The sequence below is a fragment of the Glycomyces xiaoerkulensis genome (assembly GCF_002798405.1).
In the GTDB taxonomy this organism is placed as follows: Bacteria; Actinomycetota; Actinomycetes; order Mycobacteriales; family Micromonosporaceae; genus Glycomyces; species Glycomyces xiaoerkulensis.
Window position 1 is genome coordinate 1 of sequence record NZ_PGGV01000007.1, and the last position, 113,104, is coordinate 113,104.

110 protein-coding genes, 1 pseudogene and 1 riboswitch (1 of these 112 cut by a window edge) are annotated in these 113,104 nt (G+C 71.4%); of the genes and pseudogenes, 60 read left to right on the forward strand and 51 right to left on the reverse strand.

What is annotated here, in order from left to right:
- From CUT39_RS21395 to CUT39_RS02110, 4 genes are all read right to left on the reverse strand, one after another.
- The coding region (locus CUT39_RS21395) for an ABC transporter ATP-binding protein (RefSeq protein WP_269799135.1) at positions 1 to 729 on the reverse strand (729 nt) is incomplete at its 3' end.
- 247 nt (positions 730 to 976) lie between these two features.
- On the reverse strand, positions 977 to 1,648 hold the full coding sequence (locus CUT39_RS02100; RefSeq protein WP_232805531.1) for a response regulator: 672 nt from the start codon (positions 1,646 to 1,648) through the stop codon (positions 977 to 979).
- A complete protein-coding gene (locus CUT39_RS02105; protein WP_100444303.1) occupies positions 1,645 to 2,895 on the reverse strand; it encodes a sensor histidine kinase in 1,251 nt (416 codons plus the stop codon). The genes CUT39_RS02100 and CUT39_RS02105 overlap by 4 nt, the downstream gene beginning before the upstream one ends.
- Before the next feature lie 65 nt (positions 2,896 to 2,960).
- Entirely contained in the window at positions 2,961 to 3,791 is an 831-nt protein-coding gene (locus CUT39_RS02110) for a RecB family exonuclease (protein ID WP_100444304.1), read from the reverse strand.
- Between the two features lie 62 nt (positions 3,792 to 3,853).
- Here CUT39_RS02110 and CUT39_RS02115 point away from each other — a divergent pair, with 62 nt between their 5' ends.
- From CUT39_RS02115 to CUT39_RS02125, 3 genes are read left to right on the forward strand one after another with little or no spacing between them, the layout of a single operon-like run.
- Positions 3,854 to 4,612 (forward strand): class I SAM-dependent methyltransferase, encoded by a 759-nt coding sequence (locus tag CUT39_RS02115; RefSeq protein ID WP_100444411.1) that lies wholly within the window; start codon positions 3,854 to 3,856, stop codon positions 4,610 to 4,612.
- A gap of 51 nt (positions 4,613 to 4,663) precedes the next feature.
- Entirely contained in the window at positions 4,664 to 5,767 is a 1,104-nt protein-coding gene (locus tag CUT39_RS02120) for a M50 family metallopeptidase (protein WP_100444305.1), read from the forward strand.
- A 35-nt stretch (positions 5,768 to 5,802) separates the two neighbouring features.
- Entirely contained in the window at positions 5,803 to 6,687 is an 885-nt protein-coding gene (locus CUT39_RS02125) for a tRNA (adenine-N1)-methyltransferase (RefSeq protein ID WP_100444306.1), read from the forward strand.
- Here the strand turns inward: CUT39_RS02125 and CUT39_RS02130 are convergent.
- Positions 6,684 to 6,968, reverse strand: coding sequence for a ferredoxin (locus CUT39_RS02130; protein WP_100444307.1), 285 nt, complete (start codon positions 6,966 to 6,968; stop codon positions 6,684 to 6,686). The genes CUT39_RS02125 and CUT39_RS02130 overlap by 4 nt on opposite strands.
- Positions 6,969 to 7,083: 115 nt before the next feature.
- Here CUT39_RS02130 and arc point away from each other — a divergent pair, with 115 nt between their 5' ends.
- The gene (gene arc / locus CUT39_RS02135) at positions 7,084 to 8,868 is read left to right on the forward strand and encodes a proteasome ATPase (protein ID WP_100444308.1); all 1,785 of its coding nucleotides are present in this window, start codon (positions 7,084 to 7,086) and stop codon (positions 8,866 to 8,868) included.
- Positions 8,869 to 8,954: 86 nt separating this feature from the next.
- On the opposite strand, the gene CUT39_RS02140 is transcribed toward arc, so the two are convergent.
- Positions 8,955 to 10,097 (reverse strand): PP2C family protein-serine/threonine phosphatase, encoded by a 1,143-nt coding sequence (locus CUT39_RS02140; RefSeq protein WP_232805548.1) that lies wholly within the window; start codon positions 10,095 to 10,097, stop codon positions 8,955 to 8,957.
- Positions 10,098 to 10,236: 139 nt separating this feature from the next.
- Here CUT39_RS02140 and dop point away from each other — a divergent pair, with 139 nt between their 5' ends.
- The 6 genes from dop (at position 10,237) to CUT39_RS02170 (ending at position 15,837) form a co-directional block, all read left to right on the forward strand.
- Positions 10,237 to 11,742, forward strand: coding sequence for a depupylase/deamidase Dop (gene dop, locus CUT39_RS02145; protein WP_100444412.1), 1,506 nt, complete (start codon positions 10,237 to 10,239; stop codon positions 11,740 to 11,742).
- A 187-nt stretch (positions 11,743 to 11,929) separates the two neighbouring features.
- Positions 11,930 to 12,145 (forward strand): ubiquitin-like protein Pup, encoded by a 216-nt coding sequence (locus CUT39_RS02150; RefSeq protein ID WP_100444310.1) that lies wholly within the window; start codon positions 11,930 to 11,932, stop codon positions 12,143 to 12,145.
- Between the two features lie 213 nt (positions 12,146 to 12,358).
- Positions 12,359 to 13,153 (forward strand): proteasome subunit beta, encoded by a 795-nt coding sequence (gene prcB, locus CUT39_RS02155; protein ID WP_100444311.1) that lies wholly within the window; start codon positions 12,359 to 12,361, stop codon positions 13,151 to 13,153.
- 17 nt (positions 13,154 to 13,170) lie between these two features.
- Complete coding sequence (prcA, locus tag CUT39_RS02160) at positions 13,171 to 13,926, forward strand: proteasome subunit alpha (RefSeq protein ID WP_100444312.1); 756 nt, start codon at positions 13,171 to 13,173, stop codon at positions 13,924 to 13,926.
- A gap of 323 nt (positions 13,927 to 14,249) precedes the next feature.
- Positions 14,250 to 15,608, forward strand: coding sequence for a Pup--protein ligase (pafA, locus tag CUT39_RS02165; RefSeq protein ID WP_100444313.1), 1,359 nt, complete (start codon positions 14,250 to 14,252; stop codon positions 15,606 to 15,608).
- A gap of 7 nt (positions 15,609 to 15,615) precedes the next feature.
- The gene (locus CUT39_RS02170) at positions 15,616 to 15,837 is read left to right on the forward strand and encodes a hypothetical protein (protein ID WP_100444314.1); all 222 of its coding nucleotides are present in this window, start codon (positions 15,616 to 15,618) and stop codon (positions 15,835 to 15,837) included.
- On the opposite strand, the gene CUT39_RS02175 is transcribed toward CUT39_RS02170, so the two are convergent.
- The gene (locus CUT39_RS02175) at positions 15,834 to 16,925 is read right to left on the reverse strand and encodes a DUF3866 family protein (protein ID WP_100444315.1); all 1,092 of its coding nucleotides are present in this window, start codon (positions 16,923 to 16,925) and stop codon (positions 15,834 to 15,836) included. The two genes, CUT39_RS02170 and CUT39_RS02175, sit on opposite strands and share 4 nt — an antisense overlap.
- Before the next feature lie 88 nt (positions 16,926 to 17,013).
- Between CUT39_RS02175 and CUT39_RS02180 the strand changes: the two genes are divergently transcribed.
- From CUT39_RS02180 to tatC, 5 genes are all read left to right on the forward strand, one after another.
- The gene (locus CUT39_RS02180) at positions 17,014 to 17,991 is read left to right on the forward strand and encodes a helix-turn-helix transcriptional regulator (protein WP_100444316.1); all 978 of its coding nucleotides are present in this window, start codon (positions 17,014 to 17,016) and stop codon (positions 17,989 to 17,991) included.
- Complete coding sequence (locus CUT39_RS02185) at positions 17,988 to 18,938, forward strand: helix-turn-helix transcriptional regulator (RefSeq protein WP_100444317.1); 951 nt, start codon at positions 17,988 to 17,990, stop codon at positions 18,936 to 18,938. Before CUT39_RS02180 ends, CUT39_RS02185 begins: the two co-directional genes overlap by 4 nt.
- Positions 18,935 to 19,114, forward strand: a complete 180-nt coding sequence (locus tag CUT39_RS02190; protein WP_100444318.1) for a hypothetical protein — start codon at positions 18,935 to 18,937, stop codon at positions 19,112 to 19,114. Before CUT39_RS02185 ends, CUT39_RS02190 begins: the two co-directional genes overlap by 4 nt.
- Before the next feature lie 183 nt (positions 19,115 to 19,297).
- Positions 19,298 to 19,594, forward strand: coding sequence for a Sec-independent protein translocase subunit TatA (tatA, locus tag CUT39_RS02195; protein WP_100444319.1), 297 nt, complete (start codon positions 19,298 to 19,300; stop codon positions 19,592 to 19,594).
- A 24-nt stretch (positions 19,595 to 19,618) separates the two neighbouring features.
- A complete protein-coding gene (gene tatC, locus CUT39_RS02200) occupies positions 19,619 to 20,590 on the forward strand; it encodes a twin-arginine translocase subunit TatC (RefSeq protein ID WP_100444320.1) in 972 nt (323 codons plus the stop codon).
- 21 nt (positions 20,591 to 20,611) lie between these two features.
- Here the strand turns inward: tatC and CUT39_RS02205 are convergent, their stop codons facing one another.
- Entirely contained in the window at positions 20,612 to 21,301 is a 690-nt protein-coding gene (locus tag CUT39_RS02205; protein ID WP_100444321.1) for an HAD family hydrolase, read from the reverse strand.
- A gap of 207 nt (positions 21,302 to 21,508) precedes the next feature.
- Here CUT39_RS02205 and CUT39_RS02210 point away from each other — a divergent pair, with 207 nt between their 5' ends.
- Positions 21,509 to 24,235 carry a DEAD/DEAH box helicase gene (locus CUT39_RS02210; protein ID WP_100444322.1) on the forward strand — a complete coding sequence of 909 codons (2,727 nt, stop codon included), beginning with the start codon at positions 21,509 to 21,511 and terminating at the stop codon, positions 24,233 to 24,235.
- Here CUT39_RS02210 and CUT39_RS02215 read toward each other — a convergent pair.
- Positions 24,232 to 25,125, reverse strand: coding sequence for a 5'-3' exonuclease (locus CUT39_RS02215; protein WP_198586804.1), 894 nt, complete (start codon positions 25,123 to 25,125; stop codon positions 24,232 to 24,234). The genes CUT39_RS02210 and CUT39_RS02215 overlap by 4 nt on opposite strands.
- 159 nt (positions 25,126 to 25,284) lie before the next feature.
- Here CUT39_RS02215 and CUT39_RS02220 point away from each other — a divergent pair, with 159 nt between their 5' ends.
- The 7 genes from CUT39_RS02220 (at position 25,285) to CUT39_RS02250 (ending at position 32,609) form a co-directional block, all read left to right on the forward strand.
- The gene (locus CUT39_RS02220) at positions 25,285 to 26,064 is read left to right on the forward strand and encodes a transporter substrate-binding domain-containing protein (RefSeq protein ID WP_157930431.1); all 780 of its coding nucleotides are present in this window, start codon (positions 25,285 to 25,287) and stop codon (positions 26,062 to 26,064) included.
- Positions 26,064 to 26,870, forward strand: coding sequence for an amino acid ABC transporter permease (locus CUT39_RS02225; protein WP_198586805.1), 807 nt, complete (start codon positions 26,064 to 26,066; stop codon positions 26,868 to 26,870). Before CUT39_RS02220 ends, CUT39_RS02225 begins: the two co-directional genes overlap by 1 nt.
- Entirely contained in the window at positions 26,867 to 27,613 is a 747-nt protein-coding gene (locus tag CUT39_RS02230) for an amino acid ABC transporter ATP-binding protein (protein ID WP_100444324.1), read from the forward strand. Before CUT39_RS02225 ends, CUT39_RS02230 begins: the two co-directional genes overlap by 4 nt.
- A gap of 13 nt (positions 27,614 to 27,626) precedes the next feature.
- A complete protein-coding gene (locus CUT39_RS02235) occupies positions 27,627 to 29,153 on the forward strand; it encodes an amidohydrolase (RefSeq protein WP_198586806.1) in 1,527 nt (508 codons plus the stop codon).
- A gap of 518 nt (positions 29,154 to 29,671) precedes the next feature.
- Entirely contained in the window at positions 29,672 to 31,312 is a 1,641-nt protein-coding gene (lnt, locus tag CUT39_RS02240) for an apolipoprotein N-acyltransferase (RefSeq protein WP_198586807.1), read from the forward strand.
- A gap of 8 nt (positions 31,313 to 31,320) precedes the next feature.
- Positions 31,321 to 32,106: a polyprenol monophosphomannose synthase gene (locus tag CUT39_RS02245; protein WP_100444326.1), complete on the forward strand. Its 786-nt coding sequence runs from the start codon at positions 31,321 to 31,323 to the stop codon at positions 32,104 to 32,106.
- Positions 32,103 to 32,609 carry an FxsA family protein gene (locus CUT39_RS02250; protein ID WP_157930432.1) on the forward strand — a complete coding sequence of 169 codons (507 nt, stop codon included), beginning with the start codon at positions 32,103 to 32,105 and terminating at the stop codon, positions 32,607 to 32,609. The genes CUT39_RS02245 and CUT39_RS02250 overlap by 4 nt, the downstream gene beginning before the upstream one ends.
- Before the next feature lie 40 nt (positions 32,610 to 32,649).
- Here the strand turns inward: CUT39_RS02250 and CUT39_RS02255 are convergent, their stop codons facing one another.
- Positions 32,650 to 32,991 (reverse strand): RNA polymerase-binding protein RbpA, encoded by a 342-nt coding sequence (locus CUT39_RS02255; RefSeq protein ID WP_100444328.1) that lies wholly within the window; start codon positions 32,989 to 32,991, stop codon positions 32,650 to 32,652.
- A 235-nt stretch (positions 32,992 to 33,226) separates the two neighbouring features.
- A complete protein-coding gene (locus CUT39_RS02260) occupies positions 33,227 to 34,642 on the reverse strand; it encodes an MFS transporter (RefSeq protein WP_100444416.1) in 1,416 nt (471 codons plus the stop codon).
- A gap of 107 nt (positions 34,643 to 34,749) precedes the next feature.
- Between CUT39_RS02260 and CUT39_RS02265 the strand changes: the two genes are divergently transcribed.
- On the forward strand, positions 34,750 to 36,108 hold the full coding sequence (locus tag CUT39_RS02265; RefSeq protein ID WP_100444329.1) for an Hsp70 family protein: 1,359 nt from the start codon (positions 34,750 to 34,752) through the stop codon (positions 36,106 to 36,108).
- A gap of 66 nt (positions 36,109 to 36,174) precedes the next feature.
- On the forward strand, positions 36,175 to 36,789 hold the full coding sequence (locus tag CUT39_RS20105) for a VOC family protein (protein ID WP_100444417.1): 615 nt from the start codon (positions 36,175 to 36,177) through the stop codon (positions 36,787 to 36,789).
- 378 nt (positions 36,790 to 37,167) lie between these two features.
- Here the strand turns inward: CUT39_RS20105 and CUT39_RS20970 are convergent.
- The 4 genes and pseudogenes from CUT39_RS20970 to CUT39_RS02290 form a co-directional block, all read right to left on the reverse strand.
- Positions 37,168 to 37,344: pseudogene (locus tag CUT39_RS20970) on the reverse strand (PadR family transcriptional regulator); the annotation flags it as partial.
- Between the two features lie 137 nt (positions 37,345 to 37,481).
- On the reverse strand, positions 37,482 to 38,576 hold the full coding sequence (locus CUT39_RS02280) for a type I restriction endonuclease (protein ID WP_100444330.1): 1,095 nt from the start codon (positions 38,574 to 38,576) through the stop codon (positions 37,482 to 37,484).
- Between the two features lie 452 nt (positions 38,577 to 39,028).
- Positions 39,029 to 40,384: a UDP-N-acetylglucosamine 1-carboxyvinyltransferase gene (locus tag CUT39_RS02285; protein WP_100444331.1), complete on the reverse strand. Its 1,356-nt coding sequence runs from the start codon at positions 40,382 to 40,384 to the stop codon at positions 39,029 to 39,031.
- 18 nt (positions 40,385 to 40,402) lie between these two features.
- Positions 40,403 to 41,347 carry a LysR family transcriptional regulator gene (locus tag CUT39_RS02290; protein WP_100444332.1) on the reverse strand — a complete coding sequence of 315 codons (945 nt, stop codon included), beginning with the start codon at positions 41,345 to 41,347 and terminating at the stop codon, positions 40,403 to 40,405.
- 475 nt (positions 41,348 to 41,822) lie between these two features.
- Here CUT39_RS02290 and CUT39_RS02300 point away from each other — a divergent pair, with 475 nt between their 5' ends.
- The 3 genes from CUT39_RS02300 to CUT39_RS02310 are packed head-to-tail and all read left to right on the forward strand — an operon-like array spanning position 41,823 to position 43,438.
- Complete coding sequence (locus CUT39_RS02300) at positions 41,823 to 42,167, forward strand: hypothetical protein (RefSeq protein WP_100444334.1); 345 nt, start codon at positions 41,823 to 41,825, stop codon at positions 42,165 to 42,167.
- A complete protein-coding gene (locus CUT39_RS02305; protein WP_100444335.1) occupies positions 42,164 to 42,811 on the forward strand; it encodes a response regulator in 648 nt (215 codons plus the stop codon). Before CUT39_RS02300 ends, CUT39_RS02305 begins: the two co-directional genes overlap by 4 nt.
- Positions 42,812 to 42,817: 6 nt before the next feature.
- A complete protein-coding gene (locus CUT39_RS02310; protein WP_198586809.1) occupies positions 42,818 to 43,438 on the forward strand; it encodes an IMPACT family protein in 621 nt (206 codons plus the stop codon).
- 10 nt (positions 43,439 to 43,448) lie between these two features.
- Here the strand turns inward: CUT39_RS02310 and arfB are convergent, their stop codons facing one another.
- The 4 genes from arfB to CUT39_RS02330 are packed head-to-tail and all read right to left on the reverse strand — an operon-like array spanning position 43,449 to position 48,440.
- On the reverse strand, positions 43,449 to 43,868 hold the full coding sequence (gene arfB / locus CUT39_RS02315; protein ID WP_100444336.1) for an alternative ribosome rescue aminoacyl-tRNA hydrolase ArfB: 420 nt from the start codon (positions 43,866 to 43,868) through the stop codon (positions 43,449 to 43,451).
- 49 nt (positions 43,869 to 43,917) lie between these two features.
- On the reverse strand, positions 43,918 to 45,051 hold the full coding sequence (locus CUT39_RS02320) for a hypothetical protein (RefSeq protein WP_100444337.1): 1,134 nt from the start codon (positions 45,049 to 45,051) through the stop codon (positions 43,918 to 43,920).
- 43 nt (positions 45,052 to 45,094) lie between these two features.
- The gene (locus CUT39_RS02325; protein ID WP_100444419.1) at positions 45,095 to 47,590 is read right to left on the reverse strand and encodes a DEAD/DEAH box helicase; all 2,496 of its coding nucleotides are present in this window, start codon (positions 47,588 to 47,590) and stop codon (positions 45,095 to 45,097) included.
- 43 nt (positions 47,591 to 47,633) lie between these two features.
- Entirely contained in the window at positions 47,634 to 48,440 is an 807-nt protein-coding gene (locus CUT39_RS02330; protein WP_100444338.1) for an exodeoxyribonuclease III, read from the reverse strand.
- Between the two features lie 115 nt (positions 48,441 to 48,555).
- Between CUT39_RS02330 and CUT39_RS02335 the strand changes: the two genes are divergently transcribed.
- The 5 genes from CUT39_RS02335 to CUT39_RS02355 all read left to right on the forward strand — a co-directional run bounded on the left by CUT39_RS02335 (position 48,556) and on the right by CUT39_RS02355 (position 53,868).
- Positions 48,556 to 50,856 carry a hypothetical protein gene (locus CUT39_RS02335; protein WP_157930433.1) on the forward strand — a complete coding sequence of 767 codons (2,301 nt, stop codon included), beginning with the start codon at positions 48,556 to 48,558 and terminating at the stop codon, positions 50,854 to 50,856.
- A 61-nt stretch (positions 50,857 to 50,917) separates the two neighbouring features.
- Positions 50,918 to 51,706 (forward strand): exodeoxyribonuclease III, encoded by a 789-nt coding sequence (locus CUT39_RS02340; RefSeq protein WP_100444340.1) that lies wholly within the window; start codon positions 50,918 to 50,920, stop codon positions 51,704 to 51,706.
- Positions 51,707 to 51,730: 24 nt separating this feature from the next.
- Positions 51,731 to 52,711: a coiled-coil domain-containing protein gene (locus tag CUT39_RS02345; RefSeq protein ID WP_157930434.1), complete on the forward strand. Its 981-nt coding sequence runs from the start codon at positions 51,731 to 51,733 to the stop codon at positions 52,709 to 52,711.
- A 16-nt stretch (positions 52,712 to 52,727) separates the two neighbouring features.
- Positions 52,728 to 53,366, forward strand: a complete 639-nt coding sequence (locus CUT39_RS02350; RefSeq protein ID WP_100444342.1) for a maleylpyruvate isomerase N-terminal domain-containing protein — start codon at positions 52,728 to 52,730, stop codon at positions 53,364 to 53,366.
- A 58-nt stretch (positions 53,367 to 53,424) separates the two neighbouring features.
- Positions 53,425 to 53,868, forward strand: a complete 444-nt coding sequence (locus CUT39_RS02355) for a hypothetical protein (protein ID WP_100444343.1) — start codon at positions 53,425 to 53,427, stop codon at positions 53,866 to 53,868.
- Here the strand turns inward: CUT39_RS02355 and CUT39_RS02360 are convergent.
- From CUT39_RS02360 to CUT39_RS02370, 3 genes are read right to left on the reverse strand one after another with little or no spacing between them, the layout of a single operon-like run.
- On the reverse strand, positions 53,865 to 54,353 hold the full coding sequence (locus tag CUT39_RS02360; protein ID WP_100444344.1) for a methylated-DNA--[protein]-cysteine S-methyltransferase: 489 nt from the start codon (positions 54,351 to 54,353) through the stop codon (positions 53,865 to 53,867). The two genes, CUT39_RS02355 and CUT39_RS02360, sit on opposite strands and share 4 nt — an antisense overlap.
- Before the next feature lie 4 nt (positions 54,354 to 54,357).
- Positions 54,358 to 55,839: a DNA-3-methyladenine glycosylase 2 family protein gene (locus CUT39_RS02365; protein WP_100444345.1), complete on the reverse strand. Its 1,482-nt coding sequence runs from the start codon at positions 55,837 to 55,839 to the stop codon at positions 54,358 to 54,360.
- A 50-nt stretch (positions 55,840 to 55,889) separates the two neighbouring features.
- Positions 55,890 to 56,867 carry a tyrosine-type recombinase/integrase gene (locus CUT39_RS02370; RefSeq protein ID WP_100444346.1) on the reverse strand — a complete coding sequence of 326 codons (978 nt, stop codon included), beginning with the start codon at positions 56,865 to 56,867 and terminating at the stop codon, positions 55,890 to 55,892.
- A 91-nt stretch (positions 56,868 to 56,958) separates the two neighbouring features.
- Between CUT39_RS02370 and CUT39_RS02375 the strand changes: the two genes are divergently transcribed.
- The 4 genes from CUT39_RS02375 to CUT39_RS02390 all read left to right on the forward strand — a co-directional run bounded on the left by CUT39_RS02375 (position 56,959) and on the right by CUT39_RS02390 (position 59,834).
- Positions 56,959 to 57,378 carry a secondary thiamine-phosphate synthase enzyme YjbQ gene (locus CUT39_RS02375; RefSeq protein ID WP_100444347.1) on the forward strand — a complete coding sequence of 140 codons (420 nt, stop codon included), beginning with the start codon at positions 56,959 to 56,961 and terminating at the stop codon, positions 57,376 to 57,378.
- A gap of 41 nt (positions 57,379 to 57,419) precedes the next feature.
- Complete coding sequence (locus CUT39_RS02380; protein WP_100444348.1) at positions 57,420 to 58,640, forward strand: sulfotransferase family protein; 1,221 nt, start codon at positions 57,420 to 57,422, stop codon at positions 58,638 to 58,640.
- A 27-nt stretch (positions 58,641 to 58,667) separates the two neighbouring features.
- On the forward strand, positions 58,668 to 59,048 hold the full coding sequence (locus CUT39_RS02385) for a MerR family transcriptional regulator (protein WP_232805533.1): 381 nt from the start codon (positions 58,668 to 58,670) through the stop codon (positions 59,046 to 59,048).
- Between the two features lie 114 nt (positions 59,049 to 59,162).
- Positions 59,163 to 59,834 carry a maleylpyruvate isomerase family mycothiol-dependent enzyme gene (locus CUT39_RS02390; protein ID WP_100444349.1) on the forward strand — a complete coding sequence of 224 codons (672 nt, stop codon included), beginning with the start codon at positions 59,163 to 59,165 and terminating at the stop codon, positions 59,832 to 59,834.
- On the opposite strand, the gene CUT39_RS02395 is transcribed toward CUT39_RS02390, so the two are convergent.
- Positions 59,831 to 60,523 carry an HNH endonuclease family protein gene (locus CUT39_RS02395; protein ID WP_100444350.1) on the reverse strand — a complete coding sequence of 231 codons (693 nt, stop codon included), beginning with the start codon at positions 60,521 to 60,523 and terminating at the stop codon, positions 59,831 to 59,833. The two genes, CUT39_RS02390 and CUT39_RS02395, sit on opposite strands and share 4 nt — an antisense overlap.
- A gap of 216 nt (positions 60,524 to 60,739) precedes the next feature.
- Here CUT39_RS02395 and CUT39_RS02400 point away from each other — a divergent pair, with 216 nt between their 5' ends.
- Entirely contained in the window at positions 60,740 to 61,885 is a 1,146-nt protein-coding gene (locus CUT39_RS02400; protein WP_100444351.1) for a WD40/YVTN/BNR-like repeat-containing protein, read from the forward strand.
- Entirely contained in the window at positions 61,885 to 62,169 is a 285-nt protein-coding gene (locus CUT39_RS02405) for a MoaD/ThiS family protein (protein ID WP_100444352.1), read from the forward strand. Before CUT39_RS02400 ends, CUT39_RS02405 begins: the two co-directional genes overlap by 1 nt.
- Here CUT39_RS02405 and CUT39_RS02410 read toward each other — a convergent pair.
- Entirely contained in the window at positions 62,166 to 62,687 is a 522-nt protein-coding gene (locus CUT39_RS02410) for an FKBP-type peptidyl-prolyl cis-trans isomerase (RefSeq protein ID WP_232805535.1), read from the reverse strand. The two genes, CUT39_RS02405 and CUT39_RS02410, sit on opposite strands and share 4 nt — an antisense overlap.
- A 153-nt stretch (positions 62,688 to 62,840) precedes the next feature.
- Here CUT39_RS02410 and CUT39_RS02415 point away from each other — a divergent pair, with 153 nt between their 5' ends.
- Both CUT39_RS02415 and CUT39_RS02420 read left to right on the forward strand, forming a co-directional pair.
- Positions 62,841 to 63,458 (forward strand): rhomboid family intramembrane serine protease, encoded by a 618-nt coding sequence (locus CUT39_RS02415; protein ID WP_157930435.1) that lies wholly within the window; start codon positions 62,841 to 62,843, stop codon positions 63,456 to 63,458.
- A gap of 3 nt (positions 63,459 to 63,461) precedes the next feature.
- Positions 63,462 to 63,686, forward strand: a complete 225-nt coding sequence (locus CUT39_RS02420) for a hypothetical protein (RefSeq protein WP_100444354.1) — start codon at positions 63,462 to 63,464, stop codon at positions 63,684 to 63,686.
- 23 nt (positions 63,687 to 63,709) lie between these two features.
- Here the strand turns inward: CUT39_RS02420 and CUT39_RS02425 are convergent, their stop codons facing one another.
- Positions 63,710 to 64,129, reverse strand: a complete 420-nt coding sequence (locus CUT39_RS02425; RefSeq protein WP_100444355.1) for a VOC family protein — start codon at positions 64,127 to 64,129, stop codon at positions 63,710 to 63,712.
- Positions 64,130 to 64,248: 119 nt separating this feature from the next.
- On the opposite strand from CUT39_RS02425, the gene CUT39_RS02430 reads away from it, so the two are divergent.
- Positions 64,249 to 65,151 (forward strand): SDR family NAD(P)-dependent oxidoreductase, encoded by a 903-nt coding sequence (locus CUT39_RS02430; protein ID WP_198586810.1) that lies wholly within the window; start codon positions 64,249 to 64,251, stop codon positions 65,149 to 65,151.
- Positions 65,152 to 65,349: 198 nt separating this feature from the next.
- On the forward strand, positions 65,350 to 66,426 hold the full coding sequence (locus CUT39_RS02435) for a coiled-coil domain-containing protein (RefSeq protein ID WP_157930436.1): 1,077 nt from the start codon (positions 65,350 to 65,352) through the stop codon (positions 66,424 to 66,426).
- A 210-nt stretch (positions 66,427 to 66,636) separates the two neighbouring features.
- On the opposite strand, the gene CUT39_RS02440 is transcribed toward CUT39_RS02435, so the two are convergent.
- Complete coding sequence (locus CUT39_RS02440) at positions 66,637 to 67,146, reverse strand: hypothetical protein (protein WP_157930437.1); 510 nt, start codon at positions 67,144 to 67,146, stop codon at positions 66,637 to 66,639.
- A 476-nt stretch (positions 67,147 to 67,622) separates the two neighbouring features.
- Complete coding sequence (locus tag CUT39_RS02445) at positions 67,623 to 69,212, reverse strand: CotH kinase family protein (RefSeq protein WP_198586811.1); 1,590 nt, start codon at positions 69,210 to 69,212, stop codon at positions 67,623 to 67,625.
- Between the two features lie 152 nt (positions 69,213 to 69,364).
- On the opposite strand from CUT39_RS02445, the gene CUT39_RS02450 reads away from it, so the two are divergent.
- Together CUT39_RS02450 and CUT39_RS02455 are read left to right on the forward strand one after the other, a co-directional pair.
- A complete protein-coding gene (locus tag CUT39_RS02450) occupies positions 69,365 to 69,961 on the forward strand; it encodes a DUF4956 domain-containing protein (protein WP_100444359.1) in 597 nt (198 codons plus the stop codon).
- Between the two features lie 17 nt (positions 69,962 to 69,978).
- A complete protein-coding gene (locus CUT39_RS02455) occupies positions 69,979 to 70,761 on the forward strand; it encodes a polyphosphate polymerase domain-containing protein (RefSeq protein WP_100444360.1) in 783 nt (260 codons plus the stop codon).
- On the opposite strand, the gene CUT39_RS02460 is transcribed toward CUT39_RS02455, so the two are convergent.
- Positions 70,740 to 71,468, reverse strand: a complete 729-nt coding sequence (locus CUT39_RS02460; protein WP_100444361.1) for a response regulator transcription factor — start codon at positions 71,466 to 71,468, stop codon at positions 70,740 to 70,742. The genes CUT39_RS02455 and CUT39_RS02460 overlap by 22 nt on opposite strands.
- A 128-nt stretch (positions 71,469 to 71,596) precedes the next feature.
- Between CUT39_RS02460 and CUT39_RS02465 the strand changes: the two genes are divergently transcribed.
- Positions 71,597 to 72,295: a formylglycine-generating enzyme family protein gene (locus tag CUT39_RS02465; protein WP_198586812.1), complete on the forward strand. Its 699-nt coding sequence runs from the start codon at positions 71,597 to 71,599 to the stop codon at positions 72,293 to 72,295.
- Here the strand turns inward: CUT39_RS02465 and trhA are convergent.
- A complete protein-coding gene (trhA, locus tag CUT39_RS02470; protein WP_100444362.1) occupies positions 72,280 to 72,930 on the reverse strand; it encodes a PAQR family membrane homeostasis protein TrhA in 651 nt (216 codons plus the stop codon). The genes CUT39_RS02465 and trhA overlap by 16 nt on opposite strands.
- Before the next feature lie 149 nt (positions 72,931 to 73,079).
- Between trhA and CUT39_RS02475 the strand changes: the two genes are divergently transcribed.
- Positions 73,080 to 73,595, forward strand: a complete 516-nt coding sequence (locus CUT39_RS02475) for a DUF2269 domain-containing protein (protein WP_157930438.1) — start codon at positions 73,080 to 73,082, stop codon at positions 73,593 to 73,595.
- Here CUT39_RS02475 and CUT39_RS02480 read toward each other — a convergent pair.
- The gene (locus CUT39_RS02480) at positions 73,522 to 74,664 is read right to left on the reverse strand and encodes a glycosyltransferase family 4 protein (RefSeq protein WP_100444364.1); all 1,143 of its coding nucleotides are present in this window, start codon (positions 74,662 to 74,664) and stop codon (positions 73,522 to 73,524) included. The two genes, CUT39_RS02475 and CUT39_RS02480, sit on opposite strands and share 74 nt — an antisense overlap.
- A 152-nt stretch (positions 74,665 to 74,816) precedes the next feature.
- Here CUT39_RS02480 and CUT39_RS02485 point away from each other — a divergent pair, with 152 nt between their 5' ends.
- Positions 74,817 to 75,515: a DUF6319 family protein gene (locus CUT39_RS02485; protein ID WP_100444365.1), complete on the forward strand. Its 699-nt coding sequence runs from the start codon at positions 74,817 to 74,819 to the stop codon at positions 75,513 to 75,515.
- 1 nt (position 75,516) lies between these two features.
- Here the strand turns inward: CUT39_RS02485 and CUT39_RS02490 are convergent, their stop codons facing one another.
- Both CUT39_RS02490 and CUT39_RS02495 read right to left on the reverse strand, forming a co-directional pair.
- Complete coding sequence (locus CUT39_RS02490) at positions 75,517 to 76,029, reverse strand: LuxR family transcriptional regulator (RefSeq protein ID WP_100444366.1); 513 nt, start codon at positions 76,027 to 76,029, stop codon at positions 75,517 to 75,519.
- Complete coding sequence (locus CUT39_RS02495) at positions 76,026 to 78,461, reverse strand: helix-turn-helix transcriptional regulator (protein ID WP_198586813.1); 2,436 nt, start codon at positions 78,459 to 78,461, stop codon at positions 76,026 to 76,028. The genes CUT39_RS02490 and CUT39_RS02495 overlap by 4 nt, the downstream gene beginning before the upstream one ends.
- Before the next feature lie 217 nt (positions 78,462 to 78,678).
- On the opposite strand from CUT39_RS02495, the gene CUT39_RS02500 reads away from it, so the two are divergent.
- From CUT39_RS02500 to CUT39_RS02545, 10 genes are all read left to right on the forward strand, one after another.
- Complete coding sequence (locus tag CUT39_RS02500; RefSeq protein WP_232805536.1) at positions 78,679 to 80,130, forward strand: dynamin family protein; 1,452 nt, start codon at positions 78,679 to 78,681, stop codon at positions 80,128 to 80,130.
- Positions 80,131 to 80,150: 20 nt separating this feature from the next.
- A complete protein-coding gene (locus tag CUT39_RS02505; RefSeq protein ID WP_157930439.1) occupies positions 80,151 to 80,693 on the forward strand; it encodes a nucleotide exchange factor GrpE in 543 nt (180 codons plus the stop codon).
- A complete protein-coding gene (locus CUT39_RS02510) occupies positions 80,690 to 82,570 on the forward strand; it encodes a dynamin family protein (RefSeq protein WP_100444369.1) in 1,881 nt (626 codons plus the stop codon). Before CUT39_RS02505 ends, CUT39_RS02510 begins: the two co-directional genes overlap by 4 nt.
- Positions 82,563 to 83,069, forward strand: coding sequence for a hypothetical protein (locus CUT39_RS02515; RefSeq protein WP_100444370.1), 507 nt, complete (start codon positions 82,563 to 82,565; stop codon positions 83,067 to 83,069). Before CUT39_RS02510 ends, CUT39_RS02515 begins: the two co-directional genes overlap by 8 nt.
- Before the next feature lie 113 nt (positions 83,070 to 83,182).
- Positions 83,183 to 84,697: a molybdopterin-dependent oxidoreductase gene (locus tag CUT39_RS02520; RefSeq protein ID WP_100444371.1), complete on the forward strand. Its 1,515-nt coding sequence runs from the start codon at positions 83,183 to 83,185 to the stop codon at positions 84,695 to 84,697.
- A gap of 128 nt (positions 84,698 to 84,825) precedes the next feature.
- Positions 84,826 to 86,085: a J domain-containing protein gene (locus CUT39_RS21400; protein ID WP_198586814.1), complete on the forward strand. Its 1,260-nt coding sequence runs from the start codon at positions 84,826 to 84,828 to the stop codon at positions 86,083 to 86,085.
- Positions 86,086 to 86,133: 48 nt separating this feature from the next.
- Positions 86,134 to 87,486 (forward strand): IucA/IucC family protein, encoded by a 1,353-nt coding sequence (locus tag CUT39_RS02530; protein ID WP_100444373.1) that lies wholly within the window; start codon positions 86,134 to 86,136, stop codon positions 87,484 to 87,486.
- Positions 87,483 to 89,015, forward strand: coding sequence for an IucA/IucC family protein (locus CUT39_RS02535; RefSeq protein ID WP_198586815.1), 1,533 nt, complete (start codon positions 87,483 to 87,485; stop codon positions 89,013 to 89,015). Before CUT39_RS02530 ends, CUT39_RS02535 begins: the two co-directional genes overlap by 4 nt.
- Positions 89,012 to 90,154: a type III PLP-dependent enzyme domain-containing protein gene (locus CUT39_RS02540; RefSeq protein ID WP_100444375.1), complete on the forward strand. Its 1,143-nt coding sequence runs from the start codon at positions 89,012 to 89,014 to the stop codon at positions 90,152 to 90,154. The genes CUT39_RS02535 and CUT39_RS02540 overlap by 4 nt, the downstream gene beginning before the upstream one ends.
- Positions 90,155 to 90,338: 184 nt before the next feature.
- On the forward strand, positions 90,339 to 91,526 hold the full coding sequence (locus tag CUT39_RS02545) for a hypothetical protein (RefSeq protein WP_100444376.1): 1,188 nt from the start codon (positions 90,339 to 90,341) through the stop codon (positions 91,524 to 91,526).
- 47 nt (positions 91,527 to 91,573) lie between these two features.
- Here CUT39_RS02545 and CUT39_RS02550 read toward each other — a convergent pair whose 3' ends face one another.
- From CUT39_RS02550 to CUT39_RS02565, 4 genes are all read right to left on the reverse strand, one after another.
- Complete coding sequence (locus tag CUT39_RS02550; protein ID WP_232805540.1) at positions 91,574 to 92,308, reverse strand: MerR family transcriptional regulator; 735 nt, start codon at positions 92,306 to 92,308, stop codon at positions 91,574 to 91,576.
- 200 nt (positions 92,309 to 92,508) lie between these two features.
- Positions 92,509 to 93,255, reverse strand: a complete 747-nt coding sequence (locus CUT39_RS02555) for a succinate dehydrogenase/fumarate reductase iron-sulfur subunit (RefSeq protein ID WP_100444378.1) — start codon at positions 93,253 to 93,255, stop codon at positions 92,509 to 92,511.
- Positions 93,252 to 95,192: a fumarate reductase/succinate dehydrogenase flavoprotein subunit gene (locus CUT39_RS02560; protein WP_100444379.1), complete on the reverse strand. Its 1,941-nt coding sequence runs from the start codon at positions 95,190 to 95,192 to the stop codon at positions 93,252 to 93,254. Before CUT39_RS02560 ends, CUT39_RS02555 begins: the two co-directional genes overlap by 4 nt.
- 1 nt (position 95,193) lies before the next feature.
- The gene (locus CUT39_RS02565) at positions 95,194 to 95,850 is read right to left on the reverse strand and encodes a succinate dehydrogenase cytochrome b subunit (protein WP_408611091.1); all 657 of its coding nucleotides are present in this window, start codon (positions 95,848 to 95,850) and stop codon (positions 95,194 to 95,196) included.
- Positions 95,851 to 96,008: 158 nt separating this feature from the next.
- Here CUT39_RS02565 and CUT39_RS02570 point away from each other — a divergent pair, with 158 nt between their 5' ends.
- Complete coding sequence (locus CUT39_RS02570; protein ID WP_100444428.1) at positions 96,009 to 96,935, forward strand: LysR family transcriptional regulator; 927 nt, start codon at positions 96,009 to 96,011, stop codon at positions 96,933 to 96,935.
- Here CUT39_RS02570 and CUT39_RS02575 read toward each other — a convergent pair.
- Complete coding sequence (locus tag CUT39_RS02575) at positions 96,932 to 97,306, reverse strand: ankyrin repeat domain-containing protein (RefSeq protein WP_408611093.1); 375 nt, start codon at positions 97,304 to 97,306, stop codon at positions 96,932 to 96,934. The genes CUT39_RS02570 and CUT39_RS02575 overlap by 4 nt on opposite strands.
- 231 nt (positions 97,307 to 97,537) lie before the next feature.
- Between CUT39_RS02575 and CUT39_RS02580 the strand changes: the two genes are divergently transcribed.
- Positions 97,538 to 97,792 carry a hypothetical protein gene (locus CUT39_RS02580; protein ID WP_100444381.1) on the forward strand — a complete coding sequence of 85 codons (255 nt, stop codon included), beginning with the start codon at positions 97,538 to 97,540 and terminating at the stop codon, positions 97,790 to 97,792.
- Between the two features lie 20 nt (positions 97,793 to 97,812).
- Here the strand turns inward: CUT39_RS02580 and CUT39_RS02585 are convergent, their stop codons facing one another.
- The 14 genes from CUT39_RS02585 to CUT39_RS02650 form a co-directional block, all read right to left on the reverse strand.
- Positions 97,813 to 98,955, reverse strand: coding sequence for a chorismate-binding protein (locus CUT39_RS02585; RefSeq protein ID WP_100444382.1), 1,143 nt, complete (start codon positions 98,953 to 98,955; stop codon positions 97,813 to 97,815).
- A gap of 73 nt (positions 98,956 to 99,028) precedes the next feature.
- Entirely contained in the window at positions 99,029 to 100,618 is a 1,590-nt protein-coding gene (locus CUT39_RS02590; protein ID WP_198586817.1) for a vWA domain-containing protein, read from the reverse strand.
- 172 nt (positions 100,619 to 100,790) lie between these two features.
- On the reverse strand, positions 100,791 to 103,634 hold the full coding sequence (gcvP, locus tag CUT39_RS02595) for an aminomethyl-transferring glycine dehydrogenase (protein WP_100444385.1): 2,844 nt from the start codon (positions 103,632 to 103,634) through the stop codon (positions 100,791 to 100,793).
- Between the two features lie 78 nt (positions 103,635 to 103,712).
- Positions 103,713 to 103,828: riboswitch (glycine riboswitch) on the reverse strand.
- A 21-nt stretch (positions 103,829 to 103,849) separates the two neighbouring features.
- Positions 103,850 to 104,416, reverse strand: coding sequence for a MerR family transcriptional regulator (locus CUT39_RS02600; protein WP_100444387.1), 567 nt, complete (start codon positions 104,414 to 104,416; stop codon positions 103,850 to 103,852).
- Between the two features lie 106 nt (positions 104,417 to 104,522).
- Positions 104,523 to 104,993, reverse strand: a complete 471-nt coding sequence (locus CUT39_RS02605) for a bifunctional nuclease family protein (protein WP_100444388.1) — start codon at positions 104,991 to 104,993, stop codon at positions 104,523 to 104,525.
- A 131-nt stretch (positions 104,994 to 105,124) separates the two neighbouring features.
- Positions 105,125 to 105,562, reverse strand: a complete 438-nt coding sequence (locus CUT39_RS02610; protein ID WP_100444390.1) for an FHA domain-containing protein — start codon at positions 105,560 to 105,562, stop codon at positions 105,125 to 105,127.
- Between the two features lie 34 nt (positions 105,563 to 105,596).
- Complete coding sequence (gene gcvH, locus CUT39_RS02615; RefSeq protein WP_100444392.1) at positions 105,597 to 105,974, reverse strand: glycine cleavage system protein GcvH; 378 nt, start codon at positions 105,972 to 105,974, stop codon at positions 105,597 to 105,599.
- A gap of 150 nt (positions 105,975 to 106,124) precedes the next feature.
- A complete protein-coding gene (locus CUT39_RS02620; RefSeq protein WP_100444393.1) occupies positions 106,125 to 106,727 on the reverse strand; it encodes a CDP-alcohol phosphatidyltransferase family protein in 603 nt (200 codons plus the stop codon).
- A 308-nt stretch (positions 106,728 to 107,035) separates the two neighbouring features.
- Complete coding sequence (locus CUT39_RS02625; RefSeq protein WP_157930440.1) at positions 107,036 to 107,668, reverse strand: hypothetical protein; 633 nt, start codon at positions 107,666 to 107,668, stop codon at positions 107,036 to 107,038.
- 106 nt (positions 107,669 to 107,774) lie between these two features.
- Entirely contained in the window at positions 107,775 to 108,365 is a 591-nt protein-coding gene (locus CUT39_RS02630; RefSeq protein WP_100444395.1) for a hypothetical protein, read from the reverse strand.
- A gap of 19 nt (positions 108,366 to 108,384) precedes the next feature.
- Positions 108,385 to 109,272, reverse strand: a complete 888-nt coding sequence (locus tag CUT39_RS02635; RefSeq protein WP_100444396.1) for a carbohydrate ABC transporter permease — start codon at positions 109,270 to 109,272, stop codon at positions 108,385 to 108,387.
- Positions 109,269 to 110,264 carry a carbohydrate ABC transporter permease gene (locus CUT39_RS02640; RefSeq protein WP_198586818.1) on the reverse strand — a complete coding sequence of 332 codons (996 nt, stop codon included), beginning with the start codon at positions 110,262 to 110,264 and terminating at the stop codon, positions 109,269 to 109,271. The genes CUT39_RS02635 and CUT39_RS02640 overlap by 4 nt, the downstream gene beginning before the upstream one ends.
- A 31-nt stretch (positions 110,265 to 110,295) precedes the next feature.
- A complete protein-coding gene (locus CUT39_RS02645) occupies positions 110,296 to 111,594 on the reverse strand; it encodes an ABC transporter substrate-binding protein (RefSeq protein WP_100444398.1) in 1,299 nt (432 codons plus the stop codon).
- 53 nt (positions 111,595 to 111,647) lie between these two features.
- Positions 111,648 to 113,104, reverse strand: the 3' portion of a protein-coding gene (locus CUT39_RS02650; protein ID WP_100444399.1) for a rhamnulokinase. The gene runs 55 nt beyond the window's last position; the window shows 1,457 of its 1,512 coding nt (coding positions 56-1,512); the start codon falls outside the window, past its right edge — the gene reads right to left on this strand; its stop codon occupies positions 111,648 to 111,650.

Genomic DNA, 113,104 nt, shown 5'->3' on the forward strand with positions numbered 1-113,104 from the left:
CATCTTGTCGATGATCGCCTCGGCGGTGGGGTCCTGCATGTCGTCGACGACTTGGCCGTCGGCGAGGAACACGACGCGGTCGGCGTAGGCGGCGGCGTTGGGGTCGTGGGTGACCATGCAGATGGTCTGGCCGAATTCGTCGACGCTGGTGCGCAGGAAGCGGAGGACTTCGGCGCCGGAGCGGGTGTCGAGGTTGCCGGTGGGTTCGTCGGCGAACACGACCTCGGGCCGTGAGGCGAGGGCGCGGGCGCAGGCCACGCGCTGCTGCTGGCCGCCGGACAGCTCGGTGGGCTTGTGGTCGAGGCGGTCGGCCAGGTCGAGGGTGTCGATGATGCGGCGGACCCACTCGGGGTCGGCCTTGGTGCCGGCGATGGCGGCCGGGAGGGTGATGTTCTCCTCGGCGGTGAGCGTGGGCAGGAGGTTGAACTGCTGGAAGATGAAGCCGATCTTGTCGCGGCGCAGCTTGGTGAGGGCCTTGTCGTTGAGGCCGGTGATGGTGGACTCGCCGATGCTCACCGAGCCGCGGTCGGTGGTGTCGAGGCCGGCGAGGCAGTGCATCAGGGTCGACTTGCCTGAGCCGGAGGGGCCCATGATGGCGGTGAGGACGCCGGAGGTGAATTCGACCGAGACGTCGCGGAGCGCGACGACCTGCGCCTCGCCGGACCCGTAGGCCTTCCATACGCCCTCGGCGGCGACGGCGGTGGTCTTGACAGGGGATGCGGTGGACACGACGCTCTCTCTTTCGATGTGGTGGCGGTGTTCCGTTGGGTGCATTGAAATGACATCGATATACCGACTGATGACATCATACATGACGTCATCTTGCATCGCAGGACTCCCGCGATCATGGTCCGACCCTAAGCGACGGTGCCCGGCTTTGCATCGGCTTTCAGAATGGTTCGGGTCTCCGACCTCAGGCGTAGGAACCGGTACCCCGGTACTACTCGCCAACCACGCCGCTCGGCGGATCCCGGCCTCACCGCGAGGGTTTGACCAGGCCGCTCTCGTAGGCGAGAACCACCGCCTGGACGCGGTCGCGGACGCCGAGCTTGGTGAGCAGATGCCCCACATGCGTTTTGACGGTCGTCTCGCCCACCGTCAGCCGGTCGGCGATCTCGGCGTTCGTCAGGCCCTTGGCCAGGAGCATCAGCACCTCGCGCTCGCGGGAGGTCAGCGACTCCAGCTCCGCCGGAGGCCGGTCGTCCTCATCGGGCCGGTGCTCGGCGAAGCGTCCCAGCAGCGTCGAGAGAATGTGGGGGGCGACCACGGCACCGCCGCGGTGGACGGTGCGGATGGCCTCGACCAGATCGCCGGCCGGGGCGTCCTTGGTGAGGAACCCGGCCGCCCCGGATTTGAGCGCTCCGACTACGTACTCATCGAGGTCGAATGTGGTCAATACCAGCACTCTGCTAGGAAGTGACGCCTCGACGATGTCGGCGGTGGCGGCTACGCCGTCGCGGCGCGGCATGCGGATGTCCATCAGGACCACATCGGGCACCAGGCGCCTGGTGAGGTCGAACGCCTCGACCCCGTCGCCGGCCTCGCCGACGATGTCGATGTCGTGCTCGGCGCCCAGCACCATTTTGAACCCGGCGCGCAGGAGCTGCTGGTCGTCCACCAGCAGGAGCCGGATGGGCCGCTCGCTCACGCGGCCACCCCCTGGAGGTGGGCGCTGCGCGGGAATCGGGCCTCGACGAGGTAGCCCCCGCCCGGCTGCGGACCGGCCTGGAGCGTGCCGCCGTAGAGCGTCGCCCGCTCGCGCATCCCGATCAGGCCGTGGCCGCCGGAGAATCCGCTCACCACCGGCGCGCCCCGTCCCGAATCGCCCACCGAAACCTTGAACTCCGTCTCGCCGTAGTCGACCACGACACTCGCTTTCGCTTTAGGCCCTGCATGTTTGATGGTATTGGTCAGCGCTTCCTGGACGATCCGGTAGGCGGCCATGCTCACGCCGGTCGGCAGCGGGTACTCTTCGCCCCGGACGCTGTAGCGGACCGGCAGGCCCGCCTCCTTGGTCTGGGCGACCAGCGCGCGCAGCGACTCGACCGTCGGCTGCGGCTCCAGTTCGGCCTCGTCGGGCTCGTCCTGGCTCTGGCGCAGCACCGCGAGGATGTCGCGCATCTCACGCAGCGCCGTGCGGGCGGTGTGGTTGACCGTCGTCAGGGCCTCCTCGGCGGCGTCGGGATCGGCGCGCAGCACCCGCTTGGCACCCTCCGACATGACGCCGATGACCGAGATGTGGTGGGCCACCACGTCGTGCAGCTCGCGGGCGATGCGCTGCTGCTCCTCCGAGACCGCCTGCGCGGCCAGGGCCCGCTGAGTCTCCTCGGCCACCCTGGCGCGATCGGACAGCTCCTGGACCTTCAGGCGCCGGTTGCGCATCACCCAGCCGATGAAGAACGCCGTGCAGGCCAGCAGGAGGTTCACCGAAGCGTTCAGCGCCGCCACGGTGAACCCGCCGCTCGCGTCCGATTGGATGTTGAAGAAGATCGCCACCGACGCCGGCCCCCACAGCGTGATCCCCACGGCGGCGGCCCGGAGCGGCGTCCGGTGCGCACCCGCGCTGTAGATGAGGGTGAACCAGGTGATGCCGCTGTCGGCGACGAACCACACCTGATCGAACCCCACCCAGGCGAGGATCGCGGCATTGCACAGCACCACCGCCGGCCAGAGCGCCCGGCGGCGCAGGGCGATCGGCGACATCCCCGCGGCCAGCATCGCGGCCTGGGGCCACCCGAAGTGCTGGCCTTCGAATCCGGCCAGCGCCGTGGTGTTGGAGACGGCGAGGATCGTCGCGCACATCGCCCACATGGTCGCCGCGAACAGCGCGTCGACGAGGAGGGCGCGTCCGCGCAGCCATTGCCGGAGCCGGCCGAACCTGGAGGTGGATTGCACGCCTTAAACGGTAGCGGTTCCGGGCGCCGACCTCATCGAACGCGAGAATGACTACCGTCTCCGCCTCAGGTAGGAGGCATCTCCAGTCCCGGCAGGACCGTCGGCAGCGGATAGTCCGGCGGCTCGCCGCCGAACTCGGGACACCGATCCTGGAACGAGCACCACCCGCACAGCTTCGAGCGCTGGGGCAGGAACCGCCCGGTGGCGATCGCCTCGCGCATGGTGCCCCACAGCGCCTTGATCCCGTTCTCGAAGCTCTCCAGCTCCGCCTCGGTGGGAGAGTAGTCGAGGAACCGGCCGTCGCCCAGGTACATCAGCCGCAGCAGCTTCGGCACCGTCCCGCGGGTGCGCCACCAGACCAGGGCGTAGAACTTCATCTGGAACAGCGGCTTGTCGCAGAACCGGTCCGAGGGGCGCCGCCCGGTCTTGTAGTCGACCAGGCGGACCAGGCCGTCCCCGTTGACGTCGGCGCGGTCGACGAACCCCTTGAGCCGGGTGCCGTCGTCGAGCGTGGTCGACACCAGGCACTCGGTGCGATGCGGCTCCAACCGGGTCGGGTCCTCCATACCGAAATAGGTCTCAACCAGGCGGCGCACCCCGCGCAGCCAAGACGACTCGTCGTCGAGGCCGTCGAACAGGCCGCCGAGGTCCCCCTCGCTCTGGATCCGGACCCACTCGGGCTCGATCATGGCCAGCGCCTCCTCAGGGGTGCGCTCGCCGGCGTCCATCTCGTAGAGCCGCTCCAGGACCGAATGCACCAGCGTGCCCTGCACCTGCGCCTTGGAGGGCTCCTCGGGCAGCCGGTCGACCGCTCGGAGCCGGTAGAGGAGCGGGCACTGCTGGAAGTCCAGCGCCCTGGACGGCGACAACTGTGTCGGGCGGGTGGCCTGCGGCATCCTCCGATCATATGGCCGACCGGCTCGGACCCGCGCGCGGCCCGCCGATACCGTCGGGGTTGATGCGCAGCGACCAGACGCCTTCAGCGACACCGGCCCGCTCCTTCGGGCGGGCTGCCGACCTCTACGACGCCGTCCGGCCGACCTACCCGGCCGAGGCCCTGACCTGGATGACCGGCCCGGCCCCGCTGGACGTGGTCGACCTCGGCGCCGGCACCGGACTGCTTACCCGCGGCCTGGTCGCCCTGGGCCACCGGGTGACCGCCGTCGAACCCGACCGGCAGATGCTGGACAAACTCGTCGCCTCCAGCCCCGGCCTGGCCGGCCACCGCCAGGGGAGCGCCGAAGAGCTGCCGCTGCCGGACGGCTCGGCCGACGTCGTCTGCGCCGGACAGGCCTACCACTGGTTCGACCGCGAGCGGGCACTGCCTGAGATCCGCCGCGTCCTGCGCCCCGACGGCCTCTTCGCGCCCGTATGGAACGGCCGCGACGAATCGGTCGACTGGGTCCGGGCCCTGTCGGAGATCATCGGCGCCTCCACCGGCGAACTGGCCGCCACCGCCGCGGCCCGGCCGGGGCACTACGGCCCCTACTTCACCGAGGCCGAATCGAAGATCGTCCGCGGATCGAAGACGTTCGACCGAGCGGGTCTGATCGGCCTGATCCAGTCCCGCTCGCTCTACCTCACCGCCGACGACGACACCAAGGGCAGACTCATCGCCGCAGTCGAATACCTGGTCGACACCCACCCCCGGTTGGCAGGCCGGGACACCTTCGAGATGCCGTACACGACCCACGCCTACCGCGCCCGCCCGGCCTGAACCCGACCGCTCCGACCCCCGGCCCGACCGGCGCCGCGTAGCATAGCGCCGGTGTCGACCGCCTCCCCGCTCCGCCGCACCGGACTCACGCTCGCACGCGTGCGCGGCATCCCCATCGTGCTCGGCTACACCTGGCTGCTGCTGGCGGCGATGGTCGTCGCCGTCTACGCGCCCATAGTGCGCCGCTCGGTGCCCTCGATCGGGCAGAACACCGCCTACATCGTGGCCGGGCTGTTCGCGGTCACCCTGCTGCTGTCGGTCTTCCTCCACGAACTCGGCCACGCCCTGGTGAGCCTGCGCGCCGGCATCCCGGTCCGCAAGATCAACCTCGACGCCCTCGGCGGCTTCACCGAGATGGAGCGCGAGGCCGCCCGCCCGGCCACCGCCGCCGCCATCGCGCTGGCCGGGCCCGCCGTCTCGGCGGCCCTCGGCGCGGTCGGCATCCTCGGCCTCGCGATCACCGCACCGGGCTCGCTCGCCTGGCAACTGGCCTTCCAGGTGTGCGTGGCCAACCTGCTGGTCGCCGTCTACAACCTGCTGCCGGGCCTGCCGCTGGACGGCGGCAAGGCCGTCCAGGCGGGCATCTGGGCCGCCACCGGCGACCGCTGGACCGGCTACCGCGTGTCCGGCTGGGCCGGTCGCGCGGTAGCGCTCGCGACCGCCGGGACCGGGCTGTGGCTGTTCTCCAACCGCTGGTTCTCCTGGATCGGGCTGGTCCTGCTGCTATTCGTCGGCTTCGAGCTGTGGCGGGGGGCCGGGGCGGCGATCCGGGCCGGCCGCATGGGGCCGAGGATCAGGCTCCTCGACGCCGCGGCGCTGGCGCGCCCGGTGGCGCTCGTGCCGGCTTCGGCGACCCTCGCCGAGGCCCTGGAGGCCGCCGCCGACGGCCGCGAGGTGGTGGCCGTCGCCGAACGGCCGGTCGGGGTGCTGGACCGCGCCTCGGCCGAGGCCGTGCCGCCCGACCAGGTAGGCGCGATGCCGCTGGACGGGCTGCTGCGCTCGGCCGGTCGGATCGGGCGCCTGGAGGCCCCGCTGCGCGGCCAGGCCCTGGTCGACGCCGTCGGCCGCGGCCGGGCCGAGCAGTACTTCGTGCTCGAGGAGGGCCGTCTGACAGGGCTGCTCTACACCGCCGACGTGGTCAAGGCTCTCCGTTAAGATGCTTCGGTCCTACCGGAAGGAGACCGAACACCGTGGATCAAGACGTGCTCAAGGCGGGCGACCGCGTCCAATTGACCGACGCGAAGGGCCGCAAGGCCACCATCACCCTCGCCGAGGGCGGAGCCTTTCACACCCACCGGGGCGTGATCGATCACGACGAGCTCATCGGCCGCCCCGACGGCATCACGGTGACGACCTCGGGCGGCACCGCCTACCTGGCGCTGCGCCCGCTCCTGCCCGACTACGGGCTGTCGATGCGCCGCGGTGCCCAGGTGATCTACCCCAAGGACATCGCCCAGATCCTCACCTTCGGCGACATCTACCCCGGTGCCCGCGTAGTCGAGGCCGGCGCCGGCTCGGGGGCGCTGACCAACTGGCTGCTGCGCGCGGTGGGCACCACCGGACACGTCCACTCCTGGGAGTTGCGCGAGGACTTCGCCCAGATCGCCCGGAGGAACGTCACCGGCTGGTACGGCGCCGATCCCGACAACTGGACCCTCACCGTCGGCGACGTCGCCGAGGCCGACCTCGCCGAGGCCGACCGGGTGATCCTCGACATGCTCAGCCCCTGGGACGCGCTGGACACTGTGGAACGCATCCTGCGGCCCGGCGGGGTGCTCGTGGGCTACGTCGCCACCACCACGCAGATGTCGGACCTGGTCGAGGCCCTGCGGGAGCGGCGCTCCTTCACCGAGCCGGAGTCGTGGGAGACGATGCTGCGGGGCTGGCACCTGGAGGGGTTGGCCGTCCGCCCCGAGCACCGGATGGTCGCCCACACCGCGTTCCTGGTCACCACCCGCAGGCTCGCCCCCGGCACCGTGGCGCCGACGCGCAAGTTCAAGCCCTCGAAGGGGCAGCAGGCGCTGCGCGAGCGCGAGGCCCGCCGATCCGGGCGGCCGCCCGGCGGACCGTCCTAATCGGCTTCCGGACCGGCCACCGGGGTCCGGTCGGCGCGGTCGCGAACGTAGATGCACTCCCCGGGGCAGTCGTGTGCCGCGTTCACAATGTCCAGTCGCCGTTTCGGCGGCACGGCGGCCTGCGCACCTTCGGTGTTCAATATCTCACCGTCCGCATCCTTGACGTAGGCCAGGCCGTCGATGTCGAACTCGAAGACATCCGGGGCGTACTGCACGCACAACCCGTCGCCTGTGCAGGCGTCCTGGTCGATGGACACTTCGAGCTCACGTTCCTCAGCCATGTCCCCCACATTAATTGCCGCCGAGAATGTAGCGCAATGTCGGTGTCGAGTCTTACTATTGGCGTCCCCAGCCAGCTACGGTTGGAGTAGGACCCTCACTCGGGAGGTGTGACCCGTGGCACGCAATAGTGATGACCGTCGACAGGGACTGGGTCGGGACTCAGAGCACGACGAACTGTCAGGACAGGTCGACGAGCTCCAGGAGGAACTGGCCGCGGCCCGGCGTCGACTCACCGAAACGCCCCGACACGTCCACATTCTGGAAGAGCGGCTCGCCGCCGCCCAATCCCAGATAGACCGGCTGTCGGAGCAGAACGAGCGGCTCGTGGCGACTCTCAAGGAGGCCCGCGAGCAGATCGTCTCGCTGAAGGAGGAAATCGACCGGCTCGCCCAGCCGCCGTCCGGATACGGCGTGTTCCTGGGGGCCCGTGAGGACGGCACCATCGACGTCTTCACCTCTGGAAGGAAGTTCCGCGTCGCGCTCGCGCCGTCGATCGACGCCGACGAGCTCGAACGCGGACAGGAGGTCCTGCTCAACGACGCGATGAACGTTGTGGAGGTCCTCGAATACGAGCGCATAGGCGAGGTGGTGACGCTCAAGGAGCTCATCGAGACCGATGACGGCGGCCCGCCCGACCGGGCGCTGGTGACCAGCCACGCCGACGAGGAGCGGGTGGTGCTCCTGTCGGACGCGCTGATGAACCAGCCACTCCGGGCCGGCGACTCGATCATGATCGAGCCGCGCGCCGGATACGCCTACGAGAGGATTCAGAAGAGCGAGGTCGAGGAGCTCGTCCTCGAGGAGGTCCCCGACGTCGACTACTACGACATCGGCGGCCTCGACGGGCAGATCGAGCTGATCCGGGACGCGGTCGAGCTGCCGTTCCTGCATGCGGACCTGTTCCGCGAGCACCAGTTGCGCCCGCCCAAGGGCGTGCTGCTGTACGGCCCGCCCGGCTGCGGCAAGACGCTCATCGCCAAGGCCGTCGCCAACTCGCTGGCCAAGAAGGTCGCCGGGATGCGCGGCGACGACGCCTCGTCGACCAAGAGCTACTTCCTCAACATCAAGGGTCCGGAGCTGCTGAACAAGTACGTCGGCGAGACCGAGCGGCACATCCGCCTGGTCTTCCAGCGGGCCCGCGAGAAGGCCTCCGAGGGCATGCCGGTCATCGTGTTCTTCGACGAGATGGACTCGATCTTCCGCACCCGCGGTTCGGGCGTGTCCTCCGACGTGGAGAACACGATCGTCCCGCAGTTGCTCAGCGAGATCGACGGCGTCGAAGGGCTGGAGAACGTCATCGTCATCGGCGCCTCCAACCGCGAGGACATGATCGACCCGGCGATCCTGCGGCCCGGCCGCCTGGACGTCAAGATCAAGATCGAGCGTCCCGACGCTGAGTCGGCGAAGGAGATCTTCTCGAAGTACATCACCGCGGAGCTGCCGCTGCACGACGACGACCTCACCGAGCACAGCAAGGACCGCGACGACACGGTGTCGGCGATGATCCAGGCCGTGGTCGAGCGGATGTACTCCGAGGTGGAGGAGAACCGGTTCCTGGAGGTGACCTACGCCGACGGCGACAAGGAGGTCCTGTACTTCAAGGACTTCAACTCCGGGGCGATGATAGAGAACATCGTCGCCCGCGCCAAGAAGATGGCCATCAAGGACTACTTGACGCACGATTCCAAGGGACTGCGACTCAACCACCTGATCGACGCCACCGTCGACGAGTTCCGGGAGAACGAGGACCTGCCGAACACCACCAACCCCGACGACTGGGCGCGGATCTCCGGCAAGAAGGGCGAGCGGATCGTCTACATCCGGACGCTGGTCTCCGGCAAGGGCTCCGATTCGGGCCGCAGCATCGACACGGTGTCGAACACGGGGCAGTACCTGTAGCGAAACGCATACCGCACACCGGGGCAGAACCCGGTGCCGAGTGAGGACGAGCGGCCGGCGGGCGACCGCCGGCCGCTCGGCGTCGCCTACGGCACCTGCAGGATCAGCACCGACAGGTCGTCGCGGCGGACGTACCCGCCGCTCCGGAAATCCGTCCGGAGCCTCACCAGGAGCTCCTCGGGGTCGCTGACGCCCTCGGCGCGGTGGGCGTTGATCCGGGCGACCAGCGGGAACGTCCTGCCCTGGCGGTTGCGGGCCTCGACCAGCCCGTCGGTGTGGATCACCACCAGCGAGCCGTGCAGCAGCGGCGCCTCCAGCGTCTCGGCGGGGCCCTGGGCGAACTCGGTCAGCCCCAGCGGCGGCCCCGGCCTCGGTGCGAGCTGCTGGGCCCGCTGATGCACCAGCAGCGGCGCCGGGTGCCCGCACAGCACCACCCGCACCAGGCGCTCGCCCGGTGGGATCTCCACCAGCGCCGCGGTCGCGAACGTCTCCTCCCATTCGCCCCGGTCCCGGTTGTCGCGGACCACCCGGCGCTCGAGCCGGGCGGCCAGGTCGCGCAGGGTCGGGTCGTCGAGGGCGCCCTCCCGGAAGCTGCCCAGCAGCGCCTCGGTCACCCGCACCGAGTTCAGATCGTGCCCCTGGACGTCGCCGACCACGACCCGGACCCCGAAGTCGGTGTGCTGGAGGTCGAAGAAGTCCCCGCCGACCAGTCCGGGGCTGCCCTCGGGAGTCCGGTAGGCCGAGGCGACCCGGATCGGGCCGACCCGCTCGGGCGGCTCGGGCAGGATCGCGAGCTGCGCGACCTCGGCGACGTTGGTCATGCGCAGCAACCGCAGCACCACCCGGTCCCGGATCCACGCCAGCAGCACCGACAGCGAGCCGACTATCAGGACCGCCACCACGTCGTACCAGTTGCTCGCCGGCAGGGCCAGCAGCCCCAGCGCCTCCCCGCCGGCGGCGACGAACGCGGCCACCGCCAGCACCGAGCACCCGGTCGCGATCGGGCCGTTGACCAGCGCGGTCAGTGCCGGCAGGGTGAAGATCAGGAAGGTGTACCGCACCAGTCCGGGGTCGAAGGCGAACAGCACCAGCGGCAGCAGTGCCAGCAGAGGCAGCAGGCGCAGCCACAGCACCGAGCCCGGGTCGCCGCCGGTGATCCGCGACCAGGGGCCGCCGTTCGCCAGATAGGACCGGGTCGAGCCCTGGTCCCGGACCTCACCGCTACTCATCCCCACCGGGGTGATCGTATGCGGAGGCCGCCCGATAGGGCCGGTGGATCGCGCATTCCGGCGTCCCGCGCCGAATCCGTTCGGTTCGGCCTGCGCCGGGAGGCGCAACGGCAGCGCCGAACGGACTACGCTCGAAGGCATGACCGTACGCCGCATTATGGGCACTGAGATCGAATACGGGATCAGCGTGCCCGGCCAGCCGGGGGCCAACCCCATGGTGACCTCCTCACAGATCGTCAACGCCTATGCCGCGCGCCCCGAGATCTCCAAGGGCGGACGCGCGCGGTGGGACTACGAGGAGGAGACGCCCCTGCGCGATGCGCGCGGTTTCACCTACACCGGGGCGCTCTACGACCCGGCCGAGAACCTCGCCGACGAGGACACCGGGCTGGCCAACGTCATCCTCACCAACGGCGCCCGCCTGTACGTCGACCACGCCCATCCGGAGTACTCCACGCCCGAGGTGACCAACCCGCGCGAGGCGGTCCTGTTCGACAAGGCCGGCGAGATGACCATGGCCGAGGCCGCCCACCGGGCCGCACACAGTCCCGGCATCGGCGCGATCAACCTCTACAAGAACAACACCGACAACAAGGGCGCCTCCTACGGCGCCCACGAGAACTACCTGATGAGCCGGCGGACCCCGTTCGCCGACATCGTCACCCACTTCACGCCGTACCTGGTCACCAGGCAAGTGTTCGCCGGGGCCGGGCGGGTCGGCATCGGCCAGGACGCCTCCGAGCACGGCTTCCAGATCTCCCAGCGCGCCGACTTCTTCGAGGTCGAGGTGGGGCTCGAGACGACGCTGAAGCGGCCGATCATCAACACCCGCGACGAGCCCCACGCCGACGCCGAGCGGTACCGGCGCCTCCACGTCATCATCGGCGACGCCAACGTCGCCGAGTACGCCACCTTCCTGAAGGTCGGCACCGCCTCGATCGTGCTGTCGATGATCGAGGACGGGGCCTTCGACGGGTCCCTGGCCGTCAGCGAGCCGGTCGCCGAGCTCCGCTCGATCAGCCACGACCCGTCCCTGACCCACAAGGTCGAGCTGCGCAACGGCAAGCGCATGACCGCGGTCGAGTTGCAACAGTCGATCTTGGAACAGGCCGAGGCCTACTGCGGGGCCGACGCCGACCCGGCCACCCGCGAGGTCCTCGACCAGTGGGCGTTCGTGCTCGACGCTCTGGCCCGCGACCCGTTCGAGGTGGCCGACATGCTCGACTGGCCCGCCAAACTCGGGCTGCTCCACCGCTACCGCGACCGGGAGAACCTGGACTGGGGCTCCCACAAGCTTCAGGCGATCGACCTGCAGTACCACGACGTGCGGCCCGAGAAGGGCCTGTACCACCGCCTGGTCAAGCGCGGTTCGATGAAGCGGCTGCTGACCGACGCCGAGGTCATGGACGCGATGGTCGAGCCTCCGGCGGACACGCGGGCGTTCTTCCGGGGCCGGTGCCTGGCCCGCTACCCCTCCGAGGTGGTTGCCGCGTCCTGGGACTCGGTCATCTTCGACGTCGGCGCCGACTCGCTGGTGCGGGTGCCCATGATGGAGCCCGAGCGGGGCACCAAGGAGCACGTGGGGGAGCTGTTCGACCGCTGCGTGGCCGCCAAGGACCTCCTCGACGTCATCACCGCCGAGTAGCCGCCCGCGGCCGCTCCCCGTCGTGATCGCGTCCGCACCGCCGGTGTTCGCTCCGGGCGTATCGGCCCGGCCGGCCGGCGGCCGGCCGCCCGGAATATTACGTGTGGGTACGGCGTCGTAGCTGGCGCGGTGTCGTGCCTTCGGGGTACGGTTTATGCACCGACGGTCGAAGGTAGAAGGGAAAGCGATGGCAGCGAAGGACTCCGGCGGGCAGTCGCAGTCACAGCGGTCGCGGCAGGAAGAAGATGCCGAGACCACCGAGGCCGCTGTCGACCCCGAGGTTGCCGAACGTCACGAAGAGATCACCGAGGAAGTAGACGACCTGCTCGACGAGATCGACGAGGTCCTGGAGACCAACTCCGAGGAATTCGTTCGCTCGTTCGTGCAAAAGGGCGGCCAGTAAACGGCCCCCTGACCCGTGGACATAGGGTTGCCTGGTGCGCGCCCGCAACGCAGGTTGCGGGCAGTCGGTTGACACGGCGCACCAGGTGCTCTATACCATCGACGGCCCTCCGGCCCCGACGGGCCTGTTCCCGGGCCGCGCTATTGAATAGGGAAATAGGGAGGTCAAGTCGTGACAGGTGAAGGATTCCCAGGCAAACTACCGAACGCGTTTATGACGGCAGGGACCTCCTCGTTCTCGGAGTTTCTGACGCAGGCGGCACCGGAACTGCTGCCGGGGAGGCGCCCGCTGCCCCCGGGGGAGCACGCCGAGATCAGCGCCCACGCGACCACGATCGTGTCGCTCAAGTCCGCCGAGGGCATCGTGATGGCCGGCGACCGCAGGGCCACAATGGGCAATTACATTTCCAGTCGCGATATCGAGAAGGTCTTCGCGGCCGACGGCTACTCGCTGATCGGCATCGCCGGTACCGCCGGCATCGGCATCGAGCTGGTCAAGCTCTACCAGCTCGAGCTGGAGCACTACGAGAAGATCGAGGGCTCGTCGCTGACCTTGGACGGCAAGGCCAACCGGCTCGCCACGATGCTGCGGGGCAACCTCGGCATCGCGCTGCAGGGCCTGGCGGTCGTGCCGCTGTTCGGCGGCTTCGACAACGACGCCGAAGACCTGTCACGGGCGGGGCGGATCTTCAGCTTCGACGTCGTCGGCGGCGTATACGAGGAACGCGACTTCGACTCGATCGGCTCGGGTTCGATCTTCGCCAAGAGCTCGCTGAAGAAGCGCTACCGCAGAGGCCTGGAGACCGACGAGGCGGTCAAGATCGCCGTCGAGGCCCTCTACGATGCGGCCGACGACGACTCCGCGACCGGCGGACCCGACCCGACCCGTGACCTCTACCCGGTGGTCATGACCGCCACGGCCGAGGGCACCGAGCGCGTCGACGAGGAGCGGGTGGCCGAGACCGCGCGCGAACTCGTCGCGTCCCGCAGCGAGCAACCTTACGGCTGAGAGGGAGGACCACGGACATGGCTATGCAGTTCTACACCAGTCCCGAGCAGATCATGCGGGACCGGGCCGAGTACGCCCGGAAGAACATCTCCCGCGGCCGCAACGTCGTGGCGCTCTCGTGCGCCGACGGGGTCCTGTTCGTCGCCGAGAACGTCTCCTCGGCCCTGCACAAGCTCTACGAGCTCTACGACCGCATCGGCTTCGCGGCCGTCGGCCGGTACAACGAATTCGAGAACCTGCGCACCGCCGGGGTCCGGATGGCCGACCTGCGCGGCTACTCCTACGACCGGCGCGACGTCAACGCCGCCAGCCTCGCCAAGGCCTACGCCCAGACCCTCGGCGCGATCTTCTCCGAGCAGACCAAGCCCTTCGAGGTCGAGATCTGCGTCGCCGGGGTCGGCACCAGCCCGCAGGACGACGAGCTCTACCGCCTCACCTTCGACGGCTCCATCAATGACGAGCCCGGTTACCTGGCCATGGGCGGCCAGGCCGACCAGCTCTTCGGCGTCCTGGAGGAGGGCCACGACTTCGATGCGCCGCTGGTGGACTCGTTCGCGCTGGCGCTGCGGGCGCTCTCGAACGACGGCAACGGCTCCCAGCGCGAGCTGACCACCGACGTGCTCGAGGTGGCGGTGCTGGAGCGGTCCCGGCCCGGCCGGTCCTTCCGCCGCATCCAGGGGCTCGCGCTGGAGACGCTCATGTCCTCGGCCGAGTCGTCCAACGAGTCCGGGTCCTCCGACGAGGAGTCCGACTCCGGCGGGTCCGGGTCCTGAACGCGGAAACGACGCATCCGGCCGCCGGTCCGCGGTTTCCGCGGACCGGCGGCGGGAAACCACGGAAAGGGCCGTGAAGGTCGCTTTCGGGCGGCCCGATCGGGCCCGGCACGGCAACCGGTACCACTCTTGTGGACGGTCGCCGTGGTCGGCTCGCCGACCGGGACCGTGCCCTGGCAGGGCAGCGTCCCCGCGGAGCGGCGCAGCGGCCCGGCCGATGTCGCCGCAGGACGTCTCCAAGGTATCCATAGTGCCCGTCGCGGTCAGGCACCGTTTGATCGCGAGGGGTGTTGTCCTCAACCGAATCGGGGTAGGGTTTCGACATGGACAGGCGCATTTTCGGACTTGAGACCGAATACGGGGTCACTTGCACCTTTAGGGGACAGCGCCGCCTGTCGCCGGACGAAGTGGCCCGGTACCTCTTCAGGCGCGTGGTGAGCTGGGGCCGCTCCTCGAACGTCTTCCTGCGCAACGGCGCCCGCCTGTACCTCGACGTCGGCTCCCACCCGGAGTACGCCACCCCCGAGTGCGACTCGGTCGAGGACCTGGTCCGCCACGACCGGGCCGGCGAACGCATCCTCGAGGGCCTGATGATCGACGCCGAGAAGCGCCTCCACGACGAGGGCATCGCCGGCGACATCTACCTGTTCAAGAACAACACCGACTCCGCCGGCAACTCCTACGGCTGCCACGAGAACTACCTGGTCAGCCGCCACGGCGAGTTCGGCCGCCTGGCCGAGGTCCTCATCCCGTTCCTGGTCACACGCCAGCTCATCTGCGGGGCCGGCAAGGTCCTGCAGACCCCGCGCGGGGCCCGCTACTGCCTGTCCCAGCGCGCCGAGCACATCTGGGAGGGCGTCTCCTCGGCGACCACGCGGTCGCGGCCGATCATCAACACCCGCGACGAGCCCCACGCCGACGCCGAGCGCTACCGCCGCCTGCACGTCATAGTCGGCGACTCCAACATCAACGAGATCACCACGATGCTCAAGATCGGCACGGCCGACCTGGTGCTGCGCATGATCGAGAGCGGTGTGACCATGCGCGACCTCACCCTGGAGAACCCGATCCGCGCCATCCGCGAGATCAGCCACGACATCACCGGCAAGCGCCTGGTCCGCCTCGCCTCCGGCCGCGAGGCCTCGGCGCTGGAGATCCAGCGCGAGTACCTCGAGAAGGCCATGGACTTCGTCGACCAGCGCGGCGCCGACGCGATCACCAAGCGGGTCCTGGAACTGTGGGGCCGGGTGCTGCAGGCGGTCGAGACCGGCGACCTGGAGCCGGTCTCCCGGGAGATCGACTGGGTCGCCAAGTTCAATCTCATCGAGCGCTACCGCGAGAAGCGCGGCCTGGCCCTGTCCAGCCCCCGCGTCGCCCAGCTCGACCTGGCCTACCACGACATCCGCCGCGGCCGCGGCCTGCACCACCTGATGGAGTCCCGCGGCGACGCCGAGCGGCTCACCCACGACGTGGAGGTCTTCGAGGCCAAGGAGGTGCCGCCGCAGAGCACCCGCGCCCGCCTGCGCGGCGAATTCATCCGCAGGGCCCAGGAGCGCCGCCGGGACTTCACCGTCGACTGGGTCCACCTCAAGCTCAACGACCAGGCCCAGCGCACGGTGCTGTGCAAGGACCCCTTCCGCTCCCGCGATGAGCGCGTGGACAAGCTCATCGCCAGCATGTGAGGACACGGTGAGCCGGCACGACCGCCCCGCCCGCGAAGGCGACGAAGGCGCCCGGCAGCGCCGCCGGGGCTCGCTCGACCCGGTCGAGCTGTACCACCGGCGCACCGCCCGGATCCGCGACGAGATCGCCCGCAACCGCCGCGGCGACTACACGGTCCCGACCTGGGTGCTCGCGCTCGCGCTGGCCGGCATGGTCGGGCTGTGGGTGCTGGTCCTGTTCGTGATCTAGTCCCGCGAGAGCGCCAGCAGTCCGGCGTGTCGGCCGGCGGCGGCCGCGGCCACGAAGTAGGCCCGGTCGCGATCCAGGCCCCGACCCATCGTCGACAGGCGCACCGGCAGCGCCTCCATGGCCTCCACCAGGCCCGAGCAGTCGGTCTCGACCAGCCGGTGGCGGTCGGGCAGCACGCCGAGCTGGGCCTTGATCCTGGGTTCGAGCTCGGCCGGCAGCTCGTCGGGCACCGGGACGTCGGCGCCGGCCAGCGCGACCTTCCCGTAGGCGGTCATCGAGTGGTGCGAGATCCCGCGGTGCCGGTCGCGCGCGTCGCCTTCGCTGATCCGCAGGGACGCGACCGGTCGGCCGCCGAGGACGGCGGCGGCGTTGACCGCCTCTCCGGCGGCCGTGCCCGAGAAACCCCAGACGGTGCCGGTGCCGAGGTTGCCGGGCCCCTGGGCGACGACTGCGACGTCGGCCCCGCCGACGACGCGGGCGGCGATGAGCGCGTTGTGCACGTTCGTGGCCTCCAGGTCCCCGCCGAAGCACTGCCCGGCGGTCACCACGGTGCACAGCCGGTCCGAGAGCTGGTCGAGCTGCCGGGAGAACCACGCCGGGAGCGAGCCGCCGTCGGTCATGACGTAGGCGACCCTCGCGTCCGGGACCGTGGCGGCGATGCCGGCCAGGATCGGCGCCAGCGCCGAGTGCAGGTCGGCCACGACCACCGGCATGCCGCCGAGGTCCTCGCAGCCCTCGACCGCGGCCCGGTGCGGCGAGTCGTCCTCGTCGACCGCCAGGCGCATCGCCTGCATCGGCGTGTAGCGGGCCTTGACGATGTGCCCGGTTTCGGCGGCGTCCTCCGGCAGCCGGTCGGGCACGGCTATGACCAGCGCGTACCCGCCGGTCCCGAGGCCCTTGGCGATGGCGTTGCAGTTGAGCAGGACCCGGTCCCCGGCACGCGGGGCCCCGACCAGCTCGTCGTAGGCCAGGCCTTTGCAGGTGAAGGCGTCCTCGCCGCCGCGCGCCTCCACGTCGAGGTCCAACTCGGTGCAACCCCGCCAACCGCCGCGAACCGCCCGAACGGTCCCGTACCGCCATCTGATCACGAGCGGACGCTATCAGAGCCTGCCTCGGGCCGGCCCCTTTCGGGCGGCCTGTGTGGCGCGCACCGCGCCGACGGCATAATCTGGGCAGGTGTCGAACGAACGCACTGAACGGCTGGTGAACCTGGTGTTGTGCCTGCTGTCGTCACGGCGGTACCAGACGGCGACCAAGATCGCCAGGACCGTGCCCGGCTACGAGCACGACCCCGAGGACAAGCGCGCCCACGAAGCGTTCCAGCGCAAGTTCGAGCGCGACAAGGCCGAGCTGCGCCGCATCGGCGTGCCGCTGCAGTCCGGCACCGACGCCTACTTCGATACCGAGCCCGGATACCGGATCGCCCGCGGCGACTTCGAGCTGCCGCAGATCGAGTTCACCGACGCCGAGGCCGCCGCCGTGGCCGCCGCCGCGAAGCTGTGGCAGCAGCCCGAACTCCAGACCGGCACCGCCCAGGCGCTGCGCAAGCTCCGCGCCGCCGGTATCGACGTCGACTCCCACGCCGCGTCCATGCCGGTCAAGGCCCTGCCGGGCACCGAAGCGGCCCTGTCGCCGCTGCTGGAGGCGATCGCCTCCCGGCGCGCGGTCACCTTCGACTACCTCGGCGCCCGCGACGCGACCGCCCGGCGGCGCCGCCTCCAGCCGTGGGGTTGCGCGGCCTGGCGGGGCCGCTGGTACGCCGCCGGCTACGACCTCGGCCGGGACGCCCAGCGGGTCTTCCGGCTCTCCCGCATCGTCGGCGAAGTCCGCCTGACCGGCCCCGAGGACGCTTACGCCATCCCCGAGGACGTCGACGTGCTCGCCTTCGCCTCGCAGGCCGAGGCCCCGCAGTTGCCCAGCCGCGCCCGTGTCCTGGCCCGGCCCCGGCGCGCCTGGGGCGTGCGCCGCCGCGCCGACCAGATCGGCCCCCGGCGGTCCGAGGGCGACGAAGTGCGCTTCACGTACACCGACACCCCCCGCACGGCCTCCTGGCTGGCCTCGTTCGGCGCCGACGTGGTGGTGCTCGAGCCGCCCGAACTGGTCAAGGAGACCGTCGCGTGCCTGCAGAACCTGGCCGAGGAGGACCCGAAATGAGCGGCAACACCCGCTTGGCGCGCCTGCTCAACCTGGTGCCGTACCTGGCCGCCCGCCCCGAAGGGGCCCCCATCGGCCGGCTCGCCGCCGAGTTCGGCGTCTCGGCCGCCCAGATGCGCGCCGACCTGACGCTGCTGTGGATGTGCGGCCTGCCCGGCTACGGACCCGGCGACCTGATCGACATCGCCTTCGACGCCGACGCCGTCCGCATCAACTTCTCCGCCGGTATGGAGCGGCCGGTGCGCCTGGCCGGCCACGAGGCGCTCGCCCTGTCGGTGGCCCTGCGGGTCCTGGCCGACACACCCGGCGTGGGGGACCGGGCCGCGATCGGCTCGGCGCTGGAGAAGATCGCCGCCGCGGCCGGCGCCGACGCCACCGAGGTGCCCGTCCGCGACACCGTCGCCGAACGCGACGTGGAGCGCTACGCGTCCCTGGTCGAGTCCGGCCGGGCCGCCCGCATCACCTACTACTCGGCCAGCCGCGACTCCACCGGCGAGCGCGTGGTCGACCCCATCGAGGTCCTCGTCGCCGACGGCCACGCCTACCTGCGCGCCTGGTGCCGCACCGCCGGCGAGGTCAGGCAGTTCCGCATCGACCGCATCGACGCCTGCACCCGGATCGACGAGCCGGCCCGCACTCCCGACCGGGCCGCCGACCCGGCTCCGACCGCGTTCCTGGAGGCCGAGCTGCCGCTGGTCGAGCTGCGTCTCGGCCCCGGCGGCAAGTGGATCATCGACTCCTATCCCTGCGAGGAGGTCGTCGGCGAGAGCGAAGGCTACCGGCGCGTCAAACTCCGGGTCCGCGACATGGACTGGGCCCGCCGCTTCGTCCTCGGCCTCGGCGGGGAAGCCCAGGTCATCGCCCCGACCGAGCTGCGGGAGGCGGTCAGGACCACCGCGCGGGCCGCACTTGCGCGATATCAGGACGCGGCTAGACTGACGCCATGACCATCTGGGCGATATCGGGCGCATTGGCGCTAGCCGGGCTCATCCTGCTCGCGGTGGCCGCGGCGAAGCTGCTCTCGCGCGTGGGCGACCTCAACGTCGGCGTCGACCGCATCAAGGAGCGCGCCGAGGAGGCGCAGGAGCTGCAGCAGCGGCTCCGTTCGAGCACGAACTCGTAAAGATCCGCCGCCGCCGGCGCCCCCGTGTTGACGGAGGTGCCGAGCGTCATGCATGCTTGTGCGGCTCGACGATCCCTATCGGCCCGCCACCGGCCGAGGCCACCGACGGAGTCGGTGGCCGCCGGCGATCGGCGGGGCATACCATGGATGACGTCACTGACATATTCCCGGAGGGATCGAACAATGGGCGCATTGAAACCCTGGCACATCGTCGTACTTGTCATTGTGATCCTGCTGCTGTTCGGCTCCAGGAAGCTCCCGGACATGGCCAGGGGACTGGGCCGGTCGATGCGCATCCTCAAGTCCGAGACCGAGGCGATGAAGACCGAGGCCAGCAACCCCGAGGCCGAGGGCGACGACCGTGCCGAGCCCAAGCACAAGCGCGAGCCGCTGGAAGGCTCGGACTCGAAGTCGAGTTCTGCCGACGACGAGGTGATCGACGGGGAGACGGTCGAGACCGAGCGTAAGAAGTCCCGGTAGGCCCGCCCCCACCGCCCCACGCATATGGCTCTGAAACCCCGGCGCGAAGGCAGACGCAAGAGCAAATTCCAGCGCGCGGCCGACGGCTCCATGACGCTCATGGAGCACCTGCAGGACCTGCGTACGCGCATGGTCATCGCCATCCTGGTGGTCCTGGCCGGCACCGCGCTGGCGATGATGATCTCCAAGGACGTCATCGAGTTCCTCTCCCAGCCCTACTGCAACGCCCAGGTCGAGGGCGCGAACGTCCAGGAGAGCGAAGAGGTCCTGTGCGACTTCGCCTTGAACTCGCCGGTCTCCCACATCGGCCTCTACCTCAAGGTCTCGCTGTACATGGCGCTGGTCGCCACCTCCCCGGTCTGGCTCTACCAGCTTTGGGCCTTCATCGCCCCCGGCCTGCACCGCGCCGAGCGCCGCTACGCCTACACCTTCATCAGCGTCGCGGCGCCCCTGTTCATCGGCGGCGCGGCGCTGGCCTACTTCGTGGTCAGCCACGGCCTGCAATTCATCCTCCTGCTACAGGAGGGCACGGGGTTCAAGGTGGTGCTGAACCTCGAGAACTACATCAACTTCTATCTGGCGGTCATGATCGTCTTCGGGCTCGGCTTCGAGTTCCCGCTGATCATGCTGATGCTCAACGTGCTCGGCCTGGTCACCGCCAAGCGCATGCTCCGCTGGTGGCGGATCGTGGTGTTCATGAGCTTCCTGTTCACCGCGGTGTTCACCCCCACGCCCGACCCGTTCGGCATGACCGCGCTGGCCATATCCATGCTCATCCTCTATATGGCCGCGGTCGGCATCGCCTACCTCAACGACAAGCGGCGCGGGGTCTACGACGACCCCGAGTGGGCCGACGACGAGGCCGGCGACATCGGTTCGCCCGATGACGTGGGCGGCTCCGACCGCGTCGGCGCCTCGACCGACGACGATGACGAGGGCGAGGTCCGCCGCAACCGGCTCGGACGCAGGGTCGACGGTTACGACGACATCACCTAAGCAGGAGTGCGGGGCCGGGTCTCAGCACCCGGCCCGCACGAGCCTGAGCACCGCCTCCAGGCCGACCGCGCGGCCGGCCTCGGTGTGCGGCACCAGGTAGCAGCGGGCCCCGATCCGGCCCGCCCCGGCGTCGGCGACCGAGTCGCCCACCATCAGCACCCGCGACGGCTCCACGTCCAGGGCGTGGCAGGCGGCGTAGAAGATCTTCTCATCGGGTTTGCAGAACCCGACCTCGTAGGACAGGACCCACGCGTCGATGAACCGGTCGATGCCCAGGTGGCGCAGCACCGGGCGGGCGTCGAAGCCGATGTTGCTGACCAGCGCGATCGGGTAGCCCTGCGCCTTGAGTGCCACGAGCGTCGCGAGCGTGTCGGCGTACGCCACCCAGCCCTCCGGCGAGGACAGGCGGTCGTACAGGGCCTCGGCCAGGCCCTCGAACACCCCGTGGGCCTGTTCGGCCAGCGAGGTGAAGGCGACCCGGTGGGCGTCCTGGTCCAGGTCCCGGTCGGCCCAGGCGTCGGCGAAGTTCGGCCGCACCCGCGCCTCCAGACCCGAGCCCAGCCATCCCTGCGCGCCGATCGCGTCGGCCAGCGCGGTCACCGCCAGCGGGCTCAGATGCCTCCCGCACGCCTCGGCCGCCAGCGAGACCGACCGGGTCAAAGGCTCGAGCTGAGCGAGCGTGCCGTGGAAGTCGAACAGGACCGCTTCCACGCCGCGGCCCGTCGCATCGTCGCCGGGTGAGGAATCCTGATGCACAACCGGACGATACCCGGCCGTGTAGGCGTCGTCACAACCGGGTGAGCGGCCCGGACGCGGAATGCCCTTGCCGGACAAGCGCGGTCCGCCCCGGGCCGACACCGCCGCCCGAGACCGTTTACGAGTCGCCGCGCACTGGCCGAAGGCATTAGGCTTGGGCCCATGGCTACCACCGGCGACGTGCCCGAGGGCGACGACCGATCCCCGGCCCAGCGCCACGCCGCCGCGGTGGCACGACGGCGCTGGCCCGAGCTGACCGCCTTCTCCGGCGACTACCCGTTCGAGCTCGACGACTTCCAGGTCCGCGCCTGCCGCGTCCTCGAAGAGGGCCACGGGGTGCTGGTGTGCGCCCCCACCGGCGCCGGCAAGACCGTGGTGGGGGAGTTCGCCGTCCACCTGGCACTGGCCGAGGGCGACAAGTGCTTCTACACCACCCCCATCAAGGCCCTGTCGAACCAGAAGTTCCACGACCTGGTCGAGGTGCACGGGGCCCGCAACGTCGGCCTGCTGACCGGCGACACGGTCATCAACGGCGAGGCCCCGATCGTGGTCATGACCACCGAGGTCCTGCGCAACATGATCTACGCCGCCTCCCCCACCCTCAAGGGACTGCGCTATGTGGTCATGGACGAGGTCCACTACCTCGCCGACCGCTTCCGCGGCGCGGTGTGGGAGGAGATCATCATCGAACTGCCGCAGGAGGTCCGCGTCGTCAGCCTCTCGGCCACGGTCTCGAACGCCGAGGAGTTCGGCGACTGGCTCAAGAGCGTCCGCGGCTTCTCCGAGGTGGTGGTCTCCGAGACCCGCCCGGTGCCGCTGTGGCAGCACATGATGGTCGGCGGGGCCCTGCTCGACCTGTTCGAACCCGACGGCGACCGCGTCTCCAAGGAGCTGCTGAAGAAGGACCAGCGGGCACGCGAGCGCACCGAACGGCACGGGCGCCGCCGCGGCCGCCAGTTCGTCGACCGCGGCCGGGCCGTCTCCCGACTCGACCGGGCCGCGCTGCTGCCGGCGATCTACTTCATCTTCTCCCGCGCCGGCTGCGACGCCGCCGTCGACGAATGCGTCCGCGCCGGCCTCCGGCTCACCGGAGAGGCCGAACGCGACCGGATCCTGGACTACGCCACCGCCGCCACCGCCCACATCGACGAGCGCGACCTGCGGGCGGTCGGCTTCGACCGGTGGCTCGACGGGCTCGCCTCCGGCCTCGCCGCCCACCACGCCGGGCTGCTGCCGGTGTTCAAGGAAGTGGTCGAGAAGCTGTTCGAACGCGGCCTGCTCAAGGTCGTGTTCGCCACCGAGACTCTCGCCCTCGGCATCAACATGCCCGCCCGCACCGTGGTGCTCGAACGGCTCATCAAATACGACGGCTCCGACCACGTCATGCTCACCCCCGGCCAGTACACGCAGCTCACCGGCCGGGCCGGCCGCCGCGGCATCGACGTCGAGGGCCACGCGGTCACCATCTGGGCCGAGGACGTGCGCCCCAAGGAGGTCGCCGGGCTCGCCTCCAAGCGCACCTACCCGCTCAACTCCTCGTTTGCCCCCTCCTACAACATGGCCGTCAACCTCATCCACACCGCCGGCGTCGACCGCGCCTTCGAGGTCCTGGCCTCCTCGTTCGCCCAGTTCCAGTCCGACACCGAGGCCGTGCACATCGCCGAGCAGGCCCGCGCGGTCGGCCGCAAGGCCGCCGAATCGGCCGAGGCCGCCCGGTGCGACCAGGGCGACTTCCTGGAGTACTACGAGCTGACCCAGCGGCTGTCCAAGACCGAGCGCACCGCCCAGAAGCGCCGCAAGGGCCGGCGCCGCGACGAGGCCCGGTCCACGCTCGGGCAGCTCCGCCCCGGCGACGTCATCTGGATCGGCCGCGGCAAACGCAGCGGCTGGGCGGTCTTCCTGCGCTCGACCAGCCACCGCAAGGCCTCGCACGAGCCGCGCTGGTCGGTCGTCACCGCCGACGGATGGACCGGCAGCCTCGACACCTCCGCCTTCGACGGCGGCGTCGAGGTCGCCACCCGCATCCGGCTGCCCAAGCACTTCAACCGCAAGGACCCCCGGCAGCGCTCCGACGTCGCCTCGTCCGTGCGCGAGGCCACCCGGGGCCTGGACCGCCCCGTCCGCCGCGGCGGCGCCCCCGAGACCCCCGAGATCGCCCGCCTGCGCGAGGAGGTCAAGGCCCACCCGTGCCGATCCTGCCCCGACACCTCCCAGCACACCGTGCACGCCTCCCGCTGGTCCCGCCTGCACCGGGAGGAGGAGCACCTGCGCCGCCGAGCCGGCCGCCGCGAGCACTCCCTGGCCCGACAGTTCACCGCCGTCCGCGAAGTGCTCACCGAGTTCGGCTACCTCGAGGCCGACGCGGTCACCGAACCGGGGCGGCTGCTGCGCAACATCTTCTGCGAGACCGACCTGCTGGTGGCCCAGTGCCTGCGCGACGGCGTCTGGGAAGGACTGGACGCGCCCGCGCTGGCGGCCATGGCCTGCACGGTGCTCTATGACTCCCGCTTCGAGGAGGACGAGTACTACGTGGCCGTGCCCGGCCCCATCCAGGAGGCCGTGGCCGCCACCGGCCGGCGCTGGGAGGCGATCCGGCGCGCCGAGAACTCCCGGGGCCTGTCGCTGACGGCCAAGCCGCAACTGGGCCTGGCCTGGCCGATGTACCGCTGGACCCGCGGCGAGGAGCTGTCGAAAGCCCTGGAGGCCTCGGACGGGCCGTGGCCGATGCCCGGCGGCGACTTCGTGCGCTGGGCCCGCCGCACCGCCGACCTGCTGCACCAGATGGGCACCGCGGCCCGCCAGATCGGCACCGCCGAGTCGAACGACCTGGCCGACGCCGCCTTCGACGCGGTCGACGCGATCCGCCGCGGCGTGGTGGCCGACTTCTAGGCGATCGCCTCGCCGAAGCGCCCGAGAGCCGAGGCGATGCCCCACTGCTCGGTCAGCTCGGCCACCCGCGACCGGTCGGCCGGGCCGGCCGGCAGCGCCGGGTCGACCGGCGGCACCGGCACGTCCTCGACCACCGTCGCGACCCGGAGCGCCCGGTCGAGGTAGTCGCCCGAATCCAGGATCGCCCGGCGCTGGCGCGCCGGCAGGTCCGAGCCGTCGTCGGTCGCGGCGGCTTTGATGCCGCCCACGCCCCCGAAGGTGTTGACCAGGCTCACCGCGGTCTTGGCCCCGACGCCCTTGACCCCCGGCAGCCCGTCCGAGGGGTCGCCGCGCAGCACCGCGTAGTCGACGTAGTGGTCCGGGTCGACCCCGAACTTGGCCGTCACCGCCGCCGCATCGAACAATTCCGCCTTGGATATCCCGCGCGCGAGGTATACGACTCGGTGGTCCCGCTCGTCGTCGACCAACTGGAACAGATCCCGGTCACCGGTCACCACCCGCACCGGCCCGGACTCGCGCGAGGCCAACGTGGCGATCACGTCGTCGGCCTCGAAACCCGGATGCGCCGCCGTCGCCACCCCCAGCGCCGGCAGCAGCGCCTCGATCGCCGCCACCTGCTCGTCCAGACCCTCCGGCGTGTCCTCCGAACCGTCCGGGAGCGCCCGCGCCGACTTGTACTCCGGCAGCAGCGCCGTCCGCCAGCCCGGCCGCCAATCGCCCTCCAGGCAGCACACCATCCCCGTGGGGGAGTAGCGCCTGGACAGCACCGCCAAACCGTCGAAGAAGCCCCGCACCGCGCCCGAGCGCACCCCGGCGGGCGACTTGATCGAGGACGGCAGCCCGTAATACGCCCGATACCAAAGGGACGCGGCGTCGATGAGCATCAGCATGCCGAACACTGTCCCACAGCACACCGACCACCCGCGCCGACGGAGGCCAAGAGCACTGCATAAAACGCGAAACCGGCCAAAACAGCGCCGAGCTGCAAGACGATGGAGACGTCCGGCCCGGACACCGGCAACCGTCCGCAGCGAACAAGGAGCAACCCGGTGAACACCAACGCCCGCCGCGTCGCGGCCGCCATCGCCCTGATCGGCACCGGCCTGGCCGCAGCCTGCTCTACCGGCGCCGAAGACGACACCCTGACCGTCTGCACCAACACCCCGTTCGTCCCCTTCGAATCCCAAGAGGACGGCGAATACGTCGGCTTCGACATCGACCTCATGCAACTGCTGGCCGACCGCCTCGACCAGCGGATGGAAGTGGTCGAGATCGACTTCGACTCCATCCAGTCGGGCTCGGCGCTCGACTCCGGCACCTGCGACATCGCCGCCGCCGGCATCACCATCACCGAGCAGCGGCAGCAGGCCATGGGCATGTCCCAGGCCTACTACCGCGCCGACCAGGCCTTCGTCACCACCGAGGACGCCGACATCGCGAGCCTGGACGACCTGGCCGACACCCGCGTCGCCGTCCAATCGGCCACCACCGGCGAAGCGTACGCCGACTCCATCGCCGACCGGTACGGCTTCGAAGTCGTCCGCTTCGACACCATGGGCGCCATCGCCTCGGCCCTCAGCTCCGACAGCGCCCAGGCCTCCATCGCCGACCTCGCCACCTGGACCCGGATGGTCGAATCCGACTCCGGACTGGTCCTGGTCGACGCCATCGAGACCGACGAGCACTACGGCTTCGCCGTCCAGCGCGACGACACCGAACTGCTCGAAGAGGTCAACGCCATGCTCGACCAGGCCTTCGAGGACGGCACCTACGCCGAACTCTACGAGCAGTGGATCGGCGAGCCCTACACCGAGGGCAGCGTGGACTAGTGGCCGTCCAGACCCGCGGCCGGCTCACGCCGCGCGGGCGCCGCCGCCTGGCCCGCGCGACCCAGTACACCGTCGTCATGGCTGCGATCGCCGTGGCCGCCGCGCTGGCCGACTGGGGGCGCATCGCCGAGTCCTTCCTCCGCGCCGACATCGCCGCGGCGATGTTCCCGCAGGTGTGGACCGCTTTCGGCAACACCGTCGCCTACACGCTGCTGGCGTTCGCGTCCGGCATGGTCGTCGGCGTCCCCATCGCGCTCATGCGCACCTCCGGGTTCGGCCCGTACCGCTGGTTCGCCACCGCCTACGTCGAACTCTTCCGCGGCCTGCCGGCGCTGCTGGTGCTGTTCCTGGTCGGCTTCGGCGTCCCGCAGGCGTTCCCGGGCCTCCAGTACCCCGGCGGCGTCTACGGCCAGGTCGCACTCGGCCTGGGACTGACCAGCTCGGCCTACATCGCCGAATCGGTCCGCGCCGGCATCCAGGCCGTCCCCCGAGGCCAGGTCGAGGCGGCCAGGTCGCTGGGCATGAGCCACACCCGCACCATGGTCACCGTCGTCCTGCCGCAGGCGATCCGCATCGTCGTCCCCCCGCTGACCAACGAACTGGTGCTGCTGACCAAGGACTCCTCGCTCGTGTTCGTCCTCGGCGTCACCACCGGCACCATGGAACTGACCCGCTTCGCCCGCGCCGAACTGACCGCCAACGCCAACGCCACCCCGCTGCTGATCGGCGGCCTGCTCTACCTGCTGGTGACCGTCCCGCTGTCGACCCTGGCCCGCCGCCTCGAAGACAAGGAGGGCCGCGGATGAGCGAGCCGCTCGTGTCCATCCGAGATCTCCACAAACGCTTCGGCGGCAACGAGGTCCTCCGCGGCATCGATCTCGAGGTCGCCGAAGGCGAGGTCGTGTGCGTCATCGGGCCGTCCGGATCCGGCAAGTCCACCCTCCTGCGCTGCATCAACCTCCTCGAAGACCCCACCTCGGGCGCCATCGGCGCCGCCGGGCACGACATGACCGACCCCGACGTCGACATCGACGCCGCCCGCCGCGAGATCGGCATGGTCTTCCAGCACTTCAACCTGTTCAGCCACCTGTCCATCCTCGACAACGTCGCCATCGCCCAGCGCCGCGTCCTCGGCCGCGACCGCAAGGCCGCCGAGGACGAGGCCCGCCGGCGCCTGCACGAGGTCGGCGTCGAAGACAAGGACCACGACCGGCCCGGCCGGCTCTCCGGCGGCCAGCAGCAGCGCGTCGCCATCGCCCGGGCCCTGGCCATGGGCCCGAAGCTGATGCTGTTCGACGAGCCCACCAGCGCCCTCGACCCCGAACTGGTCGGCGACGTGCTCGCGGTCATGAAGGGCCTGGCCGCCGACGGCATGACGATGATCGTGGTCACCCACGAGATGGGCTTCGCCCGCGAGGTCGCCGACCGGGTCGTGTTCATCGACGGCGGCGTCATCGTCGAACAAGGCCCGCCCGCCGAAGTCCTCACCGGCCCCCGGACCGAACGCGCTCAGAGCTTCCTCCACCGCGTGCTCCATCCGGCCGACTGAGACAATGGGAGGCATGAGCCTCGAGAAGACCCTGTGGCGAGGCGGCCGCGTCCTGAGCCCCACCAGCCCCGACGCCACCGCCCTCCTCATCGAGGGCGACACCGTCGCCTGGATCGGCACCGACCGCGACGCCCCGAGCGCCGACCGCACCGTCGACCTCGCCGGCGCCCTGGTCACCCCCGCATTCATCGACTCCCACACCCACCTGGCCGGCACCGGCGCCTCCCTGACCGGCCTGCACCTGGCCGACGTCGGCTCGGCCTCCGAACTGCTGAAACGGGTCGCCGACCACGCCGCAGGCCTGCCGACCGACGCGGTCGTCCTCGCCGGCGGCTGGGACGAGACCACCTGGGACGACCCCGCCCTGCCCAGCCCCGAAGCGATCGAGCACGCCGCCGGCGGGCGCCTGACCTACCTGTCCCGAGCCTGCGGGCACACCGGCATCGCCGGCCCCCGCGTCCTGGCCGAACATCCCCGGATCGCCGCCGACGCCGACGGCGTACTCACCCGGGAAGCGCACCGGTCCGCCCGCGGCCTGCTGGGCGCCGCCACACCCCTCGCCCAGCGGCTCGACCTCGTCCAAGCCGCCCTCGACCGCGCCGCGAGCCTCGGCGTCGCCGCCGTCGTCGAGCACGCCGTCCCGGTCGCCACCGACCCGGGCGTCGAAGCCGAATTCACCGGACTGATCGACCTCGGCGCCCGCCCCGGCAACCCCCTCGTCCACGGCTGGTGGGGCGAACTGTGCGCCGCCGAGAAAGCCCGCGAACTCGGCGCCCACGGCTGCGGCGGCGACCTGTCGATCGACGGCTCCCTCGGCGCCCGCACCGCCTACCTCCGCGAGCCCTACCGCGACCGGCCCTCCACCAGCGGCGCCCGATACCTCACCGCCGAACAGGTCCGCGACCACCTCGCCGACTGCCACCGCCACGGCCTGCCGGCCGCCTTCCACGCCATCGGCGACGGCGCCATCGCCACCGTCCTCGACGGCCTCGACCTGGCCGAGCCGACCATCGGCCTCGACGACCTCCGAGACGCCCGCCACCGCATCGAACACGCCGAACTGCCCGACACGGCCCTGACCGGCCGCATGGTCCACTACGGCACCCACGCCTCGGTCCAGCCCGCCTTCGACGCCGCCTGGGGCGGCCACGACGGCATGTACGCCGCCCGTCTCGGCGTCGCCGCCGCCTGGGAATCCAACCCGTTCGCCGCGATGGCCGGCGTCGGCGTCCCGCTCGCCCTCGGCTCCGACGCCCCGGTCACCCCCATCGACCCCTGGGGCGCCGTCCGCGCCGCCACCGGCCACCACAACCCCCGATCGCGACTGTCGCCGACCGCGGCGTTCACCGCCGCCACCCGCGGCGGCTGGCGCGCACTCGGCATCGACGACGCCGGCGCCCTCGCCCCCGGCATGCGGGCCCACCTCGCCGCCTGGGACACCCCCGCCACCGAACTCACCGAGCTGAGTGACCCCGAACTCCCCGTACCCGAGTGCGTGCTGACCGTCGCCGACGGACACCCGGTGCACGCCACCTTGTGACCTGCGAATTCGCAACGACCGCAGCGGATGCGAGAAAAATTGCCGGGCCAAAATTCCGACCCGGTTGACGCCGACGGCACCGATTGGCTTACGGTGGTCTCGTCCTCGGCGATCGACCCGGAACCGGGCGCTCGCCGAACGTCGGGGGCGACTCGACTTGCTTTGCTCCCACGCAGACTGGACAAGACGGCAACGCGGCCGCATTGCCGTCGGCGGCCAGGTCCAGATCGCGGGGGTCGGCGGAGGAGGCGAGCCGGTCGCCGGTGGTGGACCCGCAGCAGACGCAGGTGATCCCTAGACAACAACTCGCCGTCACTCAGCCAGAGGGCTGCGGGTTGGTCCGAAGATCACCGGCCGACGCCGCAGGGGACACCGGCCGTACAGGGACTGGGAGAAACCCGTGCGAGGGGCGTAGCGCAGACACGGCTACGCCCCTTTGCCGTCCCCGCGGGTAGGCTGGAAGCCCCTCCCTCGCGGCCCGCTCGGCGCCGCGAGCCGCAGCACGAAGGAGCACCTCCTTGGCCACCGTCATCGACCGCGACGCCGCCGAACCACCGCAGGACGCTCCCAGCCGCCGCCGCGGACTCACCACCGACTCGCCGCTCGGGCCCCGCCCGACCCTCCCGGTCGCCCTGGCCCTCGCCGCCGCCTCCGGCGGCCTCGCGGTCCCGGCGTTCCCACCGCTGGGCTGGTGGCCGCTGGCCGCACTCTCGGTAGCCGGACTCGGCGCCGCCGTCCACCGCCGCCGCGCCCGCGCCGGCCTCGGCCTCGGATTCGCCTACGGCGCGGCGTTCTTCCTGCCCCTGCTGGCGTGGACCTCCACCCAGGTCGGCCAGTGGCCCTGGATCTTCCTGTCCGCCCTCGAAGCGATCGGCACCGCCCTGCTCGGCGCCGCGCTCGCCGCCTGCTCGCGCCTGATCGACCGGCACCGGTGGACCTGGGCGCCGATCACCGGCCTCGCCTGGGTCGCCCAAGAAGCACTGCGCGATCGCCAACCGTTCGGCGGCTTCCCCTGGGGCCGCCTCGCCTTCAGCCAGGCCGACGCCCCCACCGCGGCCGCGGCCTGGCTCGGCGGCGCCCCCCTGGTCACATTCCTGACCGCCCTCACCGGCGGCCTCCTCCTCACCGCCCTGTGGCGCCGCCCGGACCGGCGCCGGACCACCGCCTTCGTCGCCGCCGCCGCGGCCGCCACCATCGCCCCCGCCGCACTCCCCATCGGTACCACCGCCCCCGACGGCGAACCGGTGAACGTCGCCGTCGTCCAAGGCAACGTCCCCCGCCTCGGACTCGACTTCAACGCCCAGCGCCGCGCCGTACTCGACAACCACGCCGAGGCCACCATCGACCTGGCCGACGACGTCGCCGCAGGCCGCGCCGAACGCCCCGACCTGGTCGTCTGGCCCGAGAACGCCGCCGACATCGACCCGCTGGCCAACCAGGACGCCTACGACCTCATCAGCCGGGCCGCCGCCGAGATCGGCGTCCCCATCGTGCTGGGCGCCATCGTCGACGACGGCGAGCACCGCTACAACATGAGCATCGTCTGGGATCCCGCCGAAGGCCCCGTCCACACCTACGCCAAACGCCACCCGGTGCCGTTCGCCGAATACGTCCCCCACAAAGGCTTCTTCCGCACCGTCGCCGGCTGGATCGACCCGCGCATGGCCGACGGCATCGACTCGGTCGCCGGGTTCGAGCCCGGCGACGAGCCCGGCGTCGTCGAAGTCGGCGACCTCACCCTCTCCGGCCTGATCTGCTTCGAGATCGCCTTCGACGCCGAAACCACCGCCTCGGTCCGCGACGGCGCCGGACTCCTGGCCGTCCAGACCAACAACGCCACCTTCGACAACGCCGAAGCCCACCAGCAGCTCGCGATGGTCCGGCTGCGCTCGATCGAGCACGGCCGCGACGGCCTGATGGCCTCCACCGTCGGCGTGTCGGCCTTCACCGACCACACCGGCGAGACCCACCAGGCCACCGACTTCAACACCGCCGCGGTGATCCAACAGGACCTCACCCTCTCAGAGCGGTCCACACCGGCCACGCAAGCCGGTATCCTCCCAGAAGCAGTCCTCACCGGCGCCGCCCTCGCCGCCCTGGCGGCAGCGGCGGCACCGCACCTCCGGCAGCGTCGAGCCGACCGCCGGCCCGAGCCATAGGAAGCACCATGACCACCACACCGGACCCAGCGACCGGCACCGAGCCGGGCCCGGCCATCGTCGCCATACCCACCTACAACGAGCGCGACAACCTCGAGACCACCATCGAAGCCGCACTGACCGCGACCGGCAAGGCCGACCTGCTGATCGTCGACGACAACTCGCCCGACGGCACCGGCGAGATCGCCGACCGCATCGCGGCGGCCGACGACCGCGTCCACGTGCTCCACCGCCCCGGGAAACGCGGCCTCGGCGCCGCCTACCTGGCCGCCTTCGACTGGGCCGGCGAACACGGCTACCGCGCCGTGGTCGAGATGGACGCCGACGGCTCCCACGACCCCGCCGACCTGCCGCGCCTGCTGGCCGCGCTCGCCGACGCCGACCTGGCGATCGGCTCGCGCTACATCCCCGGCGGCCGCGTCCGCAACTGGCCGTTCCACCGCCTGGCACTCTCGCGCGGGGCCGGGATCTACACCCGCCTGATGCTCGGACTCGACGTCCGGGACGTCACCGCCGGCTACCGCGCCTACCGACTCGACTCGCTGCACAAGCTCCAACTCGACACGGTCACCTCGGTCGGCTACTGCTTCCAGATCGACCTGACCTGGCGGGCGGCCCGCTCCGGCCTGGAGATCCGGGAGATCCCCATCACCTTCACCGAGCGCCGCGCCGGCGCCTCCAAGATGAACCGCGCCATCACCGTCGAGGCACTGCGCAACGTGACCAAGTGGGGGCTCGCCCACCGCGCTCGCCGACTCCGGCACCGCTTCGGCCGTGGCAGGATGGAACGGTGACAGACCAACGGCCACCCACCGAACCACCGCGGGCCCCCTATCCGATCCGGGTGGCGCTGGCGGCCTGGGTGGTCGCCGAGGCCGCCGCGTTCTTCGGCCTGGCCTATCTGATCGGCTTCTGGTACACCGCGCTGGTCTTCGTCGCCACCACCTTCGTCGGCCTCGTGGTGCTCCAGTACGCCGGCGCCAGGTCCCTGGCGGCGGCGCGCGAGTACCTCAACTCCGGCGGCGACCCCACCCGGGAACCGCCGAACGGCTACGCCGTAGGCGGGGCGGTGGCCCTGATCGTCCCCGGCTTCGTGACCGACCTGCTCGGCCTGCTCCTGCTGTTCCCGCCGACCCGGCTGCTGTTCCGCGGCCTGGGCCGGTACCTCGCCGCCCGCACCCCGCAGGTGCGGTTCGGCCAGCGCGGCGACGTCATCGACGGCGAGGTGGTCGACGAACGCGACGACGAACCGGGGGGCGGCCCGGGACACGAAAAAGGGCCCCGGACCATCGAGTGACCGGGGCCCGCGAGCCGTGGCCTGCCACGGCGACGCCTCGTCAGTTCTCGCCGCGGCGGGCGCGCATCTCCTGCAGTCGCTCGTCGAGGATCTCCTCGAGCTCCTCCATCGAGCGGCGCTCCAGCAGCATGTCCCAGTGGGTGCGCGGCGGTTTGCTCTTCTTCGACTCCGGCTCGTCGCCGTCGACGAGTTTGGCCGTCGTCCCGTCCAGGCGGCACTCCCACGTCAGCGGGATCTCGGCCTCGACGGCGAAGGGCACCTCGAAGCGGTGGCCCCGCGGGCAGACGTAATCGCGGGTCTGGCGCGGTGCCAGCTCCGTGTTCCGGTCCGATTCGTAGCTGACGGCGCCGAGACGCGAGCCCCTCAGCATTCTGTCGCCCATGTTCCCCTGCACTTTCCTCGAGCACTTTGTAGCCCTGACAACGCTCTTGTCCTGGTCGGACTCCCCGCCGATCACGCCGAATTGCGGGGTTGGCACTGTGTCGACGCCGCGGCCGGGCCGTTTCCATCCCGGCGTCGACCCTCAAGTGTGACGCGGCGGGGCCGCGACCGCCATGGTCGTCCCCTTGAAGTGTGACACAGCACCGCCTCATCGCCGTCACGGCGATCGCGTGGCCTCACAGCCGGTGCGGCGGCACGTTCCCGACCGCCTCGATCGCGCGGCGCATCGGCACCAGCGCCAGCAGCACCAAACCCAGCGCGAAGAAGACCACCAGACCCGCCACGCCGGCCCGCATGCTGCCGGTGATCTGCACGACCAGGCCGAACATGAGCGGACCGATCCAGGAGGTGCCCCGGTCGGCGATCTGGTATACGCCGAAGTAGGCCGCCGACTTGCCCGGCGGGATCAGTTGGGAGTACAGCGACCGCGACAGCGCCTGAGTGCCGCCCATGACGCAGCCGAGGCCGATCCCCAGCGCCAGGAACGGCAGCACCTCCCGCTCGGGCAGCCAGTAGGCGCCGACCACCACCCCGCACCAGCCGACCAGGCCGAGCATCACCGTCTTGTAGGCGCCGATGCGGACGGCGATCTGCTTCATCGCCAGCGCCCCGCCGAAGTTGACGAACTGGACCAGCAGGATCGCCATGACCAGCGAGTCGGCCCCCAGATGGAGCTCCTGGTCCCCGTAGGTGCCCACGAGCGCCAGCACCGTCGAGATCCCGTCCGAGTACAGCAGGAACGCCGCCAGGAACAGCAGCGTGTACGGGTAGTGCCGCAGTTCGGCCAGCGTCGATCCCAACTGCCGCAGCAGCGACACGCTCGTGTCCACCACCGGCCTGCGGTCCGGCAGGCGCACGAGCACGAACACCGTCCAACCGGCCCACCACAGCCCGGTGGCCGCCATCCCGTACTGGACCGCCGTCAGCTCCGAGACGCCCAGCCGCTCGGCGAAACTGATCGAAACCAGGTTGAGCAGCAGGAACACGGCCGCGGCCAGGTAGGCGAACGCCCAGCCCACCGACGACATCCGGTCGCGGTCGTCCGGGGCGGCCAACTGCGGCAGGAACGAGTCGTAGACCACGATCGAGCAGCCGTAGGCGATGTTGGCGGCGAGGATCAGGAACGCGGCCAGTCCGTACTGGCCCGAGCCGGCGCCGATGAAGACGAACGCGAACACCAGCGCCGACCCGGTGAAAGCGAAGCCGGCCAGCATCCGGCGCTTGCGGGGGCTGCGGTCGGCCGCTGCGCCCACGATCGGCAGCAGCACTACCGTGATCAGCACCGAGGCCGACGTCGTGTAGGCCCACAGCGAACCGATCGGCACCGCCGCGCCGAGCATGTCCACCTGGACGCCGGAGCAGTCCTCGGCGCACCCGGCGGCCACCGACGCCAGACGGGTGAGGTAGACCGTTCCGAGAACGGTCATGACGGTGGTGATGAACGGCTGATTCGCCCAGTCATAGGCGTACCAGCCGAGCCGTTCGCGGCGTGTCGAACCGAACTGTGAGTCCGAGGGCAGGGGCAAGGTGGATCTCGCTTTCCAAGTCCAGGCGGTGGGCGGGCCGACCGAGCTCGCCGCGCTGCCGACCATCCTGCCACTGCGGCCGTGAACGCGGGCCGACGACCGGATGAACGCCGAACGGGTCGCGACGGCGGTGTCGGTGACCAGTATGGTGTGGGCAGACAAGGAGTTCTCACATGCACGTGCTTGGAATCGACTTCGGGACCTCGAACACCGTCGCCGTGCTCCGCTCGGCCGACGGCCGCGTCCGACCGCTGCTGTTCGACGGCGCCCCGATCCTGCCCTCGGCGGTCTACTACAACTCCGACGGCCGCATGCTCGTCGGACGCGACGCCGAGCGCAACGCCCGCATGGACCCGGCGCGGTTCGAGCCCAACCCGAAGCGCCGCATCGACGACGGCTCGGTGTTCCTGGGCACCTCCGAGATCCCGGTGCCGCAGGTGTTCGCCTACGTGCTGCAGCAAGTCGCAGTCGAGGCGCAGCGCCAGGCCGGGCAGATGCCCGGGCAGGTCCGCCTGACCCACCCGGCGCGGTGGGGCGAACGCCGCCGCTCGATCCTGGCCGACGCCGCGCGCCTGGCCGGACTGCCGCAGCCGCAGCTCATCCCGGAGCCGGTCGCCGCGGCGTCCTATTTCACCTCCGTGCTGGGCACCGCGGTCCCACCCGGGCGCAGCCTGGCGATCTACGACCTCGGCGGCGGCACCTTCGACGCGACCGTGGTGCGCCGCACCCAGACCGGTTTCGAGGTGCTCGCGGAGGAAGGCATCGGCGACGTCGGCGGCCTGGACTTCGACCACGGCATCGTCGAGCACCTCGGCACGACCTACGGCAAGTCCCACCCCGAGGACTGGCGGCGCCTGCTCAGCCCCGCCGACGACCGCGACCGCCGCTACCGGCGCATGCTCTATGAGGACGTCCGCGGCGCCAAGGAGACCCTCTCGCGCACCGCCAGCGCCGACATCCACCTGCCGGCGCTCGAGGTCGACGCCCACCTGACCCGCGCCGAGTTCGAGGACATCGCCCGGCCGCCGCTGGAGCGGACCGTCGACTGCCTGCAGCGGGCGAACTCGGCGGCCCGGTTGAACGCGGCCGACCTGGTGGGCATCTTCCTGGTGGGCGGCTCCTCGCGCATTCCGATGATCTCCCAGTTGATCCACACCAAGCTGGGCGTGCCGCCGCAGACGTTCGAGCAGCCCGAGACGGTCGTGGTCGAGGGTGCGGTGCGCGCCTCCACCGGTCCGTCCCCGGCCGAGTCCTCCCCGTCCGGCCCGACCTCGGGCGGCCCGGTCTCGCCCTCGCCGGCCCCGGGAGCCATGGGCGGCGGGCCGCGGCCGCCGGCCCCGGCGCCGAACATGCTGCCGCCGCAGACGCCGGTGCAGCCCCAGCAGTCGGCGCCGCAGACGATGGCCCGTCCGCAGCAGGTCCAGCCGGGCAGGCGCCCGCTGCTGCAAGAGCCGGCGGTGCTGTTCACCGGCGCGACCGTGGTGATCCTATTCGTGGTGTTCTTCGTGCTGCTGGCGACCATCCTGAACTGAGACCGGCGGCCGGAACGGTCAGGAATCGAGAAGCGCGGCCCGGCCGGCGCGCATAGCCTGGTGGCCATGACTTCCATCGAATCGATCACCATCGAGGCCGACGACCCGGCGGCCGCCGAAGCGTTCTACACCACCGCCTTCGGGCTGGACGAGCGGCAGGTGCGCCTGCGGTCGGCGCAGGCGCCGACGACCGGCTTCCGCGGGTTCACGCTGTCGCTGATCGTCGCCCAGCCGGCGGACGCCGACGCCTTGGTCGGCGCCGCCCTCGAGGCCGGCGCCGAGGAACTGAAGCCGGCGGCGAAGTCGTTCTGGGGCTACGGGGGCGTCGTGCGGGCCCCGGACGGCACGATCTGGCAGGTCTCGACCTCGAAGAAGAAGAACTCCGGACCGGCGAGCCGGAAGTTCGACCAGATCGTGCTCCTGCTGGGCGTCGCGGACGTGGCCGCCACGAAGCGGTTCTACGTCGACCGCGGCCTGGCGGTGGGAAAGAGCTTCGGCCGCAAGTACGTGGAGTTCGATACGCCGTCGAGCCCGGTCAATCTGGCCCTGTACGGTCGCCGCGCGCTGGCCAAGGTCGCCGGCGTCTCCGCAGAGGGCTCGGGTTCGCACCGGATCGTGATCGTCGGCGAGGCCGGGCCGTTCACCGACCCGGACGGGTTCGAGTGGGAGGCCGCCGGCTAAGGCTCGGGGCCCGGTAGCGTAGCCGGCGCGGCGGTTGAGTTCGCCGGTCTGCCGGTCGAGCCAGTCGATCTCGGTGAGGTTGACCGAGCGGTGGATCTGCATGAGGCCCTTCCGGAAGGGCGACTCGAGCCGTTCGGGCGGCACCGGTCGGCCGGCTTCGTCGTAGAACAGTTGCGTGGGCTGGTCCAGGTACTCCCGGCGCCGGGCCAGGACGATCGCCTGTTCGCGGGGGTTGTCGAGGTGGTGCAGGAACGCCAGCAGCACGTACCACTTGTTGTCGTCGGTGATGAACACCGGTTCGGGGTTGCGCAGCCACCGGCGGAGCTGGTCGGTGCCCTCCTGGGTGATCTCGAGCATGTGCCGCGGGGCGGCGACCGAGCCGGGGGCGGTGCGGCGGGTGAGGCATCCGGCCTCTTCGAGTTTCTTGATGGTGGGGTAGAGGGTCCCGTCGGCGATGGGCCGTACGTGCCCGGCGAGGGCCGCGACCCGGTTCTTGAGGTCGTATCCGTGCAGCGGGAAGTCGCGCAGGAACCCGAGTATCGCCATCTTCAGCATGCGTCCATCATGACACAACAGCAAATATATATCGACACCGAGGTTTTAGACCTCTCCGGGTCCCCACCGCCGCAGGCACCGCAGAACAGGAGCGCGGGCTAAGCCCGCGCCCTCACCAAAGACCTCCGGCGGCTCGGTCAGTCCACGTACCTGCGGACGGATTCGCGGATGGGGTCGGCGTACAGGTAGATGTCGTCGAGGGAGTCGATCGCGTGGCGAGACTCGTTCTTGTCGGCGTCGAAGGTGCCGATGTACTTCTTCCGCTTCCCGTTGAAGTGCAGGCGCGCGATCGGCTTGCGGTTGTTGTCGTCGAGAATGATCGCGAAATAGGACTTGGCGTCTCGCTGGACGATCCGATGCGGCTTGACCTGGCTGCACGCGATGGCTTTCACGATCTGGTATCCGCCGATCTCTTCGAGTGTCGTCTCGACTCCGGTTTCGCGTTCGGCGTCCGTGTCGTTCTCGGTCTCCTGCTTCACGGGTTCAGAGGTCTCGGGCTCGGCCGACTCCGGGAAGTTCGAACCCAGCGCTGATTGGAGCCGGGCGTTGACCTGATCGTTGATGAACTGGCGGGCGGCCTTCATGACCAGCGGGGTGAACTGCTCGCGGGCCTTCTGGGTGAAGGCCCGGTCGTAGACGCGCGTGGTGAGGAACCGGACCCATTCGACGTCCGGCTCCTTGAACTGGTCGGCGAGGGTGCGCTTGATCTGTCCGATGTACTTGAGTTCCTCGGCGGCGCTGATGATCGAATCGAGATTGAACGCCTCCTTGGTGAGCTTGCGGAGCTCCGGAAGCAGGGTCTCGTCGAGGTCGCCGAAGTCGAGCACGAGAAACGGTTTCGAATCCATCCGGTTCGACGCCTCGAGATCGGTGTAGAACTGGTACACCTCACCGTTGGTGAGGACCGCGATCCTCGCGTTCGTGACCGCGAAATACCGATAGAGCTGTGAGGCGTGCTCGACGGTGAGCCGTTCCTTCGACCGCTTGCACTCGAAGAGGATCTGCACCTCCCCGTCGCGGAGGATCGCGTAATCGACTTTCTCGCCCTTCTTCATCCCCACATCGGCGGTGAATTCGGGGATGACCTCCAGGGGATCGAAAACGTCGTAGCCGAGGACGTTGGAGATGAAGGGCAGGATGAAGGCGGTCTTCGCCGCCTCTTCGGTCTCGATCATCTCGCACTCGCTCCGCACCTTCGTAGTGAGTGCCGAGATCTTCTCGTTGAAGTCCATCTCTCATTCCTTTGCGGTCTGAAACTCGTGGTGTCGCCGGGTCTGCCGGTCATATGGGGGCACACGGTTCCGGAAGCACGGTTCAGGAAGTATGCGCGACATATGACATAGGGGAGGAGTCGTGGTCTGGAGCCGGCTGGCGGACTTCATACTCGCGACCGTTGGGGAGGAGCTTAGGGCAGAGCGGCTGAAGGAACAATCCCCGTAACCGCTCCAGGTGAATGCGGCCGGACGACGATTCCAGGGTCGTGCACAATTTCCGTGCATTCGGAGAAAATCTGAGCATTGAACAGATTATATATTGATTACAATGCATCTTTGTTGCCGCACCGGCTCACCCGAAACCCGACTGACGAACGCGGGCTGCGCCCGCGCCCTCACCAACAGCCTCCGGCGCTCAGGTTCAAAGCAGGCGAGGCTAGGGAGCCGGACGCCTCACATGCCAGCGGGGTTCACTCGTCCCAGAAGACCTCGATCTCGGCGCCGAGTTTCTGGAGGCGCTCGACGAGCTGCTCGTATCCGCGGTGGATCACGTTGACGTGGCGGAGCACGGAGGTGCCCTTGGCGCGGAGCATCGCCAGCAGCAGCACGACCGCCGGGCGCAGCGCCGGCGGGCACACCACCTCGGTGCCCGACCACCGCACCGGTCCATCCACATAGATCCGGTGGGGGTCGAGGAGGCGCACCTGGGCCCCGAGCCGGTTGAGCTCGGTCAGGTAGATCGCCCGGTTCTCGTACACCCAGTCGTGGATGAGGGTCGATCCTTCGGCGCAGGAGGCGATCAGCGCGAAGAACGGCAGGTTGTCGATGTTCAGACCCGGGAACGGCATCGGGTGGATCTTGTCGGTCGGGGCCCGCAACCGGGAGGGCTGGACCGTGACGTCGGTCAGCCGGGTGCGGCCGTTCGCGGCCAGGTACTCCTCGCCGCAGGAATAGCGCAGCCCCATCTCCTCGGCGCAGGCCAGCTCGATCTCGACGAATTCGATCGGCACCCGGCCCACCGTGACCTCCGATTCGGTCACGATCGCCGCCGCGATCAGGCTCCAGGCCTCGATCGGGTCCTCAGAGGGCGCGTAGTCGACGTCGGTGTCGATCTCGCCGCGGCCGTGGACGGTGATCGTGGTCGTTCCGATCCCGTCGATGCGCACCCCCAGCCGCTCGAGGAAGAAGCACAGGTCCTGGACCATGTAGTTGCAGGAGGCGTTGCGGATCGTGGTCACGGCCGGGAACCTGGCGGCGGCCATGATCGCGTTCTCGGTGACGGTGTCCCCGCGTTCGGTCAGCACGATCGACCGCGGCGGTTCGACCTCGGTCTTGACCGAGGCGTGGTAGCAGCCGTGGGAGGTTTCCACCGACAGCCCGAACCGGCGCAGGGCCACCATGTGCGGTTCGACCGTCCGGTCGCCCAGGTCGCACCCACCGGCGAACGGCAGTTCGAACTCGGGGTATTCGTGCAGCAGCGGCCCCAGGAACATGATGATCGAACGCGTCCGCCGGGCCGCCTCGGCATCGATGCGCGACAGGTCCAGCCGCTCGGGCGGGGTCAGCTCCAGATCCCCGTCGTCGCCGAGCCAGCGGTGCCGCACGCCCATGCTGTCCAGGACCCGCAGGATCCGGTTGACCTCTTCGATCCGGGCCACTCGCCGCAGCGTCGTGGTCCCCTGGTTCAGCAGGCTCGCGCACAGCAGGGCGACACCGGCGTTCTTGGAGGTCTTGACGTCTATCGACCCCGACAACGTGGTGCCGCCGCGGACGCGCAGGTGCATCGGGGCCGGCGCCGCCGCCACGCCGGTCTCGGTATCGGACATGGCGACAGCCTATCGGTTTCAGGACGCTTCGGGATACTCCTGCGCCGGACCGATGCCCTCGGCCTCCCGGACCAGCTCGTTGAGCAGCTCCAACACCGCCGCCACCGACGGGCGGCCCTCCCCGCCGCGCAGCGTCACCGCCCGGAAGTGCCGGAACGGCGTGAAAGGCCCGCTGACCGGCACCCGCACCAGGTCGAGGTGCGGCGGCAGATCGACCAGGCGGGGGATGAGCGCGACCCCCATCTGGTGGGCGACCATGATCGCGATCACGGCCCATTCGCGGGCCTCACCCACCACGGTGGGCCGGAACCCCGCGTTCGAGCAGGCGGTGAGCACGTGCCTGCGGTGGATCGACCCCGGCACCCCCAGGACCCACGGCTCGCGCTCCAGCGACCGCAGGTCGACCGACTCGTCCTCCACGTAGTGGTGTCCGCCCGGCACGACCAGGTCGAACGGGTCGGTGAACACCGTCTGCGAGTCGAAGCGGATGTCCTCCGGCGGCGGGTTGTCCGGCGTCGCCTCCACCAGCGCCAGATCGGCCTCGCCGGCGAACAGCAGATCGAAGCTCTCCGAGGCCTCGGTCTCCCGCAGCCGCAGTTCCATGGCGGGGAAGCGGTCGCGGGCGCGATCGACCAGCGGAGCCAGGAGCGTGGAGATGGCGGTGGGGAACCCGCACAGGCGCAGCAGCCCCGACGGTTCGCCCTCGGTGGCTTGGAGTTCGGCCTCTGCCAGGCGCCACATCGCCTCGATCGCATCGATGTGGGCCAGCAGGATCTGGGCGGCCGAGGACAGCCGCACGCGCCTGCCGTGGGGCTCGAGCAGGGGTACCCCGAGCTCTTTGGACAGCAGGCGAATCTGCTGGGAGGCGGCCGAAGTCGACATGTGCAGCGACTTGGCCGCGCTCGAGACGGTCCCGTGGTGCGCAATGGCGCGCAGCACGTGGAGTCGGCGCAGATCGATCACGGCGTGGCCCCTCCCGACGCTTAAGCCTTCACTTCACGATGAGTTTCGCAAACTCAAGCCGCAGCCGTATTGTCCCCCGCGCCAATCCAGCCGTACATTCGATGCACGGGCGCGATCGCGCCCCGGACTCGTCGAATCCCGATCACCCTGTGAGGAGGAAGGCCCATGCTGCGCTGCCCGTACTGCGGTTGGCCCGAGGAAGAACCGGTTGCGACCGTCTCGGTCCATCCGACGCCGTCGGGGGTCACCTTGTGGACCCGCTGCGCCTGCGGGTCACTTCAGACCAGGGTGCTGCGCGGGTCCCGTGCGATCGTGACCGCTCGCAGCCGCCCGACGAAGCAGGCCGCCACCGCTTAGGCCCGGCCCCCGGCCGATCTCTCCGGATTCTCCGACGAACGCCGCCCTGGTGCGGCGGCCTTCGTCGTGCCCTCCTTCCCTGCTGCCCTGCCGCGAGACGAAAGAAAGTTCACCTGCAATGCCGGAGTTCGACCTGCGCATGTTTCTGCAGATCAGCGGCGCGCTGCTCTGCATCGTCAATTACGTCCTCATCCAGACCCGGCGACTGGCGGCGACCCAACCCTCGTCGCTGATCATCGTCGCCTTCGGCGGCCTCATCCTGCTGTCCTCGGCGATCATGGGCGGCGACTGGGGCCTGATCCTGCTGGAGGTGTCGTGGCTGGTGATGGTGATCGTCACCCTGATCGTGCGGCATCGCGAGGCGGTCGCCGCCGCTACCGTGCCGACCGCGGCGAGTCCGGCGGCGATGACCTCGACCGGTGAACTGGAGCTGGTCGGGGTCGGCGATAGTCTGCACGTGTGACGATTCGAGTGCTCATCGCCGACGACCAGGAGATGGTGCGGGCCGGTTTCCGGGCGATCATCGACGCCCAACCCGACATGGAGGTGGTCGCCGACGCGGCCGACGGGGCCGAGGCCGTCGCCCTGACGCGGCGGCTCCGGCCCGAGGTGTGCCTGTTCGACATCCGGATGCCGCGGCTGGACGGACTGGAGGCCACCCGGACGCTGCTGTCGGGCGCGAACGACTCCGGCCCGCGCATCGTGGTCGTGACCACCTTCGACACCGATGAGTACGTCTACGGGGCGCTCCGGTCGGGCGCCACGGGGTTCCTGCTGAAAGACTCCGGCCCGACGCTGCTGGTGGAAGCGGTGCGGGCCGCCGCCGACGGCGAGTCGCTGGTCTCGCCTTCGGTGACGGTGCGGCTGCTGGAGCGCCTGAGCGAACCGGCCTCGCAGGGACCGCCGCCCGAGGAGGTCCTGACCGAACGGGAGCTGGACGTGGTCGAGCTGGTAGCACGGGGCCGGACGAACGCCGAGATCGCCGAGAAGCTGTTCGTGTCGGTCTCCACGGTCAAGACCCACATGGAGGCGACCCGGATGAAGCTGCAAGCGCGCAACCGCACCGAGATCGCCGTGTGGGCCTGGGAACACGGCGTCGTAGGCTGAATCACCGTGCGCACCATCGCCGTCGAGGAGTACACGTGCGAGACGGTCGTGAACCGGTCCCGGTTCGTCTGCACGCTCTACCGGGTGGGGGCCGAAGCCGAAGCACGGGAGCGGATCGCCTCTCACCGGAAGGCGAACTGGGACGCCACCCACAACTGCACCGCCCATGTACTCGACGGCGGGGGAGTGCAGCGGTCGGCCGACGACGGCGAGCCGGCCGGGACGGCGGGGGCTCCGATGCTGGAAGTGCTGCGCGGCCGTGATCTGACCGATGTGCTCGCGGTGGTGACGCGCTATTTCGGCGGGGTGAAGCTGGGCGCGGGCGGTCTGGTGCGCGCCTACGGAGCGGCAGTGACGGCGGCGGTCGAACAGGCGGGCGTGGTGGCGCTGGCGTCCTGGCCGCGGCTGGTGGTGACCGCCGATTACGGCCGGGCCGGGAGCCTGGAGGGGCTGCTGCGGGCCCGGGGCGACGTCCGTCTGTTGCAAGTGGTCTATGGGGGTGTGGTGGAGTTCGATCTGGCCTGCGCCGACGCCGAGGTATTCGAGGACTGGCTGCTGGTGCAGACGTCGGGGGCGGTGCTGGTGGAGCCGCGCGGCGCGGTCCGGGTGGAGCTGCCGGCCGGTTGAGCCCGGCGCCTCAGTCGCCCAGGTCCCGGCGCAGCCGCTTGGTCTGCGAGCGCTTGCGCTTGGCTTCCAGGCGGCGCCGCTTGGCGCCCTTGGAGGGTTTGGTGGCGCGCCGCTTCGGCGGCGGCGCGGCGACGGCTTCGCGCAGCAGCCGGGCGAGCCGTTCGGTGGCCGCCTTGCGGTTCTGGAGCTGCGAGCGGAACTGCGCGGAGGTGACCGTGAGCGTACCGTCTACCAGGTGCCGGTCCAGGCGGGCCAGCGCGCGGTCGGCCAGCGGCGCCGGTATCGCTTTGGTGTCGCGCAGGTTGAACGAGAGTTCGACGCGGGAGTCGGTGGTGTTGACGCTTTGGCCTCCTGGTCCGGAGGAGCGGGAGAAGCGCCAGGTCAGCTCCGCGTCGGGGATGAGGATGTCGTCGGTGACTCGGACTGGCACGCGCTGGCTCCTCTCGGGTGCGGCGGGCGTGGGGTTCGGTTCGATTGTGTCAGGACTGGGGGCGGATGCCGAGTAGGTCGGTCATCCATGCTGCGCCGGGTCCATTGTTGAGCGAGTGTTCGCTGATTTCATGGTCGGCGGTGCAGTGGTGGACGGTGGAGTCGCAGCTTCGGATGTCGGTGACCAGTGCGGTGCGCATGGGCTGGGGGGTGCGGGTGGCGGCGTTGTAGCGGGTCCATCCGGACATGGGGGTGCTGGTCTGTTTCTGGAACGGTTCGGCGGCGAAGTGGTGGTAGGTCTGCGGGTTCGGGCTGCCGCGTTCGAGGACGGGTATGCAGGCGGGGGTGCGCAGTTGTCCTTCGGTGGGGCGGGCGGGCCGCCGGTCGTCGGCCGGTTCGAGGAGCCGGCCTTGATGTTCGGCCGGGTCGTTGTATCGGTCGGTCAGGTGCAGGTCTTCGATTCTGAGGGTCTGGTCGAGGGCGTCGCAGTGCTGGTAGTTGTCGCCCATCATCGGCCAAGACCAGTGGGGTCCCCAGAGCGCTGATTCGTTTGAGTCGCCGAGGTCGACGCCGAGGCCGTAGTAGTCGATGTGGGTGGGGGCGTGGTAGCCGCCGGCGTCGAGGTTGGCGGTCTGGGTGACGTACAGGGAGTCGGGGCGCCAGCGGTCGTTGGTTTCCTTGCCGAGGAATTCGGCCATGTCGACCGGGGGGTGCTGATCGGTTCGGGTGCAGGTTCGGACGGCGTTGAACCGGTCGGGGAGGTTGATGCGGGCGGTGAGGCAGTTTGTTCCGCTTTCGGTGGTGGAATCGGCGGCGATGCCGAGTCGGTGGCCGGATCCGAAGGCGTCGCGGTAGGCCTGGAGTCGGACGGTGGTGATGGTGAGGTCGGGGTCCCAGGCCAGGTCGAGGGTGAGGCCGGGTGCGGTGAGTCGGCGGGTTGTGGGGTCGTCGATGCCGTCGAGGAGGTATCCGGGATCGTCGAGTGCGTCGCTGTCGGCGAGGTCGGTGGTGCCCCATTCGTATTGTTCGCTGAGGGTGGGGGTGGCGGCGTCGCGGAGGTGGTCGTAGAGATCGGTCCAGTCGGTGTGCCAGGCGAGGAGGGCGCATGCGGCGGTGAGGATGATCGTCCAGCGGGTGCGGGTGGGCGGTCCGTCGAGGGCGTGGCGGGGGAGGAGTGGTGGCACCGCGCGATGCTATCAATCCCGGCGTCTTGCGTGGATTGGCCGATCAGTCGGTGAAGTCCTCTATGGTCATTTTGACGGTGCCGGCGGCGTCGCTGGCGTCGAGGTCGACGGTGAAGGTCATGGCCCAGTCGCGGTTGCCGGCGGGGTCGTCGATGACTTGGCGGACGGTCCAGGTGCGGTCGTGCTTGTCGATGTCGAGGAATTGGTCGGATCGTGCGGCGGTGGTGGTGCCGATGTCGTCGTGGGTGTCGTAGTACCGCTCCAGGGCGGTGTCCCATTTGGCGGTGGGCCAGCCGGTGTCCTGGGCGGCGAGCGCGTCGGGTCGGTCGGCGGCGGCCAGTTCGATGTGGCGGAAGGCGGCGTTGCGGACGGCGATGGTGAAGGCGCGTTCGTTGGCGGTGAAGGCGGTCGAGGGGCGGCCGATGTCGATGTCGTCGTCTTGGTCGGCGGGGTTGGTGAGTTGTTCCCATTCGTTGATCAGGGAGGAGTCGGTTTGGCGGATGGTTTCGCCGAGCCAGGTGGTGAGGTCGTCGAGTTCGGTGCCGCCGGTGCCGCCGGTTCCGGCGGGGAGGGTTTGGGTGAGGGCTTTGTAGGCGCTGGTGAGGTAGCGCAGGAGGAGGCCTTCGGCGCGGGGGAGCCGGTAGGCGCCGATGTATTCGCCGAAGGTCATGTGCTGTTCCCAGATTTCGCGGAGGATCGATTTGGGTTGGAGTTGGTAGTCGGCGGCCCAGGGGTGGCTGAGGCGGTAGGCGTCGAAGGCTTCGGTGAGGAGGTCGGCGAGGGGTTTGGGGTAGTCGATGTCGTCGTCTTCGAGGCGGTTCATGCGGTCGTAGTAGTCGAGGCCGTCGGCTTTCATGGCGTCGATGGCGTCGGTTTTGGCTTTGTTGCGTTGGGCGGCGAGGATTTGGCCGGGGCCTTCGAGGGTGGCTTCGACGATCGAGACGATGTCCATGGGGTAGGTGTCGGATTGGGGGTCGAGGAGGTCGAGGGCGGCGATGGCGAAGGGGGCGAGGGGTTGGTTGAGGGCGAAGTGGTCGGGTAGGTCGACGGTGAGTTTGATGGTGCCGTCTTCGATGGCGATGATGTCGGCGTCGCGGAGGGTGCGGGCGATGGTGAGGGCGGTGCGGGCCATGCGCAGTTGGGTGGGGCGGTCGGCGTGGGAGTCTTCGATGAGGTGGCGGGTGTGGTCGAAGGCGCTGCCGGGGCGGGCGAGGAGGTTGATGAGCATGGCGTGGTTCATGTGCATGCGGCTGGTGAGGGGTTCGGGGTTGGCTTCGGCGAGGCCGTTGAAGGTGTCTTCGGACCAGCCGATGAAGCCTTCGGGGGGTTTCTTTTTGGCCATTTTCTTGCGTTTTTTGGGGTCGGTGCCGAATTTGGCGAGGGCTTTCTCGTTTTCGATGACGTGTTCGGGGGCTTGGCAGACGACGTAGCCGATGGTGTCGTATCCGGCGCGGCCGGCGCGGCCGGCGATCTGGTGGAATTCGCGGGCGCGGAGGCGCCTGGTGCGGCGGCCGTCGTATTTGGCCAGGCCGGTGAAGACGACGGTGCGGATGGGGACGTTGATGCCGACGCCGAGGGTGTCGGTGCCGCAGATGATTTTGAGTAGGCCGGTTTGGGCGAGGCGTTCGACCAGGCGGCGGTATTTGGGGAGCATGCCGGCGTGGTGGACGCCGATGCCGGAGCGGACGAGGCGGGCGAGGGTGGCGCCGAATTTGGTGGTGAAGCGGAAGCCGCCGAGGGCGGCGTTGATGGCGGTTTTGGTGTCTTTGTCGACCAGTTTGAGGCTGGAGAGGGCTTGGGCGGTCTCGAGGGCGGCGGCTTGGGTGAAGTGGACGATGTAGGCGGGGGTGCGGTCGTGGTCGGCGAGGTTTTCGGCGGTGTCGTGGAGGGGGGTTTTGCGGTATTCGTATTCGAGGGGGACGGGGCGGGTGTCGCCGGTGATGAGGGTGGTTTCGCGTCCGGTGCGGCGGGTGAGGTCGTTTTCGAAGAAGGTGGTGTCGCCGAGGGTGGCGGACATGAGGGTGAAGGCGGCGCGGGGGAGTTCGAGGAGGGGCACTTGCCAGGCCCAGCCGCGGTCGGGGTCGGCGTAGAAGTGGAATTCGTCGGCGACGACCGAGTCGCAGTCGAGGTCGGGGCCTTCGCGGAGGGCGAGGTTGGCGAGGATTTCGGCGGTGCAGCAGATGAGGGGGGCGTCGGGGTTGACGGCGGCGTCGCCGGTGAGCATGCCGACGTTGTCGGTGCCGAACTGGGCGCACAGTTCGAAGAATTTCTCGGAGACGAGGGCTTTGATGGGGGCGGTGTAGAAGGAGGTGCGCTGGTGGGCGAGGGCATTGAAGTGGGCGGCGGCGGCGATGAGGGTCTTGCCGGAGCCGGTGGGGGTGCCGGCGATGACGTTGGCGCCCGAGCAGATGGCCAGGAGGGCTTCTTCCTGGTGGTCGTAGAGGGCGATGCCCTCGTCCTCGGCCCAGGTGGCGAAGGCGGTGTAGACCTCGTCGTCGTCGGGGGCGTCGGTCCGGGGCAGGTAGTCGATCAGGCTCACATCGGTCAATGGTGCCCGTTCGTGTGCGGGGCCGCCAATCGGGTCAGGTCCGGTAGGTGACGGTGACCGGGGCGTGGTCGGACCAGCGCCGGTCGTAGGCGTCGGCGCGTTCGACCCGGGCTTCGACGGCGCGGTCGGCCAGGCCGGGGGTGGCGACGTGGAGGTCGATGCGCCAGCCGGCGTCGTTGTCGAAGGCTTTGCCGCGGTAGGACCACCAGGAGTAGGGGCCGGTGGTGTCGGGGTGGAGGGCGCGGACGACGTCGACCAGGCCGTGCCGCTCGTACAGGCCGGTGAGCCAGTCGCGTTCGTGGGGGAGGAACCCGGCGGTCTTCTTGTTGTTCTTCCAGTTCTTGAGGTCGGCTTCGGCGTGGGCGATGTTCCAGTCGCCGCAGACGAGCAGTTCCCGGTTCCGGCGGCCGGCGCGGTCGGCTGCGGCGGCGAGGTAGTCGGCGAAGGCGTCCATGAACCGCTCCTTCTCCTCCTGGCGGGTGGTGCCGGTCTCGCCGGAGGGCAGGTAGAGGCTGCCGACGGTCAGGCCGGGCAGGTCGACTTCGGCGTAGCGGCCGGTGTTGTCGAATTCGTCGGAGCCGAAGCCGATCCGGGTGGCCTCGGGCGCGGAGCGGGTGAGGACGGCCACGCCGGCGCGGCCTTTGGCGCCGTCGTTCTCGGCGGGGGCGATGAGCCATTCGAAGCCGCCGGCGTCCTTGGCCGAGGCGGGCACCTGCTCGGGGGTGGCGCGGACCTCCTGGAGCAGCACGACATCGGCCTTGGTCTGCTCCAGCCATGGGACCAGGCCCTTCTTGGCGGCGGCCCGGACGCCGTTGACGTTGACGGTGGCGATGGTGATCACCGGCCCAGCCTAACCGGTCGGGGCGGCGGTGACCGGCATCCCCGTGGCGAGGCACACCCGTTCGGCGGACAGGGATGCGCCGCCGCCGGTGCGGCGACCACATAGACTACGGGGCATGACTGTGGCGGCCGAACCAGCGAAGCGGATCCGGCGGCGGTGGCGGGGCGTGCTCGCGGCCGCCGCGGCCGGGCTGGCCGCCGTCCTCGCCGTCGGATCCGCCCCGGCCGCGGCGCAGGAGGAGAGCGGCGACCCCGGCGACCCCGGCGGCATCGTGGTGGTGGGCGTGCCGGGCCTGTCCTGGTCGGACGTCGACCCCGCCGAGACGCCGGCGCTGTGGGACCTGGCGGGCCGGGGCGCGACCGGGTCGATGAGCGTGCGCACCATCGGGTCGTGGACCTGTTCGGAGGCCGGATGGGTGACCCTGGGCGCCGGGGCGCGCGCCGGCGGACTGGCCGCTCGCGACGCCCACTGCATGGCCCAGTCCCGCATCCCGGCGCCGGTGGCCGACGGCGGGCAGTGGACGCTGCCGTGGTGGCCCGAACTGGAGCGCGCCAACGCCGCCTACAACTACGGCGCCCGGCTGGGGTCGCTGGCCGAGGCGGTCGCCCAACTCGAGTCCGACCAGATCGCCGCCGCCGAGGCGGCCGAGGCGGCCGCCGATGAACCGGTCGAGGTCGACGACGGGCTGTGCGTGGCCGCGATCGGCGTCGGCGCGGCCCTGGCCGCCTCCGACCCCGAAGGGAACCTGGCGTTCTGGGGTCCGGACCTGGAGGCGCTCCCGGAGGCGATGAACACCTGCGACGTGGTCATCGTCGACCCAGGGGTGATCGTCGGCGACGAGGCCGAGGCCGACGACGTCAGCACCGACTACGACGCGATCGGCGAGACCGACACCGACGTCGCCACCGGCGAGGACGACCAGGCCGGCGACGACCGGGCCGCCGCCGAGCCCGACCCGATCCGCATCGCCGCCGCCTCCGAGGCCGACGCGGCGATCACCGACATCGCCGCGGCCCTGCCCGAGCGGTGGCGGGTCCTGGTGGCCGGCATCGCCGACTCGGCCGCCCCTTCCGGGCTCCATCCGGTCATCTACGCCGGCCACGGCATCGAACCGGGCCAGTTGACCTCGGCCACGACCGGCCGCACCGGCTACATGCAACTGGTCGACCTGGGCCCCACCGCGCTCGAGGTGATCGGCGCCGACATCCCGGCGGCGATGGCCGGGCGCCCGGCGACGGTCGAGGCCGACCCCGATCACGACCCGGCCGGCGCCGTCGAGACCGGCGTCGACGAGACCCGGGCGGCCTCGGCCGTCGCCCAGGTCGGCTGGAAGTTCTACACCACGCTGTCGGTGCTCGGCATCGTCGCGGTGGGCGCGGCCGCATGGCTGCTGACCGGCCCGGCCCGAGGCCGCGGCCCGGCCGCCGCCGCCTGCATCGCCGTGTCGGCCATCCCGGTCGGCGGCGTGGCCGCCGGCATCGCGCCCTGGTGGCGCGCCGACCACCCCGAACTGACGTTCTGGCTGGTCATCGCCGCCGTCGCCGGGACGCTGACGGTCGCGGCCCGACTGCCGTGGCTGCGAGAGGGCGCCCGCCCGGCGCTCCTGGTCGCCGCAGCCACGGCCGCGCTGATCGCAGTCGACCAGTTCACCGGCGCCACCTGGCCCCTGCACACCCCGATGGGGTACACCGCCGCGGCCGGGGCCCGCTTCTCCGGTCTGGGCAACTACGCGTTCGCCGTGTTCGCCGCCGCGGTCATCCTGGTGATCACCCTCACCCCCTGGCGCGGCCGCGCCGTCTATATCGGACCAGTGGTGATCGGGGCGGCCGCGGTCGCCATCGTCGGCGCCCCCACCCTCGGCCGCAACGTCGGCGGCACCCTCGCACTGGTCGCCGCCCTCGTCCTCGCCGCCATGCGGCTGTGGGGCCGCCGACTCAACCTCGCCGCGATCGGCATCGCCGGCGCCGCCGCCGCCGGCGTCCTCACCGTCGCCGGCCTCCTCGACTACCTGCGACCGGCCGCCGACCAGACCCACCTGGGCCGATTCGTCGGCACCGTCCTCGACGGCGAGGCCGGCGCCGTCCTCCTCCGCAAAGCCTTCGCCGCGATCGGCACCATCGGCGGACCCCTCACCTACCTGGTCCTCGCCGCGGCCATCGCCGCCGCCTGGATCTGGCGAACCCGCGCCCCCGTCCGCGCCACCGGCACCGCCGCGGCCGCCACCGGCCTGCTGGCGGTCGCCACGGTCGGCTTCGCCGTCAACGACTCCGGCATAGCCGTCCCCGCCTTCACCGTCTCGATCGGATTCGGGCTGCTCGCGGTCGCCGTCGGCCCCCGCCCCGAACCGGCCGAGGCCGCCGGCCCCGCCCCGGCCCGCACCGGACCCGCCCGCCGCCACACCGTCACCGACAGGTGACACCGCCGATGCCCTGGCCTGGGACGCCACCGGCCCCGCCCCGACCGGTATCGTGAGGCCCATGCGCGTCGCGACGTGGAACATCAACTCCCTGAACGCCCGCCTCGACCGGCTCCTGACCTGGCTGGCCGAGACCGGCCCGGACGTCGTGTGCCTCCAGGAGACCAAATGCGCCGCTGACGACGCCCCCACCGACGCGCTCGCCGCGGCCGGCTACGAAACCGCCGCCGCCGGCACCGGCCGCTGGAACGGGGTCGCCATCCTCTCCCGCATCGGCCTCGAATCGGTCGCCGTCGGCCTCGACGACCAGCCCGAATTCGACGACGCCGCCGAACCCCGCGCGATCGGTGCCACCTGCGGACCGATCCGCCTCTGGTCGGTGTACGTCCCCAACGGACGCGACGTCGGCCACCGGCACTACCGGTACAAACTCGACTTCCTCGCCGCGCTGGCGGCCACGGTCGGACCCGGCGCGGCCGGGGCCGAACCGTTCGCCGTGCTCGGCGACTTCAACGTCTGCCCCACCGACGACGACGTCTGGGACCTCGCCGAATGGCCCGGCACCACCCACGTCACCGCGGCCGAACGCGACGCCCTGGCCGAGGTCGAACGGGCCGGCCTGACCGACCTGTTCCCCCGGCCGCTCAAACACGACTGGCCCTACACCTTCTGGGACTACCGGAACCTGGACTTCCCCAAGAACCGCGGCATGCGCATCGACCTGGCCCTGGCCAACCCCGCCTTCGAAGCCGCCTGCACCGACGCCTATGTCGACCGCAACGCCCGCAAAGGCAAAGGCGCCTCCGACCACGCCCCCGTCGTGCTCGACCTCGATACGACCGACCGCTGACCCCAGGAAGGGCAACCACACCAAGTGCGCCGAAGAATCCTCCCGACGGTGTGCGTCGCGGTGCTGCTGGCACTGACGCCCACCCCCGCCAACGCCGACCCCGACGAGGAGACCCTCGAATCCGACCTCTCCGACGCGATCGAAGCGGTCGCCGACGCCGAAGACGAGGTCGAGGCCGCCGAGAACCGCGCCGACGAACTCGCCGAACAGATCGAGGACACCGAGGCGACACTCGAGGAACTGTCGAGCGACCTCAACGAATACGCCGTCTACCTCCACACCGAAGGCGACCTGCGCACCACCGCCGCGCTGCTGTCGGCCGAGACGCCCGACCGGATGGTCGACTCGCTCACCTTCACCGGCTACCTCGCCGACGAACGGGCCGCCCTGGTCGCCGAGGCCTCCACCCTGCTGGCCGAACTGCGCGCCCAGGAAGCGGCCCACGCCGACGAACTCGCCGAAGCCGAAGCGGCCCTCGAGAAAGCCGAAGAAGCCGCCGACGATCTGGAGGACCAGCTCGAAGAACTCCGGGCCGAACAAGCGGCCGGCCCGTCCGGCGACGGCGGCGCGGCCGCCCCCGACCCCGTACCCCGCAACTCCGACGGCAGCCTGCCCAGCGAATCGTGCACCGAGTCCGACCCCACCACCGACGGCTGCCTCACCCCGCGCACCCTGCACGTCTACCACGAGACCCGCGAAGCCGGATTCACCAACTACGTCTCCTGCTACCGCTCCGGCGGCAGCGGCGAACACCCCAAGGGCCGCGCCTGCGACTTCTCGGCCAACGCCAGCGGCTTCCAGAACTACGACGCCACCGGCGCCGACAAGGACTACGGCGACCGCCTCGCCGCCTGGTACGTCAACAACGCCGACGCCCTGGCGGTCCAGTACGTCATCTGGTACCGCCAGTTCTGGTCGCCCTCCAGCGGGTGGCGGTCCTACTCCGGCGCCAACGGCACCCCCGCCGCCGACCACACCAACCACGTCCACGTCTCGATCCGCTGACCAGGAAGGCACCGCCGTGACCGGAGTCCGCACCCGCTTCCTCCACACCGCCGAGGTCGCCGCCGGCCTCCTGGCCGAACCCGACCTCGCCGACGCCTGGGACGAGCAGTCCGCCCTCGAGGCGTTCACCGTCGGCGGCCTCGCCGCCCACCTGGCCTCCCAGATCACCACCGCCGCCGAAGCGCTCGAGGCCGACCACACCGGCAAGGAGGTGATCGGCCTGTACGACCACTACGACCGCGCCGCCTGGCTGGCCGCCGACATCGCCGGCGAAGCCAACACCCGCATCCGCGACCGGAGCGAGCAGGCCGCCGAAGCCGGCCCGGCCGCGGTCGCGGCCGAGGCCGACCGAACCCTGGCCGACCTCCGCCGGCGACTGCCCGACCTCGGCGCCGAGGCGATCGGAGGCAACCCCGCCTGGCCGTACACCACCAGCTACGACCACTTCCTGACCACCCGCATCATGGAGCTCGTCGTCCACGCCGACGACCTCGCCGTCTCACTGGGCATCGCCACCCCCGAGTTCGACGAGGACGCCTTCGCGGCCGCCGCGGCCGTCCTCACCCGCCTGTCGGCCCGCCGCCACGGCCAGTCGGCGCTGGTGCGGGCCCTGGCCCGCGCCGAACGCGCCCCCGTCGACATCACCGCCCTGTGAACGGGCCGGACCGATCGTGCGCAACGGACACCCGCAGCCGCTCAGGTAAAGTCGCCGGATGGTCTCGCCACCTCCGACCAGCGGCCGCCGCGCGGCCATCGCCGCGGTCTGGCTCACCGCCACCTTCGCCGGCCTCGTCGGCGCCGTCTGGGCGGTCGGCTGGGCCCTGTCAGGCGGCAGCACCCCCAGCCTGACCACCGTCGCCGGCGCCACCCACCTGCGCTACCCCGACTCGACCGAAGTGGTCGAAGCCGACCTGGCCGAACTCCACACCCCCACCACCGGCGCCCGCGCCGAAGTCACCGTCGCCGTCCCCACCGCCGACTTCGGCGCCTTCATCGCCGACAACGACATGGACGCCCCACTGCTGTCGGGCACCACCCCCGCCGGCGCCGCCACCGGCATCATCCCCGGCGGCTGCACCCGCGAGGTCTGCTACGCGGCCACCTTCATCGTCGACGACGACACCGTCACCGTCGAACTCCACCTGACCGTCCTCTAAGCCGCGAACAGGCCCACCTCGCCCCGCTCCAGCGCCAGCAGCCGCTCCTTGCGCCACAGCCCGCCGGCATAGCCGGTCAGCCTCCCGTCCGCGCCGATCACCCGATGGCACGGCACGATGATCGCGATCGGATTCGACCCGTTCGCTAGACCCACCGCCCGCACCGCCGACCGGTTCCCGATCCGGTCGGCGATATCGGTGTACGACACCGTCGACCCGTACGGCACCTCGCGCAGCGCCGACCACACCCGATGCTGGAACGCCGTCCCGTCGGCGGCCAGCGGCAGATCGAACCGGCGCAGCCGGCCGGCGAAATACGCCTCCAACTGGCCTCCCGCCTCCTCCAGCAGGCCGGTCGACTCCCGCGGCCCCCATGCCGGGTCGGTCCGGTCGGCGGCCAGATGCAGCCCGGCCACCCCCGCCTCGGTCGCGGTCACCGCGATCGGCCCGATCGGCGAATCCATCCTGATATGCCTGGTCTCCATCGATTCACTCCTTCAACTGCCGGGGCAACCGGTCCGCCGGATGCCCGTCCGAAGCCCACAGGTACTGCGCCGCATACGCCCGCCACGGCCGCCACGACTCGGCGGCCGCCGCCAGCGCCCCCGGCCCGGTCGGCAGCCCCAGCTCGGCCGCGCCCCGGACCAGCCCCAGATCCGAGACCGGGAACGCGTCCGGGTCGCCCAGGGCGCGCATGGCGATCATCTCCACCGTCCACGGGCCGATCCCCGGCAGGCGGGCCAGGGCCGCCCGCTCCCGCTCCCAGTCGGCGCCCGGCCCCAGGTCGATCCGCCCCTCGGCCAGCGCCTCGGCCAGGGCCAGCAGCGTCCGGCCGCGGGAGGCCGGCATCGGCAGGGCCGCCGGGTCGGCCGCGGCCAGCGCGGCCGGGGTGGGGAAGAGCCGGTCGAGGCCGCCTTCGGGGTCGGTGATCGCCTCGCCCAGAGTGCGGGCGAGGCCGGCGGCGACGGTGGCGGCCGAGGCGGTCGAGATCTGCTGGCCGATGACGGCGCGGAGGGCGTATTCGGCGCCGTCGGGCCGGCGGGGGACGCGGCGGCCCGGGGTCCGCTTGGCGGCGGGGCCGAGCGCGGGGTCGGCCTCGAGGGCCTCGGCGGCGGCGACCGGGTCGGCGTCGAGGTCGAGGGTGCGGCGGCAGGCGGCGACGGCGGCGGTGAGGTCGCGCAGGTCGGTCAGGTGCAGGCGGGCGGCGATGTGGTCGTCGGCGGGGGTGAGGGCGGCGATGGCCGGGCCGTGGGGGAGGCGGAGGGTGCGGCGGTAGGTGCGGTGGCGGTGTTGTTCGATGCCGTCGGCGGCCGCGGCGGCGAGGTGGTCGAAGAGGTGGTTCGGTTCGAACGGTCGGCGGTAGGCCAGGCGGAGGCGGATGGGGCCGTCCGGGGCGGGGGCGGTCCGGCCGTGGGCGCGGCGGCGGAGGTCGGTGGGGGCGCAGGCGAAGATGTCGGCGATGGTGCGGTTGAAGGCGCGGAGGGAGGCGAATCCGGCTGCGAAGGCGATCCGGCTCATGTCGAGGTCGGTCGATTCGATGAGGAGTCGGGCGGTCTGGGCGCGTCCGGCGCGGGCCAGGGCGGCCGGTCCGGCGCCGACTTCGGCGGTGAGGAGTCGTTCGAGTTGGCGCAGGGAGTAGCCGAGTCGGTCGGCCAGGCCGGTGGCGCCGTGGCGGTCGACGACGCCTTCGCCGATGAGGCGCATGGCTCGGGCGCACAGGTCGGAGCGGTGGTTCCATTCGGGGGAGCCGGGGGCGGCGTCGGGGCGGCAGCGTTTGCAGGCCCGGTAGCCGGCTGCTTGGGCGGCGGCGGCCGAGGGGTAGAAGCGCATGTGGCGGGGTTTGGGTTTGACCGCCGGGCAGGAGGGGCGGCAGTAGATGCCGGTGGTGGTGACCGCCAGGTACACCCAGCCGTCGAAGCGGGCGTCGCGTCCGGCGACGGCGGCGGTGAGCCGGTCGGTGTCGAGGTGCATGTGCACAAGCGTGCCCGGCGGTTGCGACGGCGGCTAGCCGGAATGCGACGTCACGGTTCGGGGAGGTTGAGGCGGTCGACCGCGTCGCGGCTGCGGCGGGCCGGGCGGCGGTCGTAGCGGGCGGTGGTGGCCGGGGAGGCGTGGCCGACCAGGGATTGGGTGATGGCCAGGTCGACGCCGGCGTCGAGGAGTTCGCCGATGAAGGTGCGGCGGAAGTCGTGGGGGGTGTGGCGGCGCTGTCCGGCTTCGACCAGTCGTTTGGTGAGCAGGTCGGCGATGGCTTGGCCGGTCATGCCGGCCAGTCGGTTGCCGTTGCGGCGCAGTCGTCCGGCTTTGTTGACCGGGCAGAACAGGGCGCCGGGGCCGGTGCCGCGGGCGGCCGTCCAGCGGTCGAGGCGTTCGCGGGCGCCTTCGGTGAGGTAGACGGCGCGTTCTTTGTTGCCTTTGCCGATGATGCGGATGGCCCGTTCGGTCGGGTCGTAGTCGCTCAGGCGCATGGCGGCGATCTCGGAGCGGCGGCAGCCGGTGGAGTAGAGGGTGGCCAGGACCGCGGCGTCGCGGGCGCCGGCGGGGGTGGGGTCGATGTCGCAGGCGTAGAGGGCGGCGCCGAGGGCGTCGGCGTCGACCGCCGAGCCGGTCGGGAGGCGTCCGGCTCTGACGGGGGCGATGTCGCAGGCGCGCTGGTAGTCTTCGGCCGCCATCAGGTCGAGCCGCCAGGCTTCTTTGAGGACGCGGCGGAGGGCGGCGAGGTGTTTGTTGATGTAGGCGCCGGACCAGCCGCGGTCGAGCATGGCCGCGCGGAGGCCGGCGGTGTGCTGGTAGCGCAGCAGGTGCCAGGGTTGGCCTTCGCCGGTGGTGTCGGGGTCGTCGGCGAGGAGGGCGGCGATGCGGTCGAGGCAGCCGCGCATGGTGCGCCTGGATTCGGCCGAGCCGAGGGAGTCGAGGTAGATCCGGTAGGGGTCGGCGGCGGGGCCGGCCGGCGCCGGGTGGGCCTGCCAGTCGGGTGCGGCGATCTCGGTGGGCGGCATGCCTCCCACCATAGTCGCCGGTGGCGGTGTTGCGGCCCGGATGGGGCGGGCCCGGTGAACGGGATCGGCGGTCATGGCAGGATCGGTAGGCATGGGCGCTGACTTTCACACCAAGGTGCTGCAGGTGCCGAGCGGGCATCGGGAGACGGTCGTGGACTTGACCGGCGAGTGCGGTTCGTTCTTGCGGGCGGCCGGGGCCGGCGACGGGCTGTTGAACGTGTTCGTGCCGCACGCGACGGCGGGGGTGGCGGTGATCGAGACCGGGGCCGGGTCCGAGGAGGACCTGCTGGCGGCGATGGCCGACCTGCTGCCGCGCGATGAGCGGTGGCGGCACCGGCACGGTTCGCCCGGGCACGGGCGGGACCACGTCCTGCCGGCGCTGGTGGCGCCGCATGCGACGGTGCCGGTGGTGGCCGGTCGGGCGGCGTTGGGCACGTGGCAGTCGATCTGCCTGGTCGACACCAACCGCGACAATCCCGACCGGACGGTCCGGCTGACGTTCCTGGGTTAGTTCGTCCGCCGTCCGTCACCGCGACTATCACCGAGGAATCCATGCGACGCACTACCGTCCGGCTCCACATCGCCAATGCCATGCTGGCTCCCTCGCTGCGTCGGCGGCGCGACCATGCGGCGGTGTTCGACCGCATGTTCCGGGCCGCCCGCGACGCCGGCGAACCGGTCGTCCTGTCCGATGAGGACACGGCTGCTTTCGACGACCTGCGGGTCCTGCTGGGTTGCTTCGCCGAGCTCGACGGCCTGTCGGGGATCGGCTGGGCGGGCGCGAAGGACCTGGTGAAGGCCCGGATCGAGAACCGGTTCCAGGTGCGGCGGCTCCAGGCGGCCCACCCCGCGATCGAGGCCGAGCCGATCGAGCGGCCGATCTTCGTGGTCGGGCTGCCGCGGACGGCCACGACGCTGACCCACCGCATCCTGGCCCGCGCCACCGGGTGCCGGGGACCGAAGCTGTGGGAGATGTACAACCTGGGGACGGCGGCCGACGAGGCCACCCGCAGCGAGTGGATCCGGGCCACCCAGAAGCGGATCGACCAGGTCCTGGACGTCAGCCCGGACTGGGACGTGATCCATCCGGTGGCGGCCGACGCCGAGGAGGAGGACTACTTCCTCAAAGACCATTCGGCGATGCACTGCGCGGCGGCGCCGATGTGGGACTACCTGGAGTTTCTCCGCACGCATGATTTCCGGGCCGACTACCGGTTCCTCAAGGAGGCCCTCCAGGTGCTGTCGTACGGGCGGCGGCCGGCCCGCTGGGTGCTCAAGCACCCGGGGAACCTGTTCAGCATCGAGGCGATCGGCCAGGTGTTCCCCGACGCGCAGATCGTGTGGACCCACCGGGCCCCCGACACGGTGATGGGGTCGATGTGCTCGATGGCCGAGAGCCTGCACCGACTGTACCTGAAGCCGGGGCGGGTCGACCTGGACGAGATCGGCCGGATGTGGCTGCAGTTGCTGGCCGACGGGGTCGCCGACGCGCGGCGGCAGCGCACCCGCATGGACCGGGGCGCGATCCGGGACGTGGGCTACCACTGGCTGATGTCGGACCCGCAGACGTTCGTGCCCGAACTGTTCGCCCAGTTGGACCTGGAGTGGACCGTGGCCGACAAGGACCGCTTGGAGGCGGCGCTGGCGCGGCCGGTCGACCAGCGCCGCCACGAGTACACCCTGGCCCGGTACGGGCTCGACCACGACGCGGTCGAGCGGGCCTTCGGCGACTACTTCGACTTCGTGACCGGGCTGAACCAGCGCCGACGCTAGTCGGGGCCGGGCTCTATCCTTGAGGGCGTGGTGACAGAGGCGGAAACGGCCGGCCGGTACCCGATCGGCGAATGCGCTCGCCGGTCGGGGTTCTCGATGGACACCCTCCGCTACTACGAGCGGATCGGCCTGATCGACGGCATCGAGCGCACCCGCACCGGGCAGCGTCGCTTCACCGACGCGCACCTGGCGTGGCTCGGCACGCTCAAGTGCCTGCGCGACACCGGCATGCCGATCGAGCAGATGTGCCGGTTCGCCGACCTGGTGCGCCAGGGCGAGTCGACCACGGCCGAGCGGATCGCGCTGCTGGAGGCCCACAAGACGGCCGTGGACGAACGCATCGCCGACTTCGAGGCCAAACGGCGCTACCTGGTCGGCAAAATCGACTACTACCGGTCGGAGCCGTAGAACGGCTTTGACCGGTCCGGGCGGCGGTCCATACTCTGCGGCACGGATCATCGATCTCACGTCCGCCGGACCGCCGGCGATGCCTGAACCGAACGCACCCCATAGGATCGGTGCATGGCCGCATCCGTTCCGCTGCTGGCGCTCCGCGCCGAGTCCGCCCGCCTCGCGGCGATCCTGCGGGGCCTGACCGACCGCCAGTGGACCGCACCGACCCGCTGCACTCCGTGGGACGCCGCCGCCCTGGTAGCCCACATCACCATGACGCTCGAGCGCCTCGGCCCGATGCTCGATGCCGACCCGCCGGCGCGAGCCGAAGTGGACGCCGCCGGATACTACCGGCCCGACCACCGGTACGCCCCGGAGACCAACGCGATCCGCATCGACGCCGCCGCCGAGCGCGCCGCCGCCGGGCCGGCGGCGCTGACCGCGGCGTTCGACCGGACCCGGTCCCAGGTCGCCGGCCGGTGCGCCCGCGAACCGGCCGGGCGGACGGTGACCACCCGGCACGGCGACCCGATGACCCTCGCGGACTTCCTGACCACTCGCGTGGTCGAAGTCGCCGTCCACGGCATCGACCTGGCCGACGCGGTCGGACTGCCGCGCTGGACGACCGCCCCGGCCGCCGGAGTCGTGGCCGACCTCCTGCTCGGCGACGGCGACCGGCTCGACCGGCTCGGCTGGAACCCGGTCGGATTCATCGCCAAGGCCACCGGCCGCGAGGCCATGACCGACGCCGAACGAGCCGAGGCCGAGCGGCTCGGCCTCACCCCTCTCACGCTCGGCTAGCAGTCGCCGGCGTGGTCGAGCAGCGCCTCGGCCTCGGCCGGGTCCACCGTCAAGTCCCACTCGGTCTTGACCTCGACCCACGCCCACACGTAACCGCACCGCACCTGGTCGAGCGGCGGCATCCAATCGGCCGGATCCTGATCGGACTTGGACCGGTTCGACGAGGCGGTCACCGCCACCAGATGCCACGGCCGCTCCAGCGAATTGGCGTAGGACTCCCGCCGCTCGGTCGACCAACCGTGCGCCCCCGAATCCCACGCCTCCTTCAGCGGCACGAAATGATCGACGTCCAGATCACCCGCCTCGGTGACGGTCTCACCGTCGAACATCGACACCCACCGGCCGGTCATGTCCGCACCGCAGTCGGCCTCACCGAGCGATTCCGACCGGTCCTCGGCCAGCAGCGTCTCATGCCGAGCATGGCAGCCGTCGCCGTCGGCGTCGCTCCAATGCGGGAACAGGCTCCGGTCGTAACCCTCGCCGACCTCCTCGGCCACCGGCAGCGCCTCGATCAAGGCGACCAGCTCCCGGCCGGTGAACGAGGCGGTGAACGGCGCATACTCACCCAAATCACCGCCCGACCGGCCCGAACCATCCTCGACGTACTCGGTGTACACCCAATAGGCGCCGGCCACCAGCGCGGCGACGACCGCGACCGTACCGGCCAGCCGGGACTGCTTCTTGGCCATCGTCGGAATCCAGTCTCCGTCTAAAAAAAGGGGGCAGGGGCGCGCTCGGGGGAGCGAACGCAACCTAGCACGAATACCGCCGCCGCGACAGGGCCGAAACCACCGCCCGGCGGCGACACCCGCCGACGATTCGGGCCAAGATCCGGAAAACGTCACACCAGCGCGCGAAGATGAGAACCAGCACCGACCCACATCCCGGCAAGGAGGCCCGGAACCATGGCATACCTCGTCCTCATCGGCACCCGCAAAGGCCTGTTCACCGCCACCAGCGACGACCGACGCACCTGGCGACTCGACGGCCCGGTCATCCTCGACGAAGACGGCTTCACCGCCGTCGCCGAAATCTACGCCATCGGCACCGACCCCGACACCGGACGCATCCTGGTCGGCGCCGCCACCTGGTTCGGCCCCAGCATCTGGCGCAGCGACGACTACGCCGCCACCTGGTCCGAACCGATCGAAGCGCCCATGGCCTTCCCCCAAGACCTGCCCTACCGGCCCCTCGACTTCTCCGAGACCGCCGGCATCGACCAACCCGAATCCGACCAGACCAACACCGTCAAACGCATCTGGCAACTCACCTTCGGCCCCGGCGACCGCGTCTGGGCCGGAGTCGAACCCACCAGCCTGTGGACCAGCGACGACGGCGGCCAGACCTTCACCTTCAACCGAGCCCTGTGGGAGCACCCCGAGCACACCACCTGGGCCTCCGGCGCCGGCGGACCGGCCGTCCACACCATCGTCCCCGACCCCACCGACCCCAAGACCCAGACGGTCGCGATCTCCTCGGGCGGCATATACCAGACCCGAGACGACGGCCACTCCTGGACCGGCATCACCAAGGGCATCACCGTCGACTACGCACCCGACGAGACCCCCGACTCCGGCCAATGCATCCACAAGGTCACCCGCGGCACCGACGGCACCCTCTACACCCAAAGCCACGGACCGGCCTACCGCTCCACCCGCCCCGACGGCGGCTGGACCGACATCTCGGCGAACCTCCCCAGCAAATTCGGATTCGCCATCGTCGCCCACCCCACCGAAGCCGGCACCGTCATGGCCTGGCCGGTCACCGCCTCCATGGAACGCACCCCGCCCGACCGGCAAGTCGGCGCCTGGCGCACCGAAGACTCCGGCGACACCTGGCAGCCCTGGCACAACGGCCTGCCCACCGACCCCTACTTCGGCGGCATCCTGCGCGACGGCGCCTGCACCGACGCCGCACCCGGCGACCCCGGCTGGTACTTCGGCACCCGCTGCGGCGACGTCTGGGCCGCCGCCGACAGCGACGGCCGGTGGCACCAGGTCGCCGCGCACCTGCCAGACGTACTGTGCGTGCGCGCGATGGAGACCGCCTGATGCACATCGACCTCAAGATCCCCGCCGCGCTGGCCAGCGAGTGCGGCGGGGCCCGCGCCATCGCCGTCGAAGTCCCCGACGGTGCGAACCTCGGCGACCTGCTCGACGCGGTCGCCGCCGACTACCCGAGACTGGCCCGCCGCGTCCGGGACGAGGCCGGACAGTTGCGCCGGTTCGTCAACGTCTACGTCGGCGACGACGAGAGCCGCCGACTCGAAGGCCAAGCCACACCCCTCAAAGCCGGGCAGCCGGTCCAGATCCTGCCCTCGATCGCCGGAGGCTAACCGACCGACACCACATCCACCACGAACACCAGCGTCTCGTCCGGGCCGATCGCATCGCCGGCGCCCTCGGCGCCGTAAGCCAGATCGGGCGGGACCACCAGCAGCCGCCGGTCACCGGCCTGGGCGCCCATCAGGCCCTCGTTCCAGCCCTGGATCACCCCGGCCGACCCCAGCGGCGCCACCTCGAACGGCTCACCGCCGCCCCACGAGGCGTCGAACCGCTCCCCGTCGTCCCAGTGGAAACCCGCATACTGCACCGTCACCGCGTCCCCGGCCGCGGCCTCGCCGCCCTCGCCCTCGACCACGTCGACGACCACCAGCGACGACGGCGGATCGCAATCGGCCGCCGACACCTCCGGGGCCCGGTCGGTCTCGGTCGAGACCCCGACCTCGCAACCGTCGGCCACCTCGACCCGGTCGAGATCGCCGCCGGAACCGCACCCGGCCAGGATCAGCGCACCCGCGAACCACAGGCCCGCCGGCCTCCATACACGACTCAACATTCCGGTGACTGCCATCGCAGGAACCTACCACCCCCGAGCCCGGCCGCGACCCGGAGCCGCCGCCGATTCGCCGCCAGGGGAGCAGCACACACATCGACGCCCGCGCCCCCGGACACGGCTACGATGCAGAGGAGAGCCAGGCACCCCAGCCAGCGAGCAAGGAGTCCCATGACCGCCGACCGGGCCACCGGCCCCGCCCACCCCCTCATACGAGCCCTCGCCCTGTGGGGCACCGTCATCGCCGCCATGTGGGTGCTGCTGTTCATCGACTGGATTACCCCGACCGCCCTGACGCAGTGGGGGATCGTCGCCGGCACCGCCGACGGGATCTTCCCCGGACTCATCGCCGCCCCGTTCCTCCACGCGGGCGGCGGCCACCTGATCTCCAACATGGTGCCCCTGGCGGTCATGGGCACCATCGCCGCGCTCCGCGACTGGCGCGCCATGTGGATCGCCCTGGCGGTCATCGTGGTCGCCTCCGGCATCGGCGTATGGCTCCTGACCGACACCGGCCGCCCCACCGTCGGCGCCTCCGGCGTCGTGTTCGGCCTGTTCGGCTACCTGCTCGGCCGCGGCGTCTTCCTGCGCCGCTTCGGCGACATCGCCATCACCGTCCTACTGGTCCTCGTCTACGGCTCCATGGTGTGGGGCATCTTCCCGAGCCAGCCCCACATTTCGTGGCAGGCCCACCTGTTCGGCTTCCTCGGCGGATTGGCGACCGCGTTCGCGCTGGCCCGGTCCGGCAACGAGACCCGCCGCCGCGGCGGCGCCCCCGGGGCGGGCTGAGTGGTGGCGGCACCGAGCGGATTCGCCTACCGGGAGCGCGGGGACGGCGCCGTAGTCATCACCCACCGCGGCCGGCACGCGACGGTCCTGCGCGGGGCCAGGGCCGCGAAGTTCCTCGACGAGGTCGCGGCCGGAGACGACCAGCAGGTCATGGCCCGGTGGACGGGCGCCTACAAGCACGGCAACGAGCGGGCGGCCAAGAACCACCCGAGGAACCGGGGCCGCTAGGGGAGCGGCACCCGGCCCGGACGCTACTGTGGTTCCTCGGTTCCGAAGTCGACCATCCAGGGGATGCCGAACCGGTCGATGCAGGAGCCGAACTCGTCGCCCCACACCTGCTTCTCCAGCGGCATGGTGACCGTGCCCGACTCGGACAGGCGCCTCCAGTAGCCGCGGATCTCCTCGGCGTCGGCGGCCTGGCCGGTGATGCTGAGGGTGACGTTCTGCCCCGGATCGTGCTCCATCCCCGGAGGCAGGTCGGAGGCCATGATGGTGAACCCGGCGCCGGTCTGGAGCCGGGAGTGCATGATCTTGTCCTTGAGCGGGCCGGTCTCACCCATCTCGCCGTAGGTGTTGATCTCCAGATCGCCGCCGAGCGCGTCGCGGTAGAACTCCATCGCCTCCAGGGCGTTGCCGTCGAAGTTCAGGTACGGGCTGAGCACGGATGCCATCGCCAGCTCCTTTGATAGGGATCGGTGTGCTACCGCTCATCCTGCCAGCGCGGTCCGACACCGGCGGCCGATTCGACCGATGCGATGATGTGGAGACCGACCCCAGCGGAGGAGGCCGTGTGCGCACCATCGTGATGACCGGCGGCACTTCAGGATTCGGCGCGATCACCGCCGACCGGCTGCGCTCGGCAGGCACCCGCCTGATCCTCGCCGCACGCCGCCCGACCGCACCGGCCGAGTCGATCCCGCTCGACCTCGCCGAACTCGACTCCGTACGCGCCTTCGCCGACACTCTCGGCGACCGACTCGACCCGGCCGGCATCGACGCCCTCGTCTGCAACGCCGGAGGCATTCGCGCCGACGCCGCCGGCCGCACCGCCGACGGCTACGAGACGACCTTCGCGGTCAACCACCTCGCCCACTACCTGCTGCTGCGGCTGCTCCTGCCGGCACTGGCCGACCGTGCGACGGTCGTTGTGACCACCAGCGGCACCCACGACCCGGCCACCAAGGCCGGTCTGGCGCTCCCGCGCCACGCCGAGGCCGACCTCCTGGCCCGCCCCGACCGCGACCCCGGTCTGCACACCGACGCGAGGGAGGCCGGCCAGCACGCCTACACCGCCTCGAAACTGTGCGTCCTGCTCACCGCCCGGGCGCTGGCCGCCCGCCCCGAGGCCCGGGAGCGGCGTCTGAGCGTGATCGCCTACTGCCCGGGACAGGTGTTCGGCACCGGCCTGGTGGGGGACCTGCCGCTGCCGATGCGGATCGCCTGGTCGGTGCTGGGCACCCCGCTGGGGTGGCCGCTGCGCCGATTCAACCGGTTCCTCAACACTCGCGAGGCCGCCGCCGACGGCCTCGCCGATCTGGCCCTGGGGACCGAGCCGGTCCCGGACGGGGAGGTCTACGCCGCGCTGCGCCGCGGACGAATCACCTGGCCCGAACCCTCGGCCCGAGCCCGAGACGACCAGGCGGCCGAAGCGCTCTGGCGCGACAGCGCGACCCTGGCGGGCCTGCCGGACTGACCGGCGGTCGGCGGTGAGGCCGACCTGAGGCCGCACGGTGGCCGTCACTCGAAATCCGTTCCTTGGCCCCTCTGCGGCCCCTACGACACATAGCTTGCGGGAACGTCACTTCTCGTGAGTTATCGCTCGGGCCGAGGGAAGTGGTTATTCCGCTTTTATATTTCTAATAAACGGAAATAAATAATGTAGGCTGTGGGCATGTCGAAAACAGCGACGCTCTGCAAGCGATGTGGGAAACCGGTGCCGCAGCAGTCCGGGCGGGGCCGTCCGCGGCTGTACTGCACCGACGGCGACTGCGCCTCGCAGGCCAAACGGCAGCGGGAACTGCGGCGGGCCACACCGGGCCTGGAAGGGGCGCTGGCGCGCGCCGAGGAGCTCTACGAGCAGATCGAGCAGTCCATGTCGGCCGCACTCGGACCCCTGGCCGAGGCCCTCCGCGCCGAGACCGACCCGGCCGAGGTCGAGGCCCGCGCCGCCGAGATCCGCTCCGAGGCCGCGGCCGCGGTCGCCGCCGCCCGAGCCGAACGCGACGAGGCCCTCCGCCGGGCCGAGACCCTCGCCGATGACTTCACCGCGCTGCGGGCCGAGCTCGATCAGGCCGCCGGCGCCGCCCGCGAGGCCGAGGACCGGGCCGCCGAAGCGGTCGAGGCGCGCCTGGAGGCCGTCCGCGGCGCCGAAGCCGCCGACGAGCGGGCCGCCTCAGCCCGGGCCGAAGCCGCGGCCGCGGTCGCCGACCGGGACGCGGCCGCCCACGAGCGGGCTGCGGCGCTCGAGACCGCCGAGGCCGCGCAGGCCGAACGCGACCGGGCGGCCGAGGCCGAGGCGGTCGCCGACGCCGCCGCCTCAGCCGCCCGCAGGGACGCCGAGGAGGCCCGAGCGCGGGCCGACCGAATCGAGGCCGAGGCCGAGGAGGCGGTCCGGTCGGCCGAAGCGGCGCTGCGGCGGTCCGACCAGCGGGCCTCGGCGCTGGCGGCCGAACGCGACCGCGAGCGCGGCCGGGTCGAGGCCCTGCTGGCCGATCTGGCCGTCGCGCGGCGCGAGGCGGACCTGGCCTCCGGCGAGGCGGCCGAGGCGCGGGAGGCGCTGGCGGTCAAGGCCGGTGAGGCCGAGGCGCTGGCCGGCGACAAGCGGGTCCTGGCCGCGCGGTTGGAGTCGGCCGATTCGCGGGTCGCTGCGGTCGCCGGCGAGGTCGAGGCCTGGCGGGAGCGGGCGCTGGCGGCCGAGGCCCGCTTCGATGGCCAACAGAATACGCCTGAAAGCCGCCATGAACCCTAATGGACTGTTGGATCCTGATGGTGTTTCCGCCAGTGAGCGGTCTATGCGCTTGATGGGAGGAGTGCTCCGGGGACGAGCCGGATCGGCCGGAGGGACTTGTAGAAGTCTTCGACCAGGGCAGATGGTCTTTGCCATGGTGGGCTGACTACAGACACTGGCAGGAGCGGGATCAGCCGACCTTCTACGAGTTGCCATCGAGGTCGACACCGACTACTGGATATCTCCTCCGACCACTGCGCCGTAACGGTCGGCGAGCTTTTCACGCAGCGACTCCAGGTCGCTCGCAGCCTGGGCCGCCATCGTCTCGCCTGCCGATACCTTTCGGGAGGTCTCCCAGAGGATTGAGTCCTCAGACTGCCTCGGTTCAGCCCTGAAAAGGATGTTGACCTCAGTCAAGAGTTGAGTGAACTGCTGGGCCATCTCCAACTCCTCGGGGAGCAGGAATGGCGAGCGTCGCAAGATCAGCAGGTTCGCCTCGATGAGGTGCCTCCGAAGGTCCTGGGCCGCCTCCCTGTCGCTGCGCCGCAGGTTCTTGCGATGGTCTGCCTCGGCGTCGGCCAATGCCTCCCATACCTCCCGCAGGGCGTTGATGCGGCTGGCACGGTATTCGCTTCGCTCTTCGCGGAGCTGCGAGCGTCGCCACTGCCAGAATCCGACGGCGGTCACGAGCACGGTTCCAGCGAAAGTCAGGAGTGCGGTAATGAGCTGCTCGAGGTTCACCCTCACATCATCGCAATACTCGGGATCCGAAGGCACCCTTGGCAGCTTATACGGTCGGCTGACTGCTGCCTGCATGACGCTCAGTGTCAATCAATGACGTTCATCATTCCCGATACCAGCCGGGCGGCTCATGTTCCACAATGCAAGCGACGCCTGTGACCTGCCCCTTCTGGTTCTGCTACTTCACGTCCTCCCTTCTCGCTCGCGCGACCTTCGTCGTAGCCGCATGCCGCATTGGACAGCCTCCACCAGGGAGAACTCGCCTCAGCTAGGCAATCCATTAGGGAGTATGGCGGGTTTCAGACGTACCTGTTGGCCCCCGCGCTTGGAGCGCGATCGGGACCGGTGAGACCGCCGGCGGGCGGCACGGATGGCGGTTCGGTGGTGCCGCTCCCCTGCCGTGGGCCGGGCCCGGGTGGTGGGAGGCGGAGGGCCCCGCACCGGTTGGGGGTGGTGCGGGGCCCGGTCCGGGGTCGTCAGTCGGCGGTGCAGGTCACCTCGGGTGAGGCCGAGGAGCCGGAGCCGATGAAGCCCCAGGCTTCGACGGTCTGGCCGGCGGCGACGGTACCGTTCCAGCCGACGTCGGTGGCGGTGACCGACGAGCCCGAGGCGGTGACGTCGGCGTTCCAGTGGCTGCTGAGGCCTTGGCCGCCGGGCCAGGTCCAGTCGAGCCGCCAGCCGTCGAGGCCGCTGTCGCCAGCGGTGATCAGGACGTTGCCCTGCCAGCCGGAGCCCCAGTCGCCGGCCACCTCGATCCGGGCGGTGCAGTCGTCGCCCGCGGGCGGGGGGTCGGTGCCGTCGTCGGGCGGGTCGGAGCCGTCCGGCGGTTCGGTGGCTCCGGTGCGCGGGGTGATGTCCTGGGTGAAGACCTCTTGGACCTGCGCGGCCTCCTGGTCGAGGGTGGCGTTGTCGATCAGGTCCGACCGGTAGAGCGGCGCGGCCAGTTCATCGAGTGCGGTCTGGGCGTACCCGGAGTCGTACAGCTCGGATTTGAGCCGGAAGAACGTCTGCTCGTACAGTTCGCGGAACTGCGGTATCTCCAGTGCCCGTTCGACGCAGGGGCAGCCCCAGGTGAATCGCTGGTCGGGATCGGTCTGCGGCGGGGGGTCGACGGGGTCCGGCGGCGGCGGGTAGATCCCGTAGGCGAGGTTGTGGTCCCAGGCGACGACGGTCATCTTGCCGGTGCTCGGGGTGTATCGCAGGAAGCCGTTCTGGCCGGGGCCGTCGATGTCGTCCCAGTTGAGGATGAGGTCTTGGACGGCCAGGTAGCGGGCGAATTCCTCGGTTTCCATGCGGTCGTCGAGTTCGGCGGCGAATTCGGCGTCGGTGGCGTTGTTCATCCAGTCGAGGTAGTCCAGCAGCGGCTGCCATTCGCTCTCGTCGCCGCCTTTGGGTTCCCAGGCGCCGTCGTAGTCGTCGGGGTCGTCGCCGTAGTAGTCGAAGCCGCGGTCCCATTTCTTCTTGTAGAGGGTGCCGCCGTCCTTGCTGTCGGGGTCGCCGAAGTTCTCTTTGTCGAAGGTCTTGTCGAGTTCCTGGACGATCAGGCGCAGCACCGGTGGTTCGCCGTTGACGCTGAAGGCGGTCGGGAAGCTCTTGGTGGCGACCAGGTCGGCTCCTTCGAGCATGCGCAGGGAGACCGCTTCGTTGAGTGCCGATTCGGTTTCGTTGGATCGGACGACGATTCGCTTGTAGCCCTGGTAGTCCTGTTCGGTGTACTTGTCGAGGCGGATCAGCCAGGGCAGTGAGGACGGCGAGGAGTCGGTGCTCAAGCCCATGAGGCTGGATTGGCCTTTGAGTTTGATGCCGGCTCCGGGGATGGTCGTGCCGTCGATGGTGACGTCGGCGGTGATCCAGATCTTGTCTTCGGACTCGAGGTAGGCCTCGACCAGTTCGGTGAAGTCGGCGTCGTCGATCGAGACCTGGACGTCGTGGATCGTGCCGGAGTCCCAGAGCGGGAGGGTCTGGACCGGTTCGGGATGCTGGGCGGCGGCGGGGCTGCCTGCGAGGCCGATCGCGAGTGTGAGAGTCGCCGCGACGGCCGCGAGGGTCCGCGTGATGGGTCTCATGTGTGGCACCTCCATGGCCACGGAATCTGGTTCCGTTCTCTTTGGATGCCCGGAACGGTAGCAACGTCGTCTATGGAAAAACTATGGAAACGCTTGCCGACGCATAGGTTCCGCATAGCGCATTCATAGGTTGGGCTTCTATAAATCGCTGTATGGAAGCATTCGGATGGACAGGACTGGTCGCGGATCTGGCGCTCATCGCCGCCCTGGTGTTCGGCGTGTACTACCGGCGCCACCGCCGGCGCCACATGGTGGTGCCCTATATCGGGATCAACGTCGGCGTGTATGCGGTGGTGACCGCGCTGCTGGGTGCGGAGATAGGGATCGGGGTGGGCATCGGCCTGTTCGGGGTGCTGTCCATTATCCGCCTGCGGTCGGACGAGATCAGCCACGGCGACGTGTGCTACTACTTCGCCTCGCTCTCCATTGGACTGGTCTGCGGGATCCCGCTGGACCCGTTCTGGACCGGTCCGGCCCTCGGGCTGCTGGTGGTGGCGGTGATGGCCGTGATCGACCAGCCGGTGTGGCATCAGCGGTACCGCCAGCAGCGGGTGGTGCTGGAGCGGATCTACCCCTCGCGCCCGGAGCTGGAGGCGCGGCTGATCGAGCACCTGGGGGCCGAGTCGATCACGCGGATCGAGACGACGGTGACCGACCTGGTGCGGGATTCGCAGACGGTCGATGTGACCTATCGGGTCGCCGGGCCGCGGGACCGGTCTCTGCGGCGCCGTCCGGTCCTCGCACGCTGAGGTTGGGAGCGATTCACATGTTCGCGGGCCTCTCCCCCATCGGCCTGGGCGACCTGCTCGAGGCCGCCGAGCTCCAGACACGCGTCGACCGCAAGTACCTGGTCGACCGGGCCGACCTGGAGGCGCTGCTGGAGGCGCTGCGCGGCGAGCTGGCCGTGCTGGAGATCGACGCCGGCCGCCGCTTCGACTACGAGTCGGTCTACTTCGACACCCCGGACCTGTCGAGCTACCTGTCCGCGGCCCGCTCGCGGCGCCGCCGGTTCAAGGTCCGCACCCGCACCTACCTCGATTCGGGCCGGTGCATGCTCGAGATCAAGACCCGTTCGGGCCGGGCCACGGTCAAGCGCCGGTTCGACTACGCCGCCGCCGACCGGCACCGGCTCACCGCCGAGGGCCGGCGGCGGATCGAGGCCTCCGGGCAGGTGCCGGTCGGCGCCGAGGCGCTGGAGCCGGTGCTGGTGACCCGGTACCTGCGGGCGACGGTCCTGCACGTGCCCTCGGGGGCGCGGCTGACCTGCGACACCGAGTTGGGGTTCGAGGACTTCGCCGGGCGGGTCGGGGCGATCAGTCCGGAGGTGGCCGTGGTCGAGGTGAAGAGTCCGGGCCGGTCGGTGCCGGTGGACCGCCGGCTGTGGGAGGCGGGGTACCGGCCGTGCTCGATCAGCAAGTACGGCACCGGCATGGCGTTTCTGCGTCCGGAGCTGCCGGCGAACAAGTGGAACCGGACGCTGCGGCGGCATTTCGGGTGGCGGCCGCAGCGTCCGGTTCCGGTGGCCGGTCAGCCGGGTCTGAGTACGTAGCCGACGCCGCGGACGGTGTGGATCATCGGCGCCGAGCGGTGGTCGAGTTTGCGGCGCAGGTAGGAGATGTAGAGCTCGACGATGCTGCTTCGGCCCCGGTAGTCGTAGCTCCAGACCTGCCGGAGGATCTGGGTCTTGCTGACCACGCGGCGGGGGTTGCGCATGAGGTAGCGCAGGAGCCGGAACTCGGTGTCGGTGAGGTGGACGGGTCGGCCGTCGCGGCTGACTTCGCGGGTGGTCTCGTCGAGTTCGAGGTCGCCGACGGTGAGTCGGGGCGGCGGGTCTTCGGTGCCGTTGGCGGTCCGTCGGAGGATGGATTTGAGGCGCAGCATGACTTCTTCGAGGTTGAACGGTTTGGCGACGCAGTCGTCGGCGCCGGCGGCGAGGCATCCGATGCGGTGCCCGGTGTCGTCGGTGTCGGCCAGGACCATCACCGGTAGGTCGGGGAACGCCGAGCGGATGCGGCCCAGGAGGGCCAGTCCGTCGATGTCGGGTAGGGACAGCTCGGTGACGACCAGGTGGGGCCGGTGGTCCCGCAGGTGGCCCAGGGTGGTTTCGCCGTCGGGGGCGGGGATGGCCTCCCAGCCTTCGAGTCGGCAGGCGGTCTCGAGGATGCCGCGGACGTTGGCGTCCGGGTCGGCGGTGAGGATCCTAGTGAGGGTGGAGTCGGATCCGTCCGGCCTTGGTGTCTTAAGGGTGAACTCCACGTGAACATTCTAAACCCGACATTCCTCATATATCCACATCTATCGATAGGAATTCGGTGTCGGCGGTGGTCCCGGGCCGAGTCCTTATCCGATTGCCGCCCACCGGGCCGGCCGGTAGAGTCCGCCCGGTGAGCCTCGAAGCCGACTCCCCCAGCCCGCCGCGGCCCGACGGCCTGGTCGAACTGCCGGCCGGATCGGTCACCGTCAGCGACCGGCGCACCCGCCGGTCGTGGCGGGTCGACCTGGCGCCGTTCGCCATCGCGCCCACGCCGGTGACCGAGGCCGACTGGGCCGAGGCCGCCGGCGGGACCGGTCGCGGCGCCTCGGACCTGCCGGTGGTCGAGGTCTCCTGGTTCGATGCGGTCCGGTACTGCAACGCCCGGTCCGAACGCGAGGGCCTGGACCCGGCCTACCGGATCGACGGCGATCGGGTGGACCGGCGGGCCGCCTCGGCCGGATACCGCCTGCCGACCGAGGCCGAGTGGGAGTACGCCTGCCGGGCCGGCACCGACCGGCCGCGCTACGGGCCGCTGGACGAAATCGGCTGGTACCGCGGCAACTCCGGCGAACGGATCCGGCCGGTCGGCCTCAAGCGGCCGAACCGGTGGGGCCTGTCGGACATGATCGGACTCGTGTGGGAGTGGTGCTGGGACCACTACGACCAGCAGGTGTACGGCGACTACCGGGTGCTGCGCGGCGGCGGCTGGTTCGACGAGCACTGGAGCTGCCGGGCCTCGGTGCGGCGCCGGACGATGCCCACCCTCCGGATCGACGATTTGGGGCTGCGGCCGGTCCGGAGCCTGGGCCCCGGTCAGGCGGCCGAGTAGACCACCAGCGCCACCGCCGCGAACTGGGCGGCGTAGGCGGCCACGGTGCAGGCGTGGAACACCTCGTGGAAGCCGAACCAGCGGGCGTTTGGGTCGGGCCGCTTGCGCGCGTAGACGACCCCGCCGGCGGTGTAGAGGACGCCGCCGGCGATGATCAGCGCCGTCGCGGCGGGGCCGGCGCCGGCGACCAGTTGCGGGATCACGAACACCGCCGCCCAGCCCAGCACGATGTACAGGCCGGTGTAGAGCGCGCGCGGCGCCCCGTGCCACAGCGTCCGGAAGGCGACTCCGGCGACCGCGCCGGTCCACACCGCCGCCAGCAGGCCGATGCGGGCCGCGCCCTCGAGCGCGAGCGCGGCCACCGGCGTGTAGGTGCCGGCGATGATCAGGTAGATGTTGGCGTGGTCGAGCCGTTTGAGGCGGGCGGTGGCCGCCGGGCTCAGGCGGGCGCGGTGGTAGAGCGCCGAGACGCCGAACAGGGCCGCCGAGGTGAGCACGTAGACCGCGGCGGTGGCCCGGGCGGCGAGGGTGGGGCCGGTGGCGACCAGGATCAGTCCGGCGACCAGGGCGGCCGGGAAGGCCGCCAGGTGCAGCCAGCCGCGCAGGCGCGGACGTGTGTCGAGCGCGGTGTCCATGCCTGAACGATACGCGACTTCGGTTACCGGCCGGTAGGGTCTTGGTGCGCAGTGCGACCGCGACCGCATCCGCCTCGGCGCGCGGTCGTAGGCGCGAATACGCCGCCGCGGCGATGCGCCCGCGGGCCGGCGGCCGCGACGGTGGGGCCATGAGACTCCCGCGCCCCGCCTACCGGCTGCTCATCATCGTCCACGTCGCCGCCTCGGTCGCCTGGCTCGGACTGAGCCTGTCGCTGCTGGTGCTCACCGCCACCGTCCTGGCCGCCGACCGGGCCCCGACCCAGTTCGCCGCCGGGCAGGCCGCCGCGATGCTCGCCGGCACCCTCGCCGTGCCGCTCGGAGCGACCGCCCTGGCCTCGGGGCTGGCGCTGTCGCTGGGGACCCGCTGGAGCCTGCGCTACCGGTGGGTGCTGGTCAAATTCGTCGCCACCGCCGCCGCGTTCGCGCTGACGCTGGTGCTGCTGCGCCCCGGACTGGCCGCGCTGGCCGCCGACCTCTCCCCCGACCGCCTGGTGGCGGTCGACGGCGACGCCGTCGCCGGGCCGATCGTGTCCTCGGCGATCTTCATCGGCGCGATCGCGCTGTCCTACCTCAAGCCGTGGGGAGCGCTCGGGCGGCCCCGGCCGACCGCGCGGCCTCGCGTGCCCGCTCGTAGTAGCCGATGAGCGCGTCGCCTTCGGCCTCCCAGGTGCGGCCGCGGACTTTGGCGCGGCCGCGCCGCCCCCACTGCCGCAGCAGCTCGCGCCGGCCGGCGAGGGCGGCGACCGCCTGGGCCAGGCGGTCGGGGTCGCCGGAGGGGAAGTGGGTGCCGTCGACGCCGGGGTCGACCAGTTCGGCCGCGCCGCCGGCGTCGACGGCCAGGACGGCGACCCCGGAGGCGTGGGCCTCCTGGATGGTCTGCCCGAACGTCTCGAACGGGCCGGTGTGGACGAACAGGTCCAGGGAGGCGTACAGGCGCGACAGTTCCGCGCCGTGGAGGTTGCCCAGGAACGCCGCCTGGGGCAGGTGCCGTTGGAGGGCCTTGCGGCGGGGCCCGTCGCCGGCGATCACCACTCGGACGCCGGGCAGTTCGGAGGCGGCCTTGAGCAGGTGGAGGTGCTTCTCGCGGGCCAGGCGGCCGACGTAGCCGACCAGGAGTTCGCCGTCGGGTGCGAGCGCGTCGTGGACCGACCGGTCGCGCCGGGCCGGGTCGAACCGGTCGGTGTCGACCCCGTGCGGGAGGACTTCGACACCGGCGATGCCTTGGGCGGCCAGGGACCGGGCGGTGCACCGGCTGAGGGCGAGGTTGACCGCCGCCTGGGAGTGGATGCGGCGCAGGCGCCGCCAGACGAGCTGTTCGAAGGCGGTCAGGTGGTAGGCGCGGGTGTAGGAGGGCAGGTCGGTCTGCCAGACCGCGACCGCGCCGACCCCGGCGGCGGTGGCCCAGTCGGCGGCGCGGCCGGTGTAGCCGAACGGGGAGGCCAGGTGGATCACGTCGGGCCGGTGGGCCTGGAGGGCTTCGTCGACCGCGCGGGTGGCCAGGCCGGCGCGGAAGTTGCGGTAGGCCGGGACCGGCAGGGATCGGACGTGGACGACCGGCCAGGGGGTCGGCGGGGCGTCGGCGGGGCCGGGAGAGGGGGCGATGACGACCGGTTCGTGTCCGCGGTCGTGGAGGTGCTCGGCGGTGCGGGCGACGGATCGGGCGACGCCGTTGACCTGCGGCGGGAACGACTCTGTGACGAGGGCGACCTTCATAGTCGCAGCGTATGGGGGCTGTGGGGCGCCGGGGCGAACCCGACGTGGCGGGGGCTTGAACCGGATCGGAATGTTCGCCTCCCGGGGTCGGTGTCACAGGCTAGCGGTAGGTGTTGGAGGATGCAGCCGTTGTCATTGGAAGGAGCCCCGTGATGTCACTGTCCAGTGCCGACATCGATCATCTGGAATCGGTGCTGGCCCAAGGCAAGAAACCGAGGGTGATGTTCACCGATGCGGCGGGGCAGGTGGCCGGCCGGTCGGGCAAGGTCGTGTCGGTGGCCTCGCCCCGCGAGGGCGATTTCGTCGAGGTCGCCTTCGGGTCCGACCAGTTGCCGTTCGCCCCCACCGAGCTGCGTCTGCCCGAGCGCGGCGAGGCCTCCCGCGCCAAGGCGCCGCGCCAGGGCGGCGGCCGGTCCCGGCAGCGGGCCCCGTCCGGGCCGGGGCTGCTGCCGGAGAGCCCCGAGCCCGCCAAGCCGGCCCCGCCGGCGCCGACCGAGAGGAAGCGAGTGACCGTGCCCGAGACGAATGCGAGCAAGCCCGAGCCGGCGCCGGCGCGCAAACGCGCGCCGCGGCAGCGCCGGGAGAAGCATCCGGAGCTGACGATCACGTTGACCTATGAGGACGGCCGGTGGGCGGTGTCGGCCGCCAAGGGCGCCCGCGCCACCGTCAAGGGCGTCGAGGTCGGGCATTCGGCGGCGCTGGCCATGTGCAAGGCCGCCGAGTCGGCCGAGGTCGACGAGGTGGTGACCGAGGTGGTCGAGAAGATCCGGGCCGAGGCCGCCGAGGAGGCCGAGGCGCTCCGCAAGCGGCTGGAGGCCGCCGAGGCCAAGCTGGCCGAGCTCGGCGAGTAGTTCACCGGCGGGCGTGCTTGATGTAGATCATCACCGCTTCGCGGGTGGTCTTGACTCCGAGGGTCGCTCGGGCCGCGGCGATGCGCCGGTTGGCCGTCCGCAGGGACACGAACTCGGCCTCGGCTGCGGCCGCGATCGTCGAGCCGGCGGCGAGCCGGTTGAGCAGGGCCCGCTGCTCGGGGTCGAGGTCGAGGCCGTCGTCGGGTTCGGGCCGGCCGGGGGTGTGGCCGAGCGGCCCGACCCGGCGCAGGTCGGCCGCCAGCGCGAGCGCGATGTCGCCGGCGGCGACGGCGACCACGCCGGCGCCGCGGGCGGCGGCCAGGACCGCCTGCGAGGCGGTGTGGTCGTCGGCGACGGTGCCGTGGGCGATCAGGCGGCGTTCGGCCAGGTCCCAGGTCGTCTCCAGCAGGGCGAACCCGCGGTGGGCCTTCCATCCGGCGGCGGTGCAGCGGCGCACGATCGCGTCGGCGTCGGCGCCGGCGGCCACCACGTGCAGCGGGGGCGTGTCGTTCATGCCTCACCGCCGTCGCCGTCGAGCAGGACGGCCGCTTCGGTGCGGGTGCGGGCGCCGAGTTTGCGCATGCCCGAGCGGATGTGGGTTTCGACCGTCTCGGCGGTGATGCCGAGGATTTCGGCGATGCGGCGGGAGGGGTGGCCGCCGGCGACGTGGCGGAGCACTTGGGTTTCGCGGTCGGTCAGGCCGCCGGTGCCGCGGGCGCTGCGCCGGTCGCGGCGGATGTCGTGGCGGCGGAGGGATCGTTTGGCGCGGCCGGCCAGGACGGTCAGGCCGTGGGTCTCGGCGACCCGTTCGGCCGCTTCGAGGGCGGCGATGGCTTGGTCGGGGCGGGCGCTGTGGGCGGCCAGGGCCAGCAGGCATCGGACTTGTTCGCGGGCGGACAGGCCGTCCCAGGCGTCGGCGGCGTCGGCGAACGCCTCGGCGCGGGCCGCGTCCCAGGCGGCCAGGGTGGTCTCGATCGGCCTCGGCCAGGCGGGATGGTCGGTGCCGGCCGGTTCGGTGCCGGTGTCGTAGGCGATCCAGCGGCCGGTGATGTGGGCCAGGCCGCCGACCAGGCCGCCGTCGCCTTCGGGCGGCTCGGGGTCGGGTTGGCCGTCGAGCCAGGCGGTCTCGTGTTCGAGCCAGTCGACCAGGGCCCCGAGCGCGGCCGGCGGGTCGGACAGGCGCGCCAGGCGCGCCCGGGCCGTCCCCAGTGCGCCGGTGTCGGCTTCGGCCAGGGCGATGGCGGCGATGATGAGCGTGTCGGCCACTGCCGGCAGGGTGTGGTCGGCCAGGGTCTGGGCGGTGGCGATGAGGTGGTCCAGGCCGGTGCCGGACAGGACCAGGCACCAGGCGGCGCCGGCCAGGAACCGGGTCTGCCAGGAGTAGGCGCCGGCTTCGGCGCAGCGGGCGGCGGCGTCGCGGGCGGCCGCCTCGGCCTCGAGGATGCGGGCGGCGTCGGCCAGGGCGATCACGCGGGCCCAGGCGCACCAGTGGGCGGTGGTCTGGTCGCCGGCGTCCCAGGCGAGCGCCTCGGCCGCCGCCAGCGCTTCGGGGTCGTCGCCGGCCAGGGCCGCGGCCAGTCCCGGGTGGTCCAGGGCGGGCCCGTGGGCGGCCCGCAGCCGCTCGGTCAGGGCCGGCCGGTCGGCCGGGTCGGCGGTGAGCAGCCGCAGCTGGTCGCGTTCGGGCCCGTCCGGGGCCGATTCGAGTGCCGCCGCCGCGGCGGCGGTGTCGCCGGTGGCCAGCAGTGCCCAGGCCCGCGCCAGGGCCGCTTCGGGGCCGTCGGCGCCTTCGAGGACGGTCACTGCGGCTCGGCCGCGGCCGGCCGCGAGTGCGGCGCGGGCGGCGTCCACGCGGTGGGCCGGGTCGGCCTCGGCCGCCAGCAGCAGCGCCTCGGCCCGCGCCGAAGGCCCGGTGGCGGCCTCGGCCGCCGCGACCGCTTCGGTCAGGGCCCGGTCGGTGTCGCCGGCGGCCAGGGCGTGCCGGGCCGATTCGGTGCCGGCGGTGGCCTCGGCCAGGCGGGTGTGCATCGCGGTCCGGGCCTCGCGGTCGAGCAGGCCGGCGGCGATCTCGGCCATCCAGGGGCTGGCCGGGCGCAGGTGCGCGCCGTCGGTGGCGGCCAGGCCGGTCTCGCGCAGGAGCGCCGCGCCCTCACCGAGCAGGCTCGGGTGGGCCGGGCGGCCCAGCAGTCCGAGCGCGGCCAGGGCGGTGCGGCCGGGCCGGGGCAGGTCGGCGATGGCCGCCGCCGCCGCGGCGGCCGGGTCGGCGACGGCTTCGAAGTCCGGTTCGGCGTCGGTCTCGCCGGCGCGGCGGGCCAGCGCCGTCAGTGCCAGGGGGTTGCGGCCGCCGCGGGCGCAGATGGCGGCCACCCGGTGTCCCGGCAGGGCCGGGGCCGCCGAGCGCACCAGGGCGGCCGCTTCGGCTTCGGACAGGTCGGGCACGTCGATGACCGTGGCCGCCTCCAGCAGCCGGTCGGCGGCGGCCGGGGCGAGCCGGTGGGGGGTGCGCAGGGCTGCGGCGACCGGGAGGCGCCGGGCCAGGATCGGCAGCACCGCCACCGTGGCCGCGTCGCACCATTGCAGGTCGTCGATCAGCAGGACGCCGCCGCGGGTCCGGGAGTAGACCGCTTCGGCCAGCAGCGCGAGGTCGTCGCCGGGCATGCGGGCGCGGGTGGCGCGCTCCAGGGCCAGCGCCGGCGTGCTCGAGAGCATCGCCAGTCCGCCGCCGGCGTGCACCGGCCGTTTCGAGGCCGACGCCAGTTGGGACAGCAGGTGGCTGCGGCCGCAGCCGGGCGGCCCGGTGAACACCGCCAGGCCGGTGCCGTCGGCCAGCGCCGCGGCGGCGGTCCGGATCGCCTCGTCTCGCGGCCCGGGCGCCGGTGGCGCCGGCGCGGCCGCATCGTCGGGCCGGGGCCGCTGCAGGCCTGGAGTGGGAGACGACGGGGCGGCCAAAATAGGGGCTCCTTACGCTCTGGCACGAATGGGGGAGGCGACGTTCGCCTGCTGGTTTGTATCGTCAATATCAGTCGACGATGCGCCGACGCCCTTCATGATATTGCGGAAGCTTCGATGCCGCAGACCGGCGTCGGCGCCACAGGGCACGAGATTCACCGGAAGGGGCGGACGCGCGAGGATGGTGGCAGGGCAACTCACCACGAGTGTGGCGGGCATGTGCGAGGACCTGACCGGCAAGGTCTCCGACTCCTCGCGCACGGTCGTCGAGGACGTGGCCGCCCGGCTGGCGCAGCCGCTGCGCGTGGCCGTGGCCGGCCGGCTCAAAGCCGGCAAGTCCACGCTGGTGAACGCGCTGATCGGCCGCCGGGTCGCCCCCACCGCCGCCGGCGAGTGCACCCGCGTGGTCACCCAGTTCCGGTACGGCCCGGCCGACCGGATCGACGTGATCGACCGGACCGGCGCGAAGCACCCGGTGCCGCTGGATGCGGGCGGCATGATCCCCACCAGCCTGCCGATCCCGGCCGACGACGCCCAACTGATCGACGTGCAGTTGTCCAGCGACCGGCTCCGCGACCTCACCGTGGTCGACACGCCCGGTCTCCAGTCGGTCAACACCGACATCTCCGACGCCGCCCGCCAGATGCTGAAGGCCCCCATCGCCGAGGACGTCGACGACGACTCCCGCGAGGCGGTCGCCGGCGCCGAGGCGATCATCTACGTGTTCACCCAGCAGGTCCGCGGCGACGACGTCGAAGCGCTCGAGGCGTTCGCCAACGCCTCCCAGCAGTTGTCGAGCTCGCCGATGAACTCCCTGGCGCTGTACAACAAGGTCGACAAGCTCGCCCCCGGGCCCGGGCAGGACCCGTGGCCGGTGGCCGGTCCGATCGCCGCCGACCAGGCCGGCGTCCTCAAACGCGCCGTGTGCGACGTGGTGCCGGTGGTCGGGCTCCTGGCCGAGACCGCCGAGGCCGGCCTGCTGACCGCCGCCGACTGCGAAGCCCTGCGCACCCTCGCCGGACTCGACGAGGAGAAGCGGGCCCTGATGCTCGCCAGCGCCGACCTGTTCACCTCCACCGACGGGCCGGTCGAGGTCGGGCAGCGGCGGCGGCTGCTGGAGCGGCTGGACCTGTACGGCATCCACTTCGCCCTCGCCCACCTCCAGACCAACCCGCACATCGCGACCGGTGAGCTGGTGCGGCTGCTGTTCGCCGCCTCCGGGTTCCCGCGGCTGCGCACCACCCTCCACCAGATCTTCGGGGTCCGCGCCGACGTCATCAAGGCCGGGTGGGCGCTGTCCCGGCTCGATGCCGCGGCCGCCTCCGGGCCGCCGGCCGACCGCGACCTGCTGCGCGGCGCGGTCGAGTCGGTCGTGGCCCGGCCCGAGTACCATCGGCTGCCGCTGCTGGAGGCGGCCGCGCAGGTCACCACCGGCCGGGTCCCCCTCCCCGAGCAGATGGAGGCCGAGGTCGCCCGCCTGGCGTTGACCGACGACGCCAACGTCGTGCTCGGCCTGGAGGAGGCGCCGCGCCCGCAGCAGCGGCGCGCCGCGATCGAGGCGGCCGCGCGCTGGCGGGCGTTCGCCAACGGCGGGGCCACACCGGCGCAGGCGCGGGTGGCGAACGTGGTGCATCGTGGATTCCATCTGCTGGCCCAACGCCTCGGCTGAGAACGACTAAGGAGAGCATTGTGACGATTCGACTCGGCGGGCCCCTGGTGGGGGCGCTGGTCGGCCTCGCCGCCGCCGGCCTGGGCGCCGTGTTCATCGCCGACGGGTTCGACTGGCGCACGCTGGCGGTCGCCGCCGGTGCGGTCGTGGTCGCCTCGGCGGCGGCCTTCGCTGCGAACCGGTCGATCACGCCCGCCCCGGCGCCCGGTACCGGCGCTCACTCCGGAGGCGTCCCGGTCGACCGTCCGGCCGACGGCGGCGCTCAGGCCGAGGCCGACCGGGCGGTGCTGGTCGAGGCGTGCATCTGGATGCGCGACCGCGCCACCTCCCCGGCGCTGGCCTCGCAGCTCGATCAGACGTTCCAGCGGGTGGGGGTGGCCGCGATCGACGCGACCGGGCAGCGGTTCGACCCGACCGCGCACGAGGCGGGCGCGACGGTGGCGGCGGCCAGCCCGTCCGAGGACGGCATCATCGCCCGCACCGAGACGCCCGGTTACTCCGACCGCGGCAAGCTGCTGCGCCACCCGGTGGTGACCGTCTACCGCGGGCAGGTGCGGGCATGAGCGCGGGCACCGAGACCAAGTCGAAGCCGGACCAGGCCCAGCAGATCGCGAAGCTGTGCGCCAAGGCCGCCAAGGCCGGGACGGCGTCGCTGCGGTCGGTCGACGCCAAGGCCGCCGCCGAGGTCGACGACGTCGCCCGCTGGCAGCCGGAGAAGCCGGTCGCGGTGGTGGTCGGCGAGACCAAGCGCGGCAAGTCGTCGCTGGTGAACGCCATGTTGGGCACGCCGGGTCTGTCGCCGGTGGCCGCGGAGGTCGCCACCAGCGCCTATCTGGAGTTCGCCCACGCCGAGGAGGCCAGCGTCCGGGCCTGGCAGCCCGGTGCGGCCGAGCCGATGCTGCTGGGTGTGGGGGACCTGCGCAACTGGGCCACCCGGTTGGGGACGCTGCCGGAGGGCATGGCCCCGCCGCGCCGCATGCTCGTGGGCCACCCGGCGCCGCTGCTCAAGCACCTGTCGGTCGTCGACACCCCGGGCACCGGCGGGCTCGACCCCGACCACGCCCAGATCGCACTCGAGGCCGTTTCCAGGGCCACGTGCCTGATCATGGTCACCGACGCCTCCTCCCCGATGGCCAAGACCGAACTGGACTTCCTGACCGAGGCGTCCAAGCGGGTCAACTTCGTGGTGTTCGCCCTGACCAAGACCGACACCTATCCGGGGTGGCGGACGGTGCTGGAGGAGAACCGGGCCCTGATCGAGGCCCACGCCCCCCGGTTTCGGCACGCCCCGCACTTCCCGGTCTCCCCGATGCTCGCCGAGCACGCCCTCAACTCCTCGGGTCCGACCCGCCAGGCGCTGGCGAAGGAGTCGGGCGTCGGCCGGCTCCAGCGGTCCATGGTGCGCGTCGCCTCCGCCGGCAAGGCGCTGGTGGCCGCCAACGTCGTCCGCGCCGCCCGCAGCGAATTCGCGCGCCTGGCCGCCTCGGCGCAGGCCGACATGAAGGCCTACGACCCCGACCCCGAGTCGGCCAACCGCCTCAAGGAGGAGAAGAAGCAGGTCATCGCCGCCAAGCGCGGTGAGACGAAGAAGGCGAACCTGGCGCTGCGGGTGGAGACCCAGCGGGCCAAGATCGAAGTGCAGGGCCGGGTCCGCACCCACCTGCAGCAGCTCGAGGAGGCCCTGCTCGACGAGATCGAGAAGGCCAACAAGTCGACGCTGGAGACCCTCCCGCAGCGGGTCGACATCGCCCTGCAGGCGATCGCCTCCCGGCTGTCGGGCGAACTCCACCAGCGGTTCGTGCTGCTGGCCGAACGCGTCCTGCGGCAGGTGTTCACCGAGGAGGAACTGCGGCAGGCGACCGGTTCGATCTCGGCCGGGCTGCGCGCGGCCGCCTCCGGCCGGGCCCGCCGCGACGCGGGCAACGACGGGGCGCTCCTGGTCGCCTCCAGCGCCGGGGTCGCCATGATGAGCGGCCGGGCCGTCACCGGCGGGGCCGCCATGGTGGGCCTGGGCGCGGTCAGCGGCATCGGCGCGGCGGCCCTGACCGCCTCCGGGCTCGGCGTCGGCGTCGCCGCGGCGGCGTTCCTGCTCTACCGCCGCAAGACCCAGGGCAACCGGCAGGCGGCCAAGCAGTGGGTCCAGCGCGTCATCGGCGAGGCCCGCGCCAACCTCAACGAAGAGGTCGGGTTCCGCTTCACCGAGGTCGAATTCGTGTTCAACTCCACCCTCGACGACGCCCTCGAGCGGCGCGGCGCCGAATACGACGCCCGCATCCAGGCGGCCGAATCGGCCGCCAAGGCCGACCAGGCCGCCCGCGCCAAGAAGAAGGAATCGCTCAAGAAACGCCGCGACTCCATGGCGCAGAAGGTGAAACAACTCGACGAGGTGCTGGCCAAAGCCAGGTCGCTCGTCCCAGGCGAGGAGGATGCCGATGGATGAGTTCGACCAGTTCCCCACCGGCGACGACCCCGGCGACGAAGGCGGCCCCTTCGACGACGCCGCCTTCGGCGACACACCGGAGCCCTCCTCCGAGTTCGACGCCCTCGACGGCCTCGACGATCCCGACCAGACCGGCCTGGACGAATTCGCCCTCACCGACACCGACGACACCGATGCCGGCGAGTTCAACACCGACCTGGACGACCGGCTCGACCTCGGGGCCGAACCCGACCAGCCGGCACCCGAGACCGACGAGACCGCCTACGGCGCCACCTACGAGCAGACCCTGGTCGACCAGGCCGACAACCCGCCCGCGTTCCCGCCCGAACTCGACCTCGACGCCCCCGAACCGATCGACGGCTACCCGTGGGTCGACCTCGACGTCCTCGGCACCACCGAAACCGAACCGTGGGTCAACCCCGAAGCCGACTCCATGTTCACCGAAACCGACCTCGACGACCCCGCCGCCGGAGCCCTGGCCCGCTTCTGGCAGCAGTGAACGCCGCCCCTGCCCCGGCTCGGCCGGACGCCCCTGGTCCCGGCCTCGAAACGTAAGCAGAACGTAAGCCCGCAGCAGCGGCCACCGCTCCCCCGCAGGTGGACCATGGAGAGGTGACCGAGCGAACCGACACCCACCCCGCGAGCGGACGCGCCTGGGCCGCCGCCGGCCTCCTCGCCGCCCTCTCCGGCCTCGCGGCCGGACACCTCCTCGCCGCCCTCACCGCTCCCCGCGCCGCCCCGCTCTCGGCCGTCAGCGACCTCATCATCAGCCTCGCCCCGGCCGGCTTCACCGACTGGGCCATCGACACCTTCGGCACCGCCGACAAACCCCTCCTCCAGGCCGGCATCATCGCCGCGCTCGCCGCCGCCGGAGCCGGAGCCGGCCTCACCTGGCGACACCGGCCCCGCACCGCCGCCGCCCTCATCGCCGCCCTGGCCGCGGTCGGCGCGCTCGCCGCCGCCACCCGACCCGGCCTCGGGCCCGCCGCCGCGGTCCCGGCGATCCTCGCCGCCGCCTGGACCGCCGCCGCCCTCCACTGGTGGGCCGGCCGCGGGCGGGCCGCGACCGTCACCGGCCGCCGCACCTTCCTCGCCCTCGCCGCCGGCGCCGGCCTGGCCGCCCTCGCCGGCGCCCTCATCGCCCGCCGCATCGGCCCCGGCTCGGTCGAATCCGACCGCGCCGCCCTCGACCTGCCCGAACCCGACATCGACGCGGCCGACCCCGGCCCCGCCGCCGACCTCGACGTGCGCGGCCTCGAACCCTGGCACACCCCCAACGACGACTTCTACCGCATCGACACCGCCATCACCGCCCCCACCGTCGAGGCCGACACCTGGCGGCTGCGCGTCCACGGCCGCGTCGGCCGCGAACACACCTACACCCTCGACGACCTGCTCGGCCGCGAACTGATCGAACGCGACCTCACCCTGTGCTGCGTGTCCAACCCCATCGGCGGCGACCTCGTCGGCAACGCCCGCTGGCTCGGCGTCTCCCTGCCCGACCTGCTGGCCGAATCCGACCCCGACCCCGAGGCCGACCAACTCGTCTCCCGCTCCGCCGACGGCTGGACCGCCGGCTCCCCCACCGCCGCCGTCTTCGACGGCCGCGACGCCCTGATCGCCATCGGCATGAACGGACAACCCCTCCCCCACGAACACGGGTGGCCGGCCCGGCTGGTCATCCCCGGCCTCTACGGCTACGTCTCGGCCACCAAATGGCTCACCGAACTCGAACTGACCACCTTCGACGCCTACGACGCCTACTGGATCGAACGCGGCTGGTCCCGCCCGGCACCGATCAAAACCGCCTCCCGCATCGACACCCCCCGCCGCGGCGCCCGACCCGGCACCGTCACCGTCGCCGGCGTCGCCTGGGCCCAGCAACGCGGCATCAGCGCCGTCCACCTCCGCATCGACGACGGCGAATGGACCGAATGCGAACTGTCCCAAGTCGCCACCGACGACACCTGGCGCCAATGGAAAACCGACTGGCAAGCCGCACCCGGACCGCACACCCTCACCGTCCGCGCCACCGACGGCGACGGCAACCCCCAGACCGAGGCGGTCACCGGCGTCAAACCCGACGGCGCCACCGGCCTCCACCAAGTCACCGTCGACGTCCAATGAAAATCTCCGACCGTGCGACACCACACCGGCGGCGTCGGCGGTAGATTGGCTCCCATACCGTCGACTGGCCGCGGCCGGCCCCGAGGCCGCGCCGCACCATCCCCGACCGACCGACCGGGAGCCGTGTGGTGAACGAACCAGACCACTACCGCATCCTCGGGGTGAGCCCGGAAGCCCCGCGAACCGAAATCCAAGCCGCCTACCGCCGGCGCCTCCGCGAGGCCCACCCCGACCGCGGCGGCACCGAAACGGCCTTCCACGAACTCCAAACCGCCTGGGAAACCCTCTCCGACCCCGCACTCCGCCGCGAATACGACCTCCTGCGGTTCGGCCGCCGCGCCGCCAGACGCTACGGCCGCGCCGCCGCCCGCCCCGCCCACCGCAAAGTCCGAAGCTGGAACGTCAAACCCCCGCCCCAAACCCCCAGCACCCCACACTCCACCGGCACCCTCGTCGCCGTCCCCTGGTACGCCCGACTGCGCCGCAAACGCGTCACCACCCGCCCCTCCCAATCGATCGAACTGTCCATATTCATGACCCTGTTCGTACTCTGGGGCACCGCCGGATACGCCTTCTGCGCCACCGCCATGGCCACCGACGCCCACATCGCCGTCCGCGCCCTCTCCATCCCACTCGCCCTCGCCTGGGGACTGACCGTCGTCGGCGGACTCCTCCGCCGCCGCAAAACCGACCACCACCCGCCACCGATCCCCAAAGCCCGCCTCGCCGCCGCCGGCGCCACCGCCACCGCCGCCGTCTGGCTGGCCGGACCCACCCAACCCCTCGGCTGGTGGCTCGGCCTCTACGCGCTGGCCGGCGCCGCGGTCATCTGGCCGGCCCGCCGCTCCCGCTGGGCGGCCGGACTGCGCCGCACCGTCGGGGCCGCCCTGCGCGAATACAACGCATTCGGACCGGCCGGATCGCGCCCCACCGCCGACCGCCGCACCGGCAAGCTCCTCCGCGAAATCCTCACCAACCTGCCCGCCTCGCGGCTGTTCGTCACCCTCCCGGTCGGCGGCCCCGGCCGCGCCTCCCACGCCATCGTCTGCGGCGACCGCGTGGCCCTACTGGCCCCGCCGGTCGGCCGCGGCGACGGCGAAGTCGACGCCGACGGCCTCGCCGACGCCGTCACCCACCTCCACCAATACCTCCCCCACGGACACGTCCACGGCTGGGTCCTGTGGCCGACCCTCCCCGAAGGCGGACCGGTCGAGACCCCCGCCCACATCGACCACGCCCCGGCCGAAACCGCCGCCGCCGACATCGGCCCCTGGCTGGCCGCGGGCGGCCTCTACTACGACCTGCCGATCCTGCAGGCCCTCCGAACCAAACTGGCCTCGGTCCCGGCCCAACGACCCGGCAACCCCACCCCCGCCGTCCAAACGTGACCGAGCACACCCGACCGCCGCGCCTCCAAGTGAGTACAGTGCAAGACAATGGAATCCACCCGCCGCGCCGACCGGGCCGTCGCCGACCGGCTGCGCCTGGCCGCGGCCCGCGAACCGCTCCCCGGCACCCCCCGCGGCACCACCGCCGCTGAACTGGCCGCCTCCATCAGCGCCGGATCGGCCCACCAAGCCCGGTTCCGCACCGAAATCGACGCCGCCGTCACCGGCACCGCCCTCGCCCTCGACGCCGCCCGACCCCACCCCGACCCCGACCGAATCTGGGAACACGCCGCCGCCGCCCACCCCGACCCCACCGTCTGGTTCGAACAAGCCGTCCTCCTCGGCCACCCCACCCACCCGCTCGCCCGCAGCCGCGGCACCCTCGACCCCGACCAGACCCGCGCCTACGCCCCCGAACACCGCCCCCGATTCGACCTCGGCCTCTACCAGGCCGGGCCCCTCCGCACCAGCCCCGACTGGCCCACCGGCCCCCTCCTGCCGGTCCACCCCTGGCAAGCCCACCGCCACCGACTCGACCCACCGGCCCGCACCTGGCCCGACACCGCGCCCCTGATGAGCCTGCGCACCGTCTCCACCGGCCGCCACCACATCAAATGCGCCGTCGACCTCCAACTGACCTCGGCGATCCGCCACGTCTCGGCCGCCGCCGCCCACAACGGACCCGCACTCGCCCCGCTCCTGACCGGCCCCGCCGACCGCTGCGGCATCACCGTCCTCAACGAACAGGCCGCCATCGCCACCGGAGGCGACCGGCCCCGACCCGAACTGGCCGCCATCATCCGACCGGCCCCCGCCACCCTCACCGGCGACCGCACCGTCCCGGTCGCAGCCCTGGCCGAACCATGCCCGGCCACCGGCCGCCCCATCGCCGCCGCCATCGCCGACCGCCCGCTCGACCAATGGTGGCCCGCCCTCGTCGACCACCTCCTGGCGCCCCTGCGCCTCTACGCCGCCACCGGCATCGCCCTCGAAGCCCACGGCCAGAACCTCCTGGTCGCCTTCCACGGCGACCGGCCCACCCGCCTGATCTACCGCGATCTCGGCAGCCTCCGCCTCCCACGCCGAAACCGGCCCGCCCTCCACGGCGACCTCCAAACCGACGACGAAGACGAACGCATCCGCAAACTCCTCGCCGCCCTCTTCCCCACCACCCTCACCGCCCTCGTCGACGCGCTCGCGACCTGGACCGGCACCGACCCCGCCCGATGGTGGCGCACCGTCGCCCGGGCCGCGGCCGAGGCCGCCGCCGGCTCCGCCCCCCTGCACCGGGCTGCCCTCAAAACCGACTGGCCGGTCAAAGCCACCACCGCCATGCGCCTGGCCGACCGGCCCACCACCGACCTGTGGACCCGGGTCGACAACCCCCTGGCGGACACGTGAACCTCACCGCCAAACTCCTCGCCGCCGCCTGGCGCGAAAACCTCGCCGACACCCGCACCCGCCGCCTCGAGGCCCCCTACACCGCCACCGAAGGCCCCTTCAACCAACTCACCATCACCGAACCACCCCACCAGACCCCCCTGGCACTACTGGAGACCATCCTCGGCGCACCGCCCCCCACCCACCTCGCCGCCGAAATCGCCAGCGCCGACCTCGGCGGCCGCATCGCCGAGGCCCGAGCGGCCGGACGCGCCCGACACCTCGCCGCCCTCGCCGCCCGCGCCGGCACCCCCACCCTCGCCGCCCTCATCGCCCGCTGCACCAAAGGCCCCGACACCACCGCCCGCCTCCTGGAAACCCTCGCCACCGACGGCCACCAACTCCACCCCTGCGCCCGCACCCGCCTGGGCTGGAGCAGCCACGACTGCACCCGCTACGACCTGGAGGCCGCACGCCCGATCGGCGTACGCCTCCTGGCCGACCCCACCCGGATGCTCTCGGGCTCCGGCACCGACCTGCGCGACCACCCCATGCTCGCCGGCCTCGACCTGCCCGACCCGGTCGTGCCCGTCCACCCCTGGCAACTCAAACACCGCATCCTGCCGGCCTACCGCGACCTGTTCGCCGACCACCGCCTCATCCTGCTCGACCACACCGTCCCCGCCTGGCCGACCGCCGCCATCCGCACCGTCACCGGCGCCCAGCGCCCCGGCTACCTCAAACTCGCCCTCGGCATCCACATCACCTCCAGCCGCCGCGACATCGCCCCGGCCACCGCCGCCCTCGCCCCCGCCCTGACGGCCGCGCTCGCCGATCTGATCGAAACCGACCCCGGCCATGCGGTCGCCGCCGACGAGGCCGGGGTATGGCTGCCCGGCACCAGGGACCTCACCGCGATCGCCCGCAGCGGCCTGGCCGAGGCGGCCCCGCCCGGAGCCGTCGTCGTCCCCGCCGTCGCGCTCACCGCCCGCTCACCGGTCACCGGCCTCAGCCTCGCGGCCGAATACGCGACCTGGTCGGGCGACCCCGAGGCCTGGATCCGCGACTACGCCGGCCTGGTGGCCCCGCCGGTGCTGCGCCTGGCCGCCCACCACGGGATCGGCCTCGAAGCCCACCTGCAGAACAGCCTGATCGCCTTCGACGGCCCGGCCCCGGTCCGGCTGATCACCCGCGACCTGGGCGGCGTCCGGCTGTGGCGCCCGGCCCTGCCGTTCGACGTCGAGGTGCCCGAGTCCAGCCCGGTGGCAGCGGCGAGTTGGGACCAGGTGCGCGCCAAGGTGGCCTATACGCTGTTCCAGAACCAACTGGCCGCCGTCGCCGACGTCCTGGCCCGCGACTGCGGCCTCGACGCCGGGCGCTTCTGGGCCGACCTGGCCGACCTGGTCGCCGGCCTCGACCTGCCGCGGGCCGACCGGGAGGCCTACCTCGGGCCGCGGATGCCGACCAAGGCGCTGCTGACCATGCGGCTGAGCCCCGGCGCCGAAGTCGAAACGTACGTGGACAACCCCCTGGCAGGGAGAGGCCGATGAACGAGGTCGCCGAACTCGCCCGCAGCCTGCCGTCCCCGGCATGCGCCTGGATCTACACCCCCGCCCGGCTGCGCGAACGCGCCGCCGCGCTGCGCCGGGCCCTGGCGCCCCACACCGTGCTGTACGCGATGAAGGCCTGCGCCAACCCCGCGGTCCTCGCCGCCGCGGTCGAGACCGTCGACGGCGTCGAATGCGCCTCCCGCGGCGAGCTGACCCTCGCCGAGGAGGCCGGCGCTGCCCGCCTGGCGTTCTCGGGCCCGGCCAAGACCGACCAGGACTGGCAGGCCGCGGCCGCGACCGAGACGCCCCTGTGCGTCCACGCCGAAAGCCTCGGCGAACTCAACGGCCTGGCCGCCGCCGGCTACCTCGGCCCGGTCGCCCTGCGCGTCAACCGCGGCCGCCCCGTGCCCGGCACCCACCGGATGACCGGCCCCGCCACCCCCTTCGGCATCGACCCCGACCAGGTGGCCGCCGCGGCTGCCCACGCCCGCGCCCTCGGCCTGGACGTGGCCGGCTTCCACCTCCACGCCGTCTCGGGCTGCCTCGACGCCGACGCCTACGCCGACCACGTCGCCGACGGCCTCGCCTGGTCGGCCCGCGCCGCCGACGAGGCCGGCATCGAGCTGCGGTACGTCAACGTCGGCGGCGGCCTGGGCGCCGACCCCCGCGGCGAGACGATCGACCTCGAACGCCTCGGCGAACGCATCGCCGGCATCGACACCGCCGGCGCCGAACTCGTCTTCGAACCCGGACGGTACCTGGCCGCCGACTCCGGCTGGTACCTCGCCGAGATCGTCGACCTCAAGACCGTCGCCGGGCAGGCGTTCGCGCTGGTGCGCGGCGGCACCCACCACTTCCGGCTGCCGGCGGCCTGGGGCTACTCGCACCCGTTCACCCTCGTGGCCGTCGACCACTGGCCCCACCCGTGGCCGCGCCCCCGCCTCCAGGAGGTCGACCTTCGGGTGTGCGGCGAGCTGTGCACGCCCCGCGACGTCCTCCACGCCGGCCGCCGCGTCGAGGCGGTGGCCGTGGGCGACCGGGTCCTGTTCGCCAACGCCGGCGCCTACGGCTGGGAGATCTCCCACGACCGCTTCCTGGCCCACCAGCGGCCGCTGCAGATCACCGTCGACGGCGCCTGAACCACCCCGACCCCGCAGGTTACCGCTCCCATCGGGCGCGGGCCGCGACCGGCACCGACCGAGCCTCGGACTACCATGAGCACTCCGCAGCCCAGCGGTACACCGCCGGCACCCGCGCACCGCCGGGCCGCCGCACCCGACAACCGAAGAGCCTCCTTTGATCCCCCTCCACCGAGGAGCAGCCATGCCCAACAAGCGTCACGCTCGCAAGCACCACCGTGATGCCACCCGGCTGGCCTCCGCCGGCAGCCTTCGGACCGCACTGACCGGATTCGGCCGCGCCGCCGCCGCATACCGCTCCTACCTCGAGGCACGAGGCGACGACACCGCCCGCGACGAACTGGCCGACCTCCTCGCCGAACAGGCCCGCGTCCACACCGCCCTCGGCGAGCACACCCGCACCGCCAAGGCCCTGACCGAGCGCCTCGAACACCTGCGGCAGCTCGAGGCCGACCGCGGCCGCATCGCCGCCACCGAACTCGACCTCGCCGACGCCTACCTCAGATCCGGACGCCTCCTGACCGCCACCACCTGCGCCGACGGCGCCGTCCGCGCCTACGACCATCGGGAAGCGACCGACCCGGCCGAGCCCGGCTTCAGCGAACTGGCCTGCGCCCTGTCGCGCAACGCCCGGATCCTCTGCCGAGCGGCCGACCCCGACCTGGCCGTCGGCGCGGCCGACCAGGCCGCCCGGATGCTGCTGGCGATCCCGGACCTGGGATCCGACCCGGCCCGCCCGGTCCACCTGCGGCAGGCGCTGGCGCTGGCGGTGGAGCTGCACGCCGCCGCGGGGCGGTCGTCGTTCGCTCAGGGCGCGGCCCGGCTGCTGGCCGAGCACTTCCCGTCCCAGGAGCCGCCCTGGCCGGCCGCCGATGCGGCCCGGCCGTTGACGCTGCGGTCGGCGCTGGCCTCGGCCGGGCGGCTGCGGGCCTTCAGCGATCCGAAGCTGGTCGACCGGCTGTGTCCGGATCCGGCCTCGCATTCGGCGCCGCCGGCGGTGTCGGCGCGCTGCGACCCGGGGCTGGCGCCGGTGGCGCTGCATGCGGTGCAGGGGGCGGTCGAGGCGCTCCGGGCTTCGCATCCGTCGATCGCCTGGCGGATGGCCACCGAGATCCATTATCTGCTGACGGCGGCCGACCGGCAGGGGGAGCGGAATCTGCGGTTGAACTTCCGCGACCACGGGCCGGTGTGGATGACGATGCTGCTGTGCCTGGCCGAGTCGGCCGCGCGGACCCCGGCCCTGGCGGCGGATCTGGCCTCGGTGCTGGCCGAACTGCTCGAGCGGCTGCGGTTGCGGCATGCGGCCGACGGGCACGGTCCGCTGGCGTCGGCGGCCGAGCGGTTCATCGACCGGTATCGGTCCGACCGGTGACCCGGTCGGCCGCGCTCGGTCCGTGGACGAGACGACGGCCGCCGGTGTCAGAGGTTGGCCTGTGCGTAGTGGTCCATGGCCGCTCGCAGGAAGCGGGCCAGACCGGCCGCTACCCGGTCGTAGGTGGCGGTGAAGGCCGGATCGTCGGTGTAGAGCTCGCCCAGGCCCCGGTAGGCCTCGGCGGTCGGTTCGGTGCCCCACAGGCGGGCGATGAACCGGTAGTGCTCGTCGGCGATGCGCTGGACCGCTTCGGCCTCGGGATCCTCGCCGGATGCGAGGAGCGCCCCGAGGCGCCGGTGGAGGTCCTCGAACCTGCCGGGGATGGCGGCCCGCTCGGTCGGCTCCATCTGCTTGATCGCCGCGTCGCCGGCGTCGACGGCTTCGTCGCCCCACCGGCGGCGCGCTTCGGCTTCGAATTCGGCCTGCTGTGCCGCGTCGAGGCCGTCGAACCAGGTTTCGGGGGCCATGGGGCCGCCTCCTTCGAGTTGTCGGATGGTGGCATCGACGGTGGCGGCGAGGCGGTCGATCCGGTCGCGCTCGGCCTGCAGGTGGTCGGCGTGGTGCCGCAGGGCGGCGACGGGGTCGAGCCCGCCGTCGAGGATGTCGCCGATGGTCTCCAGGCGCAGGCCGAGGCGGCGCAGCAGCAGGATCTGCTGGAGCCGAAGCAGTTCGGCCCGGCCGTAGCGGCGGATGCCGCCGTGGCCGGTCGCGGCCGGCTCCAGCAGTCCGACCGCGTCGTAGTGCCGCAGGGTGCGGGCGGTGACGCCGGCCAGTTTCGCCACTTCGGCAGTCGACCAGGTGCGCATCGGGTTCCCCTCTTGTCGATGTGCCTTCGAAGCTAGCGGCTGACGCTGCGTCAACGGCAACGAGGAAATCGTGCGGCACCGGTCACAACCGCCGGAGGTGATCTCGGGGTTCGCGGCTCGTCGTTCGGTAGGAGCCGGCGGCACCGGCGGAGCCGGAGCCACCTTTCGGCTCCGTCTCAGGCGGTGCCGGCGGCGGCTTTGCGGAAGTCGCGGTTCAACCGGCCGATGACGTCGAGGCCGATCTCCTTGGGGCACGCTGCGCTGCATTCGCCGGTGTTGGTGCAGCCGCCGAATCCGGCCCCGTCGTGGGCCTCGACCATGCCGAGCACGCGGGTGCTCCGCTCGGGCTGGCCCTGCGGCATCCGCGCCAGGTGGTCGACCTTGGCGGCCATGAACAGCATCCCGGACCCGTTCGGGCAGGCGGCCACGCACGCGCCGCAGCCGATGCAGGCGGCGGCGGCGAACGCGGCGTCGGCGTCGGCCTTGGGCACCGGGGCGGCGTGGGCGTCGGGGGCGGTGCCGGTGGGGGCCGAGATGTAGCCGCCGGCCTGGATGATCCGGTCGAACGCGGTCCGGTCGACCACGAGGTCCTTGACCACCGGGAAGGGGCCGGCCCGCCACGGCTCGATGTCGATGGTGTCGCCGTCGCTGAACTGGCGCATGTGCAGCTGACAGGTGGTGGTCGCCGCCTGGGGGCCGTGCGGCCGGCCGTCGATGACCAGCGAGCAGGCCCCGCAGATGCCTTCGCGGCAGTCGTGGTCGAACGCGACCGGGTCGGCGCCGTCGGCGATGAGGTGCTCGTTGAGCACGTCGAGCATCTCCAGGAACGAGGCGTCCTCGGAGACGCCGTCGATCTCGTAGGGCACCATCCGGCCGGCGGCCTCGGCGTCGGGCTGCCGCCAGATTCGCAGGCGTAGTTTCACTTGTAGCTCCGTTGGGTGGGCTTGACGTATTCGAAGGCGAGTTCCTCTTTGTGGAGCACCGGTGCTTCGGCGGCCCATTCCCAGGCCGCGACGTAGGAGAAGCGCTCGTCGTCGCGGGCGGCCTCGCCGTCGGCGGTCTGGGACTCGGCGCGGAAGTGGCCCCCGCACGATTCGGCGCGGTGCAGCGCGTCGATGCACATCAGCTCGGCGAGCTCGAAGAAGTCGGCCACGCGGCCGGCCTTCTCGAGCTGCTGGTTGAGTTCGGCGCCGGTGCCGGGCACCCTGACGCGCCGGTAGAACTCGTCCCTGAGGTCGGCGATGAGGCCGATGGCCTTGCGCAGGCCCTGGTCGGTGCGCTCCATGCCGCAGTACTCCCACATGATCCCGCCCAGTTCGCGGTGGAAGGAGTCGACGGTCCGGTCGCCGTCGTTGCCGAGGAAGAACGCCAGGCGCCGGTCGACTTCGGCGCGGGCGGCGGCCAGGTCCTCGTGGTCGTCGCTCACCTCCTCGAACGGGCCGTCGGCCAGGTAGTCGGAGATGGTGTTGGGCAGCACGAAGTACCCGTCGGACAACCCCTGCATCAGCGCCGAGGCCCCGAGCCGGTTGGCGCCGTGGTCGGAGAAGTTGGCCTCGCCGGCGACGAACAGGCCCGGGAGGTTCGACTGCAGGTCGTAGTCGACCCACAGCCCGCCCATGGTGTAATGCACCGCCGGGTAGATCCGCATGGGGCGCTCGTACGGGTTCTCGCCGGTGATCCGTTCGTACATGGTGAACAGGTTGCCGTACTTGGCCTCGACCGCGTCCTTGCCGAGGCGGTCGATCGCGGCCCCGAAGTCGAGGTAGACCCCGAGTCCGCCGGGGCCGACGCCACGGCCTTCGTCGCAGACGGCCTTGGCCGCCCGGGAGGCGATGTCGCGCGGCACCAGGTTCCCGAACGCCGGGTAGCGCCGCTCCAGGTAGTAATCGCGTTCGGCCTCGGGGACGTCACCGGGCGCGCGGTCGTCGCCGCGCCGGGCCGGCACCCAGACCCGGCCGTCGTTGCGCAGGCTCTCGCTCATCAGCGTCAGCTTCGACTGGTGGTCGCCCGACTGCGGGATGCAGGTGGGGTGGATCTGGGTGTAGCAGGGGTTGGCGAAGTAGGCGCCCTTGCGGTGGGCCCGCCAAGAGGCGGTGACGTTGCAGCCCTTGGCGTTGGTCGACAGGAAGAACACGTTGCCGTAGCCGCCGGTGGCCAGGACCACCGCGTCGGCGATCTCGGTGGTGACCTCGCCGGTGACCAGGTCGCGGACGACGATGCCGCGGGCGCGGCCGCCGGTCACGACCAGCTCGAGCATCTCGTGGCGGGTGTGCAGGTCGACCGCGCCGGCCGCGACCTGGCGCTCCAGGGCCTGGTAGGCGCCCAGCAGGAGCTGCTGCCCGGTCTGGCCGCGGGCGTAGAAGGTGCGCGAGACCTGCGCACCGCCGAACGACCGGTTGTCGAGCAGGCCGCCGTATTCGCGGGCGAAGGGGACCCCCTGGGCGACGCACTGGTCGATGATCTCGGTGGAGACCTCGGCCAGGCGGTGCACGTTCGACTCCCGGGACCGGAAGTCGCCGCCTTTGACCGTGTCGTAGAACAGCCGGTGGACGCTGTCGCCGTCGTTGCGGTAGTTCTTGGCGGCGTTGATCCCGCCCTGGGCGGCGATCGAGTGGGCGCGCCGGGGCGAGTCCTGGAAGCAGTAGTTGGCCACCCGGTAGCCCAGTTCGCCGAGGGTGGCGGCGGCCGAGGCGCCGGCCAGGCCGGTGCCGACGACGATGACGCGGAGTTTGCGCCGGTTGGCCGGGTTGACCAGGCGGCCGGAGAAGCGCCGCCGCTGCCAGCGTTCGCTGATCGGCCCGGCGGGGGCGGCGGTGTCGGCGATCGGGTCGCCGGTGCGGAAGTGCGCGTGGTCGGTCATGTCAACTCACCAGTCCGAACGAGACGGCCAGGGGGACGGCGGCGAATCCGGCCACGACGGTCACGGCCGTGACCAGGGCGGCGGCCCGCCAGCGGCGCCGCCACACCGCCGACGGCCCGGCGATGGTCTGGACGGCCGACCAGATGCCGTGCCGCAGGTGGAAGCCGAGCGCGACCAGCGCCGCCAGGTAGAACACGGTCACCGGCCAGCGTTCGGGCGCGAAGGTGGCCACCACCGCGCCGTAGGCGTCCGGGACGTCCTTGACCGGATTGACCGCCCGGAAGGTCAGGTCCAGCAGGTGCCAGACGACGAAGGCGGCGATCACGATCGCGCCCCACCGCATGGTGGCCGCCGCGTGGGCCGCCTCGCCGCGGGCGGCCTTGCGGGAGGCGTACTTGACCGGGCGGGCGCGGCTCGCGCGCCGGGTCAGCGCGACCGAGGAGGCGATGTGCGCGGCGGCGGCGGCGATCAGGCCCAGCCGCATCGCCCACAGCAGGCTCTCGCGGGGCAGCAGCGGCTCGCCGAAGGTGCGCAGGCCCTCGGCGTACTCGTTCATCCGCTCCGGGCCCTCGAAGACGTGGAGGTTGCCGGCCATGTGCGCGACGATGAAGCCGACCAGGGCGATCCCGGAGACGGCCATGATGATCTTCAGGCCGATCGAGGAGCGCCACCGGGGTGCATGGCCGGCCCCGGCCGCCGGGCCGGAGGCGGCCGGGCGCGATCTGAGTTCGGTAGACACGGCCTCAAGCTAGAGGCGACCCTCGTCACGAGTCCAATTCATGGACGCGGCACTTTGCATGCCGATAGGTTATGAAGGTGCGTCCGCAGCAGCTCCAGGCGTTCCTCGCCGTCGCCGAAACCCGTCATTTCACGCAGGCGGCCGAAAACCTCGGTGTGACGCAACCGTCACTGAGCAAACGGATCGGCTCGCTCGAATCCGAACTGGGCGCGGCCGTCCTCACCCGCTCCCGCGGCCGCATCGAGCTGACCGACGTCGGCCACACGCTCCTGGGCCACGCCCGCCGCATCACCGCCGCCCACGAAGCCGCCCGCGCCGACATCGACGACGTCCTGGCCGTCCGGGCCGGCCGCCTCCGCCTCGGGGCGACCCCCAGCCTGTGCTCCTGGCTGATCGCCCCGCTCCTGGTCCGCTACCGCGAAACCCATCCGGGGGTCACCGTCGCCCTCACCGAGGGCGGCTCGGTGCAGCTCACCGAACGCCTCGCCGCCGGCGACCTCGACCTCGCCTTCACCATCGGCGACGTCGCCGCCGAGACCGGCCTGGCCGTCCGGCCCCTGCTGGCCGAGGCGCTCGTGGTGGCCTCCGCCGCCGACCTGCCGCCCCTGACCGACCGCGACCACCTCCACCTCGCCCAGGTGCGCGAGCAGCCGTTCGTCCTCCCCGCACACGGCTACGACCTGCGCCACCTCACCATCGCCACCTGCGAGGCCGCCGGGTTCACCCCCGCCAGCGCCGTCGACGGCGGCGCCACCGACGCCGTCGCCAGCCTCGTCGCCGCCGGCCTCGGCATCGCCCTGCTGCCGGCCATGATTGCCGCCGACGCGCCCGGCCTGCGCGCCGCACCCATCGCCCCGCCCGGCGCCAGCCGCACCATCGCGCTCGCCGCCCGCGCCGACACCCCGCTCACCAGGGCCGCCGACGCGTTCGCCGCCAGTCTCGAGGCCCACCTGACCGACCTGCACGCCTGGGGGCGCCTGCCCGAGGGCATGCGGGCGCTTTAGAGCCAGTCCCGGTCGAACATCGCCGCCGTCTGCCGCGCCGACGGCGTGCCGGCGTCCGGATCGGCCCCCGCCTCCAGCAGTGCCGCCGCCACCGCTCCGAAGTCCTTGAACACCGCCCCGGCCAGCGGCGACTGGTCCCGGTCGTTGCGCCGGTCCACATCGGCGCCGGCCCCGATCAGCGCCCGGACGGTGTCGGCGTGGCCGTGGTAGGCCGCCAGCATCAGCAGCGAATCGCCCGACCCGTTCACCAGGTCCACCGGCAGGCCGGCCTCCACGAACCGCATCAGCCGCTCGGTCCGCCCGGTCCGGGCCAGGTCGAAGGCCGCCTCGGCGATCTGCCGGAAATCCTCTTCATCGCTCACGCCAGACAGCTTGACACACCGCCGAGGGGGCCGCCGGTGCGTCGCCGTACTCGCCGTTACCCGACACCCGGGCGTCAGGAAGGCGCTGTCCTGCGGTTTCACCCTCCAGGATGTCGGGTGGGGTATTGACATCGCTACGAGTGCTGGCAAAGATGGAGGCTCCGGTGCGCCCGGCGAGCAGCCGGCACTCGATCGCGGACGCGCCGTCACGGTGGGACACAACATGGTGAGGACTCGCGTATGAACGAGCCGAAGATTCTGGGTCAATTCCAACTAGAGCACCGCACCATCCAAGTCAGCGGCGACGCCGGCGGCGGGACCGTATGGCTCCAACGCGTCCATCCCGATCCGCCCATGGCGCTCGGATGCGTCGTCGAACTCGGCTCCCCGACCCCCCGGCTGCGCCTCTACCGGGCCGAATGGTCCGACACGATCCGGGACGAAGCCAAAGAACGCACCATAGCGGTCTGGAAAACCGCCCGCACGACCGGATGAACAGGCTGGGCCGCGCCCCGCTAGGCGGCGCGGCCCAGCGCCCGCAGCACCCCCGACGCCTTCGCCTCCGCCTCGGCCACCTCCGCGGCCGGCTCGGAACGCCACGTGATGCCGCCCCCGGCCCACACGTGCACCCGGCGCGCATCGACCGCCACCGTGCGGATCGTCAGCCCCAGACCCAGCCGCCCGCCCGAGAAGAACCCCAGCGCCCCCATCGCCGGACCCCGCCCCACCGGCTCCAGCCGACCGACCAGGTCGAGCATCGCCAGCTTCGGGGTGCCGGTCACCGACCCCGGCGGGCACATCGCCCGCAGCACCGCCGCCAGATCCAGCCCGGCCGCCACCCGGGCGGTCACCGTCGACTCCGCCTGCCACAGATCGGCCCAGCGCCGCACCGTGAACAGCCCCTCGACCGCCACCGAACCCGGCACCGCCACCCGCGCCAGGTCATTGCGCTCCAGATCCACGATCATCACATGCTCGGCGCGCTCCTTGACCGACCCCACCAGCGCCGCCCGCCCGGCCGCCCCGGCCGGAGCGGTGCCCTTGATCGGGAACGTGGAAGCCCGGCCCTCCTCCAGACGCAGGAAGCACTCCGGCGAACCCGAGGCGACCATCCAGTCCTCCCCGGCGACCACCCCGCCCCAGGCGGCACCCTCCACCGCGCCCAGCGCCGCCGCGGCCGCACCCGGATCGCCGGCCCAAGCCGCCGACCGGTGCCCGACCACGCACGCCTGATACACATCACCGCGCCCGATCGCCTCCTGCACCGCCGCGACCGCCTTGGCATGATCGGCCTCGCTCCACGACCGCCGCCACGGCCCGGCGGCGAACCCGCCCCCGACCGACCGGGCACGCCGCTCCCCGTGCGCATAGGCGATCAGCGCCACATCCGGCACCGCCGGCACCGGCGAAGGCGCCCCCGTCTCGGCCCCGACCATCGCCGCCCCGGCCGCCGCCGAGACCATCACCGCCACCCCGCACACCGAACCGTCCGCACCCGTATGCGGACGATCGAAACGCTCGCAGAAATCGGCCACCAACCGGGCCGGATCCCCGCCCTCGCCGAGCCGCCACTCGCACCGCTCGATCTCGACCAGGCGGTCCCGGCAGTCCTCGGCCACACCCGGAGGAGCACTGCGCACCGTCGAGAAGCTCGCCATACCCCAAGTGTGAGCGCCACTCAAGCCCCTGGGTATCGGCACCGCCCACCCGAGTGCCGCAATTCACCAGCCGCTAACGCAGCACCTCCACCAGATCCTCCGACACCGCCGCCTCGATGTACGAACCCCCCGTGGCCTCGGCGATCGCCGACAGATTGCCCGCATCGGCCGACCCGAACCCCACCGTGTGCACCCGCACCGACCCCGGCCGCTCCGCCAGCGTCTCGGCCGTCTCCTCGATCGTCGGCGCACTGACCGTATCGACACCGCCATTGGTCAGCACCACCACCGCATACTCACCGCCACCGTCACCGGCCCGCTCACTCATGAACTCGTGCGCATCCATCACCGTGTCGAACAGCGGCGAACCCCCCGGATACAGCGAATTCTGCGACAACGCCCAGAGCTGATCCTCCAACCCGACCCGCTCATCACCCGACAACTCGGCCGGCTCGACCACCTCCCGCCAATGGTCCTCCGAACCGGCACCGACCCCGAACTCCCACAACCCCACCCGGGCCGAGTCCTCGAACTCGTACAACAACGACACCGCCGCCCGGATCGCCGCATCACCGGCCGAAACCGACTCACCGCCGTACTCCACCGACTCCGACCCGACCGACGCCGACCGGTCCACCACCATCAGCACATGCAGATCCCGCCGCATCGACCGCCACTGCCACACCGCCTCCCGCACCGTCTCACCGGTGATCGCCCCCGCCGACGACACCCCCGGCTCCACCGGCGAAATCCCCGCACCCTCGAACTGAGACAACGCCTCCGAAGACTGCAGATACTCCCCGAACATCCGCGCGATCGACGCATCACTGGCCGACACCCAACCGGCCCCGTCCAACACCAGATACGGATACACCGCATCCAACTCCGCACCACCCGGCGTCACCGGCACGAACTGGAAATCCAGATCCGAAGACGCATTCACAGCCTCCACCTGGTAATCCAACGCCGTATACACATCGGCGAACCCCAACGGATCATCCGAATCCAGCGCCTCCGAAAACAACTGCCGGGCACTGTCACCCCACCGACCCGCATCGACCGCCGCACCGTACCGCCGCATCGCCTCCCCATCGACCCCGCCGGCACCGTCGCTGACCGCATTCAACATCGCCTGCAACCCCTCGGTCGACGCACGCGGATCCGCACCCGCCAACGTCACCGAACCGGCCTCGGCCGCCTCCAACACCTCAGACCACGACGGCGGCTGACCACCCAGCCAACCCAACTCCGCAGCCGTCGGCTCCGGCACCGCCAACACCGACTTCGACTCCCCCAGCACCACCGGCTCCGACGAGAAATAATCCGCCGTCACCTCCGTGCCCGACACCCACTCCGGCCACACATCCGAATCCGGCACCCACGCAATCGGCAACGGCCCCACCGACACCGTGCTCCAATCTCCCGTCAGGTTCTGCGACGCCTCCACCGCCCCGACCGGGTTCACCTCCACCCCCACGCACTGACCGTCCAGCTCCGGATTCCCCCGCTCCCACTCCAGCGCCAAATCCTCCAACGTCCCCGCGATATTCTCAGCCGCCGCCACCGACACCCGATGCGTATCCCCACCGCAGCCGGCACGCAACAACAGCACGAAACCAGTGGTCAACCCCGAGGCCACCAACACGCACACCAACGTGATCACGATCCACGGCGCCACCGGCAACCGCGACCCGCCTCTCTTCCGCCGCCGACCGGTACGGTGCGACTTCACTGCACGCGTGTGCCCGAAAACCATCACTCACTCCTGGGGGAACTGTCGCCAGCCAGTGTAGAACCACCCGACAGACCCAGCCCCACCCCGGCCGAACGGCTCCTCAACCCCCGTACGACCCGACCGGCGGACACGTACACGCCAAGTGACGATCACCCCACGCATTATCCACCCGCCCCACCGGCGGCCAATACTTCGAACCCACCACACCAGCAGGCCACGCCGCCACCGACCGCCCATAAGGCCGACCCCACTCCTCGGCCGACACCACCGCCGCCGTATGCGGCGCCCCCCGCAACACCGAATCCTCAAGCGCCACCGCACCCGACGCCACCGCATCGATCTCGCCCCGAATAGCGATCATCGCCCCACAGAACCGATCCAACTCCCCCAAACCCTCCGACTCGGTCGGCTCCACCATCAACGTCCCCGCCACCGGAAACGACATCGTCGGCGCATGAAACCCGAAATCGATCAACCGCTTCGCCACATCCTCCACCGTCACCCCCGTCTCCCGCGACAACCCCCGAAAATCCAAAATGCACTCATGCGCCACCAGGCCATGCTCCCCCGCATACAACACCGGAAACACCCCCCGCAACCGCGAAGCCACATAATTCGCCGCCAACACCGCCGACGACGTCGCCGCACGCACCCCCTCGGCACCCATCATCCGCAAAAACATCCACGGAATCTGCAAGATCCCCGCCGAACCCCACCGGGCCTGCGACACCGGCCCCACCGGACCCGACTCCCCCGCCAGCGGATCCGACGGCAAATACGGCACCAAATGCCCCGCCACCGCCACCGGCCCCACCCCGGGACCACCACCGCCATGCGGAATACAGAACGTCTTATGCAGATTCAGATGCGACACATCCGCCCCGAACCGCCCCGGCTTCGCCCAACCCAGCAGCGCATTCAGATTCGCCCCATCCACATACACCTGACCACCCGCATCATGGACCCGCCCACAGACCTCCACAATCGACGACTCATACACCCCGTGCGTCGACGGATACGTCACCATCAGCGCCGCCAGCGAACCACCGAGCTCACCGATCCGCTCCTCCAAATCCGCCACATCCACATTCCCCGCCTCATCACAGGCCACCACCACCACACGCATACCCGCCAGCACCGCCGACGCCGCATTCGTCCCATGCGCGCTGGCCGGGATCAGGCACACGTCGCGCTCCCCTTCGCCGCGGGCCTCATGCCACGCCTTGATCGCCAGCAGCCCGGCCAGCTCGCCCTGGGAGCCGGCGTTGGGCTGGACACTGACCGCGGCGTAACCGCACGCGTCGGCCAGCCAGCCTTCGAGCTGGTCGATCAGGCGCCGCCACCCCTCGGTCTGCGACTCCGGCGCCAGCGGGTGGACGTCGGCGAACTCGGGCCAACTGATCGGCTCCATCTCGGCGGCGGCGTTGAGCTTCATGGTGCACGACCCCAGCGGGATCATGCCGCGGTCGAGCCCGTAGTCGGCATCGGCCAGCCGCTTGAGATACCGCATCATGGCCGTCTCGGAGCGGTGCGAGGAGAACACCGGGTGGGTCAGGTAGGGGCTCTCGCGGCGCAGCCGGTCCGGGACCGCCGGTTCGGCCGCCCCGAGCAGCCGGGCGCCGAACGCCTCGCACACGATCCGCAGGTCGGACTCGCCGGTGGTCTCGTCGCAGGCGACCGCCACGTGGTCGGCGTCGACGCGGCGCAGATTGATCCCGCAGGCCGCCGCCGACGCGACCACGGTGTCGGCACGCCCGGGAGTCGCGGCCACGACGGTGTCGAAGACCGCCTCCCGGACGATCCCGATCCCGGCGCCCCGCAGCGAGGCCGCCAGGCGGGCGGCGGCCGAGGCGGTGCCCTCGGCGATCCGCCGCAGTCCGTCCGGACCGTGCCAGACCGCGTACGAGGAGGCGAGGACGGCCGGAAGCACCTGCGCGGTGCAGATATTGCTGGTGGCCCTCTCGCGGCGGATGTGCTGCTCCCGCGTCTGGAGCGCCAGGCGCAGCGCCGGGGCGCCGCTCGCGTCCCGGGAGACCCCCACCAGCCGGCCCGGCAGCCCGCGCTTGAGGTCCTCGCGCACCGACATGTAGCCGGCGTGCGGCCCGCCGAAGCCCATCGGCACGCCGAACCGCTGGGTCGACCCCACCGCGATGTCGGCCCCGAACTCCCCCGGCGGCCTCAGCAGCGCCAGTGCCAGCAGGTCGGCCGCGACCGCGACCGTCGCGCCCCGCTCCCGGGCGGCGTCGGCGACCGCGCTCCAGTCGCGGAGCTCGCCGTCCGCGCCCGGGTACTGCAGCAGCAGCCCGAACATCGCCTCGGGCAGCGCGTCCGGGTCGGCGCAGTCGGCCTCCACCAGCTCGATCCCGACCGGCTCGGCGCGGGTCGCCAGGACAGCCTTGGTCTGGGGCAGGACGCGGCGGTCGACCACGAACACCTCTGAGGGCGGTCCCGCCGAGGGCCGCCGGCGCCGGGCGGCGGTGCGCCGGGCCAGCAGCATCGCTTCGGCGGCGGCGGTGGCCTCGTCCAGCAGGCTCGCGCCCGCCACCGGCAGCCCGGTCAGGTCGGCGACCATCGTCTGGAAGTTCAGCAGGGCCTCCAGGCGGCCCTGGCTGATCTCGGCCTGGTAGGGCGTGTAAGCGGTGTACCAGGAGGGGTTCTCCAGGACGTTGCGCCGGATGACCGCCGGGGTGTGGGTGCCGTGGTAGCCCAGGCCGATCATCGACCGCATCGGGCGGTTGCGTGCGGCCAGGGCGCGCAGCTCGGCCTGCGCCTCGGCCTCCGAGGCGGCCTGCGGGAGGTGGAGTCCGTCGTCGGAGCGGATCAGGTCGGGCATGCAGGCGTCCATGAGCGCCTCGACGCTGGGGTAGCCGACGGCCTTGAGCATGGCGTCGCGGTCGGCGGTGCTGGTGCCGATGTGGCGCTCGGAGAAAGATGACGGGTACACGAAGACGACCTCCGGTGACAGTGCTGCGTTGGCGTCCCCTCATCTGTCACCGGCGCTGCGGCGCGGCTTCAGAGCGGCCATATCCGGGCGGTCCTGGTACCTGAGAGCTTCGGAGAGGGACTTGCCCCTTCGGTGCCGCGTGCCTGCGCTTCGGCGAGCGTCAGCCCGGCTGCGGTCTCTCCCGTCCGGTTTTCCGGCTCTGCGCACATCGTATGTCAGGATGCGGTGCGTCGTCGATCGGGCACGGGGCCGCCTCCGGCGCGCCCGGTCCCGTGGGCCTGCTCGGGCGGGTGGAGCCGGGTGGGCGCGGTGATCGGCGCCTCCCCGGGGAGGGTGGCCAGGCGGCCCATGACCTCGGTGACGGTCGAACGGACGGCGATGCCGAAGACGCCCTGGCCGCCGCGCAGCAGGTCGATGACCTCGCCGGCCGACCGGCACTCGTAGACGGTGGATCCGTCGGACATGAGCGTGATCTCGGCCAGGTCCTTCACGCCGCGGCGGCGCAGTGCATTGACGGCCTTGCGGATGTTCCGCAGGGAGACGCCGGCGTCCAGCAGGCGCTTGATGACCTTCAGGACGATGATGTCGCGGAAGGAGTAGAGCCGGTTCGATCCCGAACCGGCCGCGGGGCGCACGCTCGGTTCGACCAGTCCGGTGCGGGCCCAGTAGTCGAGCTGCCGATAGGAGATGCCGACCACCCGGCAGGCGGCGGTGCCGCGCCAGCCGCGGATCTGCGAGAGGGGCACCTGGTTCCGGCCGATCGATTCACTGTGGGCATCCATCGCGTCCTCCGCACGCCAACTGGGCTCTTCGAAGGAGCGTAACGCCCGAACACAGCACAATGGGCCGAACCAGAATATTGCTCGACCGGTCGGCGGGGGGTGCGGCTCAGTGGTGTTCGTCGAAGTCCTCGGGCGAGACCTCCTCGAGGAATTCCCGGAACTTCTCCACCTCGTCCTCCTGAGTGTCGGGCAGGACCACACCCGCCTCGTCGAGGACCTCCTCGGCGCACCAGATCGGGGCGTCGGCCCGCAGCGCGAGCGCGATCGCGTCCGAGGAGCGCGAGGGGACGCGGGTCTTGTCGTTCAGCAGCAGTTCGGCGAAGTAGATCGTGTCGCGGAGTTCGATGATCTCCACGGCCGTGAGCGTCGCCTCGAGCGCCTTGAGGATGTCGCGCATCAGGTCGTGGGTGAGCGGGCGGGACAGTTGGACGTCCTGCTGCTGGTAGGCGATCGCCGCCGCCTCGACCGTGCCGATCCAGATCGGCAGGTAGCGGTTGCCGTCGTTCTCTTTGAGCAGGACTACCGGTTGGTTGCTCGGGAGTTCCACGCGGACCCCGACTACGGTCATCATCCGCACCTGTTCGCCTCCAACGGGTGCCTCGTCGCCGACCGGACCCGTGCCGGGTGTCGCCGCACGGGCCCCATGTCTCTCAGCCTACTCGCATAACATTCGATGTGAACCGAGCGGACGGCATCGGACCTCGGGGATCAGGCCGCGGCCGGCTTCGGGCCGCTGATGAAGACCAGGCGGAACTTGCCGATCTGCACCTCGTCGCCGTTGCCGAGCGTGGCCGTCTCCACGCGTTCACGGTTGACATAGGTGCCGTTGAGGCTGCCGACGTCGCGGACGGTGAATCCGGGGGTGTCGCGGTGGAATTCGGCGTGGCGCCGGGATACGGTCACGTCGTCGAGGAAGATGTCGGAGTCGGGATGCCGGCCCGACGTGGTCACTTCCGTGTTCAGCAGGAAGCGGGCGCCGGCGTTCGGTCCACGGCGGACTACCAGCAGCGCGGTTCCCGCCGGCAGCGAATCTGCCAGCCGAGCAGAGTTCAGCTCCGCGTCGACCTCGCCACTCTCCTGCAGAGCGGAGAGGTTCATCGTGGCCGTCACATCCGGCGGAGGGAACTCGTCATTCGAACGCGTCATGGATTGCCACCTTCTACAAGTCTGGACCCTCTGGTCACTCCGTAAGCTTCGCATACGCGCCAGCGTCGAGCAAAGCAGCGAGCGAGCCCGAATCCTCGACTTCGATGTCGAACATCCAGCCCGCCTGATAGGGGTCGCTGTTCACCAATTCCGGGGATTCCGACAGTTCGTCATTACATGTCAGGATCTTACCGGTGACAGGAGCGTACACGTCGGAGACGCTCTTGGTCGATTCGACTTCGCCGATCACGTCCCCGGACCGCACCTCGGCGCCGGCCTCCGGGAGCTGCACGAAGACCACGTCGCCGAGCGAGTTCTGGGCGAAGTCGGTGATGCCGACGCGGACGGTGCCGCCCTCGCGCTGCTCGATCCACTCGTGTTCGGCGGTGTAGCGCAACTGCTCCGGAATCACCTGGTGCTCCCCTCTGAGAAGGCCGCCGAGCGGCGGGCCGGACGCACATGACCGTATCGCTCACCCGGATGCGGCCGTCGGCGGGTCCGCTTCAGGGTGATCATGCCAATCTAGCCGGTGGCGTTGCCACGCTTCGGGAGCCTCGCCGTGTCAGGCGGCCGCGCGGGCGCGGGCGCGCCCGGAGCGGAGCAGGCCGCCGGCCTGGCGGAGGTAGACGAACGCGGCCAGCCAGTACAGGCCCAGGCCCCACCAGGCGAGGGCCCAGCCCAGCGGGGCGGCCCAGGTGGTGGCGTCGTCGCCCAGGCCGGCGACGACCAGCACCGGGAACGACATGAACACCACGGTGGTCGCGCACTTGCCGAGGAAGTGGACCTGCGGCGGGGCGTAGCCGTACCAGCGCAGGAGCACGACCAGGCTGACCAGGACGGTCTCGCGGGCGAGGACCGCGATGGTGAACAGCCACGGCAGCAGGCCCATGAAGGTCAGGGCGAGCAGCGCGGTGAGGATGTAGAGCCGGTCGACCAGCGGGTCGAGCAGGCGGCCGAGCCTGGAGACCTGGTTGAGGCGGCGGGCCAACTGCCCGTCGACCCAGTCGGTGCCGCCGCCGATGGCCAGGACCGCCGCCGCCTGCCAGTAGTACTCGGTGGCCATCAGCAGGTAGCAGAACAGCGGGATACCGGCCAGACGGATCGCGGTGACCAGGTTCGGCCACGTCCAGACCCCCCAGCCGGTGGGCGCTGCTGCGTTACTCAAGGCGGGTCCTCTCGGCGGCTCCTGTAGCCGTTGGTTTCCACTTCGCTCGACCGGCGCGAGCCTGGTTCTCGACGTCGCCGCGGTGGGTGTACCGCGATTCTAGCCTCAGGGGACCGACACTGTAAGCCTGTAGCAGCGCGCTGCCGTTGTGTAGCCGCCGGGCGAAGCCCGACGATATGGGGCTCTGGGGCGGTGACGGCGTCCGGTTTGGCGGAGGTTGAAAACCTCGATGTCGATATATATCTAAACCAAACAGTGATAGAAAACAACCCGGGCCGATCCCGGCCCGGGTCGCTTTCAGGCGGCCGCTACTGCGGCGGGGCACCCGGGATGTCCGGCGGGGCCTCCTCCTTGCGGAAGTAGGCGTTGGAAGCCGGCACCGCCAGCAGGATGATCACCAGCAGCGAGCCGAGCGTCGCCAAGGCGAACACGGCGTAGTCGACCCACGTGGCCCAGGCCGGGTAGGCGTCCATGGCGGCGTCGACCAGGGCCTGCGCGTCGAGATCGATCGGCGGGTCGGCGGCGTCGAAGCCCATCTGCATGAAGTTGGCCAGGAACACCTGCAGGGCCAGAACGAAGCCGCCGCAGATGAGCACCAGGGGCTGGAAGACCCAGGTCAGGATCCGGGTGACGCGGTTGCCGGCGAGGTTGAACAGGGCCAGCAGGACCAGGCCGGCCACGATCACCAGCGGCAGGATCAGGTCCGCGCCGGCCGGTTCGAAGGTCTGTTCGGTGACGCCGTACTCCTCCGGCAGCTCGCCGACATCGGTCCCCTGCCGCTCGAGCTCGTCGACCAGGGCCTGGTCGGCGTCGGCGCCGTAGACGAAACCGGTGATGGTCGAGACGGCCATGCCGACGGCGAGCAGCAGTTGGAGCCAGACGGCGAGGGTCACGGTGCCTGGGCGGGGCTTCCTCTGATCTGCCTGGGGCGGATTGGTCATGGTCTCCTCCAAGGTTCGGATGGGCATACGCTACCAACCCGGCTCCACCTTCTCAGGGAGGAACAGACGTCCTACTCCAGCAGGACGAGCGCCCCGCCGCGTCCGCTCACCGGCCGAGCCGGCGATGCACCGCCAGCGCGGCCCCGATCACGCAGCCGCTCATGGGGACCAGCAGGATCCACAGCGCCCAGGTGGCGACCGCCAGCACCAGCAGCCCGCCCAGGAGCATGCCGGTGCCGCCGAAGTCGCCGCGGGCGTCCTCGGCCGCCGCGGCGGCCAGGGACCGCCAGCTCGAGCCGGGCGTCCAGGCCGCGGCGGCCCGCAGCAGCACCGTCGCCGCCGCGGCGGCGACGAGCATGGTCAGCAGCGCCATCAGGGGCCGCCCGGGGACGCCTTCCACGGTCAGGACGGCCAGGTCGAGCGCGAGCAGCACGGCCGCGCCGAGGACGGCCAGGCCCGCCGGCCATCCTTCGCGCCAGGCGGTCCGCAGGTCGCGCAGGAACTCGCCCAGGGACGAGGGGGTGCCGTCGAGGAAGGCGGCCAGGTGGCGGGTCGAGGCGGCCAGGGCGGCCGGGACGGTCACCACCGGCAGGGCGGCGAGCGTGAACCACAGCCCGGTCAGGATGCACTCGGCGAACAGCGCGAACGGCCGCGTCCGGTCGGTCGGGTCCTTCCGGCTCTTCCCGGCCACGCTCACCGGCCTTTCCATCGTGCGGCTACCCCTTGACGCCGGAGGTGGCGATGCCGCGGATGAGGAACCGCTGGAACACCAGGAAGAACAGGACCACCGGGACCAGCGACAGCAGCGTCATGGCCATCATGCCACCCCAGTTGGTGACGCCCTCGGTGTTCGAGTACGCCTGCAGCAGCCGGGGCAGGGGGAACTTCTCCATGTCGTAGAGGTAGATCAGCGGTCCCATGAAGTCGTTCCACGCCCAGATGAAGGTGAAGATCGACGAGGTCACGATCGCCGGGCGCAGCAGGGGCAGCAGGATGCTGAAGAAGACCCGGAAGTGCCCGGCCCCGTCGATCTTGGCCGCCTGGTCGAGTTCGCGGGGGATGCCGCGCATGAACTGGATGTACAGGAACACGAAGAACGCGTCCAGTCCCAGGAACTTGCCGATCACCAGCGGGAAGTAGGTGTTGGTGACCTCGAGTTCGGAGAAGATCAGGTACTGCGGGATGAGCATGACCTGCCAGGGCAGCAGGAGGGTGGCGATGACGACGCCGAACATCGCCGTGCGGCCTGGGAAGCGCAGCCGCGCCAGGGCGTAGGCGGTGATCGAGCAGGAGGCGGTCACGCCGATCACCGACAGCGCCGAGATCACGAAGGAGTTCCAGAAGAACCGCCACAGCGGGATCCCGGCCAGACCGTCGAAGGCGCCGGCGAAGTGGTCCCAGGTGACCGTCTCGGGCCACAGTGAGGTGTCGCTGATGATGTCGGCGTTGCCCTTGATCGAGGCGGCGATGAGCCACAGCAGCGGGTACAGCACGATCGCCAGGACCAGCAGCATGATGCCGTGCCACAGGGCCGACTTGGCGCGCTCGGAGGCGGGCGGGCGGTTGCGTTCGATGGTGCGGCCGCTTGCCGTCTTGACCGTCATCGGTCCTCCCCTGCGTAGAAGACGAGCTGCTTGGCGGCCCGGAACATGATGATCGTGACGATGCCGACGGCCAGGACCAGGATCCAGGCGTAGGCCGAGGCGAAGCCCATGCGGAAGTCGGTGAAGGCGAGCGTGTAGATGCGGACGGTGTAGAACAGCGTCGACCATGCCGGCGCCCCGGCTTCCCCGCCGATGATGTAGGCGGGTCCGAACAGTTGGAAAGCGCCGACCGTCTCCATCAGGACGTTGAAGAAGATGACCGGCGAGAGCATCGGCAGGGTGATGTGGACGAATTTGCGCCACTTGCCGGCGCCGTCGACCTCGGCGGCCTCGTAGAGCTGCTGGGGCACCTGCATGAGGCCGGCCAGGAAGATCACCATGGGCGCGCCGAAGCTCCAGACGGCCAGCAGCACCAGCATCAGGATCGAGACCGAGGGGTTGCCGAGGAAGCCGCCGCCTTCCCAGCCGAACGAGCTCATGATCGAGTCCTGGACGCCGTCGTTGGAGAACAGGGCCTTCCAGATGAGTGCGACGCCGACGCTCATGGCGATCAGCGAGGGCATGTAGAACGCGGCCCGGTAGAAGCCCATGCCGCGGCGGCGCTGCGACAGCAGCATCGCCACGAACAGCGAGGCGACCAGTTTGATGGGGACCGACACGGCCACGTACATGAGCGTGACCCGCACGGTCCGGAAGAACATCGGGTCGTCGAAGACGGCCCGGTAGTTGGTGAGCCCGGTCCACTCGCCGCCGCGGATCAGGTGGTAGTCGGTGAACGACAGGTACAGCGACCAGGCCATCGGGCCGATGGTGAGCACGGCGGTCCCGATCAGCCACGGGAGCATGAAGGTATAGCCGGCTAGGCGCTCACCTCCGCGGATCCCCGAGGAGCGGCGGCCTGCCGCTCCTCGGGGCCCGCGGACCGGTGGCGCTCCGGCCTCACCGGCCGCGCCGGGCTTCGACTCGGCGGTGGTGGGGGGAGACGCTGACACGGCTGTTGATTCCTCTGTCTCGGTGTCGGATCTATTGCTCGGCCTGGAGGAGGGTCTCGGCTTCGGTGAAGAAGGTGTCGACCGCGTCGGCGACCGGCAGCTCGCCGTACAGCACCTGCTCGTAGACCTCGCCGAACTTGCTCTCGATGGCGCCGGTGGCCGCGGGCGGGGCCGGCGGCGGCGTGGTCAGGTACTGCTCCACGCTGGCCTCGTAGTCGAGCACCTGCTGGGAGATGTCGTCGATCTCGACGTTCTCGCGGCCGACGTTGGTGGCCGGGACCCCGCGGTTGGTGCCGAGGATCTTGATGGCCTCCGGGTCGGTCAGCATGAAGTCGATCAGCTTGCCGGCCGGGTCGGCGTTCGGGGTGTTGGCCGCGATGACGAACTGCATCGACGGCTTGAGGTACAGCCCCAGGTTGCTCGGGTCGGAGGTGGGCGGCGCGGCCAGGGCCGGGGTGCCGCCGTTCTCCTCGATCGTCGGTGCCAGCCAGGGCAGGAAGTTGTCCCAGGTGATCTCCGAGCCGATCGCGTCGAGGACCATGCCGTCCTCCTCCCACTGGGTGGTGACGTCGATCGGGGCGACGTGGCCGCCGGAATTGAGCTCCTCGGTCTTGGACCACCACTCGGTGAGCTGGCCCTTGTCGAAGTTGAGGGCGGTGCCGTCGTCGGTGTAGAAGCTGCCTCCCTGCTGGCGCAGCCACAGCTCCATGAAGTGGTACTGGCCGGCGTAGTCGCCGCCGCCCCACTTGCCGTCCTCGCCCAGGTCGGCGGTGACGGTCTTGATGTACTCGTGGTAGTCGTCCCAGGAGTAGCCGGCCTCGAGGCTGACGCCGGCGGCGTCGAACCAGTCGGCGCGGTAGAGCATGCCGAGCGTGTTGCCGGCGATCGGGACCGCCAGCAGTTCGTCGCCGACGTAGCCGGTGTCCAGGAAGCCCTCCATGAAATCGGAGGTGTCGACCACTCCGTCGAGCGGAAGGAGCATCCCGTTGCCGCCGAACTGGCGCAGCCGCGAGTAGTCCATCTGGAAGACGTCGGGCAGGTCCTGGGAGGCCATGCGGGTCGTCATCGACTCCCAGTACTCGGGGAAGTCGGCGAAGTTGGTCTGGATCTTGATGCCCTCGTTCTTCTCCTGGAAGAGGTCGACGGCCTGCTGGGTGATCTCGGCGCGGTCCTCGTTGCCCCACCACTCGAAGCTGAGCTCGATCGGGTCGTCGGCGGTGCCGGCGGGACCGCCGTCGTCGCCGCAGGCGGAGGCGGCGCCGAGGGCGGCGGCCGCCGAGGCGCCGGTGAGCACGGTCCGCCGCTTGGCGCGGTATGGGTTGCGGATCATCGTGGATGTTCTCCTTCTTGATGAGGGGTCCCGCTCGCGCGGGCCTTCAGGATCTATTCGGTTCTTCCCGCCTCGTCGGGGCGTGCGAGCCGTCGGTCGGCTCCGCCCGGGGACGGGAGGTCTTGGAGCCGGGCCGCGGCGTCCCGCCACGGCCCGGGCGGGCCGGCCGGTTCGTATCGGCGCGGCCGGGCGGAGGCGCGTGCGGCGCGCCTGCGGGCCTCGGGCCCGGGTTCGAGCAGGCCGATCGCCTGGGCCTGGACGAGTGCGTTGCCGAGGGCGGTGGCCTCGTCGGGTCCGGCCAGGACCGGTCGGCCGGTGGCGTCGGCGGTCAACTGGCACAGCAGGTCGTTGTTGGAGCCGCCGCCGACCATGTGGACCAGGTCGAACTCGGTGTCGGCCAGTCGTTCCAGGTGCTCGACGGCGCGGCGGTGGGCCAGCGCGAGCGAGTCGAGGACGCAGGCGGTGATCTCGGCCGGTGTGGCCGGGACGGTCTGTCCGGTCCGCTCGCACCAGGTGCGCAGGCGCGAGGGCATGTCGCCCGGTTCGGTGAAGACCGGGTCGTCGGGGTCGACCAGGGACTGCCGGCGCGGGACGGCCCCGGCCTGTTCGATCAGGTCGGGCAGGTCGAATTCGTGGCCGTTCCTGGCCCAGGTGCGCAGGGACTCCTGGAGGAGCCAGAGGCCGGCGACGTTCCGCAGGAAGCGGGTCGAGCCGTCGGCGCCGCGTTCGTTGGTGAATCCGGCTTCCAGTGCCTCGGCGGTGAGGACCGGGCGGGCGCGTTCGGTGCCGACCAGGGACCAGGTGCCGCAGGAGATGTAGGCGGCGCGTTCGGTCTCGTAGGGGACGGCGGCGACCGCTGCGGCGGTGTCGTGGGTGGCGGTGGCGATCACGCGGGTGTCGGGGCCGAGGCCGGTGTCGTCGGCGACGGCGCCGGCGAGTGGTCCCAGGACGGTGCCGGTGGGGGTGATGGAGCCGAGCAGTCCGGGGCGGATGCCGGCGGCGGTGCGGGCGGTCTCGTCCCAGGTGCCGGTGGCCTGGTCGACCAGGCCGGTGGTGGAGGCGTTGGTGGCCTCGCAGGCGGCCTGGCCGGTGAGCCAGTAGCCGAACAGGTCGGGGATGAGCAGCAGCCGGTCGGCGGCTTCGAGCTTGGCCGCCGGTTCGGCGGCGAGCTGGAAGAGGGTGTTGAACGGCTGGTGCTGGATGCCGGTGCGGGCGTAGAGGCGTTCGGCGCCGGCCGTGGCGAGTACGCGTTCGCGGCTGTCGCGGGTGCGGCCGTCGCGGTAGCACACGGGGCTGCTGAGCAGGTGGCCGTCGGCGTCGGTGAGGGCGTAGTCGACCGCCCAGGAGTCGACGCCGATCGAGGCGGCTTCGCCGAGGGTGCGGAGGCCTTCGCGGAGGCCGTGCCAGAGTCCGAACAGGTCCCAGTAGAGGCGTCCGGCGGCTTCGGCGGCGCGGTTGGGGAACCGGGCGGTCTCGGTGAGGGTGATGCGGTCGTCGTCGACGGCGCCGG

What these genes read in the sequence shown, in the direction of transcription:
- CUT39_RS02110 (WP_100444304.1), bottom strand. Translation starts at nt 3,791, where the DNA reads ATGCCGCAGGCCACCCGCCCGACACAGTTGTCGCCGTCCAGGGCGCTG.
- CUT39_RS02115 (WP_100444411.1), top strand. Translation starts at nt 3,854, where the DNA reads ATGCGCAGCGACCAGACGCCTTCAGCGACACCGGCCCGCTCCTTCGGG.
- CUT39_RS02130 (WP_100444307.1), bottom strand. Translation starts at nt 6,968, where the DNA reads ATGGCTGAGGAACGTGAGCTCGAAGTGTCCATCGACCAGGACGCCTGC.
- CUT39_RS02140 (WP_232805548.1), bottom strand. Translation starts at nt 10,097, where the DNA reads ATGAGTAGCGGTGAGGTCCGGGACCAGGGCTCGACCCGGTCCTATCTG.
- dop (WP_100444412.1), top strand. Translation starts at nt 10,237, where the DNA reads ATGACCGTACGCCGCATTATGGGCACTGAGATCGAATACGGGATCAGC.
- CUT39_RS02150 (WP_100444310.1), top strand. Translation starts at nt 11,930, where the DNA reads ATGGCAGCGAAGGACTCCGGCGGGCAGTCGCAGTCACAGCGGTCGCGG.
- prcB (WP_100444311.1), top strand. Translation starts at nt 12,359, where the DNA reads ATGACGGCAGGGACCTCCTCGTTCTCGGAGTTTCTGACGCAGGCGGCA.
- prcA (WP_100444312.1), top strand. Translation starts at nt 13,171, where the DNA reads ATGGCTATGCAGTTCTACACCAGTCCCGAGCAGATCATGCGGGACCGG.
- pafA (WP_100444313.1), top strand. Translation starts at nt 14,250, where the DNA reads ATGGACAGGCGCATTTTCGGACTTGAGACCGAATACGGGGTCACTTGC.
- CUT39_RS02185 (WP_100444317.1), top strand. Translation starts at nt 17,988, where the DNA reads ATGAGCGGCAACACCCGCTTGGCGCGCCTGCTCAACCTGGTGCCGTAC.
- CUT39_RS02190 (WP_100444318.1), top strand. Translation starts at nt 18,935, where the DNA reads ATGACCATCTGGGCGATATCGGGCGCATTGGCGCTAGCCGGGCTCATC.
- tatA (WP_100444319.1), top strand. Translation starts at nt 19,298, where the DNA reads ATGGGCGCATTGAAACCCTGGCACATCGTCGTACTTGTCATTGTGATC.
- tatC (WP_100444320.1), top strand. Translation starts at nt 19,619, where the DNA reads ATGGCTCTGAAACCCCGGCGCGAAGGCAGACGCAAGAGCAAATTCCAG.
- CUT39_RS02210 (WP_100444322.1), top strand. Translation starts at nt 21,509, where the DNA reads ATGGCTACCACCGGCGACGTGCCCGAGGGCGACGACCGATCCCCGGCC.
- CUT39_RS02215 (WP_198586804.1), bottom strand. Translation starts at nt 25,125, where the DNA reads ATGCTGATGCTCATCGACGCCGCGTCCCTTTGGTATCGGGCGTATTAC.
- CUT39_RS02230 (WP_100444324.1), top strand. Translation starts at nt 26,867, where the DNA reads ATGAGCGAGCCGCTCGTGTCCATCCGAGATCTCCACAAACGCTTCGGC.
- CUT39_RS02235 (WP_198586806.1), top strand. Translation starts at nt 27,627, where the DNA reads ATGAGCCTCGAGAAGACCCTGTGGCGAGGCGGCCGCGTCCTGAGCCCC.
- CUT39_RS02245 (WP_100444326.1), top strand. Translation starts at nt 31,321, where the DNA reads ATGACCACCACACCGGACCCAGCGACCGGCACCGAGCCGGGCCCGGCC.
- CUT39_RS02255 (WP_100444328.1), bottom strand. Translation starts at nt 32,991, where the DNA reads ATGGGCGACAGAATGCTGAGGGGCTCGCGTCTCGGCGCCGTCAGCTAC.
- CUT39_RS02260 (WP_100444416.1), bottom strand. Translation starts at nt 34,642, where the DNA reads ATGGTCGGCAGCGCGGCGAGCTCGGTCGGCCCGCCCACCGCCTGGACT.
- CUT39_RS02265 (WP_100444329.1), top strand. Translation starts at nt 34,750, where the DNA reads ATGCACGTGCTTGGAATCGACTTCGGGACCTCGAACACCGTCGCCGTG.
- CUT39_RS20105 (WP_100444417.1), top strand. Translation starts at nt 36,175, where the DNA reads ATGACTTCCATCGAATCGATCACCATCGAGGCCGACGACCCGGCGGCC.
- CUT39_RS02280 (WP_100444330.1), bottom strand. Translation starts at nt 38,576, where the DNA reads ATGGACTTCAACGAGAAGATCTCGGCACTCACTACGAAGGTGCGGAGC.
- CUT39_RS02285 (WP_100444331.1), bottom strand. Translation starts at nt 40,384, where the DNA reads ATGTCCGATACCGAGACCGGCGTGGCGGCGGCGCCGGCCCCGATGCAC.
- CUT39_RS02300 (WP_100444334.1), top strand. Translation starts at nt 41,823, where the DNA reads ATGCCGGAGTTCGACCTGCGCATGTTTCTGCAGATCAGCGGCGCGCTG.
- CUT39_RS02335 (WP_157930433.1), top strand. Translation starts at nt 48,556, where the DNA reads ATGACTGTGGCGGCCGAACCAGCGAAGCGGATCCGGCGGCGGTGGCGG.
- CUT39_RS02340 (WP_100444340.1), top strand. Translation starts at nt 50,918, where the DNA reads ATGCGCGTCGCGACGTGGAACATCAACTCCCTGAACGCCCGCCTCGAC.
- CUT39_RS02355 (WP_100444343.1), top strand. Translation starts at nt 53,425, where the DNA reads ATGGTCTCGCCACCTCCGACCAGCGGCCGCCGCGCGGCCATCGCCGCG.
- CUT39_RS02360 (WP_100444344.1), bottom strand. Translation starts at nt 54,353, where the DNA reads ATGGAGACCAGGCATATCAGGATGGATTCGCCGATCGGGCCGATCGCG.
- CUT39_RS02365 (WP_100444345.1), bottom strand. Translation starts at nt 55,839, where the DNA reads ATGCACCTCGACACCGACCGGCTCACCGCCGCCGTCGCCGGACGCGAC.
- CUT39_RS02370 (WP_100444346.1), bottom strand. Translation starts at nt 56,867, where the DNA reads ATGCCGCCCACCGAGATCGCCGCACCCGACTGGCAGGCCCACCCGGCG.
- CUT39_RS02375 (WP_100444347.1), top strand. Translation starts at nt 56,959, where the DNA reads ATGGGCGCTGACTTTCACACCAAGGTGCTGCAGGTGCCGAGCGGGCAT.
- CUT39_RS02380 (WP_100444348.1), top strand. Translation starts at nt 57,420, where the DNA reads ATGCGACGCACTACCGTCCGGCTCCACATCGCCAATGCCATGCTGGCT.
- CUT39_RS02390 (WP_100444349.1), top strand. Translation starts at nt 59,163, where the DNA reads ATGGCCGCATCCGTTCCGCTGCTGGCGCTCCGCGCCGAGTCCGCCCGC.
- CUT39_RS02395 (WP_100444350.1), bottom strand. Translation starts at nt 60,523, where the DNA reads ATGGCCAAGAAGCAGTCCCGGCTGGCCGGTACGGTCGCGGTCGTCGCC.
- CUT39_RS02400 (WP_100444351.1), top strand. Translation starts at nt 60,740, where the DNA reads ATGGCATACCTCGTCCTCATCGGCACCCGCAAAGGCCTGTTCACCGCC.
- CUT39_RS02405 (WP_100444352.1), top strand. Translation starts at nt 61,885, where the DNA reads ATGCACATCGACCTCAAGATCCCCGCCGCGCTGGCCAGCGAGTGCGGC.
- CUT39_RS02410 (WP_232805535.1), bottom strand. Translation starts at nt 62,687, where the DNA reads ATGGCAGTCACCGGAATGTTGAGTCGTGTATGGAGGCCGGCGGGCCTG.
- CUT39_RS02415 (WP_157930435.1), top strand. Translation starts at nt 62,841, where the DNA reads ATGACCGCCGACCGGGCCACCGGCCCCGCCCACCCCCTCATACGAGCC.
- CUT39_RS02425 (WP_100444355.1), bottom strand. Translation starts at nt 64,129, where the DNA reads ATGGCATCCGTGCTCAGCCCGTACCTGAACTTCGACGGCAACGCCCTG.
- CUT39_RS02435 (WP_157930436.1), top strand. Translation starts at nt 65,350, where the DNA reads ATGTCGAAAACAGCGACGCTCTGCAAGCGATGTGGGAAACCGGTGCCG.
- CUT39_RS02445 (WP_198586811.1), bottom strand. Translation starts at nt 69,212, where the DNA reads ATGAGACCCATCACGCGGACCCTCGCGGCCGTCGCGGCGACTCTCACA.
- CUT39_RS02450 (WP_100444359.1), top strand. Translation starts at nt 69,365, where the DNA reads ATGGAAGCATTCGGATGGACAGGACTGGTCGCGGATCTGGCGCTCATC.
- CUT39_RS02455 (WP_100444360.1), top strand. Translation starts at nt 69,979, where the DNA reads ATGTTCGCGGGCCTCTCCCCCATCGGCCTGGGCGACCTGCTCGAGGCC.
- trhA (WP_100444362.1), bottom strand. Translation starts at nt 72,930, where the DNA reads ATGGACACCGCGCTCGACACACGTCCGCGCCTGCGCGGCTGGCTGCAC.
- CUT39_RS02475 (WP_157930438.1), top strand. Translation starts at nt 73,080, where the DNA reads ATGAGACTCCCGCGCCCCGCCTACCGGCTGCTCATCATCGTCCACGTC.
- CUT39_RS02480 (WP_100444364.1), bottom strand. Translation starts at nt 74,664, where the DNA reads ATGAAGGTCGCCCTCGTCACAGAGTCGTTCCCGCCGCAGGTCAACGGC.
- CUT39_RS02485 (WP_100444365.1), top strand. Translation starts at nt 74,817, where the DNA reads ATGTCACTGTCCAGTGCCGACATCGATCATCTGGAATCGGTGCTGGCC.
- CUT39_RS02490 (WP_100444366.1), bottom strand. Translation starts at nt 76,029, where the DNA reads ATGAACGACACGCCCCCGCTGCACGTGGTGGCCGCCGGCGCCGACGCC.
- CUT39_RS02500 (WP_232805536.1), top strand. Translation starts at nt 78,679, where the DNA reads ATGTGCGAGGACCTGACCGGCAAGGTCTCCGACTCCTCGCGCACGGTC.
- CUT39_RS02510 (WP_100444369.1), top strand. Translation starts at nt 80,690, where the DNA reads ATGAGCGCGGGCACCGAGACCAAGTCGAAGCCGGACCAGGCCCAGCAG.
- CUT39_RS02515 (WP_100444370.1), top strand. Translation starts at nt 82,563, where the DNA reads ATGGATGAGTTCGACCAGTTCCCCACCGGCGACGACCCCGGCGACGAA.
- CUT39_RS02530 (WP_100444373.1), top strand. Translation starts at nt 86,134, where the DNA reads ATGGAATCCACCCGCCGCGCCGACCGGGCCGTCGCCGACCGGCTGCGC.
- CUT39_RS02540 (WP_100444375.1), top strand. Translation starts at nt 89,012, where the DNA reads ATGAACGAGGTCGCCGAACTCGCCCGCAGCCTGCCGTCCCCGGCATGC.
- CUT39_RS02545 (WP_100444376.1), top strand. Translation starts at nt 90,339, where the DNA reads ATGCCCAACAAGCGTCACGCTCGCAAGCACCACCGTGATGCCACCCGG.
- CUT39_RS02560 (WP_100444379.1), bottom strand. Translation starts at nt 95,192, where the DNA reads ATGACCGACCACGCGCACTTCCGCACCGGCGACCCGATCGCCGACACC.
- CUT39_RS02580 (WP_100444381.1), top strand. Translation starts at nt 97,538, where the DNA reads ATGAACGAGCCGAAGATTCTGGGTCAATTCCAACTAGAGCACCGCACC.
- CUT39_RS02585 (WP_100444382.1), bottom strand. Translation starts at nt 98,955, where the DNA reads ATGGCGAGCTTCTCGACGGTGCGCAGTGCTCCTCCGGGTGTGGCCGAG.
- CUT39_RS02600 (WP_100444387.1), bottom strand. Translation starts at nt 104,416, where the DNA reads ATGGATGCCCACAGTGAATCGATCGGCCGGAACCAGGTGCCCCTCTCG.
- CUT39_RS02610 (WP_100444390.1), bottom strand. Translation starts at nt 105,562, where the DNA reads ATGACGCGTTCGAATGACGAGTTCCCTCCGCCGGATGTGACGGCCACG.
- CUT39_RS02625 (WP_157930440.1), bottom strand. Translation starts at nt 107,668, where the DNA reads ATGACCAATCCGCCCCAGGCAGATCAGAGGAAGCCCCGCCCAGGCACC.
- CUT39_RS02635 (WP_100444396.1), bottom strand. Translation starts at nt 109,272, where the DNA reads ATGACGGTCAAGACGGCAAGCGGCCGCACCATCGAACGCAACCGCCCG.
- CUT39_RS02645 (WP_100444398.1), bottom strand. Translation starts at nt 111,594, where the DNA reads ATGATCCGCAACCCATACCGCGCCAAGCGGCGGACCGTGCTCACCGGC.